We start from the raw sequence: 109,233 nt of genomic DNA on the forward strand, positions 1-109,233 counted from the left end.
ATTCGGCATGTGCGGCAAAAGCGAGAGCGCTGGCCGACAACAAGCCCAGGGTGAGCGTGCGCAGTTTCATCAAATTCCTCCCATGAACCAAGTTGAGCATTTGCCTTGGCTGTGAGCAATTACTCACTTACGGTGAATTATGTCAAGCCGGATTCGATGCTGCAGCGCAGCACCGGACCTGTCCGATGGACGGACGACGGAAGCCGCATCCGCGCCGATATCAGGCGGCGGGACAGCAAGGCCTGGAGGATTGGATCGGGAGAAAAACGCCTGTCAGCAGGCGATCTCAGCCAGCAGCCAGTCGCGGAAGGCGCGGATTTTCGGCACGTTGCGGCGTGCTTCCGGATAGACCAGCCAGTAGGCGTGGCCGTCGTCGCCGACCAGGTCGAAAGGCTGGATCAGGCGGCCGTCGGCAAGTTCCGCCTTGAACAGCGCCCGGGTCAGGATCGCCACGCCATGGCCTGCGATGGCCGCATTGGCCTCATAGGCCTGCGCGCCCATGCTGCTGCCGGGCCGCTTGGCAAGGTCGTGCGCATGCACGCCGGCCGTCTCGAACCATTGCGTCCACCAGACATCGCCCGGATCGAGGATCGGCAGCTGCAACAGGTCGGCCGGCTCCTTGACCCCGCCAATGCTCGCCGCGAGCTTCGGGCTCAGCATCGGCGTGAAATCGGCGTCGAGCAGCTTGTGGGCCTCCAGCCCCGGCCATTTGCCATTGCCCGAGCGGATGGCGAGATCGACATCCTCGCGGGCGAAATCCGTCAGCCGGCTCGACGTTTCGAGCCGCACGGCAAGCGCCGGATGAGCCATCTGGAACGAGCCCAGATGATGCGCCAGCCAGTTCGAGGCAAAGGTCAGCACTGTGGTGACGCACAGCAGCCCGTCCGCGCCACCCCGCGCGGCGGCATAGGCCTGGCTAAGAATGGCAAAGGCCTCGCTCACCGCCGGCGCCAGTCTCTGGCCGGCTTCGGTCAGCTCGATCTGCCGCGGCCGGCGCAGGAACAGCGGCGCGCCGACACGCTCTTCCAGGACCTTGATCTGATAGCTGACGGCGGCCTGTGTCATGGCGAGTTCCGCGGCGGCCTTGGTGAAGGAAAGCTGCCGCGCCACCGCTTCGAACACCCGGATCGCCTGCAGCGGCGGCAGTTGCGAAACCTGCGGTGAGCTCAGATCCGGCATAAAGGCTCCTTATGGGTCCTTATCGACGTTCGATTGGCAAAGCCGGCCGGCAGGACCGACATTCATTGTCAACCCGTCATTCGGGTCCAGGATAGCGAAGGTTGACGATCATGACCATGGCGCAGCAAAAATGCACTCCCGCTCCGGCTCACCGCTGGATTTCGTGGCTGACGGACGGATTCGGCTGGTTCGCGATCAGAAAAAAGGCGCATCTCGACATCAGGGACCTGTCGCCGCATCTGCAGCGCGACCTCGGTTTCCTCGATGGCAAAGATCCTTTCAGCCGGCATAAATAGACTTGTTGGCTTTATCGCCAGGCAGTCGCGGAGGCCGTATCCGGCAGGCGCCGGAGCGCCCGGTCAGATGCTGGCGAGCAAAGCGGTCGCCGTCCGTTCGTCGGTGATGAGACCATTGACCAGCCGCCGGTTCACGGCCGCCAGGATTCCCGGCAGCTTGCGCTCGCCCATGGCGAGCGCAATGACCAGCGATTTCTCGCGCGACGGCAGCGCTGCCGACGACACCCGGTCGTTGGTGATGCCCTCGATCATGCGGCCTTCCCGGTCGAACACCCAGCCGACGATCTCGGCAATGCCACCAGCTTTTTGCAGGGCCTTCAACTCGCTTTCGGAAATGAAGCCGTCCTCGTAGAGCGGCGCCTTCGGACCGAGGTCGCCGATGCCGATGAAGGTGACATCGGCTTCCGCCGCAAGCGCCAGCGTCGGCTGGATCATCGGTTGGTTGAGCAGCATCTCGCGTTCCTGCGGCGAGGAGGCGATGACCGGCAGCGGCATCGGGAAGGAGCGCGCCTTGACCCGGTCGGCCATGGTGAAGATGACGTTGTAGAAGGCGGCCGACCCGTCCGGCGAAATGTTGCCGGTCAAGGACACCACCTTATGCTGCGGGCATTCCATCGGCGGCAATTGCTCGATCGCCGCCTTCAGCGTGCGCCCGGTGCCGATGCCCATGACGATCGGCGTCGGCGAGCGCAGCCGCCGCTCGATCTCGGCCGCCGCCGCCTCGGCGATGCCGATGGTGGTGGAGGATGAATTGGGATCGCTCGGCACCACTTCGACCAGGTCGAGCGCGAAGCGCGATTTCAGCCGGGCGGCAAGGTCCAGGCAGTTGGCGATCGGATGATCGACGCGCACCTTGATCAGGCCTTCCGACACCGCCAGTGACACCAGCCGCTGCGCCGTCTGCCGCGAAATGCCGAGCGTGGCGGCGATCTGGTCCTGTGTGTTGCCGGCGACATAATAGAGCCAGCCGGCGCGCGCCGCGTCGTCCAGCCTGTTGCTGCCGCTATCCTGCCGGGTATTCACGTCCTGCCTCCCGAAAACCGCTGCTCACAGGAGCGGTCCGCTCCCAGTTTCGCAGGGAACGGCCTCCTGCGCAATTGTCAATCTCAAGGGCAATTGTTTGCGCCTGCGCGGCCGAGATTTCCCCACCGGCAATCTCCGGCTGGAGAAGGCGGAGCGGCTTCGCTTTCCAGTCGCGGAGCGATTCCGACGGTTTATCTCCCGGCGCAAACCCTTTAAGGGGATCGCAAAAGGAGCGCTGCATGACACCGAAGGCGGTTTTCTGGGATATGGACGGCACGCTGGTCGACAGCGAGCCGTTGCACGAGGCGGCTCTAGTGGCGGCGATGCGCAATGCAGGCCTCACGCCGCCCGCCGACCTGCATGAGCGGGTGCTCGGCGTCGCCGCCTGGCCGGTCTACGAAATGATGCGCGACGAGTTCGGCCTCGATCTTCCCTTCGACGACTGGATCATGCGCAAATACGAGCACTATCTGCCGCTGGTGGAGGGGCTGAAACCGCGTCCGGGCGCCATAGAAGTCTTCAATGAATTGCGCGCGCTTGGCGTGCAGCAAGCGGTGGTCTCGAATTCGGACCGGATGATCGTCGACGCCAATCTGCGCATGGTCGGACTTTTTTATCCAGGCATGAAAACGATCAGCCGCAACGATGTGCGCGATGGCAAGCCGCACGCCGAACCGTTCCTGCGCGCCGCCTACCTGGCCGAAGTCGATCCCGCGCAGGCCGTGGCGGTCGACGACAGCTGGCCGGGCGCCATGGCGGGACTGGCTGCGGGCATGAAGACGATCTTCTGGCCGGAAAAGCCGATGGAAGGACCGCCCGGCGCCATCGTCATCAACAGCGCCGAGGAATTGCGGGCTCAGCTCGGGCTCTAATTCCGGTAGACCGGCTCTTCCTCGTCGAGAATGGCCTTCAACTCGGCGAGATGGCGCTCGGCCTGGCCGGGATAGTCGTCCATCTCGCTCGCCGTCTTCTCGGCGATGGCGTCGGACAGCGTGCGTAGCGGCCGGCCGGTCCACAGTGCCTTGATATAGGTCTCGGCGGCGCGCTCGAAATAGAACATGCGGTTGAAGGCATCGGCGACGGTGTCGCCGATCACCAGCACGCCGTGATTGCCCATGACCATGACCTTGACCTTGGGATCGGTGAGAAGCTGCGAGCAGCGCTCGCCCTCTTCTTCGAAGGCCAGCCCGCCATAATGCGCGTCGACGACATGGCGGTTGAAGAACATCGCCGAATTCTGGTCGATCGGCGGCAATGTCGAGTCGGCCAGCGAGGCCAGCACCGTGGCATGGATCGAATGGACATGCATGACGCAGCGCGCATGCGGCACATTGCGATGGATGGCGCCGTGCAGCCCCCAGGCCGTCGGGTCCGGCGCGTTGGGGCCCGACAGCGTGTTCGGATCGTTGGCGTCGATCATCAACAGGTCGCTCGCCTTGATGCGCGAGAAATGCACCTGGTTGGGGTTCATCAGGAACTGCGTGCCGTTCTCGTTGACCGCCAGCGAGAAATGGTTGGCCACCGCCTCGTGCATGTTGAGCCGCGCCGTCCAGCGAAAGGCACAGGCGAGATCGACGCGCTCTTCGTAGAAGGGCAGATTGGTCAGCGTTTCCTTCTGCAGGCGGGCGACGCTCATCGAAAATCCTCCGGTTTTGGCAAGAATGCCGCGACCTACGGCTGCCCGCAACGGGTTTTGGTTGGTGCAGAGGGACCTGATGCCTGTCAGGCCGCCGTGCTGGTGGCGGTGCCGACCCTCAGCCCGCCATGCTCGACGATGAAATCGATAACCTCCTGCAGCCCCCTGCCGCGCGACAGATCGGTGAAGCCGAAGGGCCGCTTGCCGCGCATGCGGCCGGCGTCGCTCTCCATGACGTCGAGGTTCACGTTCACATAGGGCGCCAGATCGCTTTTGTTGATGATCAGGAAATCGGAGCGGGTGATCGCCGGTCCGCCCTTGCGCGGGATCTCCTCGCCCTGGCAGACCGAGATGACATAGAGCGTCAAATCCGCGAGGTCCGGCGAGAAGGTGGCGGCAAGATTGTCGCCGCCGGATTCGATGAAGATGATGTCGAGATCGGGGAATTTCCGGTTGAGCTCGGCGATCGCCTGCAGATTGATCGAAGCGTCCTCGCGGATGGCGGTGTGCGGGCAGCCGCCGGTCTCGACCCCGACGATGCGGTCTTCCGGCAGCGCCTGCAGCCGTGCCAGCATCATGGCGTCTTCCCTTGTGTAGATGTCGTTGGTGACGACGGCGATGGAGAACTCGTCGCGCAGCGCCTTGCAGAGCTTTTCGGTGAGCGTCGTCTTGCCGGAGCCGACAGGGCCGCCAATACCGATGCGAAGGGGACCGTTGGCTTGGGTCATGTCGGGAACTCCATGATGGCAAGGATTGCGAAGCCGAGCCCGATCAGCAGGCACAGCGGCGAATAGTAACGCACATCGAGCCGTGCGAAAGGCTGTTCGGACGCCAGCCGGCGCCACCATGGCGTGAAGCCGGCGATGCCGCGTCCCAGAAACACCAGCCCGATGAGCAGCGAGGTGGCGGCCAGGCCTTCCCTCGGGAACGGCGAGGCAAAGAAGCCGATGAGCGCCAGCGGCCAGAGCGTCGCCAGGCCAAGACAGGCGGCAACGGCGAAACTGGCGAAGGGTGTCGGCATTTCGTCGACCCCGCGAAAGCCGACGACCGCGCGGGCGCAGGAGGCGCCGTCCGTACCCGGCCAGATGCCGCCAATGCCCCAATAGACATGCAGCGCCGTGATCAGCAGCAGGACGAATGAGAGGACAAAGGCGAGAGCGATCATGAACGGAATAGCCGCGAATACTGGGTTTCATGCCTCATCGCCATGATATCGGAGACGAAGGCGCAGCCGCCGAGATCGTCCAATGTCGAACGGGACGCGCGGTCGGCGGTTGAGAGCGCCAACGGCTCGAAGCCGGCCAGCAGCGTGGTGGCCTCGCTCTGGCCGACGACGCCGAGCCTGATCGCCGCCTGGACGAGGTTGGAGAAGAAGGCTTGCAGGAAGGCGGACAGCGCATCCTGCAGCGCAATACCATTGCCGCCGGCAAGGGCGCCGACGGTGACGCAATAAGCGCATTCGGCGGGCAGGCGCGCCAGCACCGGATTGGGCCAGGCGGCGGCGGCTTTCAGGAAGGCAGCACCCTGCAGCATCGTCTCGGTGTGGCGTTCGCGAGAGCCGGCCAGTGCCTCGGCCAATGCGGCGACTTCGTCGAGATTGCCGGCGTTACGGGCGCGGCGCCAGCTTTCGCAAAACAGCACGGCATCGTTCCAGCCCGAGCCCATCTCGACCAGCGTTTCCAGCCAGTTGGCAAGGCTCGCGGCATCGGCAACCAGCCCGTCATGCACCGCGCGCTCAAGACCGTGGCTGTAGGCAAAGCCGCCAACCGGAAAGGCCGGCGACAACCACGCCATCAGCCGCAGCAGGGCGATGCTCGAAGGCTGGTCAGTCATGGTCGTGGTGATGATGGTCGTCGTGGGAATGGCTATGCGAGTGCGAATGGGCCTCCGCATGGCTGTGCGCATGCGCGTGCCCGTGATCATGCCCGCCGGAATAGGCGCCGCGCACCGGCTTGAACGGCTCGGAGACTTCGCGCACCGTGGCGCCAAGCCCCTCCAGCATCGCCTTGATGACGTGGTCGCGCAGGATGACGATACGGTCCGCCTCGATGCCTGCCGCGAGATGACGGTTGCCGATATGCCAGGCCAGTTCGGTCAGATGCACGCCGTCGCGGGCGCGGATGTCATAGACCTCTTCCGGTGCTGCGATGATCTCGACATGGCCGCCATCCTCCAGCACCAGTCGGTCACCATCGTTCAAGGCGACGGGTTCGGGCAGGTCGACCAGCACCTTGCTGCCATCGGACAGTTCTATGGCGCGGCGGCGCAGATGCCGCTCGTCATGCGCAAGGACCGTACGGCCGGATGGCGTCACGGTCCCGGCCTCACCGGCAGACAGCACCGAGACAGCGCGCGGAAATTTGGTGAAGTCGGTGTTGAGGTTGAGCTTCATTTCACGGAACGTCCGTTGGCCTGCGCCCGCGCACGGGCTGGGCGCGAAAGCACCCGGTCGAAATAAGCGTTGATGCGGTCGGACTCGATCGGGAATTTTCCGGCACGGGCCCAGCCGCCCATGTCGCCCAGCAACACGTCGACGGCGGAAAACCGGTCGCCCAGCGCAAACGGCTTGTCGCCAAGCCGGCGGTCCAGCGCCTTGGCTTCCGAGGCGAAATCGTAGGCCGCCGCCGGGCCGACATCGACGCGAACCTCCTTCGGCAGCAGGAAGCGGTGGCGCAATTTGTTCCACAGCGGCGCTTCAAACTCGCTCTGGGCAAAATGCATCCAGGAATCCATCTCGGCGCGGCCGGCAACACCCGGACTAGCGCCCATGCCTTTGTCCGCATGCTTGTCGGCGAGGTAGACGCAGATCGCCGCCGAATCCGTCACCGTCAGTTCATCGTCAATGAGGACCGGCACCTTGCCCGACGGGTTGAGCGCATAGGCTTCCGGCGAGCGCAGTTTGACTTCGACGAATTCATAGGGCTGCCCGAGCTCTTCGAGCATCCAGAGAACGCGGCTGACCCGGGATCCGCGCGATCCGACGGCCTTGTACATGTTAAGATCCTGTCTTTTCCTGGACTCTAGACCATCCCCTATAGTCATACGATCGTGTCGAACAGCCGCAGGATGAACGATACCTGGTAGATGAGAGCCGCTGCGACAAAGGCTATGTGGAAGCGGCGGTCGCGCACCAGGATCGCGGCGATGCATAGTGCCACGAAGACCGGCGTGCGGAACAGATATTCGTTGCCGAAGCGGGCGAAATGCTCAGGCCCCTTCAGTAGCGTATCGATGACATCGAGCAGATAAGTCGCAGCCAGCAGGCCGAAGAACCAGCCCCGGCGCGAATAGAAGAAATCCTCGTAGCTGGTGTAGCCCAGCATCGAATCCGGAAACAGCAGCGCGCACAGCAGAAACAGCGTGATCGCGTAGAAGATGATGAACAGGTATTTGCCGAAGGTCCAGGTCTCGATGGCGTAGAGCCCGAACTCCCACCACCAGAAATGCACCAGCGTCAACAGCACCGAGGCGACCCAGGCCAGATGCACGGGATAGAGCCGGTATTGGCCGGGATGCTGGACGATGCGCGCCACCCCCGACAGCAGGCGCGCGACACCAAGCCCGATCACCATGCCCATGACGATGCGGATATGCGGGAAGATGTCGTGAGGAGAGGCGATTTCGGTGGCCATGCCTGATCACGATGGGTTTCTGCTCGACCGCATATTGCGGCCTATGCACACCAGCCGCAACGGAATTTGGCCGGCCGACCTCAGAACAGGAAATACCGTTGCGCCATCGGCAGCACGGTCGCCGGCTCGCAGGTCAGCAATTCGCCGTCGGCGCGCACCTCGTAGGTTTCCGGGTCGACCTCGACATGCGGCGTGGCGTCGTTGAGCACCATGGAATGCTTGCCGATGCCGCCGCGGGTGTTTTCCACGGCGACGAACTGTTTTTCGACGCCAAGTCGGCCATGCAGCCCCGACTCGAGTGCCGCCTTGGAAACGAAGGTCACCGAGGAGTTGGTCCTGGCCTTGCCATAGGCGCCGAACATCGGCCGGTAGTGCATCGGCTGCGGCGTCGGGATCGAGGCGTTGGGGTCGCCCATCGGGGCCGCGGCGATCATGCCGCCGATCAGCACCATGTCCGGCTTCACACCGAAAAAGGCCGGATTCCACAGTACCAGGTCGGCGCGCTTGCCGACGGCGATCGAGCCGATGTCCTTCGACAGGCCATGCGCGATGGCCGGGTTGATCGTGTATTTGGCGATGTAGCGGCGGACGCGGAAATTGTCGTTGTCGCCGGTTTCCTGCGGCAGCGAGCCGCGCTGGCGCTTCATCTTGTCGGCGGTCTGCCAGGTGCGGATCGCCACCTCGCCGACACGGCCCATGGCCTGCGAGTCCGACGAGATGATCGAGAAGGCGCCGATGTCGTGCAGGATATCTTCGGCGGCGATCGTCTCCTTGCGGATGCGGCTTTCGGCAAAGGCGATATCCTCGGGAATCGACGGCGACAAATGGTGGCAGACCATCAGCATGTCGAGATGTTCGGCCAGCGTGTTGACCGTGTAGGGCCTTGTCGGATTGGTCGACGAGGGGATCACGTTGGGCAGGCCGCAAACCTTGATGATGTCGGGCGCGTGGCCGCCGCCGGCGCCCTCGGTATGGAAGGCGTGGATGGTGCGGCCCTTGATCGTCGCCACCGTGTTCTCGACGAAGCCGGATTCGTTCAAGGTGTCGGTGTGGATCATCACCTGAACGTCGTAATCGTCGGCCACCGACAGGCAGCAGTCGATCGCCGCGGGCGTCGTGCCCCAATCCTCATGCAGCTTCAGCGAGCAGGCGCCTCCCAGCACCATTTCCTCCAGCGCTGCCGGCAGCGAGGCATTGCCCTTGCCCGACAGGCCGATATTCATCGGAAAGGCGTCGAAGGACTGGATCATGCGGGCCATGTGCCACGGCCCCGGCGTGCAGGTGGTGGCCAGCGTGCCATGCGCCGGCCCGGTGCCGCCGCCCAGCATTGTGGTGATGCCGCTCATCAGCGCTTCCTCGATCTGCTGCGGGCAGATGAAGTGGATATGCGCGTCGAAGCCGCCCGCAGTGAGAATCTTGCCTTCGCCGGCGATGATTTCGGTACCCGGGCCGATGATGATGGTGACTCCATCTTGCGTGTCCGGGTTGCCGGCCTTGCCGATTGCCGCGATGCGGCCGTCGCTCAGGCCGATATCGGCCTTGAAAATGCCGGCGCTGGCGTCGATTACCAAGGCATTGGTGATGACGGTGTCGACCGCGCCCTGGGCGCGGGACACCTGGCTCTGGCCCATGCCGTCGCGGATCACCTTGCCGCCGCCGAATTTCACTTCTTCGCCGTGAATGGTGAGGTCCTTTTCGACCTCGATGAAGAGTTCGGTGTCCGCCAGCCTGACCTTGTCGCCGACAGTCGGCCCATACATCTGGGCGTAGGCGGCACGCGAGATTCTGGCCATCAGCGATTGCTCCCGAAATGCGGTGTGGTTGAGGCTGGGCTGCACATTGCCGCCATCCAATGGTCACGCAATGACCCGCTGGGCGACACCTTCTGATCCCATTTGGGGGTTGAGGTTGGCAGGTCACCCCAAAACGGCCGTTTGCCAAATCGATGGAAGGATAATCCATGCGCAAAACGATAATTCTTGCCGCCGCCGCCAGCCTGATGCTGGCCGGTGCCGCCAGTGCCCAGCAGCAGCCCGCTCCGGCCACGCCTGCCCCCAAGGCGACGACACCCGCCCCCGGCGGTCAGCAGGCCGCGCCGGCGATCCAGAGCGTCAACATTGTCGACATCACCGAGCTGCCGAAGGACACCCAGACGCAGGTCAATCAGGTGATCGCCCAGCGCGGTGACGCCGGCCTGCAGAAACTGCGCAGTTCGATCGACGCCACCCCCAAGGTGAAGTCCGCCCTCCAGGCCAAGGGAATGACCTCGGCGCAGGTGGTCGCGGCCAGCATGGAGCCCAATGGCGCGCTGACCTTGATTACCAAGAAGGCCGGCTGACGACCCGGTGCGGCGGGCCGACACTCGGTCCGCCGGCCATATTGCGAAGGGAACCGTGGCAGGGCTGGAGTCGTTTCGCTTGCTGATTGTTGAAACAAGCTGCGAAAGCGAGTGATGACCCTCACCACCTTGCCCGATGCCCGATGGCTGCATGCCATCGCGGCGGCCGCGTTTGTGGCAGCGAGCCTTCCCTTGGCCGCGCTGAATGCCCAGGGGCTTAAAAGCCAGGAGACCGTCGACCGCATCGTCGGCTCGCAAGTCAACGAGGAGCAGGCCAAGACGACAGCGGAAGTCGGAAAGGTCAATTCGGCGATCGACCGCACGCGCGACAACATCAGCACGGTGCGCAAGACCTCCAAGCTCGACAAGGTCGATATCGTGTTCCTGACCGACGCGGCGCGCAGCGAAGGTGGCCCGCCGCCGGTCATCGAGGACAAGGTGCGGCAGCATCAGGACGACGTCACGGAACTGCGCAAGGAGATCGAGGCCAACGCCTTGCTCTTCAATGCCATCGATTCGCGGCGCGTGGCCGCGCAGGACGTTATCGCCGTCGAGTTCGACGATCGCGGAAAGATCGTCATCTATGCGGCCGCCAAGCCGTCGGACTAGAGCAATTCCAGGAAAAGTGTGAAGCGGTTTTCCCACAGGAATTGCGGCAAAACAGCCGAAAGCACTGCTGGCCTTCGGGCTTGCCCCAAGGCCGGCCCCCACCCTTGCGCGCCAGGCATGAGACGCCACCGGTCTCACAGCTTGCCCATCACCTTCTGCTGGAATCCATAGACCTCGCGCTTGCCGCCGAGCGGCACCAGCGTGACGTCGCGTTCCTGTCCCGGCTCGAAGCGCATGGCGGTGCCGGCGGCGATGTCGAGGCGCATGCCGCGGGTCTGTTCGCGGTCGAACTTCAGCCCCTCATTGGTTTCGAAGAAATGGTAGTGGCTGCCGACCTGGATCGGCCGGTCGCCGCTGTTGGCGACTTTCAGGGTGACGGTCGGCAGGCCCTTGTTGAGCTCGATGTCGCCGTAGACGGGGATGATTTCGCCGGGGATCATCTGATGTCACACGACGCCGAAGGCGAGACCAAGGCCGATCGCAGCACAGGCAGCGCCGGCAACACGGGCCAGACTACGGAACCTCGTGCCAAGGCTCATTCCGGCTGCGATGCCGACGGCATGGAGCAGCGCGGTGGCGACGGCAAAGCCGGCCATGTATTCGAGCCCGCCGGCATTTTCCGGCACTTCGGTGCCATGTGCATGCCCGTGGAACAGCGCGAACAGGCCGACAATGGCAACACCGGCCGAGACGGGCAGGTCGATCGCCAGCGCCACCAGCAGGCCAAGCGCCACGACGGAGGCCAGTATGCCCGGTTCGACGAAGGGCACCGGCACATGCGCCATGCCAAGAGCCGCGCCGCCCACCATCACGCCGATAAAGGCGGCTGGCCACGCCCAGATCGCCTTGCCGCCCTTGAGGGCCGCCCACAGGCCGACGGCGATCATCACGGTCATATGATCGAGGCCGGACACGGGATGCATGAAGCCGGCCGTGAAGGAGGAGGTCGTGCCGATGCCGACATGAGCGTAGGCCGGCACGGCGGCAGCCATGAGCAGGATCGCCGCGAGGCACAGGCGTTTGGCAGGGATCATTCTACTTGCCTTTCGTTTGCGATGGTGCAGTCACGCGGCCTTGCGCGGGCCGCAGCCCTCGGCCTTGAGGACGCGCTTGGTCGACGGCGGATATTTTTCCAGCTTCGCTGCCGGGCGGATCGGCCGGGCCGAAAAATTGCCGCCGCAATTGGGGCAGACGCCGTCCAGCACGTTTTCCACGCAATCAGCGCAGAAGGTGCATTCGAAGGTGCAGATCAGCGCATCCGTCGCCTCCGGCGGCAGGTCCTTGTCGCAGCATTCGCAGTTTGGGCGCAGCTCAAGCATCTCGGTCTCCTCACCTGATGGGCTCGTGCACGGTCACCAGCTTGGTGCCGTCAGGGAAGGTCGCTTCCACCTGTACGTCATGGATCATCTCGGCGATGCCTTGCATCACCTGCGCGCGGGTGACGACATGGGCGCCGGCCTCCATCAGTTCGGCGACCGGGCGGCCGTCGCGGGCGCCTTCGACGACGAAATCGGTGATCAGCGCGATCGCTTCCGGATGGTTCAGCTTGACGCCGCGCTCCAGCCGCTTGCGTGCCACGATCGCCGCCATGGCGATCAGCAGCTTGTCTTTTTCCCTCGGCGTCAGGTTCATGCGGTTTCCAGAATCACAGTGACCATAATTTGGGCAGTCCCGCCCTTCCGTTGAGCAGTCCGACGAGCGGAACCAGCCGCTGGCGCAGTTGGTAGCCGTCCCCGGCGTAAAGCCTCGCAAGAAGCTTGCCAGATGCCTTCACACTCCAGACGCTGGCGCCGCCCTGGTCGCCGACGATTTCCCTGACCGGGTCGAGCAGAGCCTCGGCCCGCGGCGACACCAGCAGCAGCGTCGCCACGGCGATCGCGCCGCCGGCCGCCGCCGGGCGTGCGAGCACGGCCGCGATATCAGGGCCGACGTGGAAATCCTCGGCATGGATGAGGAAACCATCCTGGCGAACACGCCAGCGGTCACGGAAAGTGCCTTGCGCGGCGCGTTCGCCCATGGCCAGGCGGCCGAAGACGGTGGCCTCCAGCACCAGCGCCTCGGCCCCCGCGGCAAGTTCGACGTCCAATGTGCGGGCAAAGGCCGCCCGGTCGAAGACGATGGTCTCCTGCGGTAGCCAGGCGATGCGGCCGTTCTCGCCGACCGTCAGCTTGACCCGCACCTCGGCATGGTCGGATGCGGCGCGGTAGACCTTCTCGCAGGCCTGGGTGGTTATCGAGGCCGAGGCATTGGCGCCGACATCCACATCCCAGCCGATGCGGTCGCCGCCGGTCAGTCCGCCGGCGGTGTTGATCAGCACCGCCTCCAGCGGGTCGGCCAGAACGGCCGGCAGCCTTATCTTGGCGGAACCGTCCTGATAAAGCCGCCGCAGCCGCGTGCGCCCGTCCGCGCTGGCGCAGCCCAGCTGGGCCAGACCCGCGGCGCGCTGGGCCAAAGGGGGCGAAAACTTGGTATATTCGATCGTATCCACGCCGTCAGGTTAAGCACTGCGGCGGGTTTGTCGATATATAGCTTGTTGCTTGATGGCGTTTCCGTTTCTATAGAGGGAGCCAGCTCGATACGGTCAGGCGATGCTTGGCGGGGGTAGAAGGCGACGATCGCGGCCTGATATCGAGGACAAGAAGGCGCTGTTCAGTTGGCGTCGGGAAACGACAAAGTGGGGAAGAAACCGAATGGCTGACCAGCTGGCAACGGACATCATCGAAAAGATCAAGGCCCATGCCGAGCCGGGCGGTGAAGAAATCACCACCAGCACCGAATTGACGTCGCTCGGCATCCATTCGCTGGAGCTGACAGAGATCATCTTCGACCTCGAGGAGCAGTATGGCATCGAGATCGAGATGAACACGGTCGATGCCTGGAGCAATCTGAAGAATGTTGGCGACATGGTCGAGGCCGTTCGCGCGCTGATCGCGAAAAAAGCCTGACCGAATGCTGAAACGCGTCGTCATTACCGGCATTGGCGGACTGTGCGGACTAGGCGTCGATGCCCAGTCGATCTGGGCCGAAATGCGGGCCGGCCGTTCGGCCATCGGCCCGATCGACAATCCCTTCCTGCATGATTTGAAGGTCAAGACCGGCTGCGAGATCAAAGCGCTGCCCGATCACGGCATCGAGCGCAAGCAGCTGGTGTCGATGGACCGTTTCAGCCTGCTGGCAGTGATCGCCGCGAAGGAAGCCATGCGGCAGTCCGGCCTGGCCCCGCATGCCGACAACACCTATCGCATGGGAACCATTGTCGGCGTCGGCGTCTGCGGCTTCGAGACCGTCGAGGAGAACTATCGCGCCATTCTGGTCGAGGGCAAGAATCGCGCCGGCATCTTCACCGTGCCCCGGGTCATGCCAGGCGCCGCCGCCGGCCAGGTCAGCATGCATCTTGGCCTGCGCGGACCGGTCTTCGGCGTCACGTCGGCCTGCTCGTCGGCCAACCACGCCATCGCCTCCGCGGTCGACCAGATCAGGCTCGGCCGCGCCGACGTGATGGTTGCCGGCGGCACCGAAGCGCCACTGGTCTGGGGCGTGCTCAAGGGCTGGGAGGCGTTGCGCGTGCTGTCGCCCGACACCTGCCGGCCGTTCTCGGCCGACCGCCAGGGCCTGGTGCTCGGCGAAGGCGCCGGCATGGCGGTCCTGGAAAGCTACGATCACGCCATGGCGCGTGGCGCCACAATCCTCGCCGAAATCGCCGGCGCCGGCCTTTCGGCCGATGCCTCCGACATCGTCGCCCCGACCATCGAGGGCCCGGAAGCGGCGATGCGCTTCTGTCTCGTCGATGCCGGGCTCAATCCCGAGGACATCGATTATCTCAACGCGCATGGCACCGGCACTAAGGCCAACGACCAGATCGAGACCAACGCGATCAAGCGCGTCTTCGGCGAGCACGCGCGGTCGCTGTCAATCTCCTCGACCAAGTCGATGCATGCCCATTGCCTGGGCGCGTCGGGTGGGCTGGAGATGATCGCCTGCGTCATGGCGATCCGCGAAGGCGTTGTGCCGCCGACCGCGAATTACCGCGAACCCGATCCCGATTGCGATCTCGACGTGACGCCCAATGTCGCGCGCGAGCGCAAGGTGCGCGCCGCGATCAGCAACGGTTTTGCTTTCGGCGGTACCAACGCAGTGCTGGCATTCAAGGCCATCTAATCCCGGGCGGTTACCACTGCACCGGGCGGTCACCACCGCCCCGATGGTCGCCACCTGCCCGAGGGATCAACGTCTGCCCAGGGCGTTTGAGCGCCCCTTGGCATCGCACGTCCCGCTGTTCGCTTCGGTTCACTATCCATGCATGGCGAAACCGTCGCCGGCATATTGATCCTGCCTGGCCGTGCGCTTAATTCTTGGCCACCCGCCAACACCACGCCCTTGCCGCAAATCCCCGCTCAGGAGTTTCTCGATGGCCGACCTGTCCGCCTTTCCGATCACAACCCGCTGGCCGGCCAAATATCCCGATCAGATCCAGCTCTATTCGGCAACGACGCCCAACGGCGTGAAGATATCGATCGCGCTGGAAGAACTCGGCCTGCCTTACGAGCCGCATCTGGTCAACATCAGCAAGGACGAAAGCTGGACGCCGGAATTCCTGTCGCTCAATCCCAATGGCAAGATTCCGGCGATCATCGATCCCAACGGCCCGGACGGCAAGCCGATCGGCCTTTTCGAATCCGGCGCTATCCTGCTCTATCTTGCGGACAAGACCGGCCTTCTCGTCCCGGCGGACGATGCGCGGCGCTACGAGACGATCCAGTGGGTCTTCTTTCAAATGGCTTCCGTCGGGCCGATATTCGGCCAGGTCGGCTTCTTCCACAAATTCGCCGGCCGAGAGATCGCCGACAAGCGTCCGCTCGAGCGCTACCGCGACGAATCGCGGCGGCTGATCGGCGTGCTCGACGGCCGATTGAAGGGCCGCAAATGGATCATGGGCAACGACTACACCATCGCCGACATCTCGCTGCTCGGCTGGGTGCGCAACCTGATCGGCTTCTATGAAGCGCGCGACCTCGTCGGTTTCGATGATTTCGCCAATGTGGCGGCATGGCTGGAGCGCGGCCTGGCGCGGCCGGCGGTGCAGAAGGGCCTGACCATTCCGGGCAAGAACTAACCGCCCTGTCGCCACAGGGCGTGGCCAAGGATATCCGTTCGGGCCTGCTACTTCGCCTTGGCCTTCGAACCGCCCCTGCCGATCACGGAGGCGGCAAGCGAGACGGCGCCACGCGCGGTTGCGACCACGGCGCCGGCGGCGACATTAGCCGCCGTTCGGACGGCACCGGCTTTGGCCGGCGCCGGCTTGCGTGAGCTGGCGGCCTTGGCGGCTGGAACGACCTTTCTGGGGGCGGCTTTGCCGAAAGCGTTCTTGCCGTCTTTCGAGCGCTCGGCAATCGCCGGGCCAGCCCCGGCCTTCGCTTGGGTTGCCTTCGCAGGCCTTGTCTTGGCTGGTTTTTTTGCCTTGGTTGCCATTGGAAAATCCCTTACGCCGGACAAACGGGTTGTCTGGCATAACGGCGAGAAACTCTTAAGGTTCCCGTCCAAAAATACCGAAAATTAAGCGTGTTAACCAATGACCAGGTCGGCGGCCCGGCGCCGGGCCAGCACGCGTTCGATGTTGGGCATGTCGTTGGAGGCGATCCAGGCGCGCGCCTCCTCGTCCGAACGGCCATGGCCGTGCCAGCGTTCCATCAGGCGGCGCTCGAGCTCATTGCGCGGCACGTCGACAAAGATCGAGAAATCGAACAGCGGCGCCAGCCGCGACCATGGCTCCTCGTCGAGCAGCAGGTAATTGCCTTCGACCAGGATGAACTTGGTCTCGGTGCCGACGATCGCCGCGGCGGCGCGCGACATTTCCATGCTGCGGTCGAAGACGGGAATGGCGATGTCAGGTTCACCGGCCCGGATGCGCTTCATCAGGGTCTCGAAGCCGGCAAAGTCGAACGTCTCCGGTGCCCCCTTGCGCGCCCGCAGGCCGCGCGCGTTGAGCACGATATCATCATAGTGGAAGCCGTCCATCGGCACGACCTCCACCGCCCCTTCCGGCAAAAGGTCATGCAGGCCGGCCGACAGCGTGGACTTGCCGGAGCCGGGTGGCCCGGCAATGGCGACTATGAAGCGTTTTGCCTTGCCGGCGCGCTTGAAGATGGTGGCGGCGAGGTGGGCGATTTCGGACATGGGAGCCTCACTTGCCTGGATGATCGGCATGATATTTCCGCCGTATCTTGGCGGCAGTCGGAGGAAATTTCAAACCCCGCGCTCGCGCAAACCCGGCTCAGGCGGCCGCAGGCTGGCCAATGCGCAGGAACGCGCTGTCGAACGGCACGTCCCTGGTGGAGCCGCCGGCTGCGAGCCGCATCCGGCCGTCGGCCGTGATGATCTCCCGCGGCAGGGCGCCGCCGGGCAGGGTGCCGATGACATGGCGGAACGAAAGGCTGCGGCCTTCGCCGAGCGTAAAGGCGGTCGCCACGCCTTCGCGCTTCAGCCAGTTGTCGCCGATCGAGGCGGCATGGCCTATCGCCGTGCGGCCATCCTCGATGCCGAGCACGCCGAGATGACGGCCGCTCCACGGCGCATAATCGCGCCCGCCATTGCTGAGCCACAGCATGGTAACAGGCAACTCCGCCGGGTTCTTCAGCACCAGCACCAGATCGTCCTCGGCCTGGCGCGCCAGCGCCGTCCAGCCCGGCCCGCCATGGTCGGCCTCGACCAGGGTGATGAAATCCTCGCGCCGGTCCCCCATGCGGTATTGCGTAAGGTCGAGCGTGCCGCCGCCGGCGGCGGGAAACTGGTCAAGGTCGGCCGAACGGGCCGGATAGGCCAGCATGAAACGGCCGCGCGCTGGATCGGGCTCCAGCGGATCGGAGGGCGTCGCGGCAAAGCGCTTCGGCGAAAAAGCCAGCCTGCCGCCGCCTTTCATCACCGTCATCGGGTGATGGGCGACGGAAATCGCGCCGGAGCCGCCGGAAAACACATGTTCCTGGTAGAGGAAGGGATGGCCGTCGATGAGCGTAAAAATCTTGTCGACGCTGGCGCCCATGATCTTGTGCCGCAGCCGGAAGACAGCGCGCCAGCCGCCGTCCGTGGCACCGCTCTCGGTGACATCCCAGGCGCTGTTGGCCGTCCAGCCATGCAACGGCGCCTCCTCGACATCGCTGCGCGAAAACGGCGCGCAGAGGAAATCGCCGGACAGCCGGACCGTGCCTTGCGGCAGGTCCTTCGGCAGCGTCTCGCCCGAATCGACCCAGGGCGCCCGGTGCAGCGGCTTCAGCTGCCGTCCGCCGCTCTCGACGGTCATGTCGGCGATGTGGCCGACGGTGAGGTCGAGCGAAACCGATATGCCCTTGGCCTTGATCGTGCTGATGGTCATTGTGCTCTCTCACCCGAATCTGACGGGCGCAAGAAGAACCCCTTCGGCGCGGATTGCGCAAGCGCCGCGACCGGCATTTCGCATCAGCTACTGCCGCTTGTATTCGCGCACCGGAGATTTTGTCCCGTCGGTGTAGGTGACCTGCACCGACATCGACTTCACGCTGTCGGCGATCTTGAAATAGCCCTTGGCGTCGTAGGGGATGGCGTAGGGGTCCTTCTTGTCGCAAGGCGGTATTTCGAGCGACTTGTCGAGGGCGGCACCGTTCAGGCTGTAATGCACCTCCTTGATGGCGCAGCGGTAGGACAGCATCTGGGTGAAATAGACCAGGCCGTGATTGCCGCCGGAATCGAAGGCGATCCACGACGTCCAGAACTGGTCGAGGATCTGCTTGTCGCCTTGCTGCAGCGCGGCGTCCGGATCGAAGCGGATGTCGAACGGACCGGTCTCGCGGCCCCTGATGTCGAGATATTTGATCGCGATCGTAGTCGCCGCCGTGCTGTCAGGCAGTTCGAAGCTCGGATTGGCCATCGGCTTGCCGGTGGTCTGGTCCTTCATCGCCAGGAGGCCGGTGTCGGTGAACGGGCCGCTGGTGCCGAGACGCCAGGAGATCGCGGTCGCCGGCTCGGGCAGCGAAATGGTCATCGACCAGCCCTGGTTGGAGCGCATCGGCGTCAGCGACGGCGCAAAGCGCGCGGGGTCGAGCATGTCGCCAAGGGCGGCCAGCCGGCTGCGGCTGCGGTCCAGCCAGTCGGCCAGCTGCGTCTGGTCGACGAAATATTTGAGCAGCCCGCCATCCTTTTCGTAGGACACGAACTTGGTCAGCGCCTGGGCTTCGCTGCGCTTGTCGGCCAGCGTCTGGCTGCCGAGGCGGTCTTCCGAAAACTCCTGCGCCTTGAGGAAATAGGCCGGCGCGTAGTCGGGATTGGCCGCGATGAAGGCGTTGAGCTTGTCGAGCCGCTGCGCGTCCTCGAACTGCAGGATGTGCACCAGCTTGATCGACAGCGCCTTGCCCTTGTCGGCCAGCTGCCCGAACACTTCGCGGGCGCCCGCCTTGCCGTCCTGCACGCGAAGCAGCGTGGCAAAGCGCGTATAGGGGTCGATGGCGTCGACGTCGAAGCCGGCAAAGGCGAGGTAGGAGCGTCGGGCGTTGAGCATGTCGCCCGACAATTCGTAGACCCGGGCATTGTGGTAGAACTCGTCCGGCCGCTTCGGTTCGGCGATCGCCCCGCCCTGCGCCGCCAGTTGGGCAAATCCCTTGGCGATGGTGTCGATCGAGGCGGCGATCTGCTCGGTGGTCGCCTGCAGCTTTTCCGCCTGGGCCTGCTGCTGTTGCTGACCGGCGGCGAGCGTGTCGGTGGTCTGCTTGACCGCCTCGACGGTTTTCTGCGTCTGCGCACCCTGCTGCGTCTGCTGCTGCTGGGCGGACGCGATCTGGTCGGTCTTCTGGGCAACCGTGTCGGTCGATTTCTTGACCTCTTCGACGGTCTTTTGCGTCTGGGTCACCGTCTGCTCGATCTTGGCCACTTTTTCGGAGACGATGCCCATCGACTGCTGCAGCTGTGCGATCGCTGGCACCAGGCCGGCGATGACGCCGTTCTGCGAATTGGTCTCCTGCTGCACGGCATAGACGCCGCCGGCGACCGCCGCCGCGCTGGTGGCGAACAACAGCGCTGGCAGCGCCTTGGCCGCCAGCACCAGCCGCAGCACAATGGCAATGGCGATGATGGCAGCCGCGATTGCCGCGACCAGCGCGATATAGGCGGCGAACGGCGCCAGCGGATTGAGCACGTCGCCAACGGCGCCGCTGATGAAAGCGAAGCTGCCGGCCCATTTGCCGGTGCGGCTGAGTGATGCCTTGATAAGCGAGGGCGCTGCGCCCCCGGCCCCGATGTCCGTCATGCCACCCCCCAAGCCAGCCAATGCCACGCCCCTTCCCACAGGAAACGCGGTTTTGGCAAGGAAAGACACAGAAACAGGCGATTTCGGGGCGGATAAAGGCTCAAGTTCCTCGCCCCGATGAATGTGCTTACGCTATGCACACATTTCCAAGCGGCTGGTCTTTGGCGATAGCGTGCATGGCGCATGTATTGTCTTATGCTGCGCTGGTCGACCCCCACTCCGTCTCGGCTTCGCCGAGCCACTGCCGGGGCGAGCCACGGGTCTCGCCCGTCCTTCGGACCCCCCGATCGAAGGGGTAGAGGAAGGGCGCGAGCCTATTGTCGCCAACCCTTTTCCAGCAACGCTCCCTTCCTTTCCCTCCGGAGGGGGGAAAGGTGGCGCTGCGAAGCAGCGACGGATTGGGGAACCACGTGGCAATCAAGCCTCGCGCCGATCACTCACGCCAATCACACAAGATGTGTGCATAGCGTAGCGCAAAGCGGGGAAGAGGAACCACGTCGAGCTCGACAATCCTGGGGCTAACCGCCATTAACCAAATGGACGCATCCAGCGCGTTACGTTAGCTTCGTCTCATCTCAGCAACAGCATCGCCAGAACAGTTCCGCCCTTGTCCAAATTGCGTCTTCTCCCGCTTCTCCAGAGAGTTTTCGTCGCCCTTGGCCTGTTGCTGATGGTCGCCGGCTGCTCGACCACGACCCCGCCGGACCAGGTTCTGGCTGTCCCCGCGCCGCCGCAAAAGTATGCGGCCATCGTCGTCGACGTGAAGACTGGCAAGCAGATGTTCGAGGTCAATTCGACGGCGCAGCGCTATCCGGCCTCGCTGACCAAGATGATGACGCTCTATCTCCTGTTCGAGGCGATGGACTCCGGCCGCGTGACCAAGGAAACGCAGATCCCGGTTTCCGACCATGCCGCCTCGCAGCCGCCGACCAAGATGCGTTTCCGGCGCGGCGAAACGATCGACGTCGATTCCGCCATCCGCGCCATCGTCGTCAAATCCGCCAATGACGTGGCGGTGGCGGTCGGTGAATATCTCGGCGGCTCGGAGGACCAGTTCGCCGCCATGATGACGTCCAAGGCGCGCGCGCTCGGCATGACCAGCACCACCTTCCGCAACGCTTCCGGCCTGCCCGACGACAGCCAGATGACGACGGCGCGCGACATGGCGGTGCTCGGCATGGCGCTGCGCCAGCGCTTCCCCCAGCATTTCCACTATTTCTCCGAAAGCGATTTCATGTTCCGCGGCAGGCTGGTGCGCGGCCACAACGACATGCTCGGCCGCGTGCGCGGCGTCGACGGCATCAAGACCGGCTACATCAGGGCGTCGGGCTTCAACATCGTCACCTCCTACAATGCCGACGGCCGCCAGCTGATCGTCGTGGTGATGGGCGCCGACTCGGCCCGCCAGCGCAACGACCATGTCGAGGCGCTGATCCAGCGCAGCCTGTCGCCTGACATGGCCGACGCCAAGACCAGGCTGATGTTCGCCGAACAGCAGTAGGGGGCGAGGAACGCAGCCACCCGCGACTTCGTCATCCTCGGGTCTTCGCGACGCCGCTCCCGCGGCTGCTTCGCCCGTGGATGACGAAGCAGAGAGGCCTCGGCCAAACCCCAAAAACCCGCAGCCGGCTATTGTTATCCTGTTGTCACGCAATCGTCTGGAAGCCATGGCATAGGCAGCGCAATCCGACAGTGGATATGCCCCGCCACCTCGGCGTATCCTCAAACCAGCAGCGCCACAGCAGGAGCCCGCACCATGAGCACCGTTCCAAAAACGTCCGAGCAGCAGGCGGCGGACAATGAGAACGACAGCGGCGGCGAATATTTCGAGGCGCCGATCACGCAGGATGATCCGCACGAGGTTTCGGACGAGCATTTCGACACGCCCGAAGTGCCGGACTCAGAACCCGCCGGCCCCGGCGCATCGCGGCTGAAGCCGAAGAAAAAGCCGTCGGCGATCTCGGGCCGCAAATTCCACAAGCGCGACCTGGTGCGCATCGACACGCTGCGCCCGAGTCTCGCCGACCGCATCCGCTCCGACCACCCTGACCTGCCCAAGGGCGCCCGCGTCAGCCGCGAGGAGCTCGGCCGCTACCGCATGCGCTACATGGAGGAGCTGCTGCAGCAGGAGCACGGCGAATTCTCCGAGCTCGACCGCCAGGTGGTGGAATCGATCGCCAGACAAGACACGATTTCCGAAAACTCGGAAGAAGAGTTCGAGGAGCACCGCACCTTTCCCGACCGCGTCTCCGACAGCATGGCGGCCTTCGGCGGCAGCTGGTGGTTCCTGATCTCGTTCGCCACCGTGCTCCTGGTCTGGATCGGTATCAACCTGTTCGAGGGCTTGAACGGCGCCTTCGACCCCTATCCCTTCATCCTGCTCAACCTCTTGCTCTCCTGCATCGCCGCCATCCAGGCGCCGGTCATCATGATGAGCCAGAAGCGCCAGGAGGTGAAAGACCGCCTGCGCTCCTTCAACGAATACCGCGTCAACCTCAAAGCCGAGCTCGAAGTGCGCCATCTGCACGAAAAGCTCGACTACCTCATCTCCCGCCAGTGGACACGCCTGGCCGAGATGCAGCAGATGCAGCTGGATGCCATGAACGAGCTGGCGGGCACGAAGAAGGTGAAGCGGGCCGTGCGCGGGGTGAGGAGACGGGCGGTGAAGGGGGAGACGGGTGAGTGACGCACGGCACAATGCGCGCCCCAGGAAGGCTTCCTGGCCCCCGCCAAGGGCGGTGGGCCGAAGGACGGGCGAGACCGGTGGCTCGCCCGGGCAAGGTGGCTCGGCGAAGCCGTAACGGAGAGGGGGAGCGCCATATCCAACGAGCGCGCCCGTCAGAGGACCATCCCACCCCGGACGCCGCACAATCGCCGATTGCCCGTTGAAGCCCGCGCCGGCTTCCGCTAAGAAGCCGTGACTTGCCGGTTCACCGGCTGGTTCGTTTTCCGGTTTCCCGGAAAGCACCCGTAGCTCAGCTGGATAGAGCGCTGCCCTCCGAAGGCAGAGGTCACAGGTTCGAATCCTGTCGGGTGCGCCAGACCTTTAACCATCGTTGCGGGCCGCAGGCACTATCGTCTTTCAAGTCGAAGGCACCCTCGGCTCCTCCACCAGGTAAAACCGATCCTTTGGCGAGAAATCCGTCACCAAAAACGAAAACGACGCGCTCTCCTGCGGGTCGACCTTGCCTTTGCTGAACAGCAGCCGGTCAGAAGGTTCGAAGTCGCGTTTGAATTCGGCGAAGCTGTCGGACTTGATCATGTTGTCCACGCGCTGCGCCTGGTCGAAGGACAGCCCGTCGCCATAGTCGCTCGGCACGTTCAGGATCGACTGCAGCTCGAAGCCGAATTCGATCCAGGCGTCGCCGCTGTTGTTGCGGACGACGATCTTCAGCGGCAAGAAGCCGGTCGCGTAGTCGCCGGTCGATCCGAAGGGCTGGATCGGCCGCGCGGCGCGTATGGTCAGTGTCACCGGGTCGGCGGTGTCCAGTTCCTCGGTGACCACGATCGGGTCGGCGCGGGTGCCGGCCCCCGTGGCCGAAAGGATCCTGAAGCCGCCGCGTTCGTCGGAGAAGGAATAGGCGCCGGCCTCGAAGATCCCGTCGGCCATGGCGCGGGCAGCTCGCGGCCAGCACAGCCGCACACACCCGTACACAGCGCAAGCCCGGACGCGTCATGGCTGAAGTATGGACGACAATTGCCCGGCCGCATACTGGCCGGCGACATGCTGGAATAACGACGGCTTGGTCGGCCGTCGAAAGAATGTCGCCGTTCCCGCGCAACGGGCCTGGCTCAGCCGGCTTGCCTCAGCCTCCCGCCACGGGCGCCGGGAGTTCGCGGCTGTCCAGGTAGGATTGAATGAGGTCCGCGGCGATCATGCCACCGCGGCGATTGAGATGGATGCCGTCGCTGTGGAATTTCCAGCCGTTCAGGCGCCCCACTTCGTTGGGAGACATCCGCAGGACCATGGTCCGGAACGCGTCGCGATACATTGGCAGCAGGCGAAATTCTGTAAAGGCGCGGCCGGGATCTGCCCCGATCGCGGCCTGAAACGCCTCAAAGATCGGGATGTAATCGGCGCCTTCCCCGTGCGCGATCTGCCGGATGCTGGCGCTCAGATCCCGAATTGCCGAGTTGAGGGCCGCCTGGAAGGCCTGCGCGGAAGCCGGCGCCTCGCCGATCGGGGCAAGAGAGCACAGGGCCACCCGTGCGCCGGCGGACTTCGTCCTGCGAACAATTCCGCTCAAGCTCTCCTGAAGTCGAGACGAAGGTCCGGAGGTGAGCTTCATGATTCGAAACAGACGCCGCGCTTTCGGCGACACCATCGCCAGGGCATCGTTGCCGCCGACCCAGACGATGACGCGGTCAGGGCGACTCGCAAGAACGGTGTCGACGCGATTGAGCGCGTCATATGCCAGATCACCGCCGACGCCGAAGTTGCGAAATTCGAACCGTGCGTTGCCTGGTCTTCGCGCGAGTTCACCGATCCAGTCGAAGGCCTGCCCCTTGCCGGCGGTGCTGCTTGAACCGAGACAGGCTACGGTTTCGCGCGTGGACATGCTGTTCACCCCGCCGCTTCCCGGTCGAGCACCTTGCGACGTCCGCGGTGGCCGAGCACGAAAAAGAAGCCGAACTTCGCCAACGCGTCGACCGAGTAGATCGCCATGAGGATCGCGAGGACCTTTGCCGCCATGTTCTCACCCTTCCGGCGCGAACCCAGTTCCAAGCCTCCGAGAGCCGACCGCTCCGCGCAACGGCGTGCCTCACCCGCCCACCACCGCCCGCACGCTCTCCCGCTCCACCAGCGGGCACTCGAGCTTGGTGATCGGATAGCGCCCCTGTCCGGGCGCCGTTGGCGCTTCCAGCTGTTCGATCGCCCATTGGCCCATCGCCATGTGCGGCAGGATCGAGGTGGTCAGCGGCGGGAAGAGGTGGCGGGCGATTTCCTCGTCGTCGTAGCCGACCACGGAAATATCCTGCGGGATGTGCAGGCCGGCTTCCTTCAGCGCCTCGTAGCAGCCGATCGCGGTGCGGTCGTTCTGGCAGAAGATGGCGGTCGGGCGGTCTTTGAGCGCCAGCAGCTTCACCGTCGCGGCATAGCCCGCGCTCGCCGACCAGTCGCCCTCGACCACCAGCTCCGGGTCGAAGGGAATGTCGGCGGTGGCGAGCGCGCGCCGATAACCTTTTAGCCGGTCCTGTGCCGCCTGCATCCACGGCTCGCCGGTGATGGTGGCGATGCGGCGGTGGCCATGGCTGATCAGATGCCGGGTCGAGCTCTGGCCGCCGGCGATCTCGGAGGGCACCACGGCGGGAAAGGCATAGTCGGCCGTGTAGCAATTGAGCAGGATCACCGGGATGTCGAGGCTGTAGAGGAAGTCGGGCGCCGTGATCTCGCGGGTGAAGATGGTCATATAGATCAGCGCCGAAATGCCCCGCCTGGTCAGCGCCTGGATGGCGCGCGGCTCCATCACGGCGTCGCCCATGGTCTGCGCCACCAGAAGCACGTTGCCGGCATTCCACGAGGCCTGGCGCGCGCCTTCGATCGCCACCACCGCCTCCGGGCTGGTCGCCAGCTGGTCGACGGCAAAGCCGATCACCCCGTCCAGTCCATCAAAGGCGGCAACCGGCTTGCGCAGCGCCGAGAAGGCCGGCGCGCTGTAGCCGAGCGCCCTTGCAGCCTCGATCACCCGCTCGCGGGTCTGCTGCGACAGCTTGATCCCTGGCGAATCGTTGAGCACGAAGGAAACCGTCGCCTGCGAGCAGCCGGCGGCCCGGGCGATGTCGGTCATGGTGACCCGCCCCTTGGGCTTGGCCGGCGCCTTGCGGCGCCTTGCCGTCTCGATGGCCGAATCCCTGGTCTCGCTCATGGCAGTCCTATCCCCATACCGGCTTGTCTAGCGGCAGCCTGCCGGCCCGACAAGATGGCGCCGCGGCGTCGGTTTATAGAAACCGCCATCTCGTTTATAGCTATTAGTAGCCGCGCGTCCATCGATCACCAGGTTCCGAATGTGCAGGGAAAGCAATGATTGCAGGGCTTTTGGCACCGCGCGGTCAAGGCATGGGCTCGTCGGCGCGTCGTTCGCGGTGGCGCCATGATGTGCCCGCATCTTGGCTGAAAACTAATAGTGTTTACTAATACAAAAATGCGCTGTAACGTCAATCGTCGCGCCTAGCCTATTGCGTTCCGGCGCGGCGGGAAAGCGAACGTCAATGGCCCGATGGCTTGCGGAGGTTGCACCCGCAGGCCCGTCTCAGATATGTGATATGTCAGACAAATCGGACTATTTACGAACGAAGAATGAGTCTCTAAAGTCCGTGACCGTGGCTGGAACGAGGCCATTCTTGTGAGTGCCGGGAACCCTGAGGAGGGGGTGTCCAAGCCGCAGACGGCAAATTCAGGTGAGCAAGGCAATTTAAGTGAGCAAGACGGGTCAGCCCGACGGCTGAACCAAAACGGGAGGTTGAACATGAAGTCCTTGATACGCAATGCATCCGTGGCCGCCGCGGCCCTGGTTGTTGGCCTGACGGCGACGGCCATCGCGCGCGCCGACGACAAGCCGACGCTGGCTTTCGTCGTCAACGGCGCTTCCGATTTCTGGAAAGCGGCCGAAGCCGGCGTCAAGAAGGCGCAGGGCGAACTGCCCGACTACAATCTCGAACTCAAATATCCCGAACAATCCTCGGTCGCCATCCAGCAGCGGCTGATGGACGATCTGGTGACGGCCGGCGTCAAGGGCATCATGGTCTCGGCGGTCGATCCCAAGACATCGACCGATGGCCTGAACAAGATCGCCTCGCAAACGGCGCTGTTCACCACTGACAGCGACGCGCCGCAGACCAAGCGCGTCGCCTATATCGGCTCGTCCAATGTCGATGCCGGCAAGCAGGCGGCCGAAATCGCCAAGAAGGCGATGCCCAATGGCGGCAAGTGCCTCGGCTTCGTCGGCCTGCTCGGCGCCGACAATGCCAAGGAGCGCATCCAGGGCATGAAGGACGGCCTGGCCGGCACCAAGATCGAACTCGTCGACGTGCGCGGCGACGATATCGACCAGGCGCGCGCCAAGAAGAATGTCGAGGACGCGCTGGTCGCCAGCCCCGACGTCACCTGCATGGTCGGCTTCTATTCCTACAACACGCCGCGCATCTATGAAGCGCTGCGCGATGCCGGCAAGCTCGGCTCGATCACCGTCGTCGGTTTCGATGACGATCCGATCACGCTGGGCGGCGTCAAGGAAGGCACCGTTGCCGCCACCGTCGTGCAGCAGCCTTTCGAATGGGCCTATCAGGGCATGAAGCTGATGGCCGCCTATCTCAAGGGCGACAAGTCGGGCATCCCGGCCAACAACCTCATCATCATCCCCACCAAGATCATCGGCAAGGATGATGTCGACGCCTACGCCGCCAATTTGAAGGCGATGGCCGGAAAGTAAGACCACAGGCAGTTCAGCCGGCTCAACTTCGCTTGAGCCGGCTGCGCGCATTGACGAACACCGCTGGGAACGTCAGTCTGCCAATAGGTCGGCTCGCCAATCGCTGTCAGGCATGATGAATTATTCCGACACAACCATTGCTGCAATCACCCCGTTCCTCAGCCTCGAGAACGTGCGCAAGACCTATCCGGGCGTCGTCGCGTTGGATGGCTTTTCCATGGAGGTCAGGCCGGGCGAGGTCATCGGCCTCGTCGGCGAGAACGGCGCCGGCAAGTCGACCCTGATGAAGATCCTCGGCGGCGTCACCACGCCGGACACCGGCACGATCACCGTCGACGGCACCGCCCACAACAGCCTGACCGTCGAAGGCAGCCTGGGCTCCGGCATCGCCTTCGTCCACCAGGAACTCAACCTGTTCGAAAATCTCGACGTCGCCGCCAACATCTTCTTCGGCCGCGAGCCGCTGCGCGCCGGGCCGCTGAAACTCGTCGACCGCTCGAAGCTGCGCGAGATGGTGGCGCCGCTTTTGAAGCGCGTCGGCGCCAATTTCTCCGCCGATGCGCAGGTCGCCGACCTGTCGCTGGCCCAGCAGCAGATGGTCGAGATCGCCAAGGCGCTGTCGATCAAGGCAAGGCTGGTCATCCTCGACGAGCCGACATCGAGCCTGCCGATCGCCGAGACCGACAAATTGCTCGACGTCATCAAGGCGCTGAAGGCCGACGGCATCAGCGTCATCTTCATTTCCCACCGCCTGCACGAGGTCGAGCGTGTCGCCGACCGCGTTGTCGTGCTGCGCGACGGCATGCTGGCCGGCACGCTGGGCAAGCGCGACATCAACCACGACCAGATGGTCAAGCTGATGATCGGCCGTATGCTGAAGGAGCGCGAGAAGGCCTCCGAGGCCGCGCGGGCGCCCGGCGCCACGGCACTTGCGGCCAAGGCCATCCGCACCCCGACCTATCCCAGCCGGCCGGTCGATCTCGACGTCAGGCGCGGCGAAATCCTCGGCCTGGCCGGCCTTGTCGGCTCCGGCCGCACCGAGCTGGCGCGCGTTTTCTTCGGCATCGACGGCAGCCTTGGCGGCACGCTCGAGCTCGACGGCAAGACGCTTGTGCTGGGTTCGGCGGCCGATGCCGTCGCGCAAGGCATTTTCCTGGTGCCGGAAGACCGCAAGCTGACCGGCATCCTGCTCGACCTGTCGATCGCGCAGAACATTTCGCTGCCCAATCTGCCGGCGCATGCGAGGCGCTCGCTGGTGTCGGCAAGTGCTGAAACGGCAACCGCCGAGAAGCAGAAGAAGGATCTCGGCATCAAGGCGCCCTCGGTGCAGACGCGCACCGGCACGCTGTCGGGCGGCAACCAGCAGAAGGTGGTGCTCGGCAAGTGGCTGGCCATGAACCCGAAGGTGATGATCCTCGATGAGCCGACGCGCGGCATCGACATCGGCGCCAAGGCTGAAATCTACGGGCTGATGCGCGCGCTGGCCGATGCCGGCGTCGCCGTGCTGATGATCTCCAGCGACATGGAAGAGGTGATCGGCGTGTCCGACCGCATCGCCGTCATGCATGAGGGCCAGATCTCGGGCATTCTCGACAAGGACCAGTTCAGCCAGGAAAACGTGCTGTTGCTGGCAGTGGGCAAGCAGCCGAAATAGTTTTTGCGCTGCGAGACCGCGCAACCTGCTCAGGCAGGCATTGGGGAGACGACGATGAGCAAGAAAGATCTCGGCCTGCTGATCCTGATCCTGGTGGTCGGCGCGATCGTGGCCATCATCAATCCGCGCTTCCTCTTGCCGATCAACCTTGCCAACACCTCGAACCTGATCGGCCTGTTCGGCATCCTGTCGATCGGCCAGGCCTTCGTCATCATCACTGGCGGCATCGAACTGTCGGTCGGCTCGGTGGTGGCGCTGCTGGGAACGCTGTTCATCGACTTCATCGCCGTGCGCGAGCTGGACTGGCCGCTGGCCTTTGTGCTGATCATCGCGCTTGGCGCCATCATCGGCCTGGTGCATGGCTGGCTGATAACCAGGCTGAAGCTGCAGCCCTTCGTCGTCACCTTGTGCGGCCTCTTGATCTATCGCGGCGTCGCCCGCTTCTACACCGCCGACGGCACCGCAGGCTTTGCCTTCGGCCAGAATTTTCCCGAGCTCGAATTCCTCACTGCCGGCCGTTCCTGGGGCGTGCCGAACAGTTTTATCGCGCTGATCGTCATCGCCATCGTCATGTGGGTGGTGCTGCACCGGTCGGTGTTCGGCCGCTATCTCTACGCCATCGGCAAGAATGAGGAGGCGGCGAAATATTCCGGCATCCGCACCGGCCGCATCGTCATGGCCGCCTACGTCATCTGCGGCGTGCTGACGGCGCTGTCGGCGATCTATTTCGCCATGTACACGCGCTCGATCTCGCCGGCCAGCCATGGCCAGTTCTATGAGCTCTACGCCATCGCCGCCGCCGTGCTCGGCGGCTTCTCGCTGCGCGGCGGCGAGGGCTCGCTGATCGGTGTCATCCTCGGCACCGTGCTGCTGCAGGAACTGCAGAACCTCGTCAATCTGCTCGGCATCCCGTCCTCCCTCAACTTCGCTGTCATGGGCGGCGTCATCCTCATCGGCGTGCTCGTCGACCAGCAATGGGGTGTGTTCCGGGCCCGGCGGCTGATGGTCGATGCCGCCCGCAAGAACGTTGCCGGCGCGCCGGCGGAATAATCGCGCGGGGCGACGCGGCCGCACGGATGAAGTGGCTGCCGGGGCGGACGGAACGATCCGGAAACGGTTTTCCCGGGGAAAGCGCGCAGCGCTTCCCCCCGGAGGAAACAAAGAGTTAACGCAACCGCGCCAGCGCCAGCCCTAGCGTTTGGTCGCGCGGGTCGCGCGGCGGACGCTTTGCAGCAGGATGGCGAGGCAGCCGACCAGCAGCAACGCGCCGCCGAGCAGCGGCGGCAGGGCCAGCAGCTTCACCGCCGCCGCGACGGCGGCCACCAGCACCAGCGCCAGCAGCGCCAGATTGCCGTCATCGACGAACATGCCGAGGAATTCCCTGGCGACAAGACGGATGACGCTCATCGGGCGAGCCCTCCAGCCGATACGGGATAGCTGCCGCGCAGCCAGCGCACCATGGCAAGGGACGCCAGCGCGACGATGGCGAAGATGCCAAGCAGGGCGAGATCCGCTCCCGGCCAGTCGGCGCCGATGCCTTCGCCGGTCCAGAAGATGCCGAAGCTGGTCAGCATCAGCCCGACCACGAATTTCAGCGCATTCTCCGGCACGCGCGCCAGCGGCCGATGCACCGCCAGGCCGATAAGCATCACCAGGACGAAGGCCGCCAGCGCGCCCAGGCTGGCGTAGAGCGTCTGCCCATGCGCGGCGCCGACGGCAATGACGATGAACACCACCTCGACGCCTTCGAGCAGAACCGCCTTGAACGAAGCCAGGCCGGCGAGATAGTCGGCGCGGCGGTCATCGGCCTGCTGGTTGAGGGCGGCGGTCTCCTTGGAGAAGGCCGCGTCCTCGTCATGCAGCGCAATGACGCCGACGCTGCGCAGGATGGCCTTTCGCAGCCAGCGCATGCCGAACAGGATCAGCAGCACCCCGACGACGAATTGCAGCGTGGTGATCGGTACCAGCGCCAGCAGCGGTCCGAACGCCAGCACCAGCGCCGCCAGCAACGCCAGCGCCAAGGCGGCGCCCGTCAGCGCCGGGCGCCAGCTGCGCGTCACGCCGACCGCGAGCACGATGGTGAAGGCCTCGACGACCTCGACGAAGGAGGCGAGAAATGCCGCCGTGACCGTCGAGAGGATTGGCGTCAGCGTCTGCATGAAAACTTCCTGCGTCCTGTTTCGTTCGCCCCGAACTGGGTGTCCCGGGACGCGTGGCCCGGAATCACGTGTATGGCCAGCGCCACATAGCGCTCCGCAGACGGCAGGAAAGCAAGTGGGCGCCAATGGGCGGCGCTGCAGCCAATCAAGCAGCGCACGCTGCAGCCGCAGGCTGCACGCTTAAATCAGGCCCGACATGTCGGAGAAGGCCATTGCCTTGCGCAGCAGCTCGGCGAAGCGTTCGCCGGCCACTTCGCGCGGGCCGCTATTGTCGATCCTGGTCACACCGGGCCCGGACAGCGTGACGTTGGCGCTGCGCGCCAGGCGCGCCAGCACTTCGCCACGCGACTCGCGGCTGCGCATCGCCAGCCGTTCGGCCAGCACGTCAGGCGAGGCGGTGATCTCGACGATGGCCAGATTGGCATAGCGCTCGCGCAAGGTGGGAATGATCGCACGCGACACGTTCGCCACCGCGACATGGCCATTGGCGACCGACCAGTCGACATCGGCTGGCAGGCCATAGCGCAAGCCATGCGCTTCCCAGGAAATGGCGAAGGCGCCGTCGGCCTCGGCCTCGACGAAGGCGGCATCGGCCAGCGTGTCGTGATCCTCGCTCGCCGCATCGCTCGGCCGGGTGATGACGCGGCGGACGAACTCCAGCCGAGTCTCATCGGCGAAGAGGGAGCGGGCGTAGCCGATCACCGTGTCCTTGCCGGCGCCGCTCGGCCCCACGACGGCGACAAAGACGCCATGACGGACAGGGAACGTTTCAGCGGACAACTCACGCTCGATCAAGGCCGACACCATCATGCGACCCGGCGCCCTTGCCGCCAGACGGTGCGCACCACCGGAACATGGTCATCGACACGCACGCGCACCAGGTCGGCGCGGCGGCCCTGCTCGATGATGCCGCGGTCGGTCAGGCCAATGGCCTCGGCCGGGTTCTTCGACACCATGGCGACCGCCTGCGGCAGCGAAATGCCTTCGACCACGTCGCCGAGGAAGAAGGCCGACTGGATCAGGCTGAAGGGAATATAGTCCGATGACAAGATGTCGAGCAGGCCGTCGCCGGCCAGCGTGCGCGCCGAGACATTGCCCGAATGCGAAGCGCCGCGCATGACGTTGGGCGCGCCCATCAGGACGCCCAGCCCTGCGGCTTTCGAAGCGCGTGCCGCTTCCTCGGTGGTCGGGAACTCGGCAACGCGCACGCCTTGCTCGATCGCCTCGTCGACATGGCCCGACGTGGCGTCGTCATGGCTGGCGAGCACAATGGCGCGCTCATGGCAGGCAGCTGCGATCACCGCGCGGTTCGGCGCCGAGTAGCGCGCCGATTCCGCCATTCGCTTCTCGCAGAACAGTTTGAAGTCGCGGTCGGTCAGTTTCAGCTTGCGCTGGTAGTAGTAGGCATAGGTTTCGAGATTGACGAACTGACGCTGGCCGGGGGCATGGTCCATCAGCGAGGCCAGCTTGACCCGGTCGTCCTCGTCAAAATTGGCGAAGGCCTGCAGGCAGTCCGGCGCCGAAACCTCGCAGCGCAGATGCAGGAAGTGATCGGCGCGCAAACGATCCTGCGCGACGCTGTCCTCGATCGCGTCGGCCAGCTTGCGGATATCGGCCAAGGTGAGATCGGCGTCTTCGTCCATGCCGACGCGCAAGGCGTCGAGCACGGTGGTGATGCCGGCCGTCGCCACTTGTGCGTCATGGGCAAGCACCGCGGCGATCGGGTTCCAGCGCACCTTCGGCCGTGGCGCGTAATGGCCTTCGAGATGGTCGGTGTGCAGTTCGACCAGCCCGGGAATGACATAGTCGCCGCCCATGTCCTCGCCCGCCCGGCTGCTGCCGGCATCGATGCCGGCGATAAAGCCGTCACGCAGCACCAGCGACCCCTCGACGATTTCGCCGGCAAGCACGATGCGGGCGTTGGAAAGAACGGTCTCGGCGGTCATTTCAGGCAGTCCTTTGATTCTTCGAGCTGGGTTGTTCAGGCGGTTTTCCTTGCCGGGCGGCGTCCCAGCGCGTGCTGCGAAAGCACCATGAATGGCGCACCGGGTTCGGGTTCGACAAACAGCGTCAGCGCATCGACCAGCACCGGCTGCCGCAGTATGTCCGCGAACAGGCTGTCGATTGCTGCGCGCAAACGAGGGCTTTCCTGTGGCCCGGCCCGGCCCGACAGCGTCATGTGGAAGCGGAAGGTCTCAAAGACATAGGGGTAGCCCCACTGGCAGAGATTGCGGAACTCGGCCGGCTTCAGCGAATCCGGGCTGCGGCGCTCGATCTCGGCCTCGGTCAGCGGCGCGCGGAAGCGGTCGAAATCGCGCACCACCTCGTCGGCGAAACGGTTGAGCGGCGGCAGCGGCCCTTCCGGCACCAGCGCGAAGAAGCTGTCGATCTGGCTGACGACGAGACGCGGGATCGTCACAACCGGCGTCGCTTCGGCAAAATGGTCGATTGCGGCGCGCAGCGACGTTTCGGTCTCGTTGGCAGCCAGGCGGAAGGGTGCTTTCAGCGTCGCGTGGAAGCCATAGCGGCGTGCCGAAGCGGTGTGGAAGGCGACTTCCGCCGCCGCCAGATCGGCCACGGCCTCGACCGGTTTCGTTGCCGCGCCGAACGGGTCACGGCCGAGCCAGTTGGCGGCGGTCCGCGCCAGCGGTTCGTCCTGCCGCGGGGTGAAATAGATGGCATAACGCATCGAAAATCCTCGTTAAAGCGCGCGGCGACGCGCGCTTTACGTCTTCATTTGGTGCATGTCGTCGCCCCAAAACCGCTACACACCTTTGGGCGACATGCACTAGCCCCGCTGCCATAGGTGATTTCCATGACGGATTGACGAAGCTTTGAAGGGTTTTCGAAGGCAAATCGACCCAGTAGGTCCTTAGCCGACGATTTTTCCGAGCTGGACCAACAAGTTCAGCCGGAAACGCAAAACGGTCAGGCCTTCATCAACCATTCGTGCTCGGGCGCATTGTGGAATTTCCACGTCCGCTTCGGCCCGGCCATGACGTTGAGATAATAGAGATCGTAGCCATGGCAGGCGGCACAGGGGTGATAACCCCTAGGCACCAGCACCACATCGCCATCCTCGATCGCCATGGCTTCGTCCAGCGCGCGATGGCCATTCGTGTCGGCATCGGTGTAGACGCGCTGGAAGGCAAAGCCCTGCGGCGGGTTGAGGCGATGGTAATAGGTCTCCTCGAGATAGGATTCGGCCGGCAGATTGTCCTGGTCATGCTTGTGCGGCGGATAGCTCGATGTGTGGCCGCCCGGCGTGATGACCTCGACCACCAGCAACGAGTCGGCCGGCTTGCCTTCCGGCAGGATGTTGGTGACGTAGCGCGTGTTGGTGCCCTTGCCGCGCACCTCTTGCCCGAGATCGTCCGGCCGGATCACACGAACCGGCAGGCCGCCGCCGAGGCCGGGCGCCGAGCAGACCGCGAGCTCCAGATCCGTGTCAGCTGTCACCGACCAGTCCGATCCCTCGGGCACATAGACCGACCACGGCTTGCCCTCGAAGGGCGACATGCGCGCGCCGAGCAGGCCGAGATCCTTGCCACCGGCTTTCGCCGTGCCCTTGCCGGTGACGAAGACCAGGCAGACTTCGCGGTCTTGCGTCTTCCCCGAGGCGCTTTCGCCGGGTTGCAGCCGATGCAGGTCGAAACCGACATAGGTCCAGCCGGCGCTTTTCGGCGTCACATGGGCAACGCGGCCATGGCCCTTGTCGGCTTTGACGAGCAGTTTCGACATTGTGTCTCTCCTATCGCAAATCTTCGAGATTGGCCTGCTCCGCCCCAGGATGACGAAGCGAGAGGCGTTTCAGCTAGTTTCCAACGCATGCAATCCGTCATGTGCGCAGTGCCGACCCGGTCTGCGCCATGGACTGCTTTATTCCTTTGGTTCGACCGGCGGCTTCGCCTCATCAACCGGCTTGTACAGATAAAAAAACTGCCAGACGGCATAGCCGGCGAAGCCGAGCGCGATGGTGCCCCAGAATGGCGTGCCGGTGGTGAACTCGATGATCGACCAGATGACACAGATCGCGACGACGGCGATACGCCGCCACAACGGGCGGAAGAAGGGGTGCTCGGAATCTTTCATCGGGCCAATCTACAGCAACCTGCCCCGCCGTGAACCCGTCGCGTCAGGCATAGGGAAGCCCTAGCCTTACGCATTCGGAAAACCCTGGGTTTCGACCGTGTAGCCGGCTGATGTCATCACTCGCATCAATTCCTTGTGGCCGACCTGGGCCATCTTGAGCGGCGGGTTCTTCTTCGGGTCCTGCTCGGCCTCGACCACGAACCAGCCTTCATAGCCATGATCGGCGAAGCGCTGCACGATGGCGCCGAAGTCGAGCGAGCCGTCGCCGGGCACGGTGAAGGCGCCGAGCGCCACGGCGTCGAGGAAAGACTGTTTCGTGCGGTCGAGCTTGTCGATCACATCCATGCGCACATCCTTCACATGCACATGGCTGATGCGCTTGTGGTGGTTATCGATGGCGCGCAGCACATCGCCGCCGGCAAAGGCCAGATGTCCGGCATCGAGCAGCAGCGGAATGCCTTCGCCGGAATGGCGCATGAAGGCATCGAGCTCCGGTTCGGTCTCGACCACCGCCGCCATGTGATGGTGGTAGGACAGCGGCATGCCTTGTTCGGCGCACCATTCGCCGAATTCGGTCAGGCGCCTTGCATAGGCCTTCATCTCATCCCCGGTGAGTTTCGGCTTGGTGGCCAGCGGTTTCGAGCGGTCGCCCTGGATCGAGCGGCCGACCTCGCCATAGACGATGCAAGGCGCGTTGACCGCCTTGAACAGCTCGATCATCGGCTGGATGCGATCCTTGTTCTTGCTCATCTCCTCATCGACCAGCGTGCCGGAAAACCAGCCGCCGCACAGTGTCACGTCGGCGGCCTTGAGGATCGGCAGCATGACAGCGGGATCGTTGGGGAAACGCCGCCCCATCTCCATGCCGGTGAAACCGGCCGAACGCGACTGGCGCAGACATTCCTCCAGCGACACGTCATCGCTCAGTTCCGCAAGATCGTCGTTCCACCACGCAATGGGGGACATGCCCAGTTTGGCTTTCAAGTCGTCACTCCAGATTAGAACAGTTCATTCTTGGGCCGCCGGCGCCGCCCATCATCCGCCTCCCGGCACCTTCTCCCCGTATAGTGACGGGGAGAAGGGAGCTAGCATCAATCGCCGACGCTCTGCATCTGGCGCTTTTCGTCATAGGCCTTGCGCGCCGCGTTGACCTGCGGCCGCGCGGAGACTTCCGGCACCGCCACATCCCACCAGTGGCCACCGGCATCGGTGGATACCAGCGGGTCGGTATCGATGACCAGCACGGTGGTGCGGTCGTTCTTTTTTGCCTTCTGCAGCGCGTTTTCCAGCCCGGCGATCGACGGCACCTTCTCGGCAATCGCGCCCATGCTCGCCGCATGCCCGGCGAAGTCGATGTCGGGCAGGATTTCGTGGCGCGAATCCTTCAGGAGATTGTTGAAGTTGGCGCCGCCGGTTGCCATCTGCAGCCGGTTGATGCAGCCATAGCCACGGTTGTCGAGCAGCACGATGGTCAGCTTGAGGCCAAGCATCACCGAGGTGGCGATCTCGGAATTCAGCATCAGATAGGAGCCGTCGCCGATCATGACGACAATCTCCTCGTCCGGTTTTGCCATCTTGGTGCCGAGCCCCCCGGCAATCTCGTAGCCCATGGTCGAGAAGCCGTATTCGGCGTGGTAGGAGCCGGGCGCTCCGGCCTGCCAAAGCTTGTGCAATTCGCCGGGCAGACCGCCTGCTGCATGCAACAGCGTCACGCCGGAGCCCATGGCGCGTTGCACGGCGCCGATCACCTGCGCGTCGGACGGGAAGGCTGCATTGGTCGAGGCCGTCACCTTGGCCGCGTCGGCCTGCCAGGCCTTCTTGCCGGTGGCCGCATCGTCGGTCCAGGCGGCAGGCGCCTTCCAGCCCTTCAGCGCCGCGCCAAGTTCTGTGAGCCCCTCAGCCGCGTCGGCGACCAGCGGCAGCGCCCGGTGCTTGCCGGCATCGAAGGGCTGGACGTTGAGCCCGATGATGGTCTTGCCGGAATTCTTGAACAGCGCCCACGAGCCGGTGGTGAAATCCTGTAGCCGCGTGCCGATGGCGAGCACGACATCGGCTTCTTCCGCCAGCCGATTGGCCGCCGAGGTCCCGGTGACGCCGACCGCCGCCATGTTGAGCGCATGATCGTCCGGCAGCGAGGATTTGCCGCCTTGCGTCTCGCAGACCGGAATGCCGGCGCTTTCGACGAATTTGGCCAGCGCGGCGGAGGCCTGCGAATAGAGAACGCCGCCGCCGGCGATCACCAGCGGCTTCTTCGCGCCCTTGAGCGCCGCCACAGCGGCGGCAAGCTCGTGGCGGTCCGGGCGCGGCCGGCGCTGGGGCCAGACCCGTTCGGCGAAAAAGCTCTCGGGATAGTCATAGGCCTCGGCCTGCACATCCTGGCAGAGCGACAGCGTCACCGGGCCGCAATCGGCTGGATCGGTCAGCACCTGCATGGCGCGATTGAGCGCCGGGATGATCTGCTCCGGCCGCGTGATGCGGTCGAAATAGCGCGACACCGGACGGAAGCAGTCATTGACCGTCGCCGTACCATCGGAAAAATCCTCGGCCTGCTGCAGCACCGGATCGGGGATGCGGTTGGCGAAGACGTCGCCGGGCAAAAACAGGACAGGCAACCTGTTTACATGGGCAAGCGCCGCCGCCGTCACCATGTTGAGCGCGCCGGGGCCGATCGACGAGGTCGCGGCCATGAAACGGCGGCGGAAATTGGCCTTGGCGTAAGCGATCGCCGCATGCGCCATCGCCTGTTCGTTGTGAGCGCGGAAGGTCGGCAGTTCGTCGCGCACCTGGTAGAGCGCCTCGCCGATACCAGCGACATTGCCGTGGCCGAAGATCGCCCAGACGCCACCGAAGATCGGCACTCGTCTGCCGTCGATCTCGGTCATCTGGCGAGACAGGAAGCGGGTCAGCGCCTGCGCCATCGTCAGGCGGATTGTCTTGCTCATGATGGTTTCCTCCGCGGTCCTTTTGTCGCGCCTTCTTATGCCGCCTTGCGGCCGCGCGCGGCAAGCCACGCCTCGGTCAACTGTTCGAAGCGCGACGCCATGTCGGCGACGGCATCGTCATCCGACATCCTGCCGGCCAGCCACGCCTCGGCCGCATGCACGAAGATGGTGCGGCCGACGGCAAAGCCCTTGACGATCGGCGCCTTGGCGGTGGCGGCAAACGCCGCTTCCAGCTCATCCTGCGGCGCTTCCAGGCCAAGCAGCACGATGCCACGGCACCACGGATCGTGCTTCAGGATGACCGCTTCGATCCTGGTCCAGGCACCCGCTGAAGCCTGCGGTTCGAGTTTCCACCAATCCGGCTTGATGCCGAGCGCATAGAGCTCCTCCAGTGCGCGCGGAATGGTTGTGTCGTCGAGCTTGCCGTGCTTGCCGGCGATGATCTCGATGAGCAGTTCCCGACCGACCTTCCGCGCCGCCTCGAACAGCGCGCGCAATTTCTGCTGCTGTTCTTCCTTCAAGGCCGCCGGATCGTCGGGATGGTAGAAGCACAGGCACTTGATGCAATGGTCGACCGGCCATTCCACCAGCTGGGAGCCGATGTCCTGCGAGAATTCGAAGCGCAGCGGCCGCGAGCCCGGCAGTTCGACGGGGCGTCCGAGCCAGGCGAAGGAATGCCTGGCGAATTCGAACATCGCCTCGCGGCCATGTTTCTCATCGATCAGCATGCCATAGCCGTCACGGCCGGCGGCGACCTTGGCCGCCGCCTTGACCGCCAGCACCTTGAAATCGCGGATGCGCGCCGGATCGGCGCCGGCCTTCGCCGCCACGTCCTCGAGCTGCACGCGGTGGTCGCAGGCGAGCGCCATCAGCGACGGGATGTCGCGCCGGCGCGTCGTCGCCCAATGGATGTGGTTGATCGCCTCGTCCTTGCGCAGCGCCCTGTATTTGCTGCCGTTCTTGAGGAAGAACTGCAGCTCCTCGAAGGTCGGATATTCCGGGGCGCAAAGCAGCCGCGACACGGCAAAGGCACCGCACGCATTGGCCCAGGTCGCCGCCGTCGCATGGTCTTCGCCACCCAGCCAGCCGCGCAGGAACCCGGACATGAAGGCGTCGCCGGCACCCAGCACATTGTAGATCTCGATCGGAAAACCCTTGCCGACGACACCGTCCTCGAGATCGTCGCTGATCGGTCCGTCATAGACGATGCAGCCCATGGCGCCGCGCTTCAAGACGATGGTGGCCGCCGACAGCGCGCGGATCGTCTTCAGCGCGCTCAGGCAGTCGTCGGCGCCCGACGCGATCATGATCTCTTCCTCGGTGCCGACGATGAGGTCGCAATCGGGCAGCACCGTTTTCAGCTGGGCCGAGACCCGGTCCGATTTGACATAGCGCTCGAACCCCTCGGCATGTCCGGCAAGGCCCCACAGATTGGGCCGATAGTCGATGTCGAAAACAACCTTGCCGCCCTTGGCTTTCATGATGCGGATCGCCTTGCGCTGGGCGGCGTCGCTGTTGGGCCGGGAAAAATGCGTGCCGGTGACGACGATGGCGCGGGCCGAAGCGATAAACGCCTCATCGATATCCTCTTCGGCCAGCGCCATGTCGGCGCAGTCCGAGCGGTAGAAGATCATCGGCGACACGCCTTCGCTCTCGACCGAAAGCAGCACCAGGGCGGTCAACCGCTCCTTGTCGGTCTTCAGCCCGTCGGTGTTGACGCCTTCGCGCTTCAGCTGTTCGCGGATGAAGCGGCCCATCTGCTCGTCGCCGACGCGCGTCAGCAGCGCCGAGCGCAGGCCAAGCCTCGCCGTGCCGACCGAAATGTTGGCCGGGCACCCGCCGACCGACTTGGCGAACGAGGTGATGTCCTCCAGCCGCGAGCCGATCTGCTGGCCATAGAGGTCGACGGAAGCGCGACCGATGGTGATGACGTCGAGCGGCGCCTGTCTGGCGTCCACGGCTTCGCTCATTGGAACCTCCCGTCAGTCTTGTTGTCAGGAACAACATTGTTTGGGTAACACGCGCGAGCGGCGGCGTGGTGCCGGGAATATGAAATAATAATTCCAATCCATAGTCAATATGGAATGAGCATTCCCCGGCCTAAAATTGCCTTTTGGTGTAGGCCTAGGCCTTGCGCTTGCGGCCCATATCGCGCCGCTTCTCGCCGACGCCAACGGTCAGCGCCATGGCCAGCGCCATCGTTGCCGACAGCGAACGGAAGCCGGCGAAATCCGCCTCGGCAACCTCGAACCAGACCCTGGCGAACTGGGCGAGCGGCGAAAACGAGCTGTCGGTGATGGCGACGATCGGCACGCCCTGTTCCGAAATGGTGCGTGCCTCCTCGATGGTGGCCGGCGCATAGGGCGAGAAGGAGATGGCGATGACGGCGTCCGCCGGCGTGGCGAAGGCGATCATCTCGGCGTTCAGGCCGGCGGCCGATTCGATCAGCTGGTTACGGATCTTCAGCTTGCCCAGCGCATAGGCGATATAGGTCGCGACCGGATAGGAGCGGCGCTTGGCCAAGACATAGATGGTCTGCGCCTTCGCCAGCAGCGAAATCGCGTCTTCCAGATGCGCGTCATCCAGCGTGCGCGAAATGTCGTTGAGCGAGGTGCTGGCGGCGGCGACGAAACCGTCGAAGATCGCCCGGTGACCGGCGCCGCCCTCGGCCTTGGCACGCAGCGCCTGCAGCCGCTCGTCATAGGACGAGTTGCGCTCGCGCAGCCGCTCGCGGAACACCTGCTGCAGGCTGGTGAAGCCGTCGAAACCGAGCTGCTGGGCAAAGCGGATCAGGGTTGAGGGCTGCACGCCGGCGGAGGCGGCGATGCTGGCGGCGGTGCCGAAGGCGATGTCGTCGGGATTGTCGAGCGCGTAGGCGGCGATCTGGGCGATGCGCTTCGGCAGGCTTTCGCGCCGGTCGAGGATGGTGGCGCGCAGCGTCTCGAAGTCGCGAGGTATCCGTTCGTCCATCGTCGGCCCGTCCAAGCTCATCCGTGAAACGTCCTCTCTGCCCCATCATAGCGAGCCTGCGCAAGAACGCCATAAAAAATGAGGCAGACATTCCATTCTGAGAGAAAATGGACTAATTCATCCACGCAGTGCTTCAGGCAGCGGAGGAAACGGAAAATGGTCGGCGTGGGTCTTATCGGCACGGGTTTCATGGGCAAATGCCACGCCATTGCGTGGAGTGCCGTCGGCGCCGTCTTTCCCGACGTGGCCAAGCCCAGGCTTGTTCATCTGGGCGAGGTCAATGAGGAGTTGGCCCGGCGCAAGGCGGGCGAGTTCGGCTTTGCCAAGGCATCCGGCGACTGGCGTGCCGTCGTCAACGATCCGGACGTCGATATCGTCTCGCTGACCACGCCCAACCAGTTCCATCCGGAAATGGCGATCGCCATCCTCCAGGCCGGCAAGCATCTCTGGTGCGAAAAACCGATGGCGCCGAGCTTTGCCGAAGCCGAGGCGATGGCGGCAGCGGCCAGGAAATCCGGCAAGGTCGCTGCCCTGGGCTACAACTACATCCAGAGCCCGGCCATCCGTCACATCGGCGCGCTGCTCGACGAGAAGATCATCGGCGAGGTCAACCATCTGCGCATCGAGATGGACGAGGACTTCATGGCCGATCCCGAGGCGCTGTTCTTCTGGAAGCACGAGGCTGCCTCCGGCTATGGCGCGCTCGACGATTTCGCCGTGCATCCGCTGTCGCTGGTCTCGGTGCTGTTCGGCCGCGTCGCCAGCGTCATCTGCGACATGGCCAAGCCCTATGCCGACCGCAAGCTGGCGGCGGGCGGACGCCGCGCGGTCGACACCTATGATATAGCCAGCGTCTTGATGCATCTGGAAAATGGCATTGCCGGCACGCTCCAGGTCAACCGCTCGGCCTGGGGCCGCAAGGGCCGCATCGCCATCCAGATCTTCGGCTCGAAAGGGTCGATCCTGTTCGACCAGGAGCGGATGAACGAATTGCAGCTCTATCTCACCGCGGATCGCCCGACCGAGCAAGGCTACCGCACCATCCTGGTGGCGCCGCATCACAAGCCCTACGACGCTTTCCTGCCGGCGCCCGGCCATGGCCTGGGCTTCAACGACCTCAAGATCATCGAGTGCCACGAATTGCTGACGCGGCTCGCCGGCAGGCCGGCGCGCCTCATCGAATTCGCCGAGGGTCTGGAAATCGAGCGCACCGTGCACGCTATGGCGCGCTCCTTCGAGGAAAAGCGCTGGGTGGATGTGCGGTAATGCCCGCTCGTCTTAGCCGCTGGGAGCCGGGGTCTCCCAGCCATCGACCCAGATCTGGCGCAGGCGGTCGCCTTCGCCCTTGAAGTGCAGCCCGGTTGGCTGGCAATCCTCGATGCGGTCGCTGCGGAAATTGCGGATGGCGTCCCGCAGTTCGCACCAGGCGACGATGTTGGCGGACTCAGCGTAGTAGATCAGCGCGATCGGCCGGATGATGCGTTGCGTGGTCCGGCCTGCTTCGTCGCGATAGGAGAGGTCGAGCTTCTCCTCGTCGCGGATGGCGCGGCGCACCAGCGCCAGGTCGATCGTGCCTGCCGAGGGTGCGGCAAAACCCCAGGCATGCAGCGCATTGGCGTCGAACGTCTGGCGCAGCGGCGGCGGCACCGCGCCGGCGATCTTGCCGCTGACGCGCTTGGCCGCCTGCTTGAGTTCGTCGTCTCCCGTGCGCTCCAGCAGCGCCAGCGACAGCACGATCGCCTCCATCTCCTCGATCGAAAACATCAGCGGCGGCAGGTCGAAACCGGGGCGCAGTATGTAGCCGATGCCGCGCCCGCCCTCGATCGGCACGCGCATCGCCTGCAGTGCGGCGATATCGCGATAGATCGACCGTATCGTCACTTCCAGCCGCTCGGCGATCATGGCCGCCGTCACCGGCTGCCGCGCCAGCCGCAGGATCTGGATGATCTCGAACAGGCGTGACGCCTTGCGCATTTTTCCTCACCCGGCTCCGACCGCAACTGACACACCATTGTCAGTTGGGTCGACCTATAGGACTGCCTATCGAATTGAAAATCAACAGCTTCCGCTACGGCTTGGTGGAACGAGGCGACAGGCAACTGACATGGGCTACGCGGAAAATCTCTGGCTTTTCTTTATCCTGCTGTTCGGCATCATCGCCGTTCCGGGCATGGACATGCTGTTCGTGCTGGCCAATGCGTTGACCGGCGGCCGTGACAGGGGCCTGGCCGCGACCGGCGGCATCATGGTCGGCGGCATGGTGCACACGCTGAACGGGGCGATCGGCGTCGGGCTTCTCATGCATTTCGTGCCGATCCTGTTCACGCCGCTGCTGATCGCCGGCGCCGCCTACATGGCCTTCATCGGCATCACGCTGATGCGCAGCTCCATCACCGTCGGTCACGATGGACCCGTGGGCAGCCGCTCGGCATGGAAAGCGTTTCGCCAGGGGCTGGTGACCTGCCTGATCAATCCGAAGGCCTATCTGTTCGTGCTTGCCGTCTATCCGCAGTTCCTGAAGCCGGACTACGGCCCGATCTGGATGCAGGCGACCGTCATGGGCCTGATGACGGTCATCACGCAGGCCGCGATCTATGGCGGGCTCGCGATATCAGCCGGTCGCAGCCGCAAGCTTCTGATCGCCAATCCGCGGGCGACCATCCTTGCCGGTCGCGCCGCCGGGCTGTTGCTCTTTGCGGTCTCGGTGTTCACCGCTTGGGAAGGGCTGAGGGCGGCGTAATCTAGCGCCGCCCTTCCCACATCGTCATCGGATCAGGCAGCGCCCTGGCGGCTTTCCAGCATGGCGCGGCGTGCCGACCGCCGCCATTCGACAGCCCCGGCAAGGCCGTGCAGCACGGTCTCGGTGGTCGTCCAGTCGATGCAGCCGTCGGTGATGCTCTGGCCGTAGACGAGCGGCTTGCCGGGCACCACGTCCTGCCGGCCGGCGACGAGATTGCTCTCGATCATCAGGCCGATGATGCGCTCGTCGCCCGCCGCCACCTGGCCCGCCACGTCGGCGGCGACCTTGGGCTGGTTCTCGGGCTTCTTGCTCGAGTTGGCGTGGCTGACATCGATCATCAGCCGGGGCGCGACACCGATGCGGGCGAGCTCGACGCTCGCGGCTTCGACGCTTGCCGCATCATAGTTCGGCTGGATGCCGCCGCGCAGGATGACATGGCAGTCCTCATTGCCGGTGGTGGTGGCGATGCCGCTGCGCCCGCCCTTGGTCACCGCCATGAAATGATGCGGCTGGGCGGCGGATTTCACCGCTTCGCCGGCGATCCTGAGATTGCCGTCGGTGCCGTTCTTGAAGCCGACCGGGCAGGACAGGCCCGAGGCCAGCTCGCGATGGATCTGGCTCTCGGTGGTGCGCGCGCCGATGGCGCCCCAGGCGACGAGGTCGGCAATGTATTGCGGCGTGGTCATGTCGAGGAATTCGGTCGCCGCCGGCAGGCCGAGATTGTTGACGGCCGACAGCACGTTGCGCGCCATCCTGAGTCCCTTGTCGATGTTGAAGCTGCCGTCGAGGTCGGGATCATTGATCAGCCCCTTCCAGCCGACCGTGGTGCGCGGCTTCTCGAAATACACCCGCATCACGATCTCGAGCCGGTCGGACAGGGTCTCGCGCAGCGCCGCCAGACGGCTGGCATAGTCGACGGCCGCGACCGGATCGTGGATCGAACAGGGGCCGACGACGACAAGCAGCCGGTCGTCGGTGCCGTTCAAAATAGCGTGGATCGCATTGCGTGAGGCGCTCACGGTGCGCGTCGCCGTCAGCGTGCGCGGGATCTCCCGCATCACCTGGTCGGGCGTGCTCAGTTCTCGGATTTCCTTGACCCGGAGGTCGTCTGTGGTGGTCAACACGGCTTTCTGCTCCTGTTGGGAGACCTGCCGGCTGAAACAAAAAAGCCGCCAGGTCTGGCGGCTGTTCGGATCTTGTTGCTGCAATCTTCAGATCGAGCGCAATCCTCCCGCCGCCAGCGAGCTGCTAAAGTACCAATAGGTGGCGGACAGGTGGATCATGCGGCTCATATAGTCGAAGCCGAGGCGTTTGTCACGTACCTGATACAAGGAGATCGGCGCCGCGCAGCGGCGAGTTCAGCAGGAACTGCGCAAGCGTACCCTTGCGCATGGTCTTTCGCTGCCATTCTTCGACCGAGACGACAACCACGATTGGTTTGCCGTTTCTGGTTATCGTCTGCGGTGCCGACTGCGCGCGCTCGATGACCTCTGAGAGCTGGGCCTTTGCTCCGGTGACAGTCCAGTTAGTATCTCTGGGCACACACAGCATTCCAACCCCCTGACGGCTCTCACCTCACGAACTATGCGGGAATGTCGATGCTGCAGCAACAGGGCGCGACGCCTACTCCGGCGACGACCCGGCAACGCTCTGGTCGTAGTCGACCAGCGATCCTGTCATGACGCCAGATTGCGGGCTGACCATATAGCTGATCAGCCGCGCGAGCTGGTCAGGTTTCACCAACTGGCCCATCGGCTGTGCGGCCTCGGCCTTCGCCAGCCAGTCGTCCGGGGCATCGTGCCATTTCTTCTGCACGATGTCCTCGCCCTCGGTGTCCATCCAGCCGGGCAGCACGGCGTTGCAGCGGATGCGGTTGTAGCGATAGGCATTGGCGACGTTCTTGGTCAGCGTCATCAGCGCGCCCTTGCTGGTCGAATAGGGCGTCAGGAACGACTGGCCGGTATGTGCCGACATCGACAGCACGTTGACGATCGAGCCCGGCGCCTTGCGCTCCAGGAGATGCGCGACCAGGCCCTGCATCAGGAAGAAGGGTCCACGCACATTGGTGTCGAAGATCTGGTCGAAAAGCTCTTCCGAGGTCTCGACCAGCGAGCCGCGCGCCGAGGTGGCGGCGGCGTTGACCAGCGCGTTCAGCGTGCCGAAATGCGCGAGCGCGGTCGCCACCGCGCGCTTGCAGTCGGCCACCTTCGAGACATCGGCGCTGATGAAGATGGCGTCGACACCCAACTTCTTGAAATGAGCGACGGCCTTGTCGCCCTTCTCCTGCGAGCGGCCGATGAGCGCCAGCGCTCGGCAGCCCTCGTCGGCCAGCGCCTCGGCGACGGCGAAGCCGATGCCTTGCGCGCCGCCGGTGACGATGGCGCGTGTCTCATGATTGCGATTGGAAGATGCGCTCATCGCTTTGCTCCTGTGGTTTCGGTCCGGATTCTGGTTCTTACTTGTCGAGACGGACGGTATTGCCAGTCGTCGCCGACTTCAGCGCCGCATCCGCCAGCTTCAGTGCCACGAGGCCGTCGGCGCCGCTCGGCGCCGCCTTCTTGCCGGACGTCGCGGCGGCGATGAACGAGGCGATCTCGATGGCATAGGCGTCGAGGTAGCGGGTCATGAAGAAATCGTGCAGCGGCGGGCGCGTATAGCCCTTCTCATTGGCCAGTTCGATCGACACCGGCCGCTGGTTCTCGGCCGCGATCATGCCCTTCGAGCCATGCACTTCGATGCGCTGGTCGTAACCATAGGTGGCGCGGCGCGAATTGGAGATGACGGCCTGCTTGCCGGAAGCCGTCTCCAGGATGACGCTGACGCTATCGAAATCGCCGGCCTCGCCAATCTTCTTGTCGACCAGCACCGAGGCATGCGCGGAGACCGCGACCGGCTCCTCGCCGAGCAGGAAGCGCGCCATGTCGAAATCATGGATGGTCATGTCGCGGAAAATGCCGCCCGAGCGCTTGATGTAGTCGATCGGCGGCGCGCCTGGATCGCGCGAGGTGATGGTGACCATCTCGACCGTGCCGATGGCGCCGTCGTCGATCGCCTTGCGCACGGCGGCGAAATGCGGGTCGAAGCGGCGGTTGAAGCCGACCATCAGCGTCGCCTTTGCCTTCTCGACCACGGCCAGGCATTTTTCCACCCGCTTGACGTCGAGGTCGATCGGCTTCTCGCAGAAGATCGCCTTGCCGGCCTTGGCGAAACGCTCGATCAGATCGGCATGGGTGTCGGTCGGCGTGCAGATGACGACGGCGTCGATGTCCTTGGCCTTCTCGATGGCGTCGATGCTGCGCACTTCGGCGCCATAGGCCGTTGCCAGTTCGGTCGCTGCCTTCTCGAAGGCATCGGCCACCGCAACCAGCTTTGCATCGGGGTTGGAGCCGACGGCGCGGGCGTGGACCTTGCCGATGCGGCCGGCACCGAGGAGGGCGAAACGAACAGTCATGGATATTTCCTTTGAGGGATGGGTTCGAGAGAGTTGTGTCCGCACCTTCCTGTCAGGGAAAGGTGGCTGGGGTATTTTCTGGGCGCGGCAGATCGTCCCGGAACGGGCGACCACCCGCCTCAAGCCGCGAGTTCCGCCTCCCCGGTCTTGGCGCCGGTGATGTAGGAGACGATGTCCTGGCCGTCGGTGTTCTCCTTGCGCAGATTGGCGACGATGCGGCCGCGCCGGAACACCACGATGCGGTCGCACAGGTCGAACACCTGGCGCATATTGTGGCTGATCAGGATCAACGGCTCGCCATTGTCCTTCAGCGTGCGGATGATGTTTTCGACCTGTGCCGTCTCCTGCACGCCAAGCGCGGCTGTCGGCTCGTCCATGATGATCAGCTTGGAGGCGAAGGTCGCGGTCCGGGCGATCGCCACGCACTGGCGCTGGCCGCCCGACATGTGGCGGATGGTGTTGGAGAGATTGGGGATCTTCACCGCCGTGCGCACCAGCGCCGCCTCGGTCGCTTTACGCATGTATTTGCGGTCAAGGATCGAGAAGGGCCCCAGATTGAACAGCACCTTTTCGCGGCCGAGGAACAGGTTCGACGGCACGTCGAGATCATCGGCCAGCGCCAGGTTCTGGAACACTGTCTCGATGCCCGCGGTGCGCGCCTCGATTGGTCCGGCAAAATTCACCTCCTTGCCGTCGAACCAGATCTGGCCGCTGGTGCGTTGTTCGACAGCGGTGATCTGGCGCACGAAGGTCGATTTGCCGGCGCCGTTGTCGCCCATGATGGCGACATGCTCGCCCTTGCGCAGCTCGAAATTGGCGCCTTCCAGCGCATGCACGCCGCCATAGCGCTTGGTCAGGTTTTCGGTCTTCAGGACGATGTCTGACATGGTCAAGCCCTCAATGCCCGCAGGCGTTGGCGCCACTGGTCGAGAACGACCGCACCGACGATGATCACGCCCTTGACCATCTCCTGATAGTAGGCGTCGAGGCGCAGGAAGGTGAAGCCGGAGATGATGACGCCGAAGATCAGCGAGCCGATCACCGTGCCGACGATCGAGCCGCGGCCGCCCGACAGCGAGACGCCGCCGATGACCGCCATGGCGATGGCGTCGAGTTCATACATCACCCCCATGCCGGCCTGGGCGGTGAGGTTCTTGGACGAGAGCACCACCGCGGCGAGCGAGGCGAGAATGCCGGCGATGACGTAGACCAGGATCTTGTGGTTGGCGATCTTGATGCCGGACATGCGCGCGGCGTCCTCGTTGGAGCCGATCGCGTAACAGTGCTTGCCGTAGCGTGTGTAGCTCATGATGAGCTGGAACAGCACGGCCAACGACAGGAAGATGATGACGGGCATCAGGCCCTTGCCGATCGCCGCGAAACTGTCGGTCGGGAACGAGATCGGCTGGCCCTTGGACCACCATTTGGCGATGCCGCGCGCGGTCACCATCATGCCGAGCGTGGCGATGAAGGGCGGAATGCGGGTGTAGGCGATCAAGGCGCCATTGACCAGGCCGGCGAGCAGCCCACAGCCGATCGCCACCAGCAGCGGCACGATGACAGGCAGGTCGGTCCAGCCTTGCGCCAGGAACATCGCCTTCGGGTTGGGATTGCCGTTGACGGTCGCCACCTGGGCGAAACTCATGGCGATCATCGCGGTCGCACCGACAATTGAACCGGAAGACAGGTCGATGCCGCCGCAAATGATCACCTGTGTCACGCCGATGGCGATGATGCCGACGATCGACACCTGCAGGATGATGATCTGCAGGCGGGCCTCATTGAAGATTCCCGAGACGTCGCTGCGGGTGTTGAACAGGAAACTGTCGCCGAGAAAGATGCGGCCGATCGCTTCGAAGATGACGACGAGAATGACGAGCGCCAGGAAAACGTTGAATTCGGCCGGCCAGGCGCGCTTCTTCGCATCGTAGGTGAGCCCTCCGACGCCATGAGATGTCTGTGCCAATCTTCTGTCCTCCGTCAGCCGCGGTCGCGCCTCAAGCGCCGTCAGGCGCTGAGGAAAGGGGGAGCGGCGCTGCCTTTGCGCGCGAGCGCCGCTCCCTATGTCCGCGGCTCAGTTCTTCTTCAGGAACTTGTCGATGTTTGCCGGGGTCACCAGCTGGAACGGCACGTAGACCTTGTGCTCGACCTTCTCGCCCTTGGACAGTTTCAGCGCCGCGTCCAGCGCGCCCGCGCCCTGGCCGGCCGCGTCCTGGAACACGGTTACGTCGAGGTCGCCGGCCTGCATGGCGGCAAGCGCATCTTGCGTGGCGTCGACGCCACCGACGACAACCGACTTCATGTCGATGTTGGCGGCCTTCATCGCCTGGATGGCGCCGATGGCGCTTTCGTCATTGTTGGCGATGACGCCGTCGAACTTCTTGCCGGTCGACAGCCAGTTGGTCATAAGGTTCTGCGCCTCGTCGCGGTTCCAGTTCGAGGTCTGCTTGTCGATGATCTTGATGAAGCTGCAGTCCGGCGTAGCGATCACCTCTTCAATGTCCTTGGTGCGCTGCACGGCGGCCTGGTTGGAAAGCTCGCCCATGATCACATAGACATTGGCTTCCTTCTTGCCGGCTTCCTTGAACAGACGGCAGACTTCCTTGGTCTCCAGCGTGCCGGAATCGGCTTCGTTCGAGGCGACGAAGGCCTGGTTGTCGGGCAGCGAGTTCACATTGACCGGCTCGCGGTTGACGTAGACCAGCGGGATCTTGGCGGCGGCGGCAGCGTCGGACATCGCCTGCGTGGCCGAGGTGTCGACCGGGTTGACGATGATGGCGTCGACGCCCGAGGCGGCGAAGTTCTTGATCTGGTCGAGCTGCTTGGCAACGTCGTTCTGTGCGTCTTCGACCTGCAGCTCGACGCCGCTCATGCCCTTGGCCTGGGCGATCATGCCATTGCGCAGCACGGTGAGGAAGTTGTCATCGAACTTGGCCATCGAGACGCCGATCTTGGCGGCAAAAGCCGATGAACTCATCAGCGCCGCGAAGGCGACGCCCAAAAGCAGTTTCTTCATTGTATCTCTCCTCCACTTTTGGTGTCCGGTTGCACCGATTTATCCGGAATCCCCGATCTCCCCGGGGAATCTCTCCCTGATATCGCTTCGCTCCGGTTGGCATTCCCTGCCTGGGCTGGCCCTGCTTGGGTTGGAACGCCAAACCCTTTGTTTGAAACAGGTGTTCCGGAACGAAAGAACCAAAATGTACAGTTGGTGAAATATTTATTCCATTCCAGCGGAACGTCAAGGGCGATTCCGCGGCCTGCCGCCGGATTTTCGGATCGTCCTGATGGATTCTATCATTTCCGGCGGCTGCTCCCGCCCGCAAAGGTCAGATATTTTCCGGCAGATAGATGTCGAAGGGCAGGAAGGTCTGGCCAGGCGCGTTGGCCGCGCCGGTTTCGATGGCGTGCACCATCCGATCGACCAGTTCGCGGCAGAGCGCGGCGAGCGGCGTGGAGATCACCATCGTAAGGATGTTGTCGGCGAGTGCCGCGCGCGACTCGGCATTGATCTCGTTGCAGACGACCACAGGCATATTTACCGGCCTTGCCGCCCGCAGCGCCGAGACCGCGCCTTCCATGCCGCCGCCCGCGACGTAGCAGCCCGCAAGATCCGGATAGCGCGCCAGAAGGTCGATCATCGCATCATGGGTCACCTGGTTTGCCTCCAGATTGACCAGCGTTTCCAGCACGCTGAAGTCGGGTGCATGCTCGCGAAAGAAAGAACGGAAGCCGATCTCGCGCAATTCGTGGCCATGGAAGCGATGGCTGCCGACGAAGAGAGCGACCTTGCCGGGCTGCCGCGCCGCCCTGGCGATCATCCAGGCCGCGGTACGACCGACCTTGCGGTTGTCGAGGCCGACATAGCCCTCGCGGATACCGGCGGCAAAGTCGGACAACAGCGAGAAGACCGGTTGCCCCTTCGCCTTCAGCGCTTCGACCACCGCCGTCAGGGTCGGATGGTCCGGGCCGACAACGGCGATGGCCCTCGATTTTGCCGCCAGCCTGCGCATCTGGGCGGCGATCTCGTCGGGGACCAGGGAACTGGCGAAGTCGATGGTCGCGACGCCACGGAACCGCTGCGATTGCGACACCGCCAGTTCGAGCTCCGCTGCGAAATCGCCGTAGAAGACATCGTTGCCCCGCAAAAGCAGGAAGCCGAGCCGGTACTCCGGCAGTTCATGGCGCATCCGCTGCTTGATCAGGCCGGCCGCGTGATAGCCGATCTCGGTCGCGGTCTCATAGACGCGCCGCGCGGTCTCCTCGCGCACCGGCAGGCGATTGTTAAGCACGCGGTCCACGGTGGCAACGCTGACGCCGGAGATGCGCGCCAGATCGGATATGGTCGGCCGTTTCGCCATGGTCGCCCTCGTTCGATTGCCAAATGTTGATACATGATTCTGATAGGAAATGATAGAAACTATCTTTGTGATATTGAGTCTATCATGGGCAAGCGGTATTTTCACGCTGGGTGCCATAGGGGTAACCGGCAGTCGCCTGGGCGAGTGCCTGCCGAGGAGGCAATCATGACCACTGCGCCGTCCCGGCGTGACTACAGCCTGATCGGCCGCGACGCCAAGCTCGCCGTGGAAAACGGCCTGTCGGCGGCCGAGTGGTATCACACCGACGTGCCCCGCAAGCAGATGAAGGAGCTGATGCAGCGCTCCGACGGGCCGGCGATCCGCGACACCGCGATCTGGCTCGCTGCCCTCATCGCCAGCGGCGCCGGCGGCGCCTGGTTCTGGGGCAGCTGGTGGTGCGTGCCGTTCTTCTTCGTCTATGGCGTTCTCTACGGCTCATCGACCGATTCACGCTGGCACGAATGCGGCCACGGCACGGCGTTCCGCACGCAGTGGATGAATGATGCGGTCTATCAGCTCGCCTGCTTCATGATCATGCGCAATCCGGTGACCTGGCGCTGGAGCCACACGCGCCACCACACCGACACCATCATCGTCGGCCGTGACCCGGAAATCTCGGTCATGCGGCCGCCGGACCTGGTGCGCGCCCTCCACGGCTTTGTCGGTGTGCTCGACGCCTGGCATGCGATGTCGGACATGCTGCGCAACGCCGCCGGCAACATCAGCGCCGCCGAAAAGACCTTCATTCCCGAACAGGAGCAGGGCAAGGCGATCCGTATTGCCCGCATCTGGACCGCGATCTATGCCGCAACCATCGCCTTGGCGCTCTATTCCGGCTCGTTCCTGCCCCTGATGCTGGTCGGCCTGCCCAGGCTCTACGGCGCCTGGCATCACGTCATGGTCGGCCTGCTGCAGCATGGCGGCCTCGCCGACAACGTCATCGACCACAGGCTGAACAGCCGTACCGTCTACCTGAACCCGGTCAGCCGCTTCATCTACTGGAACATGAACTACCATGTGGAGCATCACATGTTTCCGATGGTGCCCTACCATGCGCTGCCGAAGCTGCACGAGCTGATCAAGCACGATCTGCCGGCGCCGACGCCGTCGATCCTGGCCGGCTATCGCGAGATGGTCCCGGTCTTCCTGCGTCAATTGCGCAACGAGGACTATTTCCTCAAGCGCGAACTGCCGCGGACCGCCAGGCCGTACCGCGAGGAATTCCATAGCGATGCCGTCGCCGCCGCGGCGGAATGATCGCGGCGAGTCCATTTTTCTCGGGAGGATCGAATGAGCGACTGGGTTGAGGCCTGTGCGGCTGACGACATCGACGAAGAGGATGTGATGCGCTTCGATCATGGCGGGCGCACCTTCGCCATCTATCGCAGCCCCGAGGACGAGTATTTCGCCACGGACGGGCTTTGCACGCATGAAAAAGTGCATCTCGCCGACGGTCTGGTGATGGACGACATCATCGAATGCCCCAAGCACAATGGCCGCTTCAACTACAAGACGGGCGCGGCCAGGGGCGCGCCGGTCTGCGTCAACCTGAAAACCTATCCGGTCAAGGTCGATGCCGGCAAAGTCCTCGTCCAGATCGGATGACGGAGATGGCGCGGGGAATGGTCATCATCGGCGCCGGCGAATGCGGCGGGCGGGCAGCACTTGCGCTGCGCAATCTCTGCTACGACGGGCCGGTGACGCTGGTCGGCGACGAGCCGCATCCGCCTTACGAACGGCCGCCACTGTCCAAGGAGGCGATGGCCAGAGACGCGCCGGAAATCAAGGCGATCGCCAGCGATGCGATGCTGGCCGAGAAGTCGATCCGGCATATCCATTCCGTCCAGGCCGAGAAGATTGATCACGCGGCGCATACGGTGCGCCTGTCCAACGGTTCGGTGCTGCCCTACGACAAGCTCCTGCTGGCCACCGGCGCGACCCCGCGCGAGCTGCCGATGCCTGGCCTTGGCGCGCGCTGTGTCTATCTCAGGACCTTTGCCGATGCGCTGGCCATTCGCGGCCATCTCCGGGCCGGCAACCGCATTGCCGTCGTCGGCGGCGGCTTCATCGGCCTCGAACTCGCCGCAGCGGCCCTCAAGCGCGGCGCTGCGGTCACCGTCATCGAGGCGCAGCCGCGCATCCTGATGCGCGGCGTGCCGGCCGAGATCGCCGCAATCATCCGTCAGGCGCATGTCGCCGAAGGCGTCGACATCGTGTGTGGTCAAGGTATTGCGTCCATCGCCGACGACGGCAGGCAAGTGCGCGTGACGCTCGCCGGCGGGCGCGAAATATCAGCCGACCTCGCCATTATCGGCATCGGTGCGGTGCCGGTGACCGGGCTCGCGGCAGAAGCCGGCCTGACCATCGACAATGGCATCGCCGTCGATGCCGAGCTGCGCAGCAGCGATCCCGACATCTTTGCCGCCGGCGACTGCTGTTCGTTTCCGCTTGCCATCTATGGCGGCCGCCGTGTGCGGCTGGAGGCCTGGCGCAATGCGCAGGAACAAGGCGCGCTTGCGGCGAAAAACATGCTCGGTGCCGGCAAGGCGCATGCGGCCGTGCCATGGTTCTGGTCGGATCAGTATGGCCTGTCGCTGCAGATCGCAGGGCTTTCGGACGAAGGCAAGAACAACGTACGCCGCGATCTCGGTGATGGCGCCTTCATCCTCTTCCATCTCGCTGAAGACGGCAGGCTGGTCGCCGCCAGCGGCATCGGGCCCGGCAATGCGGTCGCCCGCGACATCCGGCTGGCCGAAATGCTGATCGGCAAGAAGGCCAGGCCCGCGCCGGAGGCGTTGGGATCACAGGCCGTCAAGCTGAAATCATTGCTGGCGGCCTGAAGCGTCTAGAACAGCGCCTTCAACTCCGGCAGCTTGTCGTTGACCAGCCAGCCGTAATAATTCTCTTCGGGCAGTTTTTCCGGCTCGCCGGCGGCATGGCGCCTGTCGTTCTCCGCCTTCAGCGCATCGGCGCGCTGCTCCGGATTGCCGACATTGTAGAGCGTGGCGGTTAGCCCGGGATTGCCCGAAATGTCGAAGCCGGCAATGTTCTTGTAGGCATCGATCGATTTCCTGATCGTCGCGGCGACATAAGGCAGCGTCAGATCGGGATCCATGATGGTCTTGTAGACCGAATTGGGATCGCTGACATCGAGCTTCGGCAGCCCGGACACCTTGTGCACGAGATCGCTCATCTGCAAGGCGGTCAAAGGGTTGAGCTGGCCGAGCCCGAAAGTCTGGCCGGCATAATAGGGCTGGAAGAAGGTGGCGCCAAAACGGTCGTCGGGAAAGTCCTCGCCGCCGACGTTCTTGCCGCGGAACGCATGGTTCCACACCTGTTCGCGGCATTCCCACAGGTCGTAGCTGTCCGACATCCCTGCGCATTTCTTGAATTCCGGCCGCTGCACGAAATCGGTGATGTCCTCGCCGTCATAGGCGAAAGACAGCTTGCTGGAGAGGTAGGAGATCGCTTTGACGTAGTAGGTCTGCAGCCGGTCATAGGCGTCGACATTGTAGGTATGCTCGCCAACAATGGCGCCGACGATATGCATCGGATCGATGCCATAGGCGGCAGCGGCCTTCTTGATCTTGCCGCGCAGGTCGGGGTCGTTCTGCAGCAAGGCATAAACTTTGCGGTACTTCGCCTGGAAGGTGGTGTTGGTCGCCTGCGTGCGCCGGCTCGAGGCGCCGGGAATGTCGGGCTGCTCGGCATTGCGGTTTCCCGGCGGCACGAGTGTCGCCGCCTCGGCCGCGAACAGCGTCGCCGCCAGCGTCAAGCCGAGAATGACTGGCCTGAGAATGAATGGCCTGAGGATGATTGGGATGAGTTTTTTCATGCGTCCGCCGCCTGCAATCTTGCGGGCAAACTAGGGTAGTGCTCCGTCTCGAGTCGAGAGCGCCCCTTCACCCGGCAAGACGAAAGGTGGCCAGATGGTACCATCTGGCCACACATGATTGTTCAGCCGGGTTGCCTGAACCGGCGCCGGACCAACCGGCGCCGTGCTTTAAAGGATGAATCGCGACAAATCTGTGTTTCGCGAGAGGTCTCCGACATGCTTTTCCACATAGGCGGCGTCGATGGTGACCGATGTGCCGTTGCGGTCGGGCGCGTCGTAGGAAATCTCGTCCAGCACCCGCTCCATCACCGTCTGCAACCGCCGGGCGCCGATATTCTCGACGCTGTCATTGAGGCCGACGGCAATGCCGGCCAGCGAATCGATGGCGTCGTCGGTGAAGGTCAGGTCGACACCCTCCGTCTTCATCAGCGCGATATATTGCTTGATGAGGCTGGCTTCCGTCTCGGTCAGGATGCGGACGAAATCCTGCTTCTCCAAGGCACGCAGCTCGACGCGGATCGGCAGGCGGCCCTGCAATTCGGGCAACAGGTCGGACGGCTTCGACACGTGGAACGCGCCAGAGGCGATGAACAGGATGTGATCCGTCTTCAACGGCCCGTATTTGGTCGCCACCGTGGTGCCTTCGACCAGCGGCAGCAGGTCGCGCTGCACGCCTTCGCGCGAGGGGCCGCCCGAAATGTCGGATCTGGCGGCAATCTTGTCGATCTCGTCGAGGAAGACGATGCCGTCGTTTTCCGCGGCATCGAGCGCCCGGCGCACCACCTCGTCCTGGTCGAGCAGCTTGTCGGACTCGTCGCCGACCAGCAGATCGTAGGATTCTTTCACCGTCGTCTTGCGCAGCTTGGTCTTCTTGCCACCCATCGCCTTCGACAGCATGTCGTTGATGTTGAGCACGCCGATATTGGCGCCCGGCATGCCGGGAATCTCGAAGCCGGGCATGCCGCCATTGCCGGTGTCGGCCACTTCGATCTCGATCTCCTTGTCGTCGAGCTCGCCGTCGCGCAGCTTCTTGCGAAAGCTGTCGCGTGTTGCCGGGCTGGCGGTCTTGCCGACCAGCGCTTCCAGAACGCGTTCCTCGGCATTGATGTGGGCGCGCGCCTTGACGTCCTCGCGCATCTTTTCGCGGACGAGCCCGATGGCGATCTCGACGAGATCGCGGATGATCTGCTCGACGTCACGGCCGACATAGCCGACTTCGGTGAATTTGGTGGCCTCGACCTTGACGAAAGGAGCGCCGGCCAGCCGCGCCAGGCGGCGCGAGATTTCGGTCTTGCCGACGCCGGTCGGCCCGATCATCAGGATGTTCTTCGGCATCACCTCTTCGCGCATCTGGCCTTCCAGCTGCTGGCGGCGCCAGCGGTTGCGCAAGGCGATGGCCACGGCGCGCTTGGCGTCCTTCTGGCCGATGATGAAGCGGTCGAGTTCCGAAACGATTTCGCGGGGAGAAAATGTCGTCATAGCTAAATTCCACTTTGCCACTGCTTGATGGCCTCGAACGGATGCAGCAGCATGATCACGTTGAGTGTCAGATTGTCCCGGATGAGATAGCCGGTACCGAGTTCGAAAAGGATGGCGAGGCTGACGATCACCCATATAGGTAGCCTTCGCGCCAGCACAAATCCCAGCACCATGGCCAGTGTGTCGGACACCGAATTGATGATGCTGTCGCCATAGTAATCGAGCGAGATGGTGCCGGCGCGGTAGCGGTCGATGATGAACGGGCTGTTCTCCAGCAATTCCCAGCCCCCCTCGATGAGGACGGCGAAGGCCAGCCGCAAGCCGATCGGCGAACGCGGAAACAGGAACCTCGCCAAGGCATAGAACAGGAAGCCGTGGATGATGTGCGAGAAGGTATACCAGTCGGAAATGTGCTGGGAATTCTCCGAACTGTTCACCACCCCATGCCAGAGTTTCACATAGCCGCAGGTGCAGATCGGCGTCCGGCCCATCCCATAGAGAGCCCCGGCCTGGAAGATGAGCAGGCAAAGGACGAGCAGAATACCCATGCGCCAGCTGTCTTCATAGGCCGAATAGCCATCATCCGCCGCCGGCTTGCTCATCTGATTACTCCCCCTCATCATCATCGGCATCGATCGCCATCAGAACGACGTCGCCATAGACCGATTGCCTGCGGTCTATGGCCCGGAATCCGGCCTTTTCATATGCGCGGATAGCCCTGAGATTGGCCGGATCGGGGTCGATGATGACGCGGGGCACGCCTTCCTTAAACAGATCTTCGACGAATTGTCTGGCGATCGCCGAGCCATGGCCGATGCCGACCAGCTCCGGCCGGCCGATCGACAAATCGATGCCGAGTGTGCCGAACGGCTGATCGGCATAGGGATGGTCGTCTTCCAGATGCGGGTCGTAGCTCTGCAGATAGGCGATCGGCTTGCCGTCGAGTTCGACGATCAGCGGCTCGACCGAAATGGAGTCGATATGATCGCGAATCTCGGCGATCTCCGTCTCCGGATCGTTCCACCACTCGGCGACATGCGGTTCTGCGAGCCAGCCGGCGATCATCGGCAGGTCTTTTTCAGCCACCGGCCGAAAATCGTAGAGCGAGCCCATTTCATCCCGATGATATCGGGATGAGGCTCTATCGTCTTGTTTGGCCATGATCTTCTCCGAAAACCGGCTTCCACTTTTCGGGATCATGGCCTGCCTTCTCAGGCGGCATCGAGCGTTTCGACGACGAAATTGTTGTTGGTGTAGACGCAGATGTCGGAGGCGATCTGCATCGCCTTGCGGGCGATCTCCTCGGCATCCTTGTCGGTGTCTATCAGCGCCCGAGCAGCGGCCAGCGCGTAATTGCCGCCCGAACCGATGGCCATGACCCCATGTTCGGGTTCGAGCACGTCGCCGGTGCCGGTCAGCGCCAGCGAAACCGACTTGTCGGCCACCAGCATCATCGCCTCCAGCCGGCGCAGATAGCGGTCGGTGCGCCAGTCCTTGGCGAGCTCGACGCAGGCTCGCGTCAGTTGGTCGGGATATTGTTCGAGCTTGGCTTCCAGCCGTTCCAGCAGCGTGAAGGCGTCCGCGGTGGCGCCGGCGAAACCGGCGATCACATTGCCGCCCTTGCCGATGCGGCGCACTTTGCGGGCATTGCCCTTCATGATGGTCTGGCCAAGGCTGACCTGGCCGTCGCCGGCGATCACAACCTTGTTGCCCTTGCGCACCGTCACGATGGTCGTGGCGTGCATGGTCAGATTATCAGACATTTATTGGCTCCGAGCAGCGCGATCCCAAAAGGCGATTGGCGCGGTACGAGTGATTTTATCGGCCATATGTATGCACGGGACCAATGATTGCAAATCGCCTCTCCGGCAAGGCCGATACCTCTGTGCGAGGCAACTGGCAATCGCCGGATCATGCTGATAGAAGGCTTTCGTTTTCAAGCCGGGGAATGTTCGAAGCTCGTCCGCGGAGCTTTGAAACCCTGAGACAAGGACAAGGTCATGGCGCCCCGTTTCGCCGAAGCCAGCCGCAAGACCAAGGAAACCGACATCTCGGTGTCGGTCCATGTCGACGGTTCGGGCAAATCCGATATCGCCACGGGCGTCGGCTTCTTCGATCATATGCTCGACCAGCTTTCCCGCCATTCGCTGATCGACATGACGGTGAGGGCCAAGGGCGATCTGCACATAGACGACCACCACACGGTCGAGGACACCGGCATTGCGCTCGGTCAGGCGCTGACCAAGGCGCTGGGCGAGCGGCGCGGCATCATGCGTTATGCCTCGATCGACCTTGCCATGGACGAGACGCTAACGCGCGCGGCGATCGACGTGTCCGGTCGGCCGTTCCTGGTCTGGAACGTGTCCTTCTCGTCGCCCAAGATCGGTACCTTCGACACCGAACTGGTGCGGGAATTCTTCCAGGCGCTGGCCCAGAATGCCGGCATCACGCTGCATGTCACCAACCATTATGGCGCCAACAACCACCACATCGCCGAGACCTGCTTCAAGGCGGTGGCGCGCGCGCTGCGTGCCGCGCTCGAACCCGACCCGCGCCAGCCGGACGCGGTTCCCTCCACCAAGGGATCGTTGAAGGGATAGGCCATGGCCACCTATGTCGTGATGGAACCGCCCGGCCGCCGCGAGAAGGTCGATGCAACGGCCTTTGTCCGCGACGGCTTCACCTGGCTCGGCCTGCTGGTGCCGCCGATATGGCTCGCCTGGCACCGGCTGTGGATCGAGGCCGGACTTGCCTTCGTCGTCATGGGCGTGCTTTCGATGGCTGGGCAAAACCTTGGCCTTGGATTGGCAAGTTCGCTGCTGTCGCTGCTGGTTTCGCTCTATGTCGGCCTGGAAGGGCAGGGCCTGCGCATCGCCGCCCTCCGCCGGCGCGGCTGGCATGAATGGGGCGTGGTTCAGGCAGGCCGGCTCGACGAGGCCGACATCCGCTATGCGCTGGAGGTCGAGGCGCATGCGGAGAAAACCACGCCGCCGCCACGCATCGTTCCGGATGCCGCCCAGGCGCGTCCGGCGCAGCCGGGCATGGCGCTGGGCCTGACCCACATACCGGGACGGTCCTGACATGCGGGTAGCAATCATCGACTACGGCTCGGGCAATCTGCGCTCGGCCACCAAGGCCTTCGAGCGCGCCGCGCGCGAAGCCGGCATATCGGCCGAAATCGACCTGACAGCCGATGCCGACCGGGTGCGCACGGCCGACCGCATCGTCCTGCCCGGCGTCGGCGCCTATGCCGACTGCGCGGCCGGTCTGCGCGCCGTCGACGGCATGTGGGAAGCGGTCGAAGACGTCGCGATCGCCAGGGGCCGGCCTTTCCTCGGCATCTGCGTCGGCATGCAGTTGATGTCTGAGCGCGGCCTGGAAAAGACCGTCACCCATGGCTTTGGCTGGATCTCGGGCGACGTCAAGGAGATCGCGCCCACCGATCCTGCGCTGAAAATCCCGCAGATCGGCTGGAACACGATCGAGCTCCGACGCCAGCACCCGCTGTTTGCCGGCATTCCGACCGGACCGGAGGGGCTGCACGCCTATTTCGTCCATTCCTACCATCTCGACGCGAAAAAGCCGGCCGAGGTTCTGGCAGTCGCCGACTACGGTGGTCCGGTGACCGCCGCCGTTGGCCGCGACAATCTCGTCGGCACGCAGTTTCATCCCGAAAAGAGCCAGGCGCTGGGGCTGGCGCTGATAACCAATTTCCTGCGCTGGAGGCCCTAGAGCATGAGCAAGAAGGGCGCCTGAATCGTGATCCTGTTTCCTGCCATCGACCTCAAGGACGGCCAATGCGTGCGCCTGAAGCACGGCGATATGGCGACCGCGACCATCTACAATGATGATCCGGCCGCGCAGGCAAAAGCCTTCGAGGACCAGGGCTTCGAATGGCTGCATGTCGTCGACCTCAACGGCGCCTTCAAAGGCCAGAGCGTCAACAGCGCGGCGGTCGGCGCCATCCTCAAGGCGACGAAGAACCCGGTTCAGCTCGGCGGCGGCATCCGCACGCTGGCGCAGATCGAGGACTGGCTCGACCGGGGGCTGGCCCGGGTCATCCTCGGCACGGTAGCGGTGCGCGATCCCGACCTGGTCCGGCAGGCCTGCAAGGCTTTCCCGGGCAAGGTGGCCGTAGGCATCGACGCCAAGGGCGGCAAGGTGGCGGTCGAGGGCTGGGCCGAGGCGTCGAGCCTCGGCGTCATCGAACTGGCCAGGAAATTCGAGGGCGCCGGTGTGGCCGCCATCATCTACACCGACATCGATCGCGACGGCGTGCTGACCGGCATCAACTGGGACGCCACCATCGACCTGGCCGAGGCCGTATCGATTCCGGTTATCGCTTCGGGCGGCCTCGCCTCGATCGCCGACATCGTGCGCATGACCATGCCCGACGCGCAGAAGCTCGAGGGCGCCATTTCGGGCCGCGCGCTCTATGACGGCCGCATCGATCCGGCCGAGGCGCTGGCGATCCTGCAGGGTCGCCCGGAGGCGAAATCGTGAAGATCACCATCATCCTGGCCTCCTATGACAGCGGCCACTATCACGGCGGCATGGGCCAGGGCCCGGATGCGCTGATTGCAGGCGGTCTGGTCGACGCCCTGACCATTGCCGGCCACGAGGTCGCGGTCGCGGATATCGGCAGGGTCGGTGACGACCAGGAACGCGAGATCGCCACCGGTTTTGCCGTCTGCAATGCCGTCTCGGGCGAGGTCCGGATTGCCATCGACAGGGGACGGTTCCCCATCGTGCTGGCCGGAAACTGCCTGACATCAGCCGGCGCGGTCGCCGGCGAGGGTGCCGATGCGATCATCTGGGCCGACCAGCATGGCGATCTCAACACGCCCGAGACCTCGGTATATGGCTTTCTCGACGGCATGGCGCTGGCGACCGTGCTCGGCCTGTGCTGGCGTCCGATGGCAGCGGCCATTCCAGGTTTCAAACCGATCGACCCGTCACGCTGTGTGCTTGTCAATGCCCGCGATCTCGATCCGGCCGAGGAAAAGCTCCTCAAGACCTTGCCGGTGGTCCGCACCGAATGTCCCGCCGTGGGGCCGGCAACCGCAAGGCTGAAGGCCGCAGGCGCCAAAAGCGTGCACATGCATCTCGATCTCGACGTGCACGATCCCAAGGAACTTCAGGCCAATCGATACATCACGTCAGGCGGGCCAAGCCCGGAGCAGTTGCGCGACGCGGCCTGCGCCATGGCCCTGGCGGTGCCGATCGTCGGCATCACCGTTTCCGCCTACGATCCGGCCTTCGACGCGCAGGGCGACGTCCCGCCGCTGGTCGGCGAGCTGCTCAACGATCTCATCGCCACGATAGAGGGCCGCTGATGCTGAAAGCCCGTGTCATCCCGTGCCTCGACGTCAAGGACGGCCGTGTCGTCAAGGGCGTCAATTTCGTCGACCTCATCGACGCCGGCGACCCGGTCGAGGCGGCCAAGGCCTATGACGCCGCCGGTGCCGACGAGCTCTGCTTTCTCGACATCACCGCCTCGTCCGACAACCGTGAAACCATCTTCGATGTCATCGCCCGCACCGCCGAGCAGTGCTTCATGCCGCTGACCGTCGGCGGCGGCGTGCGCGAGGTCGCCGACATCAGGAAGCTGCTTCTGGCGGGCGCCGACAAGGTGTCGATCAACACGGCGGCGGTGAAGAACCCGGATTTCGTCGCCGAAGCCGCCGACAAGTTCGGCAATCAATGCATCGTTGTCGCCATCGACGCCAAGAAGGTGTCCGGCACCGGCGAGGCCGACCTATGGGAAATCTTCACCCATGGCGGACGCGAGAAGACCGGCATCGACGCGGTCGAATTCGCGCGTCAAATGGTCGATCGCGGCGCCGGCGAGATCCTGCTGACGTCGATGGACCGCGACGGCACCAAGGCCGGCTACGACATCGCTCTGACGCGTGCGATCGCTGACGCGGTGCGCGCGCCAGTCATCGCTTCGGGCGGCGTCGGCACGCTGGATCACCTGGTCGAAGGCATTCGCGACGGCCACGCCGGCGCGGTGCTGGCCGCCTCCATCTTCCATTTTGGCACCTACACCATAGCGCAGGCCAAGGGGCATATGGCCGCAGCGGGCCTGCCGATGCGGCTGGACTCCTCGGGCGATCGGCCCTAGAGCCTGTCCGGCTGGAGCAATTCAGGAAAAGTGTGAGCGGTTTTCCGTCCGGAATTGCGTCAAAACAAAGAGTTAGAGCGGTTCATCGTTTCCGTGAAATGGTGAACCGTTCTAAGAAAAGGGCCCAGGCGCCATGGCTGAATTTTCGTTCTCCGATCTGGAGACCATCATCAGGGACCGCGCCCATTCCGGCGACCCGGATTCCTGGACGGCGAAACTGTTCGCGCGCGGCATCGACAAGGCGGCCCAGAAACTCGGCGAGGAGGCGGTCGAGATGGTGATTGCCGCCGTCAAGGGCGACAGACAGGGCCTCGTTTCCGAAAGTGCCGATCTTATATATCATTGGCTCGTCGTTCTCGGCCTCTCGGGTGTTCCGTTGAGCGACGTGCTCAAGGAGCTCGAAAGCCGCACCGGGCGTTCGGGCATCGCCGAGAAGGCGTCACGGCCCAAGGGCTGACCGCGAGGGAGGGCAGGTATCTCGATGGACCAGCTCGCGCCAACCGAGAAATATTCCCCCTTTCGTTTCTTTTCGGCCGAGCAATGGTCGCGATTCCGCGCCGACACGCCACTGACGCTGAGCGAGGACGAGTTCCGCCGCTTGCGTTCGCTCAACGACCCGGTCGACCTCGAGGAGGTCAAGCGCATCTATCTGTCGCTGTCGCGGCTTCTGTCCGCCCATGTCGAGGCGAGCCAGCTCTTGTTCCGGCAGCGCCAGGCTTTCTTCAACGCCGTCGATATCGTCAAGACGCCGTTCATCATCGGCATCGCCGGCTCCGTCGCCGTCGGCAAATCGACCACCGCGCGTGTGCTGAAGGAGCTTCTGGCGCGCTGGCCGTCGAGCCCCAAGGTCGATCTCATCACCACCGACGGTTTTCTGCTGCCCAACGAGGTGCTGCGCCGCGAGAACCTGATGGAACGCAAGGGCTTTCCCGACAGCTACGATGTCGGCGCGCTGCTGCGTTTCCTCTCAGGCATCAAGTCGGGGCTGCCCGATATCCGCGCGCCGGTCTATTCGCACCTCACCTATGACGTCATTCCCGGCGAGTTCGTCACCATCGACCGGCCCGACATCCTGATCTTCGAAGGCATCAATGTCCTGCAGCCGGGCAAGCTGCCGCAGGACGGCAAGATCGTGCCCTTCCTGTCCGACTTTTTCGACTTCGCCATCTATATCGATGCCGACGAGAAGCTGATCCATGAGTGGTATATCTCGCGCTTCATGCGGCTGCGCGAGACCGCCTTCCGCAATCCGGACTCGTTCTTCCACCGCTACTCGCAGCTTTCGGAGGAAGCGGCGCGCGCCATCGCCGAAGGCCTCTGGTCCAACATCAATCTGAAGAATTTGCGCGAGAACATCCTGCCGACACGCGCCCGCGCCGACCTCATCCTGCGCAAGGGCGCCGACCATCTGGTCGAGGAAGTGGCGCTGCGCAAACTTTAGAGCAATTCCAGGAAATGTAGCGGGCCTGTCACCGACAAGCCCGCCACACGGCATTCATGGCATCACCTCGCGGCTTAGCCATTGGCGAACGGCACGGCGACATAGAGTTGGCCGCCGTCGCGTTCGACCAAAAGCAGCACCGACTTGCGGCCCGATCTGCTGGCCTGCGCGATCGCCTGCGTGACCTGCCTGGCGCTCTTCACCGGGGCCTGGTTGACGGCGACGATGATGTCGCCGGGCTGGATGCCGGCAGCGGCGGCCGCCTTGTCGGGATTGACGCGCGCAACCACAGCGCCATGCTCATTGCCGGCGAGGTTCATTTCCTGGCGAATGTCGGGCGTGATGTCCATCAGGCCAAGGCCGATCGCCGGCGCGCGCGAGCCCTGCCCGGCGCTCGGCGCGCCGGAGTCACCGGCCGATGCCGTCTTCACATCGTCGCTGTTTTGCCCGACTTCGACAGAAATCTGCATGGCCTTGCCCTTGCGCCAGACGTCAAGCGTTTCCTTGGCGCCGGGCGCGACATCGGCGACGGCGCGCGACAGATCCTTGGGCTCTTTCACATCCTGGCCGGCGAAGCCGGTGATGACGTCGCCGGCCTCGACGCCGGCGCTGGCGGCGGGCGAGCTGTCATTGACCTTGGAGACCAGCGCGCCGCCGGCATGATCGAGCCCGATGGCGCTTGCCACGTCGGGCGTCACCGACTGGATATCGACGCCGAGATAGCCGTACTGGATTGAACCGTCCTTCATCAGCTTGGCGACGACCTTTTGCGCCTGGTCCGACGGGATGGCGAAGCCGACGCCGACACTGCCGCCATTGGGCGAATAGATCGCCGTGTTGATGCCGACGACATTGCCGTTCACATCCACAAGCGGGCCACCGGAATTGCCATGGTTGATCGGCGCGTCGATCTGGATGAAGTCGTCGAACGGGCCGCTATGCAGGTCGCGGCCGCGTGCCGAAACGATGCCGGCGGTGACCGTGGTGCCGATGCCGAACGGATTGCCGATCGCCAGCACCTGGTCGCCGGTCATCAGCCTGTCGGAATCGCCCCATTTGACCGTCGGCAAGGGCTTGTCGGATTTGATCTTGAGCACGGCAAGGTCGTTCTTGGCGTCGCGGCCGACAAGCTTGGCGGGAAGTTCGGTGCCGTCATCGAGCGTCACCTTGATCGAAGAGGCGCCGTCGACGACGTGGTTGTTGGTGACGACGGAGCCGTCGGCTGTGACGATGAAGCCGGAACCGAGCGCTTCGGCCCGTTGCGCCTGCTGCGGCGGCGTCTGCGGAGCGGGCATGCCCTGGTCACCGAAGAACTGGTGGAAATACTGGTCGAACGGCGAGTTGCCGAGAGGCATGCCGTCGTCGTCATTTGCCGGCTGCCCCTTCATGATGCTGGTGACCGTGACCACTGCCGGCTTGTCGGCCGCCACGATCGGCGCGAACGAGCCATTGGGAGCGGTGATGCCGGCAACCGGGGTCTGGGTTGTCGCGACAATTTTGCTGACGCCGGTGGTGTTCGCGCTCTGGGCGAAGGAGACGACGACGGGGGAGATGATCAGCGCAGCGCCCAGCAGGGCGGCGACGCGATGCCTACGAAGAATACCAAGAGGTGACATGGTCGTTCTGTCCGGGCGAGGGTTGATCCGGCGCCGCGGGCACCTTGGGAGGAGCGCCCGCCGGCGTGTCGACGACCGGATTGCCTGTCTCGCCGTACATGGCGGCCGGCCGGATCGACACCAGTCTATCTAGGGTGCCGATCGGCCCGAATTAGGGTTTTTGGCCGACCTTACGAAGATTTAATTCAGGGAGCGCTTACGGATCGTCATGCCGGCGCAGGTAGTCGGTCGCGATCTCACGCATACGCTTGCCGTCGAAGCTCGGCCCGTGGCCGCCATGGCCGATGCGGATCGGCAGGTCGAGCAGGCGCTGCATGGTGCTGACATAGGCGGCCCGATCGGAATCCGGCAGCGAGTCGATCAGCGTGTCGTCGTAGATGGCGTCGCCGCTGAAAAACAGCCCGTCGGCCTCGTCGAACAGCGCGATCGAATCCGGCGAATGTCCGGGCAGATGCAGCACGCGGAATTGCCGGTCGCCGAGATCGACCACATCGCCCTCGTCAAGCGTCCGCGTCAGCGGAGCCGAGGGGATTTTGTAGTCGGCGGCTTTCCAGCCCGGCGCCGGCAGTTTCGACACGGCGCCTTCGAGGTCATGGAACATGTAGGCATAGGTCGCCGCCTCATCCATGCTCTCGAATTGCGCCGCGCTCATCCTCGGCCCGGCCCGCCACGGAAATTCGTGCAGCGAGCCGACATGGTCGAGATGGATATGCGTGGCGACCACCAGCAGCGGCTTGCCCCGAGGCGTTTCGATCTGCGGCGCAAGCGGACAGATGCCCATGCCGGTGTCGACCAAAAGGTCGGCGTCGCGGCCGCGCAGATGCCAGATGTTGGCACGCACATAGTCATGCACGAACGGCTCGGTCAGCATCGTCGTCCTGTCGTCGACGATGCTCTTGCTGAACCATTCCGGCATTACAAGGGAGCCCGGCATCAGGTGTGAGCCTGACATCAAACGAAGGGCTTCCCGACCTTGTACTTTTCCGGCACCAGCCGCTTCAGATAGGCCATGCCGGCCTCGGACAGCTGGTTGACGTCGGGCTTCATGAAATCGTCAGGCATGTGGCGGGTCTTGCCGGCGACGTTCTTCAGCGGCACCTTCTTCAGCACCGTCTTTTTCCCATCATATTGCAGCGCCACCGAGCCGCCGCCCTGTTCGGCGACGGAGACGGCGAAGGCGCCGGCATCGAACGCCTCCTGCGCGTCGACGGCGCTGATGGCGCCGACATAGCCGCGCGGCATGTAGCCGAGCGCATCGACGCGTGCCCGCTTGCCCGGCAAGCCTTCGGCCAGCGCGCGCTCAAGCGCTGCCGGCAGGTCGCTGCCCGACAGCTTGACGTTGCCATGCGCGTCGCGCTCGAGCTTCTCCGGCGGCACCAGGCTTTCGACCAGCGCCTTGCCGTCGGCGGTGCTCACCCCTTCCGACACGGCAACGATGCAGCGCTTGTGGCGGTCGAGCGTGGCGCGCACATCATCGATGAAGCCGGCGGCGGAGAACGGCCGCTCCGGCACATAGACCAGATGCGGACCGCTGTCGGGATCGAGCTGCCAGGCGGCCGCCGCCGCGGTGAGAAAACCGGCATGCCGGCCCATGACGATGCCGACATAGATGCCAGGAAGCGCACGAAAATCGAGATCGACGGAGAGGAAGGCGCCGGCGACGAACTCGGCCGCCGAGATGAAGCCCGGCGTATGGTCGTTTTCCTCCAGATCATTGTCGATGGTCTTGGGCGCATGGACGAAAGCCATGGAGCCGCCGGCGGCATCGGTCAGGATCTGCTGCGTGCCCGATGTGTCGTTGCCGCCGATATAGATGAAGGCGTCGGCGCCGGCTTTCTTCAGGCCGTTGAGGATCACGTCGCAATAGGCGGCGTCCGGCTTGTCGCGCGTCGAGCCAAGGGCGGCGCTCGGCGTTCCGGCAATCAGCCGCAGCCGATCCTCGGGGATGGCCGAGAGGTCGACATAATTGCCGTCGCGGATGCCGCGCACGCCATGGATGGAACCCAGGACCTTGGCGCCCGGATGCCGCTTGCGGATCTCCAGCGTGGCGCCAACCACCGTCTGGTTGATGACGGCGGTCGGGCCGCCGCCTTGCGCGATGACAAAAGTTCCGGCCATTCCTGACGTCTCCCGAGCGATGGTTTTCAAGGCACCTTGGCCTGTCTTGCCGCATCGTGCAACGGGAGAGTCGCGAGCATGATCCCGAAAAGCGGAAACCGGTTTTCCCGGACAAACGGGTTCCGTTTATCCAGAGATCGTGCTCGAACAGGAAGATAGAGGCGGCCGTCCGGGCCGCCCAAAACGATCAGATGACGACGACCGGGTTTTTCTTCGAAACGCGGCTGTAGAGGTCGATAATGTCCTGGTTGATCAGGCGCACGCAGCCGGACGACATCGCCTGGCCGATGCTCCACCATTCGGGCGAGCCGTGGATGCGGTAGCCGGTGTCCTTGCCGTCCTGGTAGATGTAGAGCGCGCGCGCTCCGAGCGGGTTGGTGAGGCCGCCGGGCTGGCCGCCCTGCCACTTCACCAGTTCGGGCTTGCGCTGGATCATCTCCGGCGGCGGCGTCCAGGTCGGCCATTGCCTGCCATACTGGATGTTGGCGCGGCCGGACCAGCGGAAGCCGTCCTTGCCGATGCCGACGCCGTAGCGGATGGCGTCGCCGCCCGGCTGGACGAGATAGAGCATGCGCTCCTTGAGATGGACGACGATGGTGCCGGGCGCCTCGCCGGTCGTGTCGACGACGATCTGGCGGCGGAATTCCGGCTTGACCTTGAGATACGGCACTTCAGGCACGTTGAATCCGTTGTCCGTCAGAGCGGCGTACATCAGGTCCGGGCTGGTGATGTTCTTGTCGACGCTGATCGCCGGCCGCATCGGCGGCACGGAACCGGTGACCGTATTGTCCAGTTCCAGCGCCGGCATTCCGCCGGACGTCGAGCAACCGGCGGCGCTGAGCAGCGCCAGCGCGCCTGCCCCGGACAGGACGGCGCGGCGGGAAGGACGATGATCGGTTTCGATTGCGTCGCCGTTTCGTGGCGGCATCAGACCTTGCGGCAACTCACGCATATACCCAAACCCTACGCTGTCGGCGGGAAGCACGGTCCGGCCGGATCGCGGGCATTTTCATCATTCATGGTTGATAAAGCGTGAATGCCTTGCGCTGCCTGGATTTGCGCCTGCCCTGGCGGCATCGGGCCGTCCTGGCCGAGCGTCAACCGAGTGTTCCTGCACAAAAAGACCCAGGTCGGGTCATAATCCCGGCAGCAGCCTTTCTTACCCATCTGGCTTACCCATCTGGCGATCAGCGAGGGGCTTCCATGTGCAAGACATTAAAAACCGACATCACGCTTTTTGCCGCCGCCATTGCCGCGGCAGCATTGGTTCTCGGTGCCGATGTCAGCCTGGCCGATATCGTGAGCACGCCGGGCGGCGCGAACTGACGCCGACCTGCCTTTGGCGCAATTGATATTGCGGCAATTCCGGCGCGGCGGTTGCCGTCCGGAATCGCACCAAAAACAACGAACAGGCCTCTTTACATTCCCCCTGGGCTGAGGATTTATCCTTTTCCTTAACCCAAGGGAGACAGACATGTCCTTCGAGAACTGGGCCGCTTTCGCCGCCGCGTCGTCCATCCTGCTCATCATTCCGGGTCCGACCATCCTGCTGGTCGTGTCCTATGCGCTTGGCCAGGGCTGGCGCACCGCCTTGCCGATGGCGGTTGGCGTGGCGCTCGGCGACTTCACCGCCATGACCTTGTCGATGCTCGGCATCGGCGCGCTGCTCGCCGCTTCGGCAACCGTCTTCACCATCCTGAAGCTGATCGGCGCCGGCTATCTGATCTATCTCGGCGTAAAGCTGTTCCGCGCCGGCGGCGCGTTGAAGGCCGAGCCGCGCACCGACGTGGTGTCTTCGGCCAGGATGATGGCGCATGCCTGGCTGGTCACCGCGCTCAACCCGAAAAGCATCACCTTCTTCGTTGCCTTCCTGCCGCAGTTCCTGGACCGGCATGCCGACTTCTGGACGCAGATGCTGATCTTCGAGACGACTTTCCTGGCGCTCGCCTTCGCCAATGCCTTCGGCTACGCGCTGATCGCGGCGCGCGCCCGCAATGTCGTGCGCAATCCCGAGGCGATCCGCATCTTCAACCGCACCGGCGGCTCGCTGCTGGTCGGCGCCGGCATCGCCACGGTGGCGATGCGTTCGGGCAATTAGGGACATCGCCTTGGGCCGAAGGATCGGAGACCGATCAAAGGACATTGCATGGCAATCAGGGATGCATTCGGCCTGACATTTTCGGGCGCCACCGAAGCCGGGTTCACACCCTACAGCCAGGCCGTGCGTGAACTGCTGTGCTTCATAGGCGATCCCGTCGCCTCCATCGACCGTGCCATATCGGCGGATCCCGGTTTCGTCATGGCGCATGTCTTCAAAGGCTATCTCTTCGGCCTCGCCACCGAGCGTGACGCGACGGCGGTGGCCAGGGCTTGCCATGAGGCGGCGCTGCCGCTTGCCGCGACGACCCGCGAGAAGGCGCATGTCCTGGCCCTTGGCCACCTCGCCAATGGACGTTGGCACGACGCCGCCAGGATCCTCGAGGATGTCGCCATCGAGACCCCGCTCGACGCGCTGGCGCTGCAGGTCGGGCACCAGATCGATTTCTTCACCGGCAATGCCCGCATGCTGCGCGACCGCATCGCCCGCGCTTTGCCGTCCTGGCAAAGCGGCATGCCGGGCTACCACGCCATCCTCGGTATGCAGGCCTTCGGGCTGGAGGAAATGGGCGATTATACCAGGGCCGAAAAGCTTGGCCGAACGGCGGTCGAGATCGAGCCGCGCGATGGCTGGGCGCAGCATGCGGTCGCGCATGTCATGGAGATGCAAAGCCGGCAAAGGGACGGTATCGCCTGGATGCGCGCCAATCCCGAAGCCTGGACAAAGGAAAGCTTCCTGCAGGTGCACAATTGGTGGCACCTGGCGCTGTTCCACTACGATCTCAGCGAGATCGACCAGGTGCTGGCACTCTATGACGGACCGATCTATGGCACGCCATCGGCGATGGCGCTGAACATGGTCGATGCGTCGGCACTGCTATGGCGGCTGCATCTCGGCGGCGTTGATGTCGGCGACCGCTGGACGGCACTCGCCGCCAATTGGCCCAAGGCCGGCGCCGGCGATTATGCCTTCAACGATGCGCATGCGATGATGGCTTTCGTCGGCGCCGGCCTCGACGGACTCGCCCTTGCCTTGCTCGAGGCGCAGCGCCGGGCGATGAGTGGCAGCGGCGACAACGCCGCTTTCACGCGCGATGTCGGCCATCCGCTGACGCTGGCGATCAAGGCCTTCGGCGAGGCCAAATACGCTGATGCCATGCACCTGATCCGGCCGATCCGGGCGATCGCCAACCGCTTCGGCGGCAGCCACGCGCAGCGCGACGTCATCGACCTGACGCTGATCGAAGCGGCCTTGCGGGCCAGTGACCGCGCGCTCGCCGGGGCGCTCACGGCCGAGCGTTCGATGGCGCGGCCGGACAGTCCGTTGTCGGCGCTGCTTGCGCGACGCGCGGCCGATTTGTCAGAGAATTGACCGCAAGCCGATCTTGCCTTAAAAACTGGCTCAGCCAGATTTTTTCGAGACCCGAAAAAAATAAATGGCATGGGAGGATGACATGTATCTCGGCCTCGACCTGGGCACGTCGGGCGTCAAGGCGCTGCTGATCGATGCCGGACAGACCGTCGTCGGCTCCGGCCATGGCTCGCTTGACATTTCGCGGCCGCATCCCGGCTGGTCCGAACAGGATCCGTCCCACTGGATACGCGCCTGCGAAGACGCGATCGGCGAACTCAAGGCTTCCCATCCTAGGCAATTCGCGGCGGTGAAAGGCATTGGCCTGTCCGGTCAGATGCACGGCGCGACCTTGCTCGATTCGGCTGATAAAGTGCTGCGCCCCTGCATCTTGTGGAACGACACGCGCAGCCATGCCGAGGCAGCAGTGCTCGACGCCGATCCACGCTTCCGCAAGCTCACCGGCAACATCGTTTTCCCCGGCTTCACCGCGCCCAAGCTCGCCTGGGTGAAGAACAACGAGCCCGCCGTCTTCGCCAAAGTGACCAAGGTGCTGCTGCCAAAGGACTTTTTGCGGCTTTGGCTGACCGGCGAGCACATTTCCGAAATGTCAGACTCGGCCGGCACGTCCTGGCTCGATGTCGGCAAGCGCCGCTGGTCGGCCGAATTGCTGGCGGCAACGTCGCTCGACGAGAAGCAGATGCCCTCCCTGGTCGAGGGCACTGAGAAGGCCGGTGGTTTGCGCGCCGAATTGGCGTCGAAATGGGGGGTCGAGGCCGGCATCCCGGTTGCCGGTGGCGCCGGCGACAATGCAGCCTCGGCCTGCGGCATGGGCACGGTCGGCGCCGGTCATGCCTTTGTCTCGCTTGGCACGTCGGGCGTGCTGTTTGCCGCCAACGCATCCTATCTGCCCAACCCGGCAAGTGCCGTTCACACGTTCTGCCACGCGCTGCCCGACACCTGGCACCAGATGGGCGTCATCCTGTCGGCGACCGATTCGCTCAACTGGCTGTCGGAGATCACCGGAAAGGGGGCTGGCGAACTGACCGCTGAACTCGGCGATACGCTGAAGGCGCCGACCGGCGTGTCCTTCCTGCCCTATCTCTCGGGCGAGCGCACGCCGCACAATGATTCCGCCATTCGCGGTTCTTTCACCGGGCTGGCGCATGAATCGAGCCGGGCGGTGATGACGCAGGCGGTGCTCGAAGGCGTCGCCTTCGCCTTCCGTGACAGTCTGGAAGCCCTGAAGACAGCCGGCACCACATTGACGCGGGTGACGGCGATCGGCGGCGGCTCACGCTCGCGCTACTGGCTGAAATCGATCGCCACCGCGCTGCAAGTGCCGGTGGATATTCCCGCCGACGGCGATTTCGGCGCCGCCTTCGGTGCCGCCAGGCTCGGCCTGATAGCGGCGACCGGCGCCGATCCGCTGGCCGTCTGTTCCGCGCCAAGGACGGATGCCACGATCGAACCGGATGCCGGGCTCGGCGGCGCCTATGCCGATGCCCACCACCGCTACCGGGCGCTGTATCCGGCGATCAGGGCTGTAACCGCGTGAGTACGCGCGAGGCGCTCCCCTCTGCCCTGCCGGGCATCTCCCCCTCAAGGGGGGAGATTGAAAACTTTGGCGCCCCGTTCTCTATTGCCGCTTTGGAGATTGGCGAAGGCATGAATTACAGCCAATCTCCCCCCTTGAGGGGGAGATGGCCGGCAGGCCAGAGGGGGGTGCCTGGCGCCTCCCTTACCCAGCTAGCCTCACTGCGCAGGAACCTTGTCGAGGAAGCCGGTGACGCTCTTCAGGCGGCCGTTTTCGATGATGCCGATGTCGGTGCCTTCGATGACCGAAGGAACGCCCTCAGGACCGAGGGTCCAGGAAAAGCGGATCTTGTTGGCGAAGCCGTCCGGCGTGCCCTTCAGCGAGAACCGGAAGCCGGCAAAGCGCTGCTGTACGCCGTCGATCAGCGCCGCGACGCCGTCATGGCCGTCGCCCTGCATCAGCGGATCGCGATAGCTGACGTCTTCGGTGAAGGTCGCCTTCAGCAATTCGGCGCGGCGGCCGGCATCGCTTTCGTTCCAGGCGGTGATATAGCCTTCGGCGATTTTGTTGAGGTCGGTCATGGTCTGTCTCCTTCGTTGAGTGGCTTTGACACGACCCTTTTCACCCCACGGCAGACCGAAACCAATTACGCCTGAGGTAATCAAGGCGAATTACCTGAGGTAATCAGGGCGAACCATTCGAGAGAGGACAGAAATCATGAGCAGCGGATTTTTCGGCGACATCCAGAAGATCAAATATGAGGGGCCGGATTCGACGAATCCGCTGGCCTACCGCTTCTACAATCCCGATGAGGTGGTGGCCGGCAAGCGGCTGGAAGACCATCTGCGCTTCGCCGTCGCCTACTGGCACTCCTTCGCCTGGCCGGGCGGCGACCCCTTCGGCGGCCAGACCTTCGACCGCCCCTGGTTCCCCAAAGCCGGCGGCATCGACACGATGGAACTGGCGAAGCTCAAGGCCGATGTCGCCTTCGAGATGTTCTCGCTGCTCGGCGCACCCTATTTCTGCTTCCACGACGCCGATGTCCGCCCCGAGGGCAAGGACTTTTCCGAAAGTGCCGCCCGTCTCGACGAGATCGCGGACTACTTTGCCGGCAAGATGAAGCAGACCGGGGTCAAGCTGCTCTGGGGCACGGCGAACCTCTTTTCGCATCGCCGCTTCATGTCGGGCGCCGCCACCAATCCCGATCCGGATGTCTTTGCCTATGCGGCGGCGACGGTGAAAAGCTGCATCGACGTCACCAAGCGGCTGAAGGGCGAGAACTATGTTCTGTGGGGCGGGCGCGAAGGCTATGAAACGCTGCTCAACACCGACCTTGCCCGCGAGCAGGAACAGGCCGGACGCTTCCTCAGCCTCGTCGTCGATTACAAGCACAAGATCGGCTTCAAGGGCACCATCCTGATCGAGCCGAAGCCGCAGGAGCCGACAAAGCATCAGTACGATTACGATGTCGCCACGGTCTATGGCTTCCTCAAGCGCTTCGGGCTGGAGAAGGAGGTCAAGCTGAACATCGAGCAGGGCCATGCCATCCTCGCCGGCCATTCCTTCGAGCACGAGCTGGCGCTGGCCAATGCGCTCGGGGTCTTCGGTTCGATCGACATGAACCGCAACGACTACCAGTCGGGCTGGGACACTGACCAGTTCCCCAACAACGTGCCGGAAATGGCGCTGGCCTACTACCAGGTCCTGCAGGCCGGCGGCTTCAAGACCGGCGGCACCAATTTCGACGCCAAGCTGCGCCGCCAGTCGCTCGATCCGCAGGACCTGCTGATCGGCCATATCGGCGGCATGGATGCCTGCGCGCGCGGCCTCAAGGCCGCGGCCCGCATGGTCGAGGACAAGGCGCTGTCGGCGCCGCTGGCCGAGCGCTATGCCGGCTGGAACTCGGCAGAGGGCAAGGCGATGCTGTCGGGCAAGCGCACGCTGGAGGACATCGCCGAGCGCGTGGTCAAGAAGAAGATTGAACCGCAGCCGCGCTCCGGCCGCCAGGAATTGCTGGAGAACATCGTCAACCGCTACGTCTGACGGCGGAAAGCCGATTCGTACTGCTCGGGGGGCGGCGGGACAACACTCCTGCCGCGTTGGAATGGCCTGCGCCAAAGCGCTCATCTGGCGACAAGGTTTGCCCTTTCCCGCCCCTCAATGACCTCGCTCTTGCCTTCAAACTGCCGTCACGTATCTCGTATAAGAGGGGCCTGTGGCGGGTGAAAAGGAAGGAGGCGAACCGATATGCAGCACGAACGCGAAATCGACGCCCTACTCTCATCCGGTGAGACCGGATCGATCATCGACCGGCTGATGGCGCTGCCGCGGCCGACCGACGACGTGAAAAACCAATGGGATCGCGCCGTTAGCAACCGCTTTGAAGTCCGGCTGGTGAGACAGATGCGCTCGCAGATCGACGCCGGCAGCGATAGGCAAAACGCCGCTTGATTCCCCTGAAATGACCTAGCCCCGGCGCAACCTGACCGGGGCTTCGCCAAACGCTCTTGAAAACGCTCTGGAAAATGCCGCGGCGGACGAGAATCCCGTCCGCCCGGCAATATCCGCCATGGCCACGCGCGTGTCGACCACCAGCCGGCGCGCAGCCCCCAGCCGCAGCCTGAGATAATAGGCGCCAGGCGTCTCGCCGATCGACTTGCGAAAGATGCTTTCCAACGTCCGCGCCGTCACGCCGGCACGCTTGGCGATGGCTTCAATGGTCAGCGGTTGGTCGACATGCGCTTCCATCAGCCGGATGGCCTGCGCCAGGCGTGGATCGTAGCCATCGAGCCGGCCAAGCGAGACCAGCGGCTGCGCATCCGTCGCCACGCGTGCCTGGTCGTAGATGAACGCGCTTGCCACGTCGAGCGCCACGGCCATGCCGAGCCGGGTGCGAATCAGGTGCAGCATCAGGTCCAAGGTTGGCGACGCGCCACCCGTGGTGAACACCGGCCCATCGATGATGTACCGATCGGGGCGCACGTCGACGCCGGGAAACGCCGACGAAAAATCTTCCATGTCCTCCCAATGGGTGGTGGCGCTACGGTCTTCCAGCAAGCCGGCTCGCGCCACCAGCCAGGTGCCCGCCTCGACACCGCCGCAAGCGCGGGCCGCCCGCGCCGCGCGGCGCAGCCCGGCGAGCAAGGCAGACGTGGCATAATTCTGCGTACCGAAGCCAGCGACCACGACCAGCACATCCGTCGGCTCCGTCGCGTCGAACCGGCCGCTGACCGCCACGGGCAGGCCGCATGTCGTGACCGGCGCCTCCCCGGTCACCGAAACCAGCTTGAAGTCGAACAGGGTCTCGCCGGCGATGCGGTTGGCGGCCCGCAGCGGATCGACGGCGCACGCCACGCACATGATGGATGCCCCGGAAAACACCAGCAACGTCACTTTGAGCGGCGACTGCTCGGCGCGAAAGATTGTCGCTTTTTCGTTTTTTATCATGTCGTCTTCGTAAAGCGCAAAGCAGTCTCCCGCAAGTCGCGCAATGCTGTGCGGGTCCCTGTGCATGTCGTTATCCCAAAACCGGTTCCCACTTTTGGGCGACATGCATGGCTGTTCGAATTGGGAGGAGAATTCCATGCCGCTTGCGATGAACCGTGAGGTCTTCATTACCTGTGCCGTGACCGGGTCCGGCGGTTCGCAGGATCGCTCGCCGCATGTGCCGCGTTCGCCCAAGCAGATCGCCGATTCGGCCATCGACGCGGCCAAGGCCGGTGCGGCCATCGTCCACTGCCATGTCCGCGACCCCGAGACCGGCAAGCCCAGGCGCGATGTGCATCTCTACCGCGAAGTGACCGAGCGCATCCGCGACGCCAATGTCGACGTGGTGCTGAATCTCACCGCCGGCATGGGCGGCGACATGGTGTTCGGCTCGCCGGAAGCGCCGCTGCCGCTCAACGAAAAAGGCACCGACATGGGCGGCGCCACCAACCGCATGGAACATGTGCGCCAGTGCCTGCCGGAAATCTGCACGCTCGACTGCGGCACCATGAATTTCGCCGAAGCCGATTACGTCATGACAAACACGCCCGGCATGCTGCGCGCCATGGGCGGCATGATGACGGCGCTCGGCGTCAAGCCGGAGATCGAGGCTTTCGACACCGGCCATCTCTGGTTCGCCAAGCAACTGGTCGAGGAAAAAGTGCTCAACCCCGACGCGCTGGTGCAGCTCTGCATGGGCGTGCCGTGGGGCGCGCCCGATGACCTCAACACCTTCATGGCCATGGTCAACAATGTGCCGTCGACCTGGAACTGGTCGGCCTTTTCCATCGGTCGCAACCAGATGGCCTATGCGGCTGCGGCCGTGATCGCCGGCGGCAACGTCCGCGTCGGTCTCGAAGACAATATCTGGCTCGACAAGGGCGTGCTGGCAACCAACGCCCAGCTGGTCGAGCGCGCCGCCAGCATCGTCACCAATCTCGGCGCCAGGATCCTCGGGCCGGAGGAAGTGCGCAAGAAGCTCAACCTGACCAAGCGGGCGCCGATCGCAGCCGCGGCGTAAAACGGCGTCTGATCATGACTACCGTCAAATTCACCGCGATGAAGGATGGCGACAGGCAAGATTACGAGTTCCTGACCGCCCATGAAATCGACCATGCCGCCAAAACCGGCGAGCGGCTGCTCGACGCGCTGGTGCAGCTCGACGAGGGGCTGTCCGGCTACAAGATCACCCGGCTCGGCCATTCGTTGCAGGCAGCGACGCGCGCCTGGCGCGACGGCGCCGACACCGACTGGATCGCCTGCGCGCTACTGCATGATATCGGTGACATCTACGCGCCCTACAATCACGACGAATACGCCGCTTCGATCCTGAAGCCCTTCGTGCGCGAGCAATGCACTTGGGTGGTGGAAAAGCATGGCGACTTCCAGCGGCTCTATTACGCCCATCACCTCGGCGGCAACCGTCATGCCCGCGACCGCTTTGCCGGCCACGCCTATTTTGACGATTGCGACCAGTTTTGCGAGCGCTGGGACCAATCGAGCTTCGACCCCGATTACGAGACACTGCCGATCGACTTCTTCCGGCCCTTCGTACTCGAGGTCTTCGCCCGCAAGGCCTACGACCCGTCCGTGATCCGCGCCGGCGCGCGCGTGCCTCTCATCGATCCCGAAACAGCCAGGACAAGAACCGGAGCTTCCGCATGAGCATCATCGACAAGGCGGCCGCCATTGGCGGCGGTGTCATCGGCGCCGGCTGGGTGGCGCGGCTGCTGCTCAACGGCATCGACGTGTCGATCTTCGATCCCGATCCGGAGGCCTCGCGCAAGGTCTCGGAAGTGATGAAGGGCGCGCGTCGCGCCTACAAGCAGATGGTGCCCGGCGGCCTGCCGAAGGAGGGCAAGCTCACCTTCGCCAGGACCATTGCCGAGGCGGTGGCCGATGCCGACTTCATCCAGGAAAGCGTGCCGGAACGGCTCGATCTCAAGCACCGCGTGCTGGCCGAGATCGACGCCCATGCGCCGGCCAATGCCATTGTCGGCTCGTCCACCTCCGGCATCAAGCCGACCGACATGCAGGTGGCGATGAAGAAGCATCCGGAGCGACTGGTCGTCGGCCATCCGTTCAACCCAGTCTACCTCCTGCCGCTGGTCGAGATCGTCGGCGGCGATCAGACCTTCCCCGAGGCGATCGAGGTCGCCAAGGAGATCTATGCCTCGATCGGCATGAAGCCTGTCGTCATCCGCAAGGAGATCGAGGCCTTCGTCGGAGACCGGCTGCTGGAGGCAGCATGGCGCGAGGCGCTGTGGCTGATCAAGGACGGCATCTGCACCGTCGAGGAACTCGACGACATCATGCGCTACGGCTTTGGCCTGCGCTGGGCGCAGATGGGCATGTTCCAGGTCTATCGCGTCGCCGGCGGCGAGGCCGGCATGCGCCACTTCATGGCGCAGTTCGGTCCATGCCTGAAATGGCCGTGGACCAAGCTGATGGACGTGCCGGAATTCAACGACGAGCTGGTCGACCTGATCGCCACCCAGTCGGACGACCAGGCGCATGGCCTGTCGATCCGCGAGCTGGAAAAGATCCGCGACGACAATCTGGTCGCGATCATGGATGCGCTGTCGAAGCAGAACAAGGGCAAGGGCTGGGGCGCCGGCGCGCTGCACAAGGACTACACCAGGCAACTGGCCAAGCTGGCGGCGAAGAAGCCGGCGGCTTCCACGGCGGCCGAGAAGGCCAAGGCTTCCAAGCCGGTGAAGAAGGCGGAAAAGCCAAAGAAAAAGAAGAAGGGCTGAGGGCATGGATTTCGGTCTTTCGGAGGAACAAAAACTCATCGTCGAGACGACGCGCGCTTTCGTCGAGAACGAGCTTTACCCGCATGAGCGCGAGGTCGAACGCACCGGCGTGCTGCGCCGCGAGCTGATCGAGGAGATCAAGGTCAAGGCGATCGAGGCCGGGCTCTATGCCGCCAACATGCCGGCGGACGTTGGTGGCGCGGGCCTCGATACGGTGACCTGGCTGCTCTACGAAAAGGAGCTCGGCCGCGCCAACTACGCGCTGCACTGGACCTGCGTCGCGCGGCCTTCCAACATCCTCCTGGCCGGCACGCCCGAGCAGCGCGAAAAATATCTCTTCCCGTGCATCCGTGGCGAAAAGTGGGACTGCCTGGCGATGACCGAACCAGGCGCTGGCTCCGACCTGCGCGGCATGAAGGCGTCAGCCGTGCAGGACGGCGACGACTGGGTGCTGAACGGCACCAAGCATTTCATCAGCCACGCCGATCTCGCCGATTTCGCCATCGTCTTCATGGCTTCGGGCGAAGAGGATTCGCCGCGTGGCAAGCGCAAGAAGATCACCGCCTTCTTTGTCGACAAGGGCACCAAGGGTTTCACGGTCCGCGACGGCTACCGCAACGTCTCGCATCGCGGTTACACCAACGCCATTCTCGAATTCGACGATTGCCGCCTGCCGGCGAGCCAGGTGCTCGGCGAAGTCCACAAGGGCTTCGACGTCGCCAATTCCTGGCTAGGCGCCACCCGCCTGCAGGTCGGCGCCACCTGTCTCGGCCGCGCCGAGCGGGCGCTCGGCCATGCGGTGGAATATGCCGCGCAGCGCCAGCAATTCGGCCAGCAGATCGGCAAGTTCCAGGGCGTGTCGTTCAAGCTCGCCGACATGGCGACCGAATTGAAGGCCGCCGACCTGATGGTCTTCGAAGCTGGCTGGAAATACGATCAGGGCACCGTTACCGACCAGGACATGGCCATGGCCAAGCTGAAGGCCACCGAAATGCTCGCATACGTTGCCGATGAAGCGATCCAGATCCATGGCGGCATGGGCCTGATGGACGACCTGCCGCTGGAACGCATTTGGCGCGACGCCCGCGTCGAGCGCATCTGGGAAGGCACGTCGGAGATTCAGCGACATATTATTTCGCGGGCGCTGCTGCGTCCGTTCGGAGCTTAGAGCATGATGCGTCAGAGCCGGGATTCGGTTTTGTCGGGCAAACGAGATCGTTTGTCCTGAGATGCTCAAACGAAAAGATGACCATGCATAAACTCGAACGTCTCCTGCGCCCGAAATCGATCGCCGTCTTCGGTGGCGTGCAGGCCGCCGCCGTCGTGGCGCAATCGATCAAGATGGGTTTTGCCGGCGAGATCTGGCCGGTGCATCCGTCCAAGGACGAGGTAGCCGGACGTAGGGCCTATCGGTCCGTCGCCGACCTTCCCGGCGCGCCGGATGCCGCCTTTGTCGGCGTCAATCGGCATCTGACCATCGAGGTGGTCAAGGAGCTGGCCGAACGTGGCGCCGGCGGCGCCGTCTGCTTTGCCGCCGGCTTCCTCGAGACCGAGGCCTATGACGATGACGGCGAACGGCTGCAGGCCGAACTGGTCGCGGCAGCCGGCCAGATGCCGATCATCGGCCCGAACTGCTACGGCCTGATCAACTATGCCGACGGCGCGCTTTTGTGGCCTGACCAGCATGGCGGCATCCGGCTGGAGGAGGGCGGCAAGGGTGTTGCCATCATCACCCAGTCCTCCAACATCGCCATCAACATGACGATGCAGAAGCGCGGCCTGCCGATCGCCTTCCTGATGACCGCCGGCAACCAGGCGCAGACCGGCCTCTCCGAAATGGCGCTCGGCCTGATCGAGGACGAGCGGGTGACATCGCTCGGCCTGCACATCGAAGCCTTCGATTCGGTAGCCGGCTTCGAAAGGCTGGCGGCACGGGCGCGCGAACTGAAAAAGCCGATCATCGCCATGAAGGTCGGCCGTTCCGAACAGGCCAGGCAGGCGACAGTCTCGCACACCGCCTCGCTGGCCGGCTCGGATGCGGCCTCGGGCGCTTTCCTCAGGCGGCTCGGCATTGCGCGCGTCGATTCCATCCCCGCCTTCATCGAGGCGCTGAAGCTGCTGCACATCACCGGGCCGCTGCCTGGCTACAGGCTGTCGTCGATGAGCTGTTCGGGCGGCGAGGCTTCCGTCATGGCCGACAGCGCCGAAGGGCGCTGGGTCAACTTCCCTGACCTGACCGACACCCATCGCGCCCATGTCAAGTCGACGCTCGGGCCGCTGGTTGCAGTCGCCAACCCGTTGGACTACCACACCTTCATCTGGAACAACGAGCCGGCGATGACCGCCACCTTCACCGCCATGGTGTCGGGCGGCTTCGACCTGAACATGCTGGTGCTCGACTTTCCGCGCCCGGACCGCTGCTCGGTCACCGATTGGTGGGCGACGCTGCGCGCCTTCGAATCGGCACTGAAGACCAACAACGCGCATGGCGCGATCGTCTCCTCGCTGCCGGAGAACCTGCCGGAGGAATACACCGCCGAGCTGATGGCGCGCGGCATGGTGCCGCTGTTCGGTATTTCCGAGGCCATGGATGCCGCAGGCGCGGCAGCCTTCATCGGCTGGGCATGGGCCGAACCGCAGGCGCAGCCGGTCGACACATCCGCTGCCGGCGCCGCCGGCGGCGAGCATGTCACGCCCGACGAGGCTGAGGCCAAGGCGCGGCTGATCAAGGCCGGGCTCCCCGTGCCCAAGGGCGAGCGCGCCGGCAATGCGGTCGAGGCGGTGATTTCCTCGATGGCGCTCGGCTTTCCCGTGGCCCTGAAAGCGCTGGGCGTTACCCACAAATCCGAGGTCGGCGCTGTCCGGCTCACCCTCAAGGACGCCGAATCCGTCAGCACGGCGGCGCATGATCTGCTGCCGCTCGGCACCGGTCTCTATGTCGAGCGCATGGTGCGCGACGGCGTCGCCGAACTGATCGTCGGTTTCACCAGGGATCCGATGTTCGGCGCTGTCATGACGCTGGGCACAGGCGGTGTGCTGGTCGAACTGCTGCGCGACAGCGTCACCTTGATGTTGCCGGCAACCCGCGACGACATCGAGGCGGCGTTGCGTGGATTGAAGCTGTTTCCGCTGCTTGAAGGCTATCGCGGCCGGCCGAAGGCCGACGTCGCGGCCGCCATCGACGCCATCGCGGGCATTGCCGCCTTCGTGCAGAAGAATGCCAGCGAGATCGAGGAACTCGACATCAACCCGCTGATCGTCTGCGTCGAAGGCAAGGGCGCCTGGATCGCCGACGCGCTGCTGGTGCTGGGAGAGAACAAGAATGTCTGATGTCATTTCGACCCGTCGCGAAGGCTCGATCCTCGAGGTCACGCTCGACCGGCCCAAGGCCAACGCCATCGACCTGAAGACCTCGCGGCTGATGGGGCAAACCTTCAAGGCGTTCCGCGACGATCCGGAACTGCGTGTCGCCATCGTCAAGACCGCCGGCGACAAGTTCTTCTCCGCCGGCTGGGACCTGAAGGCGGCTGCCGGCGGTGACGCGGTCGACGGCGACTACGGCGTCGGCGGCTTCGCCGGCCTGCAGGAACTGCGCGACCTGAACAAGCCGGTCATCGCTTGCGTCAACGGCATGGCGGTGGGCGGCGGCTTCGAGCTGGCGCTGTCCTGCGACCTCATCTACGCCTCCGACCACTCCTCCTTCGCGCTGCCCGAAATCCGCGCCGGCACATTGGCCGATGCGGCGACGATCAAGCTGCCGAAACGCATCCCCTACCATGTCGCCATGGACCTCTTGTTCACCGGCCGCTGGATGGATGTCGCCGAGGCGCATCGCTGGGGCCTGGTCAACGAAGTGCTGCCCAAGGACAAGCTCGAGGACCGCGTCTGGGAAATCGCCCGCCTGCTCGCCAGCGGCCCGCCGCTGGTCTTCGCCGCGATCAAGGAGACCGCTCGGGTGGCGGAAGCGCAGACCTTCCAGGACGCGATGAACAAGGTGACGCGCCGGCAGTTGGCGACGGTCGATGCGCTCTATGGTTCAGAGGACAATATGGAAGGGTTCCGCGCCTTCGCCGAAAAGCGCGATCCGGTGTGGAAGGGGAAGTGACTTTACCCTCCCTTGATGGGGAGGGTCGGACCGAAGGTCCGGGGTGGGGTGAAGCGCCGCCACCCCCACCCGCCGCTTCGCGGCGACCTCCCCCATCAAGGGGGAGGTGAGGGAGTATCATGACCGACTACACAAAACTCATCGACGCCGAGACCTGGGCCTTCATCGAGCGGACCAATTCCTATTATCCGCCCGATACGATCGACTATACGATCATCCAGCAGCGCGAGATTTATGACCGTATGTGCCGGGAATTCTTTGCCGGCTATCCCGAAGGGGTGGCGGTCGAAACCTCGGCCATTGCCACGCCCACGCACGATATCCCGATCCGCATCTACCGAAGCGCCCCGCAACCGGCGGCGACAGTGCTCTACATCCATGGCGGCGGCTTCATTCTTGGCGGGCTAGACAGCCATGACGATATCTGCGCCGAGCTTTGCGCCCGCACGGGCTACGAGGTGGTCTCCGTCGATTACCGGCTCGCTCCGGAGCATCTGCATCCGGCAGCCTTCGACGACGCGATGAGCGCCTTCGCATGGGCGGCATCCACTCGCGACTGCCCCATCCTGCTCTGCGGCGACAGCGCCGGCGGCAACCTCTGCGCCGCTGTTGCTCACGCTACACGCGGCCACGCGAAACGGCCGGCGGGCCAGGTGCTGATCTATCCCGGCCTTGGCGGCGACCGCTCGAGGGGCTCCTATGTCCGGCACGCCGATGCGCCGATGCTGACCATGCGTGATCTCGAATTCTACAAGCATATTCGCACCGGCGGGCGGGATCGGACCGGAGACATAACACTCTCGCCGCTGGCCGATGCCGACTTCGCCAACCTGCCGCCGACGGTCCTCATCACCGCGCAGTGCGACCCGCTGTCTTCCGACGGCGAGGCTTATCGTGACCGCATCATCGCGGCGGGCGGGCGGGCCAGCTGGGTCGAGGAACCGGGTCTGGTGCACGGCTATCTCAGGGCCCGGCATACGGTCGGTCGCGCCCGTGAAAGTTTCACCCGCATTGTCGATGCGGTGATTGCCATCGGCCGGAGCACCTGGCTCTGGTGAGCGATCTTCCTGTCGAGTGAGCGATTGCACGGACGTGAGCGGACGCGGCCAGGCGTAATGCAGGCGCAATGCAGAGCAGGCAGACCCACTCCGTGGGTGGCCGGCAGCAGGAAACAACCGCAATTATGATCAGGTTCGCAACCGCGTTGGCGCTCCTCCTTTGTGCCGCGTCGCTAAGTGCGTGCGTCGACACGGACGATTACCGCCACCGCCCCTGGCGCGACCGTCCTTGGCGCGACCGTGACCACGGACCCGACAGGCCATGGAGGCCAGACAGGCTATGGCGCCCCGATCGCCCCCACAGGCCAGACTGGCCGAGCAGGCCCGGTCGTCCGGACAGACCAGATTGGCCGGACGGGCCGGATCGTCCCGACAGACCGGATCGACCCGACTGGCCGGACAGGCCAGATCGCCCGGATCGGCCAGCCAGGCCCGATTGCGGCGGACCAGCGATCGATTGCGCGCCAGCGCCGGATGTACAACCCGGCGGGCCGGACTGCGCCGGTGGCCCGGCGACGACGCCGTCGCCCGACTGCATCGAGCCACGCCGCCCGCGCCGAACCCCGTGATCGCGAGACATATGCGGTTTTTATGAGTCAGGCAAAACCTGCTCTCCGCCGGTCAGGCCTTCTTCATGGCGCGCGATCCAGTGGCGTTCGCCATCGCGTCCAACGACGAAGCGGTGAAGGATGGGACGTTTTCTGCAACAAGGGAAACTCATGGCCTCCGCGAACATCATGACAGCCATATATGAAATGGCGTTCAGGGTGCCGGCGTCTCGCCAGGAAGCGCCGGGGCGAGAGCCTCTCCCATCCCGAAATAAAGCGAGGGATTGGCCTCTATGTTGGCCAGCGCGGTTGCAGATAATGGCGGCTGTCTGGTCGCGACGCAGTGGTTCGTTGTCACAGTGACACTCAGGTCGTTATGGGCCGCGACGGCGACAATCGGACCCTTGCAGGGTGGAAATGAAGAAATATCGATCACAGGCGTGAGAAAAGTACCATCCGACGTATTCACCAGCCGGATTTGGCTGTCTGCACTGATGGCGAGTATTTCCCTGTCCGGTGAATAGGTGATCGCTATCGGTACCTTGATCGGCAGTCCGACTTCGGGCGTCGTCCACAAGGTTGCCAATGGTGGCTCTGCTGGTGGAACGAGCCATGGCAGCATCGATCCGGCCCATGCCAACATGCTTGTATCCGAAGATACCTTTAAGTCGGCAATTTCCTGGAAGGCGGAAGCTAGAACGAAAGACCCACCGCTTGCGATCAATAGGGTCGCGTCGTGGATATTTGTATCGCTGTCTTCGGTCAGCGCGAAACTTTCAGGTGGCTGGATGAGCTGGCGAGTGAGGAGTTCTGGGGCGCCGTCGGTCAATTTGTAAGCCCAGAGTTCCAAGGCGCCGCGGGGAGCTGCCGCCGGAGCCGCGACCAGAATGGCGTCATCGGTCATTGCTACCGCACTAACGCGTGTAAGAGGAAATACCGTCGGCGCCAGCACGATCATATTCTGCAGGTCGATCAAGGACCATGAATGCCCTATGCCCTCGCTAGCATCGTCTGCGAGGGCCAGATAGCGACGGTTGGGAGACATCGAGAGGTCTCCTCTGGCCAGATAGTAGAACCCGTCCTCCACGCACTGGCCGACATCGACTTCCGTTCGAAGTTCACAGATGAGCCATTCGGCCCATGCTTTGCCCATGACCTTGCTAAGTGCGATGTAGCGCTTGGCGTCTGGCCCTCGAAAGACGTAGTAGCAACCCTCGTTGTTAAACGATAAGTCGTTGACTGAAGGATTATCCGCGGTGCTGTCGTCAAAATGCAGATTGCTGTCTTCGCGGCGATCGAGGGTGAAAAGCATGTTGCCATAGGCGCATCCGGACACAGATGGATCATCTTGGGCAAGAGCGCCTGCGACGGACGACCAAACGTTTGGCTCCGACGAAATTGCTGGAAAGCGGAATGACGGAGGGGCTTCTATCGACAATGGTAGAAGACAGGTTTTCGTGCGTGCGGTTTGTTCATCCAGTTTCGCTTGAGCGGCCTTGTATTGTTCCGGTGTCGGGTCATCATCATTGTCCGGCAACCCAAGGACAGGCTCGATCGAAGCACAGTCTAAGCTCGCCGCCGGGTAGCCACTAAAATAGGTCCCTTCGCCCCGCTGCAAATCTACATCGATCACATAGTGAGGAGTGTGATCCTCCTCCGGCTGCGCGACGTCAAACTCCACAGCGACGTGGCTGCTGCCCTTCAATCGCCACATGTTCACATGCGAGGCGTCGTATCCTTCCTCGTCAATCGACGTCTTCCATCTGACCTGCCCGGTCCGATCGTCGATCGCCCATACTGACCGTCCCTCCCCAACCAGAACGAACGTATGGAATTCGGCCGAATGGTATTCGACAATTGGGCGGCGTACCGAAAGTCTGATGGGCCGATCCCGGATCAGATAGGAGCCGTCGCCCCATTCATAAACAGTATCCGTTCTCAAGCCGCTGCTGGCTGTGTCAAATGACTTGAGCCGCTGTCCCGCGAATCGCGCGAGAATGTGCGCCGAGTCGCTGTCGCTTGGCGAATGGGCCAGCCTCAGCAGCGCCAGGAGCGCTGTGGGGACCGACCGGTCAGACTGCATCTGGATCGCGGCGGTTTGGTATTGCCGTCTATAGCTTTCCTCGGCAGCCGCTCGACGGGGCGCCAGATAGGCAATATTCCACACCAAGAGAAAGGTCATCAGATAAACACAGATCTTGACGGGATCGGCTAGACGCAAAAGGGCATAGAAAATGCCTTTGGGTATCGTGTTTGGCGGAAACGGCAACCCATCACGCGGTTTAGCCGCCGCGGTCAAAACCGGTAGCCACCATTCGCGCATAAAGACATCGGGATCGACGCCCGCCGGCTTAAAATAATGCCCATGCCCGCCAGGAAAAAACCGGTTTTTTACGTCAACGCCTATAAAGCCGTAGAACCCCACTCTCCCAGCCATGCCCGTGAACAGCACGAAAAGCTGGCTTAGGATCAGGACGTTGTCGTCCCAGCCGCAGTCGTTGAGTACCCGTTGGATGCCTTTTCCATTCATTCGGCTTCTGGCGACCACCGCCGACCAGTCGAAAGAAGACCGCAATACGCTGGCGGCCAGAATGATCGTTTCTATTCGCGGAATATCCGGTGGTTTCATGCCACGGATAGCGTGAGCGACGATATGTGTGCCGAAAGAATGCGCCACTATCGAGAAATGAGCCTCGGGATTATCTTTCACCAGTTGCTCAAAATGCCGGCGAAATGCCCTTACGGCCAGCCATCGTGCAAACGGTATAAGGAAGGCCAGGACGCTGAAATATCCAAAACGGTAGCGTTCTGTAACAATTGAGGGCTTGGCGACAGTTAAGATATCGCCGAGACGGTCCTGCCACTGACCAAAATCTCGAATCCCGTGCACCGCGATCACTATGTGTTTTTCGCGCATTGCTGTCCCCGGAAGCACAGCAATGTAGCCGACGACTGCAGCGTTGTCATCAATGCTCTATAAAAGTAAATACCCCGCCACTATTTCCACAAATCATCGCCTGGCCGACGCTCCCGGCATAGTCGACTTGGTAGAACGTATCTGTGAGACTACCGGACGAGGAAATAAGAGTCGCTGCTCCGGTATGGCGAATTAGAGCAATTCCAGGAAAAGTGTGAGCGGTTTTCCGTCCGGAATTGCATCAAAAGAGTTAGAGGCGGGCTTTGGCGCCATGGTTTCACGCCACCGAGCGGCCCGCCGCCCGGCCGGCGCCGCGGCCGGAGAAGATACAGCCGCCGAGGAACGTCCCTTCCAGTGCGGCATAGCCGTGCACGCCGCCGCCACCGAAACCGGCTGCTTCGCCCACGGCATAGAGCCCGGGTACCGGCTGGCCATCGGCGCCCAGCACGCGGCTGTCGAGATCGGTCTGCAGGCCACCCAGCGTCTTGCGGGTCAGGATGTTGAGGCGCACCGCGATCAGCGGGCCGTTTGCCGGATCGAGCATCTTGTGCGGCCTGGCCGTGCGGATCAGCCGGTCGCCGAGATAGGCGCGGGCGCCGCGCAGCGCGGTGATCTGCATGTCCTTGGAGAACGGATTGTCGAGCTGCCTGTCGCGGGCGCGGATCTCGCGTTCCACCTGGGCAAGTTCGAGCAGCCGCTCGCCGCCAGCGAGCGCGTTCATGCGCGCCACCAGCTTCGAAAGATCGGCCTCGACGATGAAATCCTCGCCCTTCTCCATGAAGGCCTTGACCGGACCCGGAATGCCTGATGTCGCGCGGCCAAGCACCTGGCGCCAGCTCTTGCCGGTCAGGTCCGGGTTCTGCTCAGAGCCCGACAGCGCAAACTCCTTCTGGATGATTTTCCTGGTCAGAATGAACCAGGAATAGTCGAAGCCGGTGCTCATGATGTGGTTGAGCGTGCCCAGCGTGTCGAAACCGGGATAGAGCGGCACCGGCAGGCGCTTGCCGCGCGCGTCGAGCCACAGCGAGGACGGGCCGGGCAGGATGCGGATCGCATGGTCGGTCCAGATCGGCGCCCAGTTCTTGATGCCCTCGACATAGTGCCACATGCGGTCGCGGTTGATGATCGAGCCGCCGGCCTGTTCCGTGATGGCGAGCATGCGGCCGTCCACATGGTCTGGCACGCCGGTGATCATGCGTTTCGGCGCCGTGCCCAGCCGCTTCGGCCAGTTTTCCCGTACCAGTCGATGATTGCCGCCGATGCCGCCGGAGGCGACGATCACCGCTTGCCCATGCAGCTCGAAATCGCCCGAAATGTCGCGCGAGCTCTTGTGGCCACGCTCGACGGTGCTCGGCTCAAGGATATCGCCGCGCACGCCGGTCACGGCAGCGCCCGTCCGCGTCAGTTCATTGACCCGGTGGCGGAACTTGAAGCTGACCAATCCGCGCTTCTGCGCCTCGCGCACGCGCAGCACAAAAGGCTCGATCACGCCCGGGCCGGTGCCCCAGGTGACGTGGAAGCGCGGCACCGAATTGCCGTGGCCGATGGCATTGCCGCCGCCGCGCTCGGCCCAGCCGACGACGGGAAAGAACTTCAGGCCGCGTTGCATCAGCCAGGAGCGTTTCTCGCCGGCGGCGAAACCGACATAGGCTTCGGCCCATTTGCGCGGCCAGAAATCCTCCGGCCGGTCGAAAGCGGCGGTGCCCATCCAGTCCTCAAGCGCCAGATCATGCGAATCGCGGATGCGCATGCGCCGCTGCTCGGGCGAATCGACGAGGAAAAGCCCGCCGAACGACCAGAATGCCTGGCCGCCCAGCGACTGCTCCGGTTCCTGATCGACGATGATGATCCTCTTGCCCGCCTCGGCAAGCTCGGCGGCGGCAACCAGCCCGGCAAGGCCGGCGCCGACTATGATCACGTCCACGTTTTCAGCCATTTTTCCTCCCAGAATTAGCCGGCTAACGCAATTCCAGGAAAAGTGTGAAGCGGTTTTCCGTGCGGAATTGCGTCAAGGTAAATGTCAGACGGCCTCCCAGCCGTCCTTGCCCCCGGCGCGGAAGATGGCGTCGATGACCTTCTGGTTGAGCACGGATTCCTCCAGCGTGAAGACGCGTTCCTTGCCACCCTGCGCCGCGCGCGCGAAAGTCTCGACCTCCAGCCGGTACTGCTGCGTGCCGGGGAAGCGGAACACCTGCGCCTCGGTGTGGTTCTGGTTGTGCAGTTCGACGCGGTGATGATCGTAAAGCCCGGCATTGAAGGGCGAAAAGACCTCGATGAAACCCTTCTCGCCGTGGAACACCATCACCTGACGCGCCGCCATCTGCGTCGACAGATAGAAGGACAGTTCGAAATCGCCGAAATCGGCGCGGATCGAGGAATAGATGTCGGTTCCGAATGTCTTGTCGCGCTCGATCGTCGCCTGCACACGGCTGGGCTCCTTGCCGGTCGAGAAGCGCGTCGACACCGTCGGGTAAACGCCGATATCGGGCAGTGCGCCGCCGCCGAGGTCGAGCTGGTTGCGCATGTTGTTGGGGTCGACATTGTAATAGGAGAACGCGCCCTGCACATGGCGCAGCCGGCCGATGGCGCCGCCGGCGATGAGGTCGCGCACCTTGATCCATTGCGGGTGGTAGATGACCATGAAGGCTTCGCAGACCAGCACCTTCTTGGCGTCGCGCAGCTTGATCAGCGGCGGGATATCCTTGGCGTCGAGCGCGAGAGGCTTCTCGACCAGCACATGTTTTCCGGCTTCGATCGCCTTTGCCGTCCATTCGACATGCTGCGAGGTCGGCAGCGGGATGTAGACGCCGTCAATGTCCTTGGAGGCCAGGAGTTCCTCATAGGAGCCAAAGGCATGGCGGGCGCCGAAGCGCTCGGCCAGGGCCTTGGCTTTCGACAGGTCGCGGCTGGCGATCGCCGACAGCACGCCGTTCTCCGCCTCGACGATTGCCGGCAACAACTGCTCGCGGCCGATCTTGGCCGTCGACAACACACCCCATCGGAACATCGTGCTTCTCCATGTCGGTAATATCAGACGAGGTTTGCCCGAAATCGACGGAAAAGCCAATGCGATGTGCTGGTTCCTCGCCCCACGCGTTGCGGGCGAGAATGCCGCTACCCCCGCTTCCCCGTCAGCGTCATGTCGAAGTCGACGACGTTGGAATAGAGCGGCGTGCCGACATCCATGCCGTAGCGTGACCGTAGCACCTTGCCGGTGACATGGAATTTGATCGTGCCGCCCTTCAAACCGTTGAGCTCGGCGGTGAATTTTTCCGCAAACGTCTTGCCGCGTGCCGTCAGCCTGCCGGTGACAAGGGCTGACGTGTCGCCGGTGCGGGTCACGCTGGTCGAGCGGAATTGGATCTCGGGGCTGTTGGCGGCATCGAACACCGCATCGGAGCGCAGGAAGGCGTCGATGCGGCCCTGGCCGGTGCCGACGCTTTCCGGATAGATGGTAAGGTCGACCTTCGAGCGACCGACATCGCCATTGTCGATGCGGATCGTGCCCTTGAAGCGGGCGAAGGCGCCATCGAAGCCGCCGCCGCCGGCCTTGCCTATCGTGAAACGGATGCTGGAGCCCGCCGGGCTGACCGTGTAGCTGCCGGCGGCGTCGCTCAACGCCACCGCCGCGGCTGCGGGCACGGCAAGGCATGCGGCAAAAGCCGCGAATCCAAGGATGCGCGCATGCATGGGATTGTTCCTTTCCTGGAGGCAACGCGTTTCGCGTCCTCACCCCACAAACGCGCTGGCCGCCCCCTCTATTCCCCACCTGACGAAGGTGTGATCATGCGCGTGAGCACGCTATCGCGCAACACGAGGTGATGGCGCAGGGCCGCCGCGACATGCAGCGCGACGAGCGCGATGCCGACATAGGCGAGATACCAGTGCGCTGCCGCCCAGAAGCTTTCGGCGGCGTCGGATTCGGCGAGCGGCAGGTTGGGCATCACGAACAGGTTGAACGGCATGGTCGGAATTTCCAGCGTCGACACCGAGACCAGCGCCCAGCCGGACAAGGGCAAGGCGATCTGGAAGGCATAGAGCGCCAGATGCGCGAGCGGCGCCGTACGCCGTTCCAGCGCGCCGACCGAAGCCGGCAGAGGCGGCGTCGCATTGCCAATGCGCCAGGCGATGCGCAGGATGATGAGTCCAAGTAGGAGAAAGCCCAGCGATTTGTGCAGCTGGATAAGCTCGAAAGAGGTGCGCTGGCTGGTCAGCCGCACCATGATGAAGCCAAGGGCGAATTGGCCGATGAAGATGATCCCGATCAGCCAGTGGAGGAGGATGGTTGCCCAGCCGTAGCGGGTGGAGGTGTTGGTGATGGCAGATTGCATGATTGGCAAACGCCACCGAATTGCGTTTTCTTCCCGACGGCAGCGCTGCCCCTCATTGCCCTGCCCGGCATTTCTCCCCGTAAACGCGACGAAAGAGGCTGTCGCCGATGGGTTTCGCCAATCTCAGAGTCTTAGGAAAAGGCGCCGGCCTGGCGGTCAGCCCCTTCTCCCCGTTTGCGGGAAGAGGGGGCCGGCAGGCAGATGAGGGGCGGCGCCGACGGTTGGTAATTTTGATTATCAGCGTCGAGGCGTGATATTGTCACGCCCCTCATCCACTTACCTTGAAGAAATCCACAAACGCCCGGAGCGCCGGGCGCATCTGCCTGCGGCTGGGATAGTAGACGAAGAAGCCCTCGAAAGCCGGGCACCAGTCCTCCAGCACGCGGATCAGCCTTCCGTCGGCGAGCGGCGCCCGCACATAAGGCTCGAAGACGAAGGCGAGCCCGGCGCCGTCGACCACCGCCTGGGCGATCAGATGGTCCTCGTCGAGGATCAGCGGCCCTTGTGCGGCAATCTCGATTTCCTCGCCGTCCTTTTCGAATTCCCAGCGGTAGAGGATGCCGCTGGAGAAGCGGAAGCGGATGCAGCGATGGTCGGCGAGGTCGCGCGGATGATGCGGTCTGGGCATGGTCTCGAAATAGGATGGCGCGCCGACCACCGCGCCGCGCATGTCCGGCCCGATGCGCACCGCGATCATGTCGCGCTCCAGGCTCTCGCCGAGCCGCACGCCGGCATCGAAACCACCTTCCACCACATCGGTGAAGCGATCCTCGATGACGATCTCCAGCACGATGTCGGGATAGGTCGATGCAAAGGCGCCAAGCCGCGGCGTCAGCACCAGATGCGCTGCTGTGCGCGGCACGCTGAGCCGCAGATTCCCGGCCGGCCGGTCGCGCGACTCGGCCGCCGTCTCCAGCGCCAGGTCGATCTCCGATAGCGCCGGCCGCAATCGCTCCAGCAGTTGCGCCCCTTCCTCGGTCGGCGCGACGCTTCGCGTACTGCGCGCCAAGAGCCGCACGCCAAGCCGCGCTTCCAGGGTGGACACCGCATGGCTGACCGCCGATGGCGCGATAGCCAGTTCCCTGGCCGCGCCGCGAAAGCTGCCGCATTGGGCAACGGTAGCCAGCACGGCCAGTTGTGAGAGATGCGCTCGGCTCATTGATCTATTTCTTAGAACGACCCGTGCACAGATGAGCCGATTATCGAGCATGGCGCAAGGCGCTACATCAGCGGCATCACAACAAGGAGACGCGTGATGCAAACCCGCAAGCTAGGAACTGAATTGAACGTCTATCCCGTCGGCCTCGGCTGCATGGGCATGAGCTTCGCCTATGGCGGCCAGTCGGAGGCCGAGGCGACCGCCACGCTGCACCGCGCCGTCGAGATCGGCGTCAACTTCTTCGACACGGCGGAAGTCTACGGCCCTTACGAGAACGAGATCCTGCTCGGCAAGGCGCTGAAATCGGTGCGTGACAAGGTGACGATCGCCACCAAATTCGGCTTCAAGATTCTGGAGGAAGGCACCGGCCTCGACCGCATGGCCGGCGTCGACAGCCGTCCCGAGCACGTCAAGGCAGTCGCCGAGGCCTCGCTGAAGCGGCTGGGCACCGATGTCATCGACCTCTATTACCAGCACCGTGTCGACCCCAACGTGCCGATCGAGGACACGGTCGGTGCCATGGCCGAACTGGTGCGCGAGGGCAAGGTCCGCGCGCTAGGCCTGTCGGAGGCAAGTGTGGCGACCATCCGCCGGGCGCATGCCGTGCATCCGATCGCAGCCGTGCAGAGCGAGTATTCGCTGTGGAGCCGCGATCCGGAAGACGGCGTGCTCGCCGTCTGCCGCGAACTCGGCATCGGCTTCGTTCCCTACAGCCCGCTCGGCCGTGGCCTTTTGACCGGCACCATCGCCAGGCCCGAAACGCTTGACGATGGCGACTGGCGCCGCACCTTGCCGCGCTTCCAGGCCGAGGCCATGGAAGCCAACGCCAAGGTCATCGCCACGCTGGAAAAAATGGCGGCGGAAAAGGGCGTGACTTCGGCGCAACTGGCACTGGCCTGGGTGCTGCATCAGGGCGACTTCATCGTGCCCATCCCCGGTGCACGAAAAATCCGCCATCTGGAGCAGAACACGGCGGCGGCGGGGATCGCGTTGAGTGCTGCCGAAGTGGCGGCGATTGGTGACGCGCTTTCGCCGGATAAGGTAATGGGCAAGCGTTATACGGAGGAGTTGCTGGCGCTGGTGAACGGGTGAATGGCCCTTATAGGCAAGGGGCCGAGCAACTTGGCCCGACCCCTTGTTCTTCTGTCACGCGTATTGAATGAGAACCCACGTCACAGCCTTACCTTTGTAAGGCGGGAACGTGTTGCCCTTGGCAATTGGGGCGGTGGTGGTGTCATGGACACTATCCACCTTCCATACGCCGCTCTCGGGGCAAGTTTCACCCGTACGTCTTTTAGTCCCGATGGGGGTCTTTCCCCCGCTCAGATAATTCATTGTGATATCCTTTCCACAATGACCACAGCTGTCGGGGGTTGACGCGGATTCACAATGCTGATTCAACAGCACTGTCTTTCATCAAGACCGGCCCAGCTCCCCCGACGGGTTAAATGCTGGGTCCGAACCAAGGGTCGATCGCAGTTGGCGCTGCGGTCGGCCTTTGCCTTGATTCGGATCGACTACTACGAATCCGGGTAACGCAGCGAAATGCAAGCGCCCGTGGGCGGTTTCCACCGATCGTTTCTGGCCAAACATCTGTTTTTCACAGGAATTTTGGTCATCGGCTCTCTCAGCCCCCGTTTCCTGCCCCGACAGGCCATGGCCCGGGCGCTCAGTACGCTCCTGAAAAAGACTTCAACGCCGATACTTTACATCCTACCAAGGCACGACTGATATCTCTGGCCAGTTGGCCTTCGCGCGGGCGCCCTTGGTCTCGTGCGTTTTGCGGTTGTCCAGCGCCCGGTTCGGCATGACACGAAACGAGAAGACGTCATCAAGGCCGAAGGGCGCCACCAGGTGAAGCTGCCCATCCGCGCCAAAATGGACGCCGACCGCATGGGTCTTGGAAGCGAAATAGGAAAGCGCTTCAGCAGACGAGGAAAGCCTGGGATAGGTGTCGCCAAAGCGCGCTTCGTACCAGAGATGAACTCGCGCCTGGTTGCGTACTTCGACCGGCAAAGTCAGGCCTTCGAATTGCACGGCAGCACGGCGGATGACCGCATCCTCGGCCTCGTAGGACAGGTCCGACTCGTCGAAATAGAATAGGTCGACATCTTTGATGCCGTAGCCCGAAGGCTTTCCCGTCAAATGGTTCCAGATGCTGTTGTAGAGCGCGCCGGAAACGACCAGCCAGTCCGGCAGCGCTAGATCGCGCGCCCGGGCAAGCGTTTCGGCAAGCAGCGGGTCATCTGCGGCGATGTCCAGAAACGCCGAACGTTGTACGTCAAACGGGAGCCCGGAATACCGCAGATGGTCCATTACTCTTTGGAGGGCGATTCGCCACCTGCCGGCAATCCCTTACGTCCTCAGCACGCCGCCCGTCTGCTTGCCGACATTCTCGACGACGCGCTTGGCCAGCGCCTCGAAATCCTCGTCGGTCAGCGTCTTCTCCATCGGCTGGATCGACACTTCAATGGCGATCGACTTTTTGCCCTCGCCGAGCGACGCGCCTTCGAAGATGTCGAAGACCGAGACGGCTGTGATCAGCTTCTTGTCGGCCGCCAATGCGGCGCGCACCAGCGTACCGGCCTCGACCGCCTTGTCGACGACGAAGGCGAAGTCGCGCTTCACCGCCTGGAAGGCTGACAGCTCCAGCTTCGGCTTGGTCTTCGTCGGCTTCGCCTTCGGCTCCGGCACGGCGTCGACGAACACTTCGAAGCCGCAGAGCGGACCGGAAACATCGAGCCCTTCCATCGTCTTGGGATGGAATTCGCCGAACGTACCGAGCACGGTCTTCGGCCCGAGCTTGATCGTGCCGGACCGGCCGGGATGGTACCAGGCCGGACCGCCCGCCTCGATCTGCAGCCGCTCGACCGGCGCGCCGCAGGCTTCCAGTGCGGCGATCGCATCGGCCTTGGCATCGAATACGCCGACCGGACCGGAATTGCCGGCCCAGCTGCGGCCGGAGCCGTCGAGCTTGGCCGTGCCGCGGCGCACGCCGGCGGCGACGCGCCGCTGCTGGTCGGCGCCGTCGCCCTCATAGGTGCCCGAGACCTCGAACAGCGCGACATCGCCAATGCCCTTGTCGGCATTGCGCTGCGCGGCGGCGATCAGCCCCGGCAGCAGCGACGGCCGCATGTCGGACATGTCGGCGGCGATCGGGTTGGCAAGCTTCAGCGCCATCTGGCCGCCGCCGAACAGCTCGGCGTGTTTGGCTGGGATGAACGACCAGGTGACGGCCTCCATCATGCCGCGCACGGCAAGCGCGCGCTTGGCGGTGCGGGTGCGGACCTGCAGCGTGGTCAGGATCTTCGAATTGACCGCGTCATGCGCGCCGAGCGGCTGCGGCGCGATGTTGTCGACGCCATGGATGCGCATCACCTCCTCGACCAGATCGGCCTTGCCGTCGACATCGGGACGCCAGGATGGCACCGCGACCTCGACGACATCGCCCGAGCCCTGCGGCTTGAAGCCGAGGCGCGACAGGATGTCGAGGCTTTCCTCACTTGGCACCTCGATGCCGGTCAGCCGCGTCACTTCCGACAGCGGGAAGCAGACGATCTTGGGCTTGTGGCCGGCATAGCCGACGACTTCGGTCTCGGCCGGCTCACCGCCGCAGAGATCGAGCACCAGCCTCGTCGCCAGCTCGACGCCGGGGACCATGAATTCAGGGTCGACGCCGCGCTCGAAACGGTAGCGCGCATCGGTGATGATGCCTAGCGTGCGGCCGGTGCGGGCGGTGGTGATCGGATCCCACAGCGCCGATTCGATGAGCACGTCTGTCGTGTTCTCGTCGCAGCCGGAATGCTCACCGCCCATCACGCCGGCGATCGATTCGACGCCATTGTCATCAGCGATGGCGCACATGTCAGGCGTCAGCGTGTATTCGCGACCGTCCAGCGCCATCACCTTCTCGCCGTCCCTGGCACGGCGCACGACAAGGTTGCCGGCGACCTTTTTTGCATCGAACACATGCAGCGGCCGGCCGCGATCGAAGGTGACGTAGTTGGTGATGTCGACCAGCGCGCTGATCGGCCTGAGGCCAATGGCGATCAGCCTCTGCTGCAGCCATTTCGGCGATGGGCCGTTCCTGACGCCGCGCACCAGTCGCAAGGCGAAGCCCGGGCAAAGCTCCGGCGCTTCGATGACCACCTTGACCGGCGTCTCGCCCTTGCCGGGGATCTTTTCGACCGCAGCGCTTTTCAGCGTGCCGAGCCCGCTTGCCGCCAGATCCCTGGCAATGCCGTAGACGCTGGTGGCATCCGGCCGGTTCGGCGTCAGATTGATTTCGATGACCGGATCGTCGAGATGCGCATAGGACGCGAAGCTGGTGCCGACCGGCGCGTCGGCCGGCAGGTCGATGATGCCATTGTGCTCGTCGGACAGTTCCAGCTCGCGCTCGGAACACATCATGCCATGGCTTTCGACGCCACGGATCTTGCCGACCGTCAGTGTCACGTCGATGCCCGGCACATAGGTGCCAGGCGCGGCGAAGGCACCGATCAGGCCGGCCCGCGCATTCGGCGCGCCGCACACCACTTGTACGGGGGGCTTGCCGTCGCCGGTATCGACGGTCAGCACGCGCAGCCGGTCGGCATCGGGGTGTTGCACCGCCGTCAGCACCTTGGCGATGACAAAGGGTTTCAGGCTCGACTTGTCGTCGACATGCTCGACTTCGAGGCCGATCGACGTCAGCCGCTCGACGATGTCGTCGAGCGAGGCGTCGGTCTCGAGATGGTCCTTGAGCCAGGAGAGGGTGAATTTCATGGGGCTGTTCCGTCTGGTCTTTTGACGCTTGATTTCAGATGTCTCGGCAGATCGTCGGACATATGCAGGAAGGGAAGCTGCTCGCTGACATAGGCATGCAGCGTTGGCTTGAAATCGGCCGGCGCGTCCATGGCGCCGAGCATGAAGTAGATGTCGTCGTCCAGCCGCTCGTCGACATAGGCGATCGGCGAGCCGCAGACGCCGCAAAACGAGCGCGTTACCGGGCCGTTCTCGTACATCTTCAGCGCCCTGCCGGTGAACGCAACCTGATCGGACGAGAAGCCGACAAAGGCCGAGACCGGCGCGCCGCTGGCCCGCCGGCAATCGCCGCAATGGCAATAGCTGACATGATGCGGCTCGGCCGAAGCCTGGAACCGCACGGCGCCGCAGCGGCAGCCGCCGATGTGGAGCGCTGTCATGCGCTCAAGCCGCCGAACAGCGTCGGCATGTCGAGCGGCCGGAAACCGTAATGCGACAGCCAGCGCATGTCAGCGTCGAAGAAGGCGCGCAGGTCCGGCATGCCGTATTTCAGCATGGCGATGCGGTCGATGCCCATACCCCAGGCAAAGCCCTGATACTCGTCCGGGTCGAGCCCGCCGGCGCGCAGCACATTGGGGTGGACCATGCCGCAGCCGAGGATCTCCATCCAGTCCGAGCCTTCGCCGAAGCGCACTTCGCCCGGCCGCGAGCGGTCGCACTGGATGTCGACCTCGAGGCTTGGCTCGGTGAACGGGAAGAAGGACGGCCGGAAGCGCATCTTGACCGACGGCACCTCGAAGAACGCCTTGCAGAACTCTTCCAGCACCCACTTCATGTTGGCGACGTTGGCCGTCTTGTCGATCACCAGTCCCTCGACCTGATGGAACATCGGCGAGTGCGTGGCGTCGGAATCCTGGCGATAGGTCTTGCCTGGAATGACGATGCGGATCGGCGGCTTCTGCTTCTCCATGGTGCGGATCTGCACGGGCGAGGTGTGCGTGCGCAACAGCTTGCGCTCGCCCTTCTCGTCCGGCTGGAAGAAGAAGGTGTCGTGCATCTCGCGCGCCGGATGGCCCTCGGGGAAATTCAGCGCGGTGAAATTGTAATAGTCGGTCTCGATATCGGGACCTTCGGCGATGGCGAAACCGAGATCGCCGAAGATCGCGGCGATCTCGTCGATGACCTGGCTGATCGGATGGATGCGGCCGCGCTCGGCCGGCGACTGCCGCACCGGCAGCGTCACGTCGACCGTTTCGGCGGCGAGCCGTGCGGCGATAGCCACGTCTTTCAATTCGGCCTTGCGGGCCGTCAGCGCCTCGGTGACGCGGTTCTTGAGGCCGTTGATGACCGGGCCCTTGAGCTGGCGCTCCTCGGCGGTCATGGCGCCAAGCGTCTTCAGCATCTCGGACACGGTGCCCTTCTTGCCGAAAGCGGCGATGCGCACGGCCTCGATGGCCGATTCATCGGCGGCCGATGCGATGTCGGCAAGCAGTGAAGCTTCCAGGGTTTCAAGATTTCCAGCGGTGGCGTTCACGGCGAAACTCTCTCGATCGGCGACCGACACCATTTCGGTTTCGGTGTCACCATTTTGGTTACATCAGGGTCAAAGAAAAACCCGCGCCAGCCGTGCCAGCGCGGGTTCCCCATAATCAGAATTGCGAATGCTTGGGAAGCGCTGGTCTTAGGCGACAGCGCTTTCAAAAGCGTTCGGCGTGGTGTTCTTCAGATATTCGAGCGCGACCTTGGCCTTGGCCACCAGCGCGGCGAAAGCCTGCGGCTCGTGGATGGCCATGTCCGACAGGATCTTGCGATCGATCTCGATGCCGGCCTTGTTGAGGCCGTCGATGAAGCGGCCATAGGTCAGGCCATGCTCGTGGGTCGCGGCGTTGATGCGCTGGATCCACAGCGCGCGGAACGAGCGCTTGCGGTTCTTGCGGTCGCGGTAAGCGTACTGCAGCGACTTTTCCACCGCCTGCTTGGCGATGCGGATGGTATTCTTGCGACGGCCGTAGAAACCCTTGGCGGCTTTCAGGACCTTCTTGTGCTTGGCGTGAGCGGTGACGCCTCTCTTTACGCGTGCCATGTCATGATCTCCTTAAAAGCAATTCCAGGAAAAGTGCGGTTTTCCGTTCGGAATTGCGTAAAACAAACGTTGTCCGGTCCGAATGCCCTTAGAGGCCGTTCGGCAGAAAATTCTTGATGACCTTCTTGCCATCCGGTTCAGCCAGAACCATCGTGCCGCGGGCATTTCGAATGAACTTGTTGGAACGCTTGATCATGCCGTGACGCTTGCCGGCCGCAGCCGACAGGACTTTACCCGTACCTGTGATCTTGAACCGCTTCTTGGCGGCCGACTTGGTCTTCATCTTGGGCATTTTGCTACTCCGTATTGTTGGCGCACTATCGCGCTTCTTGTTCGCTCCGGGCCGACCAAAGCCCGAAAAGCAAATGAAACCGCCACGGCATGCCCTGCCGGGCGGTTTTCTTGAACGGCGGTCCTATACGTCAAACACGGCCCGTGCGCAACACCTGAAGCCGAGCGACGCTCTGTCCCCGCTCAGGGCAGCGTGAACCACACCGGCAGCATGCCCGACTGCTGCGCGCCGTCGATCAGTTCGAAGGCCGGCAGCGCGATCAGGAACACCAGGCCGTCGAGCAGCGTGGTCAGCAGCAGGCGCGGCTTGAAACTGCCGGTGTCGCCCTCCTGATAGAGGGAAAGCTTCGGGAAGAAGCGCGGCACCTTGTCCAGATAGGCCTGATAGGGCGCGCCGAGCGCTTCCTTGAGGAATTTCTCCTCGCGCAGGATGACGATATGGAAGGCCCCCGCGCACAGCAGCGCGAACAGGATGATCCCCGAGAACGAGCCGATTTGTGCGCCGACGCCGGCCGCGGCCACGGTCGAGAACACATAAAGCGGGTTGCGGGTGATCGAATAGGGCCCGCCTGTCACCACCTCGGAGGATTTGCGTCCGCCAATATAGAGCGTCGCCCAGAGGCGGCCGACGATGCCGAGGAAAATCAGCAGCACGCCGAACATCTCGATTGTTTCATGCACCGGCGTGTCGGGCGGGAAGGTCGATTGACCGAACAGCAGCGCCAGAAACAGCACCACCACGAGCACGGCAAGCACCAGCCGACGCATCTGCTGGTAATTGCCCAGCCCGTATTTGAGTTCGTTGTCCAAGGGGGTGTCCGATCGTCGAGGAGCCTATTGCATGTCGCCCAAAGTGGCCCCGGTTTGGGAGGACGCCATGCATAAATACAAAGCCGGCGATCGCAGCTTTAGCCGAGAAACAGGCGTCCCGCCGATCGCCGGGACGCTCTGCAAGACAATTCAGGCGGATTTGGAGCGCTGGTCACGCCTGACTTTATCATGATCTCAGGTGTTGATATTCAGCACACCTTAGCGCGGCGCCAGCACCATCATCATCTGGCGGCCTTCGAGCTTCGGCTCCGCCTCGACCTTGGCGATGGTCGCCACTTCCTCGCGCACCTTGTTCAGAAGCTGCATGCCGAGTTCCATGTGCGCCATCTCGCGGCCGCGGAAGCGCAGCGTCAGCTTGACCTTGTCGCCTTCCTCGAAGAAGCGGCGCACCGCCTTCATCTTGGTCTCGTAGTCATGGCTGTCGATGTTCGGGCGCATCTTGATCTCCTTGATCTCGATGACCTTCTGATTCTTGCGCGCCTCGGCCGCCTTCTTCTGGTTGGCGTATTTCAACTTGCCGAGATCGAGGATCTTTACGACGGGCGGTACCGCATTGGGCGATATCTCAACGAGATCGAGCCCGGCCTCTTCGGCGAGCAGCAATGCGTCGTTGATGGAAACATCGCCGCGGTTCTGGCCTTCGGCGTCGATAAGCTGGACCCGGGGAACCCGGATGTCACGGTTGGAGCGCGGCCCATCCTTGGTCGGCGCCGCTGCTTTGAAAGGTCTGCGAATGGTCGTGGTCTCCTTGGCCGTTTCGTTCAGGATTTGTCAGTCTTGATGCGTGGACGCGCCACTGTGGTGAGCGCGCGGGCGGAGTCAATAGCACAGCATTGACAGAAAATCACCCTGATCACCGCCTGCACCAAACAAAGAAACAGCGCGAGCACTTTTCGCCACGCCCGTGGCTGTGCCACAAGAACCCCGAGCCAGAAGAGGGGCCTGAGGAAAAAGCCATGACCGTCACGCCCCCGACCTTTCTTGATGTCGATGGATCGCGCATCGCGGTGCGCCATAGTGCGGGCTCGACACCCGGCATCGTCTGGCTCGGCGGCTACAAGTCGGACATGCTGGGCACGAAGGCCGAGACCCTGTCGGACTGGGCGGCGAAAGAGGGCCGCTCCTTCCTGCGCCATGACTATTCCGGCCATGGCGAATCCGGCGGCGCCTTTGCCGACGGCACGATTTCGACTTGGCTGTCGCAAAGCCTTGCCGTGTTTCGGAAGTTTGCCAAGGGCAATCAGATCCTGGTCGGCTCCTCGATGGGCGCTTGGATCGTGCTGCGCATGGTGCAGGAATTGCACAAGGCGGGCGACGCTAGCGTCGTCGGCCTGGTGCTGCTGGCGCCGGCGCCGGATTTTACCTCCGAGCTGGTCGAACCGGTGCTGACCAAGGCGCAGAAACGGGCCCTCGCTGAAAAGGGTTTCTTCGCCGAGCCGTCCGAATATTCAACCGAGCCCTACATCTATACCCGCGCTTTGATCGAGGACGGGCGCGCCAACCGGGTGATGACCGGTCCGATCGACACGCATTGCCCGGTCCACATCCTGCAGGGCCTGGCCGATCCGGACGTGCCGTCGAGCCACGCGCTGAAGCTGGTCAGCCTGCTGCCGGCCGATGATGTCACGCTGTCGCTCATTCCGGACGGCGACCACCGCCTGTCGCGGCCGCAGGATCTCGACATGCTGGTGCGCGCGGTCGGCGACATGGCCGGGCGGGGCAAGTGACGATGCGCCTTTCCATTCCGATCTCGGCTTTCGTCGCGGCAATCGTCGGCTTTGGCGGTACGCTGGCCATCGTCATCGCCGCCGCCCACGCGGTCGGCGCGTCGCAGGTCCAGACCGCAAGCTGGGTGACAGCCATTTGCCTTGCCATGGCGATCGAGAGCCTGTGGCTGTCCTGGCGCACCAAAATGCCTGTCATCACCGCATGGTCGACGCCAGGCCTGGCGCTGATGGCGGCGTCGACCGGCTTTTCGATCGGCGAGGCGGTCGCCGCCTTCATCGTCACCGCCATCCTGTTGATCGCCACCGGCCTGTTCCGGCCCCTGACGCAATTGATCTCCAGGATACCGCCCTCGGTCGCTTCCGGCATGCTCGCCGGCATCGTCGTCACCTTCGCCCTCAATGCGGTCAAGACCGTTCCCGCCGACCCCTGGTTGATCCTGCCTTTGATCGCGGCCTTCTTTTTGATCCGCGTGTTCCACCCGGCGCTGTCGGTGCTGTCGGTGCTGATCGGTGGCGGTCTGGCCGCGTTTCTCACCGGCCGTGTCGGCGGCCTGCCAACCCCGGAACTGTCGACGCTGACGCTGATCGCGCCCGATTTCACCGCCAAGGCGATGATCGGCCTGGCCCTGCCGCTCTATCTCGTCACCATGGCCTCGCAGAACCTGTCGGGCCTGGCCGTGCTGCGCGCCGCCGGCTACCACCCGGAGCCCGGCCCGCTGATCGGCGTCACCGGCCTGTTTTCCCTGCTGTCGGCGCCATTTGGCGGCTCGACGACCAATCTGGCGGCGATTTCGGCGGCGATCTGCACCGGGCCGGACGTGCATCCCGACCCCGCCGAGCGCTGGAAGACCGGCCCCTTCTATGCGCTCGCCTATCTCATCTTCGCGATTTTCGGCGCGTCGCTGGTGGCGATCTTCGCCGTCCTGCCGCAGAGCCTGATCGTGCTGGTGGCGGGTCTCGCGCTGATGGCCTCGCTCGCCAACGCGCTGGCGATCGCGCTGAAGGACGAGGGCGACCGCATGGCCGCCACCGTTACCTTCGTCGTCACCGCGTCGGGCCTGACCCTGTTCGGCGTCGGCGCGGCATTCTGGGGGCTGATCGCCGGGCTGGTCGTGCTTTTCCTCGACAGGTTCAAAAAGCGATAATCATTTCAGACCTTTGTCCGGTTTTAGCGGACATTGTCTTGAATCACCGTTTTTGCCTTCCCATTTCGATTCCACGCAGCCGGTCCTGGCTGTCTCCAACCGAAGGAATGGGAGAAAATGAACACATCTGCATTGATCCGCCCGGCCTGGACGCCGGCAACCATCGCGTTGATGGTGATCGGCTTCATGGTGTTCTGGCCGCTGGGCTTCGCCATGCTCGCCTACATCATCTGGGGCGACCGGCTCGAAGGCTTCAAGCGTGACGTCAACCGTGCGACCGACGGCATCTTCGCCGGCTGCCGCCGTGGTTCGGACAAGGCCGCGCGCTGGGGCAATGGCTCCGCCCGCACCGGCAATGTCGCTTTCGACGATTGGCGCGAAAAGGAGCTCGAGCGCCTCGCCGAGGAACGCCGCAAGCTCGACGACATGCTGACCGAGTTCGACGACTATGCTAGGGAATTGCGCCGCGCCAAGGATCAGGACGAGTTCGATCGCTTCATGGCGAACCGCAACAAGTCGACCGCTCCGGCAAAGACCGATCCGAGCACCGGCACGACCCCGGCCAAGCGTGGCAAGGGCTCGAACCTGCTTGACGACTGAGGCCGAGCGACAGGCCAAGGTATGATGACGGCGTCGCGCGAGCGGCGCCGTTTCTTTTTTGTTCTAGTCGTTTTTCTCGAATCGCGTATCGTCCCGCCATGACCATCGGATTCTTCCGCAATCTGACGAAGCCCAAGGCCACGCCAGTCGTGGAGCGCGAATATTGCGTCGCCGGCCGCACGCTGCCGCTCAAGATCGTCGAGAGCGCCCGGGCACGGCGCCTGACGCTGCGCATCGATTCCGGCGGCCAGGGCCTGCGCATCACCGTGCCGCCCGGCCTGCGGCGTGGCGAGGTGGATAGATTCCTCGACCGCCATCAGGACTGGTTGGAGCAGCGGCTAGCAAAAGTGCCGACGCGGCCACAGGTGCGGCCCGGCATCAAGATCCCGATACGGGGCGTGCCGCACCGTATCGTCCATGAACCGTCAAAGCGCGGCACCGTCACCATATCGCGGGACGAGCGTGGCCCGCTGCTGATCGTGCATGGCGACCGTGTGCATCTGCCGCGCCGCATCGCCGACTTCCTGAAGCGCGAGGCCAAGAAGGAGATCGAGAAGCTGGTGATCAAACACACCGAGGCGCTCGGCAAGCGCGCCAAGGCGATCCGCTACAAGGACACCTCCAGCCGCTGGGGCTCTTGCACCTCGGAAGGCAATCTCTCCTTCTCCTGGCGCATCATGATGGCGCCGCAGCCGGTCATCAACTACCTCGTGGCGCATGAGGTGGCCCATCTCAAGGAGATGAACCACGGCCCGAAATTCTGGAAACTGTGCGAAAAGCTCTGCCCCGACACCGACCGGTGCAAGGACTGGCTGAAGCGCAATGGCGGCGCGCTGCAGGCGATCGCGTTCGAGTAGTCAATCGTCATTCGCGGCGTTGAGTTCCTCGGGTCGCAGCCCCTCATCGCCATGATGCGGCCAGGGCAGGAAATTCCGGTCGAATTCATCGCCGTCGAAATAATCCAGCGCCCGATGCGCCTCGGCGCCGTTGAACGCAGCCTTGTCCATCAGATGGGCGATGACCTCGCGCGCCTGCGCGATCTTCTGCTTCAGTTCCGCAACCGTTCTATCGGCCATGATCGTTCTCCCGCCCGGCATGTTGCCAATTAATCCCGTCCATCAATAGGTAGCGCCTTTGGCGTCGCCGGCAAACAGCATGCTTTTTCTCGACTCTGTCTCGATTTCATGCCAATTCCCGCGCCATGGCGCTCGACATCAAAATCTGCGGCTTGAAGACCGACCAGGCAATGGCCGCGGCGCTCGCCGGCGGTGCCAGCCATGTCGGTTTTATTTTTTTCGCGAAAAGCCCGCGCTATGTCGAGCCGGCTGAAGCCGGGCGTCTGCGCGAAGCCGCGCGCGGCAAGGCCTTGGCGGTTGCTGTCACGGTCGACGCCAGCGACGCCTTACTGGACGGGATCGTCGCGGCCATGCAGCCCGACATGTTGCAGCTGCACGGCTCGGAAACGCCCGAACGGGTGTTTGAACTGAAAGCCCGTCATGGCTTGCCGGTGATGAAGGCCTTGCCGCTCAGCGAGACCGCCGACATCGACCGGGTCAAGCCGTTCATTGGCATCGCCGACCGGTTCCTGTTCGATGCCAAGCCACCGAAAGGCTCCGAACTGCCGGGTGGCAATGGCGTCGCCTTCGACTGGCGCATCCTTGGCGGCCTTGACGCCGGCGTCGATTACATGCTTTCCGGTGGGCTCAACGCCGCCAATATCGGCGATGCCCTTCGGCTTGCGAATCCGCCCGGAATAGACATTTCGTCCGGTGTGGAAAGCGCGCCGGGCGTCAAGGATCCGGCGTTGATCGAGCAATTTTTCCGGGCCGTCCGGGCAGCACGCGACGACCGCGCCGCCTAACGCCTTAAACGAGAGCATGCCCCGGAAAAGTGGGAACCGGTTTTCCGACAAGGACATGCTCAACAAAGTCAAGATGCCAGGAGATCGGCGATGAACAAGCCGGCGACACCCAATTCCTTCCGCACCGGACCCGACGAGCAGGGCATGTTCGGCATTTTTGGCGGTCGTTTCGTCGCCGAAACGCTGATGCCGCTGATCCTCGACCTGGAGCGGCACTGGAACGAGGTCAAGAACGATCCGGATTTCAGGGCTGAGCTCACCGATCTTTCGACCCACTATGCCGGGCGGCCGTCGAAGCTCTATTTCGCCGAGGGTCTTACGAAGCATCTCGGAGGTGCAAAAGTCTATTTCAAACGTGAGGACCTGAACCACACCGGCTCGCACAAGATCAACAACTGCCTCGGCCAGATCCTGCTGGCCAAGCGCATGGGCAAGAAGCGCATCATCGCCGAGACCGGTGCCGGCCAGCATGGCGTGGCATCCGCCACCGTCGCCGCGCGCTTCGGCTATCCCTGCGTCGTCTATATGGGCGCCACCGACGTTGCCCGGCAGAGCCCGAACGTGTTCCGCATGAAGCTGCTCGGCGCCGAAGTGCGGCCGGTCACCGCTGGCCACGGCACGCTGAAGGACGCCATGAACGAAGCCCTTCGTGATTGGGTCACCAATGTCGAGGACACCTACTATCTGATCGGCACCGCCGCCGGCCCGCACCCCTATCCGGAGCTGGTGCGTGACTTCCAGTCGGTGATCGGCACTGAGGCGCGCGCGCAGATCCTCGAACAGGAAGGCCGACTGCCCGACACCATCATCGCCGCTGTCGGCGGCGGCTCGAATGCCATCGGCCTGTTCCACCCCTTCCTCGACGACAAGGATGTGCGCATCATCGGCATCGAGGCCGGCGGACGCGGCCTTGACGGCATCGAGCACTGCGCCTCGATGAATGCCGGTTCGCCCGGCGTGCTGCACGGCAACCGCACCTATCTCCTGCAGAATGCCGACGGCCAGATCATGGACGGCCATTCGATCTCGGCCGGTCTCGACTATCCCGGCGTCGGCCCGGAACATTCCTGGCTGCGCGACTCCGGCCGCGTCGAATATGTGCCGATCCTCGACGATGAGGCGCTGGAAGCCTTCAAGCTGACGACGCGTGTCGAAGGCATTATCCCGGCGCTGGAATCGGCGCACGCCATCGCCCACGCGGTGAAGATCGTGCCCGCCATGGACAGGGACCAGCTCGTCATCGTCAACCTGTCCGGCCGTGGTGACAAGGACGTGCACACAGTGGCCTCGATGCTGGGCATGGAGATCTAGGCCCTTTGGATAGTTTCGATTTGGGAGTTGATTATGAGCAAAATTCGTCCAAAGGGCCAGACATGACCACCCGCATCGACCGCCGCATGGCGAAGCTCAAGACCGAAGGCCGCCCGGCACTCGTCACCTATTTCATGGGCGGCGACCCCGACTACGACACCTCGCTCTCGATCATGAAGGCGCTCCCCGGCGCCGGCTCCGACATCATCGAGCTCGGCATGCCGTTTTCCGATCCGATGGCAGACGGCCCAGCGATCCAGGCTGCGGGCCTGCGGGCGCTGAAAGGCGGCCAGACGCTGGTCAAGACGCTGAAGATGGCGTCCGAGTTCCGCGCCGGCGACAATGAAACGCCGATCGTGCTGATGGGTTACTACAACCCGATCTACATCTACGGCGTCGACCGCTTCCTGAAAGACGCGCTGGCCAGCGGCATCGACGGGCTGATCGTCGTCGACCTGCCGCCGGAAATGGACGAGGAACTCTGCATTCCGGCGCTGAAGGCCGGCATCAACTTCATCCGCCTGGCGACGCCGACCACCGACGACAAGCGCTTGCCCAAGGTGCTCCAGAATACCTCCGGCTTCGTCTACTACGTCTCGATGACCGGCATTACCGGCTCGGCGCTGGCTGACACCGGCAAGGTGGCCGCCGCCGTCAACCGGATTAAGGGCCACACAAACCTGCCGGTCTGCGTCGGCTTCGGCGTCAAGACCGCCGAGCAGGCGCGTGTCATCGGCGCCAATGCCGATGGTGTCGTCGTCGGCACTGCGATCGTCAATGCGGTCGCCAATGTGCTGGGGCCGAAGGGCGAAAAGACCGCCGACCCGGCCGAGGCCGTCGCCACGCTGGTCAGCGGCCTGGCGCAAGGCGTGCGCTCGGCCCGCCTTGCTGCTGCCGAAT

Annotated in this window: 117 protein-coding genes and 1 tRNA gene (2 of these 118 cut by a window edge); 48 read left to right on the forward strand and 70 right to left on the reverse strand. The window is 63.8% G+C overall.

Annotation, left to right across the window (positions count from 1 at the left end; genetic code table 11):
* Positions 1–70 carry the 5' end (the start) of an ABC transporter substrate-binding protein gene (locus tag ACWGS8_RS18985; RefSeq protein WP_454582364.1) on the reverse strand. 1,241 nt of this gene lie to the left of the window's left edge, so only the first 70 of its 1,311 coding nucleotides appear in the window; it begins with the start codon at positions 68–70; its stop codon lies off the left edge, out of view.
* A 203-nt stretch (positions 71–273) separates the two neighbouring features.
* Positions 274–1,179 (reverse strand): transcriptional regulator GcvA, encoded by a 906-nt coding sequence (gene gcvA / locus ACWGS8_RS18990; RefSeq protein WP_454582365.1) that lies wholly within the window; start codon positions 1,177–1,179, stop codon positions 274–276.
* A 110-nt stretch (positions 1,180–1,289) separates the two neighbouring features.
* On the opposite strand from gcvA, the gene ACWGS8_RS18995 reads away from it, so the two are divergent.
* Positions 1,290–1,475, forward strand: coding sequence for a hypothetical protein (locus tag ACWGS8_RS18995; protein WP_454582648.1), 186 nt, complete (start codon positions 1,290–1,292; stop codon positions 1,473–1,475).
* 63 nt (positions 1,476–1,538) lie between these two features.
* On the opposite strand, the gene ACWGS8_RS19000 is transcribed toward ACWGS8_RS18995, so the two are convergent.
* Positions 1,539–2,498: a sugar-binding transcriptional regulator gene (locus tag ACWGS8_RS19000; RefSeq protein WP_454582366.1), complete on the reverse strand. Its 960-nt coding sequence runs from the start codon at positions 2,496–2,498 to the stop codon at positions 1,539–1,541.
* 239 nt (positions 2,499–2,737) lie between these two features.
* Between ACWGS8_RS19000 and ACWGS8_RS19005 the strand changes: the two genes are divergently transcribed.
* Positions 2,738–3,370: an HAD family hydrolase gene (locus ACWGS8_RS19005; protein WP_454582367.1), complete on the forward strand. Its 633-nt coding sequence runs from the start codon at positions 2,738–2,740 to the stop codon at positions 3,368–3,370.
* On the opposite strand, the gene ACWGS8_RS19010 is transcribed toward ACWGS8_RS19005, so the two are convergent.
* The 8 genes from ACWGS8_RS19010 to ureC all read right to left on the reverse strand — a co-directional run bounded on the left by ACWGS8_RS19010 (position 3,367) and on the right by ureC (position 9,559).
* Positions 3,367–4,134, reverse strand: coding sequence for a class II aldolase and adducin N-terminal domain-containing protein (locus tag ACWGS8_RS19010; RefSeq protein ID WP_454582368.1), 768 nt, complete (start codon positions 4,132–4,134; stop codon positions 3,367–3,369). The genes ACWGS8_RS19005 and ACWGS8_RS19010 overlap by 4 nt on opposite strands.
* A gap of 86 nt (positions 4,135–4,220) precedes the next feature.
* Positions 4,221–4,862: an urease accessory protein UreG gene (gene ureG, locus ACWGS8_RS19015; RefSeq protein ID WP_454582369.1), complete on the reverse strand. Its 642-nt coding sequence runs from the start codon at positions 4,860–4,862 to the stop codon at positions 4,221–4,223.
* Positions 4,859–5,299 carry a DUF3995 domain-containing protein gene (locus ACWGS8_RS19020; protein ID WP_454582370.1) on the reverse strand — a complete coding sequence of 147 codons (441 nt, stop codon included), beginning with the start codon at positions 5,297–5,299 and terminating at the stop codon, positions 4,859–4,861. The genes ureG and ACWGS8_RS19020 overlap by 4 nt, the downstream gene beginning before the upstream one ends.
* Positions 5,296–5,967 carry an urease accessory protein UreF gene (locus ACWGS8_RS19025; RefSeq protein WP_454582371.1) on the reverse strand — a complete coding sequence of 224 codons (672 nt, stop codon included), beginning with the start codon at positions 5,965–5,967 and terminating at the stop codon, positions 5,296–5,298. Before ACWGS8_RS19025 ends, ACWGS8_RS19020 begins: the two co-directional genes overlap by 4 nt.
* Positions 5,960–6,526, reverse strand: a complete 567-nt coding sequence (ureE, locus tag ACWGS8_RS19030) for an urease accessory protein UreE (RefSeq protein WP_454582372.1) — start codon at positions 6,524–6,526, stop codon at positions 5,960–5,962. The genes ACWGS8_RS19025 and ureE overlap by 8 nt, the downstream gene beginning before the upstream one ends.
* Positions 6,523–7,128 (reverse strand): glutathione S-transferase family protein, encoded by a 606-nt coding sequence (locus ACWGS8_RS19035; RefSeq protein ID WP_454582373.1) that lies wholly within the window; start codon positions 7,126–7,128, stop codon positions 6,523–6,525. The genes ureE and ACWGS8_RS19035 overlap by 4 nt, the downstream gene beginning before the upstream one ends.
* A gap of 44 nt (positions 7,129–7,172) precedes the next feature.
* A complete protein-coding gene (locus tag ACWGS8_RS19040) occupies positions 7,173–7,766 on the reverse strand; it encodes a hypothetical protein (RefSeq protein WP_454582374.1) in 594 nt (197 codons plus the stop codon).
* Positions 7,767–7,846: 80 nt separating this feature from the next.
* Entirely contained in the window at positions 7,847–9,559 is a 1,713-nt protein-coding gene (gene ureC / locus ACWGS8_RS19045; RefSeq protein ID WP_454582375.1) for an urease subunit alpha, read from the reverse strand.
* 167 nt (positions 9,560–9,726) lie between these two features.
* On the opposite strand from ureC, the gene ACWGS8_RS19050 reads away from it, so the two are divergent.
* Together ACWGS8_RS19050 and ACWGS8_RS19055 are read left to right on the forward strand one after the other, a co-directional pair.
* Entirely contained in the window at positions 9,727–10,104 is a 378-nt protein-coding gene (locus ACWGS8_RS19050; RefSeq protein WP_454582376.1) for a hypothetical protein, read from the forward strand.
* Positions 10,105–10,218: 114 nt separating this feature from the next.
* Entirely contained in the window at positions 10,219–10,713 is a 495-nt protein-coding gene (locus ACWGS8_RS19055; protein WP_454582377.1) for a hypothetical protein, read from the forward strand.
* Positions 10,714–10,847: 134 nt separating this feature from the next.
* On the opposite strand, the gene ACWGS8_RS19060 is transcribed toward ACWGS8_RS19055, so the two are convergent.
* From ACWGS8_RS19060 to ACWGS8_RS19080, 5 genes are read right to left on the reverse strand one after another with little or no spacing between them, the layout of a single operon-like run.
* Positions 10,848–11,153 carry an urease subunit beta gene (locus ACWGS8_RS19060; protein WP_454582378.1) on the reverse strand — a complete coding sequence of 102 codons (306 nt, stop codon included), beginning with the start codon at positions 11,151–11,153 and terminating at the stop codon, positions 10,848–10,850.
* Between the two features lie 6 nt (positions 11,154–11,159).
* Positions 11,160–11,747: a HupE/UreJ family protein gene (locus ACWGS8_RS19065; protein WP_454582379.1), complete on the reverse strand. Its 588-nt coding sequence runs from the start codon at positions 11,745–11,747 to the stop codon at positions 11,160–11,162.
* Between the two features lie 30 nt (positions 11,748–11,777).
* Complete coding sequence (locus tag ACWGS8_RS19070) at positions 11,778–12,032, reverse strand: DUF1272 domain-containing protein (RefSeq protein WP_454582380.1); 255 nt, start codon at positions 12,030–12,032, stop codon at positions 11,778–11,780.
* Between the two features lie 10 nt (positions 12,033–12,042).
* Entirely contained in the window at positions 12,043–12,345 is a 303-nt protein-coding gene (locus ACWGS8_RS19075) for an urease subunit gamma (protein ID WP_095203050.1), read from the reverse strand.
* A gap of 13 nt (positions 12,346–12,358) precedes the next feature.
* The gene (locus tag ACWGS8_RS19080; RefSeq protein WP_454582381.1) at positions 12,359–13,201 is read right to left on the reverse strand and encodes an urease accessory protein UreD; all 843 of its coding nucleotides are present in this window, start codon (positions 13,199–13,201) and stop codon (positions 12,359–12,361) included.
* A 202-nt stretch (positions 13,202–13,403) separates the two neighbouring features.
* Between ACWGS8_RS19080 and ACWGS8_RS19085 the strand changes: the two genes are divergently transcribed.
* From ACWGS8_RS19085 to ACWGS8_RS19095, 3 genes are all read left to right on the forward strand, one after another.
* Positions 13,404–13,658 (forward strand): acyl carrier protein, encoded by a 255-nt coding sequence (locus tag ACWGS8_RS19085; protein WP_010912831.1) that lies wholly within the window; start codon positions 13,404–13,406, stop codon positions 13,656–13,658.
* A gap of 4 nt (positions 13,659–13,662) precedes the next feature.
* On the forward strand, positions 13,663–14,871 hold the full coding sequence (locus ACWGS8_RS19090) for a beta-ketoacyl-[acyl-carrier-protein] synthase family protein (RefSeq protein WP_454582382.1): 1,209 nt from the start codon (positions 13,663–13,665) through the stop codon (positions 14,869–14,871).
* Positions 14,872–15,121: 250 nt separating this feature from the next.
* Positions 15,122–15,826 carry a glutathione S-transferase family protein gene (locus ACWGS8_RS19095; RefSeq protein ID WP_454582383.1) on the forward strand — a complete coding sequence of 235 codons (705 nt, stop codon included), beginning with the start codon at positions 15,122–15,124 and terminating at the stop codon, positions 15,824–15,826.
* A gap of 47 nt (positions 15,827–15,873) precedes the next feature.
* Here the strand turns inward: ACWGS8_RS19095 and ACWGS8_RS19100 are convergent, their stop codons facing one another.
* The 4 genes from ACWGS8_RS19100 to ACWGS8_RS19115 all read right to left on the reverse strand — a co-directional run bounded on the left by ACWGS8_RS19100 (position 15,874) and on the right by ACWGS8_RS19115 (position 19,981).
* Positions 15,874–16,182: a hypothetical protein gene (locus ACWGS8_RS19100; RefSeq protein WP_454582384.1), complete on the reverse strand. Its 309-nt coding sequence runs from the start codon at positions 16,180–16,182 to the stop codon at positions 15,874–15,876.
* A 93-nt stretch (positions 16,183–16,275) separates the two neighbouring features.
* Entirely contained in the window at positions 16,276–16,887 is a 612-nt protein-coding gene (locus tag ACWGS8_RS19105) for a nucleoside triphosphate hydrolase (RefSeq protein WP_454582385.1), read from the reverse strand.
* A gap of 97 nt (positions 16,888–16,984) precedes the next feature.
* Positions 16,985–18,079 (reverse strand): hypothetical protein, encoded by a 1,095-nt coding sequence (locus ACWGS8_RS19110; RefSeq protein WP_454582386.1) that lies wholly within the window; start codon positions 18,077–18,079, stop codon positions 16,985–16,987.
* Between the two features lie 87 nt (positions 18,080–18,166).
* Complete coding sequence (locus ACWGS8_RS19115) at positions 18,167–19,981, reverse strand: methyl-accepting chemotaxis protein (protein WP_454582387.1); 1,815 nt, start codon at positions 19,979–19,981, stop codon at positions 18,167–18,169.
* Between the two features lie 607 nt (positions 19,982–20,588).
* Here ACWGS8_RS19115 and ACWGS8_RS19120 point away from each other — a divergent pair.
* The 3 genes from ACWGS8_RS19120 (at position 20,589) to ACWGS8_RS19130 (ending at position 23,022) form a co-directional block, all read left to right on the forward strand.
* Positions 20,589–21,482: a D-alanyl-D-alanine carboxypeptidase family protein gene (locus ACWGS8_RS19120; protein WP_454582388.1), complete on the forward strand. Its 894-nt coding sequence runs from the start codon at positions 20,589–20,591 to the stop codon at positions 21,480–21,482.
* 255 nt (positions 21,483–21,737) lie between these two features.
* A complete protein-coding gene (locus tag ACWGS8_RS19125) occupies positions 21,738–22,667 on the forward strand; it encodes a DUF1003 domain-containing protein (RefSeq protein WP_454582389.1) in 930 nt (309 codons plus the stop codon).
* A gap of 278 nt (positions 22,668–22,945) precedes the next feature.
* Positions 22,946–23,022: transfer RNA gene (locus ACWGS8_RS19130), tRNA-Arg, on the forward strand.
* Positions 23,023–23,063: 41 nt separating this feature from the next.
* Here ACWGS8_RS19130 and ACWGS8_RS19135 read toward each other — a convergent pair.
* The 4 genes from ACWGS8_RS19135 to ACWGS8_RS19150 all read right to left on the reverse strand — a co-directional run bounded on the left by ACWGS8_RS19135 (position 23,064) and on the right by ACWGS8_RS19150 (position 25,848).
* Positions 23,064–23,591, reverse strand: a complete 528-nt coding sequence (locus ACWGS8_RS19135; protein ID WP_454582390.1) for a hypothetical protein — start codon at positions 23,589–23,591, stop codon at positions 23,064–23,066.
* A gap of 196 nt (positions 23,592–23,787) precedes the next feature.
* Positions 23,788–24,540: an SGNH/GDSL hydrolase family protein gene (locus ACWGS8_RS19140; RefSeq protein ID WP_454582391.1), complete on the reverse strand. Its 753-nt coding sequence runs from the start codon at positions 24,538–24,540 to the stop codon at positions 23,788–23,790.
* 5 nt (positions 24,541–24,545) lie between these two features.
* Positions 24,546–24,674, reverse strand: a complete 129-nt coding sequence (locus tag ACWGS8_RS19145; RefSeq protein ID WP_454582392.1) for a hypothetical protein — start codon at positions 24,672–24,674, stop codon at positions 24,546–24,548.
* Between the two features lie 70 nt (positions 24,675–24,744).
* Positions 24,745–25,848 (reverse strand): LacI family DNA-binding transcriptional regulator, encoded by a 1,104-nt coding sequence (locus tag ACWGS8_RS19150; RefSeq protein ID WP_454582393.1) that lies wholly within the window; start codon positions 25,846–25,848, stop codon positions 24,745–24,747.
* 600 nt (positions 25,849–26,448) lie between these two features.
* Here ACWGS8_RS19150 and ACWGS8_RS19155 point away from each other — a divergent pair.
* From ACWGS8_RS19155 to ACWGS8_RS19165, 3 genes are all read left to right on the forward strand, one after another.
* Positions 26,449–27,411, forward strand: a complete 963-nt coding sequence (locus ACWGS8_RS19155; protein ID WP_454582394.1) for a sugar-binding protein — start codon at positions 26,449–26,451, stop codon at positions 27,409–27,411.
* Positions 27,412–27,526: 115 nt separating this feature from the next.
* The gene (locus ACWGS8_RS19160; protein WP_454582649.1) at positions 27,527–29,065 is read left to right on the forward strand and encodes a sugar ABC transporter ATP-binding protein; all 1,539 of its coding nucleotides are present in this window, start codon (positions 27,527–27,529) and stop codon (positions 29,063–29,065) included.
* A gap of 54 nt (positions 29,066–29,119) precedes the next feature.
* Positions 29,120–30,115, forward strand: a complete 996-nt coding sequence (locus ACWGS8_RS19165; RefSeq protein ID WP_095773158.1) for an ABC transporter permease — start codon at positions 29,120–29,122, stop codon at positions 30,113–30,115.
* A 141-nt stretch (positions 30,116–30,256) separates the two neighbouring features.
* Here ACWGS8_RS19165 and ACWGS8_RS19170 read toward each other — a convergent pair whose 3' ends face one another.
* From ACWGS8_RS19170 to ACWGS8_RS19220, 11 genes are all read right to left on the reverse strand, one after another.
* The gene (locus ACWGS8_RS19170; RefSeq protein ID WP_454582395.1) at positions 30,257–30,472 is read right to left on the reverse strand and encodes a hypothetical protein; all 216 of its coding nucleotides are present in this window, start codon (positions 30,470–30,472) and stop codon (positions 30,257–30,259) included.
* Entirely contained in the window at positions 30,469–31,224 is a 756-nt protein-coding gene (locus tag ACWGS8_RS19175; protein WP_454582396.1) for a COG4280 domain-containing protein, read from the reverse strand. The genes ACWGS8_RS19170 and ACWGS8_RS19175 overlap by 4 nt, the downstream gene beginning before the upstream one ends.
* A 180-nt stretch (positions 31,225–31,404) precedes the next feature.
* The gene (gene phnN / locus ACWGS8_RS19180) at positions 31,405–32,034 is read right to left on the reverse strand and encodes a phosphonate metabolism protein/1,5-bisphosphokinase (PRPP-forming) PhnN (RefSeq protein WP_454582397.1); all 630 of its coding nucleotides are present in this window, start codon (positions 32,032–32,034) and stop codon (positions 31,405–31,407) included.
* Positions 32,031–33,170 (reverse strand): alpha-D-ribose 1-methylphosphonate 5-triphosphate diphosphatase, encoded by a 1,140-nt coding sequence (locus ACWGS8_RS19185; RefSeq protein WP_454582398.1) that lies wholly within the window; start codon positions 33,168–33,170, stop codon positions 32,031–32,033. Before ACWGS8_RS19185 ends, phnN begins: the two co-directional genes overlap by 4 nt.
* A 35-nt stretch (positions 33,171–33,205) precedes the next feature.
* Entirely contained in the window at positions 33,206–33,913 is a 708-nt protein-coding gene (locus tag ACWGS8_RS19190) for a DUF1045 domain-containing protein (protein ID WP_454582399.1), read from the reverse strand.
* A gap of 239 nt (positions 33,914–34,152) precedes the next feature.
* Complete coding sequence (iolB, locus tag ACWGS8_RS19195; RefSeq protein ID WP_454582400.1) at positions 34,153–34,965, reverse strand: 5-deoxy-glucuronate isomerase; 813 nt, start codon at positions 34,963–34,965, stop codon at positions 34,153–34,155.
* A gap of 138 nt (positions 34,966–35,103) precedes the next feature.
* Complete coding sequence (locus tag ACWGS8_RS19200; protein WP_454582401.1) at positions 35,104–35,316, reverse strand: DUF3329 domain-containing protein; 213 nt, start codon at positions 35,314–35,316, stop codon at positions 35,104–35,106.
* A 66-nt stretch (positions 35,317–35,382) separates the two neighbouring features.
* On the reverse strand, positions 35,383–36,300 hold the full coding sequence (gene iolE / locus ACWGS8_RS19205) for a myo-inosose-2 dehydratase (protein WP_454582402.1): 918 nt from the start codon (positions 36,298–36,300) through the stop codon (positions 35,383–35,385).
* Between the two features lie 107 nt (positions 36,301–36,407).
* Positions 36,408–38,258 (reverse strand): 3D-(3,5/4)-trihydroxycyclohexane-1,2-dione acylhydrolase (decyclizing), encoded by a 1,851-nt coding sequence (gene iolD, locus ACWGS8_RS19210; RefSeq protein ID WP_454582403.1) that lies wholly within the window; start codon positions 38,256–38,258, stop codon positions 36,408–36,410.
* Between the two features lie 35 nt (positions 38,259–38,293).
* On the reverse strand, positions 38,294–40,228 hold the full coding sequence (locus ACWGS8_RS19215; protein WP_454582404.1) for a bifunctional 5-dehydro-2-deoxygluconokinase/5-dehydro-2-deoxyphosphogluconate aldolase: 1,935 nt from the start codon (positions 40,226–40,228) through the stop codon (positions 38,294–38,296).
* Positions 40,229–40,382: 154 nt separating this feature from the next.
* Positions 40,383–41,228 (reverse strand): MurR/RpiR family transcriptional regulator, encoded by an 846-nt coding sequence (locus tag ACWGS8_RS19220; protein ID WP_284276789.1) that lies wholly within the window; start codon positions 41,226–41,228, stop codon positions 40,383–40,385.
* 156 nt (positions 41,229–41,384) lie between these two features.
* Here ACWGS8_RS19220 and ACWGS8_RS19225 point away from each other — a divergent pair, with 156 nt between their 5' ends.
* Positions 41,385–42,494, forward strand: coding sequence for a Gfo/Idh/MocA family protein (locus ACWGS8_RS19225; RefSeq protein ID WP_454582405.1), 1,110 nt, complete (start codon positions 41,385–41,387; stop codon positions 42,492–42,494).
* Positions 42,495–42,506: 12 nt separating this feature from the next.
* Here the strand turns inward: ACWGS8_RS19225 and ACWGS8_RS19230 are convergent, their stop codons facing one another.
* The gene (locus tag ACWGS8_RS19230; protein WP_454582406.1) at positions 42,507–43,202 is read right to left on the reverse strand and encodes a helix-turn-helix transcriptional regulator; all 696 of its coding nucleotides are present in this window, start codon (positions 43,200–43,202) and stop codon (positions 42,507–42,509) included.
* A 130-nt stretch (positions 43,203–43,332) separates the two neighbouring features.
* On the opposite strand from ACWGS8_RS19230, the gene ACWGS8_RS19235 reads away from it, so the two are divergent.
* Entirely contained in the window at positions 43,333–43,968 is a 636-nt protein-coding gene (locus tag ACWGS8_RS19235) for a LysE family translocator (RefSeq protein WP_454582407.1), read from the forward strand.
* Between the two features lie 32 nt (positions 43,969–44,000).
* On the opposite strand, the gene ACWGS8_RS19240 is transcribed toward ACWGS8_RS19235, so the two are convergent.
* From ACWGS8_RS19240 to ACWGS8_RS19275, 8 genes are all read right to left on the reverse strand, one after another.
* Positions 44,001–45,092, reverse strand: coding sequence for a 3-deoxy-7-phosphoheptulonate synthase (locus ACWGS8_RS19240; RefSeq protein WP_454582408.1), 1,092 nt, complete (start codon positions 45,090–45,092; stop codon positions 44,001–44,003).
* Between the two features lie 190 nt (positions 45,093–45,282).
* Positions 45,283–45,510 (reverse strand): type II toxin-antitoxin system Phd/YefM family antitoxin, encoded by a 228-nt coding sequence (locus ACWGS8_RS19245; protein ID WP_454582409.1) that lies wholly within the window; start codon positions 45,508–45,510, stop codon positions 45,283–45,285.
* Between the two features lie 81 nt (positions 45,511–45,591).
* Entirely contained in the window at positions 45,592–46,386 is a 795-nt protein-coding gene (locus ACWGS8_RS19250; protein ID WP_454582410.1) for an SDR family oxidoreductase, read from the reverse strand.
* Between the two features lie 37 nt (positions 46,387–46,423).
* Positions 46,424–47,419 carry an inositol 2-dehydrogenase gene (gene iolG / locus ACWGS8_RS19255; RefSeq protein WP_454582411.1) on the reverse strand — a complete coding sequence of 332 codons (996 nt, stop codon included), beginning with the start codon at positions 47,417–47,419 and terminating at the stop codon, positions 46,424–46,426.
* 119 nt (positions 47,420–47,538) lie between these two features.
* Entirely contained in the window at positions 47,539–48,306 is a 768-nt protein-coding gene (locus ACWGS8_RS19260; protein ID WP_010912863.1) for an ATP-binding cassette domain-containing protein, read from the reverse strand.
* Between the two features lie 2 nt (positions 48,307–48,308).
* A complete protein-coding gene (locus tag ACWGS8_RS19265; protein ID WP_454582412.1) occupies positions 48,309–49,385 on the reverse strand; it encodes an ABC transporter permease in 1,077 nt (358 codons plus the stop codon).
* Between the two features lie 108 nt (positions 49,386–49,493).
* Positions 49,494–50,435 (reverse strand): sugar ABC transporter substrate-binding protein, encoded by a 942-nt coding sequence (locus tag ACWGS8_RS19270; RefSeq protein ID WP_454582413.1) that lies wholly within the window; start codon positions 50,433–50,435, stop codon positions 49,494–49,496.
* Between the two features lie 313 nt (positions 50,436–50,748).
* Complete coding sequence (locus ACWGS8_RS19275; RefSeq protein WP_454582414.1) at positions 50,749–51,780, reverse strand: LacI family DNA-binding transcriptional regulator; 1,032 nt, start codon at positions 51,778–51,780, stop codon at positions 50,749–50,751.
* 165 nt (positions 51,781–51,945) lie between these two features.
* On the opposite strand from ACWGS8_RS19275, the gene ACWGS8_RS19280 reads away from it, so the two are divergent.
* Genes ACWGS8_RS19280 through ACWGS8_RS19290 form a run of 3 tightly spaced genes read left to right on the forward strand, consistent with a single transcriptional unit; the run spans position 51,946 to position 54,620 of the window.
* A complete protein-coding gene (locus ACWGS8_RS19280; protein WP_454582415.1) occupies positions 51,946–53,037 on the forward strand; it encodes a fatty acid desaturase family protein in 1,092 nt (363 codons plus the stop codon).
* 33 nt (positions 53,038–53,070) lie between these two features.
* Positions 53,071–53,385, forward strand: coding sequence for a MocE family 2Fe-2S type ferredoxin (locus ACWGS8_RS19285; protein ID WP_454582416.1), 315 nt, complete (start codon positions 53,071–53,073; stop codon positions 53,383–53,385).
* Positions 53,382–54,620: an NAD(P)/FAD-dependent oxidoreductase gene (locus ACWGS8_RS19290; RefSeq protein WP_454582417.1), complete on the forward strand. Its 1,239-nt coding sequence runs from the start codon at positions 53,382–53,384 to the stop codon at positions 54,618–54,620. Before ACWGS8_RS19285 ends, ACWGS8_RS19290 begins: the two co-directional genes overlap by 4 nt.
* A gap of 5 nt (positions 54,621–54,625) precedes the next feature.
* Here the strand turns inward: ACWGS8_RS19290 and ACWGS8_RS19295 are convergent, their stop codons facing one another.
* The 5 genes from ACWGS8_RS19295 to hslV all read right to left on the reverse strand — a co-directional run bounded on the left by ACWGS8_RS19295 (position 54,626) and on the right by hslV (position 58,857).
* Positions 54,626–55,615: a DUF1402 family protein gene (locus ACWGS8_RS19295; protein ID WP_454582418.1), complete on the reverse strand. Its 990-nt coding sequence runs from the start codon at positions 55,613–55,615 to the stop codon at positions 54,626–54,628.
* 168 nt (positions 55,616–55,783) lie between these two features.
* The gene (hslU, locus tag ACWGS8_RS19300) at positions 55,784–57,094 is read right to left on the reverse strand and encodes an ATP-dependent protease ATPase subunit HslU (RefSeq protein WP_454582419.1); all 1,311 of its coding nucleotides are present in this window, start codon (positions 57,092–57,094) and stop codon (positions 55,784–55,786) included.
* 2 nt (positions 57,095–57,096) lie between these two features.
* Positions 57,097–57,696, reverse strand: a complete 600-nt coding sequence (locus ACWGS8_RS19305) for a DUF2585 domain-containing protein (protein ID WP_454582420.1) — start codon at positions 57,694–57,696, stop codon at positions 57,097–57,099.
* 4 nt (positions 57,697–57,700) lie between these two features.
* Complete coding sequence (locus ACWGS8_RS19310; protein ID WP_454582421.1) at positions 57,701–58,255, reverse strand: GNAT family N-acetyltransferase; 555 nt, start codon at positions 58,253–58,255, stop codon at positions 57,701–57,703.
* A gap of 50 nt (positions 58,256–58,305) precedes the next feature.
* Positions 58,306–58,857: an ATP-dependent protease subunit HslV gene (hslV, locus tag ACWGS8_RS19315; protein WP_454582422.1), complete on the reverse strand. Its 552-nt coding sequence runs from the start codon at positions 58,855–58,857 to the stop codon at positions 58,306–58,308.
* Positions 58,858–59,094: 237 nt separating this feature from the next.
* Here hslV and hisB point away from each other — a divergent pair, with 237 nt between their 5' ends.
* From hisB to coaA, 8 genes are all read left to right on the forward strand, one after another.
* Positions 59,095–59,694: an imidazoleglycerol-phosphate dehydratase HisB gene (gene hisB, locus ACWGS8_RS19320; RefSeq protein WP_454582423.1), complete on the forward strand. Its 600-nt coding sequence runs from the start codon at positions 59,095–59,097 to the stop codon at positions 59,692–59,694.
* 3 nt (positions 59,695–59,697) lie between these two features.
* Positions 59,698–60,174, forward strand: a complete 477-nt coding sequence (locus ACWGS8_RS19325) for a DUF2628 domain-containing protein (protein ID WP_454582424.1) — start codon at positions 59,698–59,700, stop codon at positions 60,172–60,174.
* Between the two features lies 1 nt (position 60,175).
* Positions 60,176–60,826, forward strand: a complete 651-nt coding sequence (hisH, locus tag ACWGS8_RS19330) for an imidazole glycerol phosphate synthase subunit HisH (RefSeq protein WP_454582425.1) — start codon at positions 60,176–60,178, stop codon at positions 60,824–60,826.
* A gap of 27 nt (positions 60,827–60,853) precedes the next feature.
* A complete protein-coding gene (hisA, locus tag ACWGS8_RS19335; RefSeq protein ID WP_454582426.1) occupies positions 60,854–61,597 on the forward strand; it encodes a 1-(5-phosphoribosyl)-5-[(5-phosphoribosylamino)methylideneamino]imidazole-4-carboxamide isomerase in 744 nt (247 codons plus the stop codon).
* Positions 61,594–62,430: an arginase family protein gene (locus ACWGS8_RS19340; protein ID WP_454582427.1), complete on the forward strand. Its 837-nt coding sequence runs from the start codon at positions 61,594–61,596 to the stop codon at positions 62,428–62,430. The genes hisA and ACWGS8_RS19340 overlap by 4 nt, the downstream gene beginning before the upstream one ends.
* Positions 62,430–63,221, forward strand: a complete 792-nt coding sequence (gene hisF, locus ACWGS8_RS19345) for an imidazole glycerol phosphate synthase subunit HisF (protein WP_454582428.1) — start codon at positions 62,430–62,432, stop codon at positions 63,219–63,221. The genes ACWGS8_RS19340 and hisF overlap by 1 nt, the downstream gene beginning before the upstream one ends.
* Positions 63,222–63,354: 133 nt before the next feature.
* Positions 63,355–63,678: a phosphoribosyl-ATP diphosphatase gene (locus ACWGS8_RS19350; RefSeq protein WP_454582429.1), complete on the forward strand. Its 324-nt coding sequence runs from the start codon at positions 63,355–63,357 to the stop codon at positions 63,676–63,678.
* A 24-nt stretch (positions 63,679–63,702) separates the two neighbouring features.
* Positions 63,703–64,662 carry a type I pantothenate kinase gene (coaA, locus tag ACWGS8_RS19355; protein WP_454582430.1) on the forward strand — a complete coding sequence of 320 codons (960 nt, stop codon included), beginning with the start codon at positions 63,703–63,705 and terminating at the stop codon, positions 64,660–64,662.
* A 74-nt stretch (positions 64,663–64,736) separates the two neighbouring features.
* Here coaA and ACWGS8_RS19360 read toward each other — a convergent pair whose 3' ends face one another.
* The 4 genes from ACWGS8_RS19360 to ACWGS8_RS19375 all read right to left on the reverse strand — a co-directional run bounded on the left by ACWGS8_RS19360 (position 64,737) and on the right by ACWGS8_RS19375 (position 69,324).
* Entirely contained in the window at positions 64,737–66,278 is a 1,542-nt protein-coding gene (locus ACWGS8_RS19360; RefSeq protein ID WP_454582431.1) for a DegQ family serine endoprotease, read from the reverse strand.
* A 196-nt stretch (positions 66,279–66,474) separates the two neighbouring features.
* Complete coding sequence (locus ACWGS8_RS19365; RefSeq protein ID WP_454582650.1) at positions 66,475–67,194, reverse strand: MBL fold metallo-hydrolase; 720 nt, start codon at positions 67,192–67,194, stop codon at positions 66,475–66,477.
* 35 nt (positions 67,195–67,229) lie between these two features.
* The gene (locus ACWGS8_RS19370) at positions 67,230–68,396 is read right to left on the reverse strand and encodes a diphosphate--fructose-6-phosphate 1-phosphotransferase (RefSeq protein ID WP_454582432.1); all 1,167 of its coding nucleotides are present in this window, start codon (positions 68,394–68,396) and stop codon (positions 67,230–67,232) included.
* A 187-nt stretch (positions 68,397–68,583) separates the two neighbouring features.
* Positions 68,584–69,324 carry a L,D-transpeptidase gene (locus ACWGS8_RS19375; protein WP_454582433.1) on the reverse strand — a complete coding sequence of 247 codons (741 nt, stop codon included), beginning with the start codon at positions 69,322–69,324 and terminating at the stop codon, positions 68,584–68,586.
* A 104-nt stretch (positions 69,325–69,428) separates the two neighbouring features.
* Here ACWGS8_RS19375 and ACWGS8_RS19380 point away from each other — a divergent pair, with 104 nt between their 5' ends.
* From ACWGS8_RS19380 to xylB, 4 genes are all read left to right on the forward strand, one after another.
* A complete protein-coding gene (locus ACWGS8_RS19380) occupies positions 69,429–69,722 on the forward strand; it encodes a hypothetical protein (protein ID WP_454582434.1) in 294 nt (97 codons plus the stop codon).
* 148 nt (positions 69,723–69,870) lie between these two features.
* The gene (locus ACWGS8_RS19385; protein ID WP_454582435.1) at positions 69,871–70,494 is read left to right on the forward strand and encodes a LysE family translocator; all 624 of its coding nucleotides are present in this window, start codon (positions 69,871–69,873) and stop codon (positions 70,492–70,494) included.
* Positions 70,495–70,542: 48 nt separating this feature from the next.
* Positions 70,543–71,865, forward strand: coding sequence for a tetratricopeptide repeat protein (locus tag ACWGS8_RS19390; protein ID WP_454582436.1), 1,323 nt, complete (start codon positions 70,543–70,545; stop codon positions 71,863–71,865).
* A gap of 82 nt (positions 71,866–71,947) precedes the next feature.
* Positions 71,948–73,402 (forward strand): xylulokinase, encoded by a 1,455-nt coding sequence (gene xylB, locus ACWGS8_RS19395; RefSeq protein WP_454582651.1) that lies wholly within the window; start codon positions 71,948–71,950, stop codon positions 73,400–73,402.
* A 197-nt stretch (positions 73,403–73,599) separates the two neighbouring features.
* Here the strand turns inward: xylB and ACWGS8_RS19400 are convergent, their stop codons facing one another.
* A complete protein-coding gene (locus ACWGS8_RS19400) occupies positions 73,600–73,962 on the reverse strand; it encodes a nuclear transport factor 2 family protein (protein ID WP_454582437.1) in 363 nt (120 codons plus the stop codon).
* 136 nt (positions 73,963–74,098) lie between these two features.
* On the opposite strand from ACWGS8_RS19400, the gene xylA reads away from it, so the two are divergent.
* Positions 74,099–75,424, forward strand: coding sequence for a xylose isomerase (xylA, locus tag ACWGS8_RS19405; RefSeq protein ID WP_032932612.1), 1,326 nt, complete (start codon positions 74,099–74,101; stop codon positions 75,422–75,424).
* A 204-nt stretch (positions 75,425–75,628) separates the two neighbouring features.
* Positions 75,629–75,832, forward strand: coding sequence for a hypothetical protein (locus tag ACWGS8_RS19410; RefSeq protein WP_019862638.1), 204 nt, complete (start codon positions 75,629–75,631; stop codon positions 75,830–75,832).
* A gap of 15 nt (positions 75,833–75,847) precedes the next feature.
* On the opposite strand, the gene ACWGS8_RS19415 is transcribed toward ACWGS8_RS19410, so the two are convergent.
* Positions 75,848–76,828, reverse strand: coding sequence for a GlxA family transcriptional regulator (locus ACWGS8_RS19415; RefSeq protein WP_454582438.1), 981 nt, complete (start codon positions 76,826–76,828; stop codon positions 75,848–75,850).
* 136 nt (positions 76,829–76,964) lie between these two features.
* Between ACWGS8_RS19415 and ACWGS8_RS19420 the strand changes: the two genes are divergently transcribed.
* The 7 genes from ACWGS8_RS19420 (at position 76,965) to ACWGS8_RS19450 (ending at position 84,786) form a co-directional block, all read left to right on the forward strand.
* Entirely contained in the window at positions 76,965–77,888 is a 924-nt protein-coding gene (locus ACWGS8_RS19420) for a 3-keto-5-aminohexanoate cleavage protein (protein WP_454582439.1), read from the forward strand.
* A gap of 14 nt (positions 77,889–77,902) precedes the next feature.
* Positions 77,903–78,532 (forward strand): HD domain-containing protein, encoded by a 630-nt coding sequence (locus ACWGS8_RS19425; RefSeq protein ID WP_454582440.1) that lies wholly within the window; start codon positions 77,903–77,905, stop codon positions 78,530–78,532.
* The gene (locus tag ACWGS8_RS19430; protein ID WP_454582441.1) at positions 78,529–79,623 is read left to right on the forward strand and encodes a carnitine 3-dehydrogenase; all 1,095 of its coding nucleotides are present in this window, start codon (positions 78,529–78,531) and stop codon (positions 79,621–79,623) included. The genes ACWGS8_RS19425 and ACWGS8_RS19430 overlap by 4 nt, the downstream gene beginning before the upstream one ends.
* 4 nt (positions 79,624–79,627) lie before the next feature.
* Positions 79,628–80,791, forward strand: coding sequence for an acyl-CoA dehydrogenase family protein (locus ACWGS8_RS19435; protein ID WP_454582442.1), 1,164 nt, complete (start codon positions 79,628–79,630; stop codon positions 80,789–80,791).
* A gap of 83 nt (positions 80,792–80,874) precedes the next feature.
* Positions 80,875–82,953 carry an acetate--CoA ligase family protein gene (locus ACWGS8_RS19440; protein ID WP_454582443.1) on the forward strand — a complete coding sequence of 693 codons (2,079 nt, stop codon included), beginning with the start codon at positions 80,875–80,877 and terminating at the stop codon, positions 82,951–82,953.
* Positions 82,946–83,728: a carnitinyl-CoA dehydratase gene (locus ACWGS8_RS19445; RefSeq protein WP_454582444.1), complete on the forward strand. Its 783-nt coding sequence runs from the start codon at positions 82,946–82,948 to the stop codon at positions 83,726–83,728. Before ACWGS8_RS19440 ends, ACWGS8_RS19445 begins: the two co-directional genes overlap by 8 nt.
* Positions 83,729–83,847: 119 nt before the next feature.
* A complete protein-coding gene (locus ACWGS8_RS19450; RefSeq protein ID WP_454582445.1) occupies positions 83,848–84,786 on the forward strand; it encodes an alpha/beta hydrolase in 939 nt (312 codons plus the stop codon).
* 762 nt (positions 84,787–85,548) lie between these two features.
* Here the strand turns inward: ACWGS8_RS19450 and ACWGS8_RS19455 are convergent.
* The 6 genes from ACWGS8_RS19455 to ACWGS8_RS19480 form a co-directional block, all read right to left on the reverse strand.
* Positions 85,549–88,251 carry a hypothetical protein gene (locus ACWGS8_RS19455; RefSeq protein ID WP_454582446.1) on the reverse strand — a complete coding sequence of 901 codons (2,703 nt, stop codon included), beginning with the start codon at positions 88,249–88,251 and terminating at the stop codon, positions 85,549–85,551.
* A gap of 277 nt (positions 88,252–88,528) precedes the next feature.
* Positions 88,529–90,187, reverse strand: coding sequence for an FAD-binding dehydrogenase (locus ACWGS8_RS19460; protein ID WP_454582447.1), 1,659 nt, complete (start codon positions 90,185–90,187; stop codon positions 88,529–88,531).
* Between the two features lie 84 nt (positions 90,188–90,271).
* Positions 90,272–91,258 carry a Gfo/Idh/MocA family protein gene (locus ACWGS8_RS19465; protein ID WP_454582448.1) on the reverse strand — a complete coding sequence of 329 codons (987 nt, stop codon included), beginning with the start codon at positions 91,256–91,258 and terminating at the stop codon, positions 90,272–90,274.
* Between the two features lie 107 nt (positions 91,259–91,365).
* Complete coding sequence (locus tag ACWGS8_RS19470) at positions 91,366–91,941, reverse strand: YceI family protein (RefSeq protein ID WP_454582449.1); 576 nt, start codon at positions 91,939–91,941, stop codon at positions 91,366–91,368.
* A gap of 68 nt (positions 91,942–92,009) precedes the next feature.
* The gene (locus ACWGS8_RS19475; RefSeq protein ID WP_454582450.1) at positions 92,010–92,582 is read right to left on the reverse strand and encodes a cytochrome b; all 573 of its coding nucleotides are present in this window, start codon (positions 92,580–92,582) and stop codon (positions 92,010–92,012) included.
* 268 nt (positions 92,583–92,850) lie between these two features.
* On the reverse strand, positions 92,851–93,741 hold the full coding sequence (locus tag ACWGS8_RS19480) for a LysR family transcriptional regulator (RefSeq protein WP_454582451.1): 891 nt from the start codon (positions 93,739–93,741) through the stop codon (positions 92,851–92,853).
* 96 nt (positions 93,742–93,837) lie between these two features.
* Here ACWGS8_RS19480 and ACWGS8_RS19485 point away from each other — a divergent pair, with 96 nt between their 5' ends.
* Complete coding sequence (locus ACWGS8_RS19485; RefSeq protein ID WP_454582452.1) at positions 93,838–94,833, forward strand: aldo/keto reductase; 996 nt, start codon at positions 93,838–93,840, stop codon at positions 94,831–94,833.
* A gap of 621 nt (positions 94,834–95,454) precedes the next feature.
* Here the strand turns inward: ACWGS8_RS19485 and ACWGS8_RS19490 are convergent.
* From ACWGS8_RS19490 to ACWGS8_RS19520, 7 genes are all read right to left on the reverse strand, one after another.
* Complete coding sequence (locus ACWGS8_RS19490) at positions 95,455–96,057, reverse strand: nucleotidyltransferase family protein (RefSeq protein ID WP_454582453.1); 603 nt, start codon at positions 96,055–96,057, stop codon at positions 95,455–95,457.
* 39 nt (positions 96,058–96,096) lie between these two features.
* Positions 96,097–98,505, reverse strand: a complete 2,409-nt coding sequence (gene pheT, locus ACWGS8_RS19495; RefSeq protein WP_454582454.1) for a phenylalanine--tRNA ligase subunit beta — start codon at positions 98,503–98,505, stop codon at positions 96,097–96,099.
* Entirely contained in the window at positions 98,502–98,924 is a 423-nt protein-coding gene (locus ACWGS8_RS19500; protein ID WP_454582455.1) for a GFA family protein, read from the reverse strand. Before ACWGS8_RS19500 ends, pheT begins: the two co-directional genes overlap by 4 nt.
* Positions 98,921–100,051, reverse strand: coding sequence for a phenylalanine--tRNA ligase subunit alpha (gene pheS / locus ACWGS8_RS19505; protein ID WP_454582456.1), 1,131 nt, complete (start codon positions 100,049–100,051; stop codon positions 98,921–98,923). The genes ACWGS8_RS19500 and pheS overlap by 4 nt, the downstream gene beginning before the upstream one ends.
* 114 nt (positions 100,052–100,165) lie before the next feature.
* On the reverse strand, positions 100,166–100,567 hold the full coding sequence (gene rplT / locus ACWGS8_RS19510) for a 50S ribosomal protein L20 (RefSeq protein WP_027053776.1): 402 nt from the start codon (positions 100,565–100,567) through the stop codon (positions 100,166–100,168).
* An 88-nt stretch (positions 100,568–100,655) separates the two neighbouring features.
* Positions 100,656–100,859, reverse strand: a complete 204-nt coding sequence (gene rpmI / locus ACWGS8_RS19515) for a 50S ribosomal protein L35 (RefSeq protein WP_006201248.1) — start codon at positions 100,857–100,859, stop codon at positions 100,656–100,658.
* A gap of 182 nt (positions 100,860–101,041) precedes the next feature.
* On the reverse strand, positions 101,042–101,668 hold the full coding sequence (locus tag ACWGS8_RS19520; RefSeq protein WP_454582457.1) for a methyltransferase family protein: 627 nt from the start codon (positions 101,666–101,668) through the stop codon (positions 101,042–101,044).
* Positions 101,669–101,699: 31 nt separating this feature from the next.
* On the opposite strand from ACWGS8_RS19520, the gene ACWGS8_RS19525 reads away from it, so the two are divergent.
* On the forward strand, positions 101,700–101,861 hold the full coding sequence (locus ACWGS8_RS19525; protein ID WP_454582458.1) for a hypothetical protein: 162 nt from the start codon (positions 101,700–101,702) through the stop codon (positions 101,859–101,861).
* Positions 101,862–101,887: 26 nt separating this feature from the next.
* On the opposite strand, the gene infC is transcribed toward ACWGS8_RS19525, so the two are convergent.
* Positions 101,888–102,424: a translation initiation factor IF-3 gene (infC, locus tag ACWGS8_RS19530; RefSeq protein ID WP_010912915.1), complete on the reverse strand. Its 537-nt coding sequence runs from the start codon at positions 102,422–102,424 to the stop codon at positions 101,888–101,890.
* A 221-nt stretch (positions 102,425–102,645) separates the two neighbouring features.
* On the opposite strand from infC, the gene ACWGS8_RS19535 reads away from it, so the two are divergent.
* The 4 genes from ACWGS8_RS19535 to ACWGS8_RS19550 all read left to right on the forward strand — a co-directional run bounded on the left by ACWGS8_RS19535 (position 102,646) and on the right by ACWGS8_RS19550 (position 106,018).
* Positions 102,646–103,416 carry an alpha/beta hydrolase gene (locus tag ACWGS8_RS19535; RefSeq protein ID WP_454582459.1) on the forward strand — a complete coding sequence of 257 codons (771 nt, stop codon included), beginning with the start codon at positions 102,646–102,648 and terminating at the stop codon, positions 103,414–103,416.
* Positions 103,417–103,418: 2 nt separating this feature from the next.
* Complete coding sequence (locus ACWGS8_RS19540) at positions 103,419–104,561, forward strand: benzoate/H(+) symporter BenE family transporter (protein ID WP_454582460.1); 1,143 nt, start codon at positions 103,419–103,421, stop codon at positions 104,559–104,561.
* Positions 104,562–104,678: 117 nt separating this feature from the next.
* Complete coding sequence (locus ACWGS8_RS19545) at positions 104,679–105,161, forward strand: DUF2852 domain-containing protein (RefSeq protein WP_454582461.1); 483 nt, start codon at positions 104,679–104,681, stop codon at positions 105,159–105,161.
* A gap of 98 nt (positions 105,162–105,259) precedes the next feature.
* Positions 105,260–106,018 carry a M48 family metallopeptidase gene (locus ACWGS8_RS19550; RefSeq protein WP_454582462.1) on the forward strand — a complete coding sequence of 253 codons (759 nt, stop codon included), beginning with the start codon at positions 105,260–105,262 and terminating at the stop codon, positions 106,016–106,018.
* On the opposite strand, the gene ACWGS8_RS19555 is transcribed toward ACWGS8_RS19550, so the two are convergent.
* Complete coding sequence (locus tag ACWGS8_RS19555; RefSeq protein WP_454582463.1) at positions 106,019–106,237, reverse strand: hypothetical protein; 219 nt, start codon at positions 106,235–106,237, stop codon at positions 106,019–106,021.
* A gap of 125 nt (positions 106,238–106,362) precedes the next feature.
* Between ACWGS8_RS19555 and ACWGS8_RS19560 the strand changes: the two genes are divergently transcribed.
* The 3 genes from ACWGS8_RS19560 to trpA all read left to right on the forward strand — a co-directional run.
* On the forward strand, positions 106,363–107,022 hold the full coding sequence (locus ACWGS8_RS19560) for a phosphoribosylanthranilate isomerase (RefSeq protein WP_454582464.1): 660 nt from the start codon (positions 106,363–106,365) through the stop codon (positions 107,020–107,022).
* Positions 107,023–107,112: 90 nt separating this feature from the next.
* Complete coding sequence (gene trpB, locus ACWGS8_RS19565; RefSeq protein ID WP_454582465.1) at positions 107,113–108,333, forward strand: tryptophan synthase subunit beta; 1,221 nt, start codon at positions 107,113–107,115, stop codon at positions 108,331–108,333.
* Positions 108,334–108,395: 62 nt separating this feature from the next.
* Positions 108,396–109,233, forward strand: partial view of a tryptophan synthase subunit alpha gene (gene trpA, locus ACWGS8_RS19570; protein WP_454582466.1) — the 5' portion only. It continues 2 nt past the right edge of the window; 838 of the gene's 840 nt are visible here — the first part of the coding sequence; the start codon lies at positions 108,396–108,398; its stop codon straddles the right edge of the window (only 1 of its three bases is visible, at position 109,233).

The sequence above is a fragment of the Mesorhizobium sp. 43Arga genome (genome assembly GCF_053714255.1).

Coding starts and splice junctions, on each gene's coding strand:
- ACWGS8_RS19310 (WP_454582421.1), bottom strand. CDS start 58,255: ATGGCCAAACAAGACGATAGAGCCTCATCCCGATATCATCGGGATGAA.
- ACWGS8_RS19125 (WP_454582389.1), top strand. CDS start 21,738: ATGAGCACCGTTCCAAAAACGTCCGAGCAGCAGGCGGCGGACAATGAG.
- ACWGS8_RS19485 (WP_454582452.1), top strand. CDS start 93,838: ATGCAAACCCGCAAGCTAGGAACTGAATTGAACGTCTATCCCGTCGGC.
- gcvA (WP_454582365.1), bottom strand. CDS start 1,179: ATGCCGGATCTGAGCTCACCGCAGGTTTCGCAACTGCCGCCGCTGCAG.
- ACWGS8_RS19525 (WP_454582458.1), top strand. CDS start 101,700: ATGTCGCCCAAAGTGGCCCCGGTTTGGGAGGACGCCATGCATAAATAC.
- ACWGS8_RS19090 (WP_454582382.1), top strand. CDS start 13,663: ATGCTGAAACGCGTCGTCATTACCGGCATTGGCGGACTGTGCGGACTA.
- ACWGS8_RS19305 (WP_454582420.1), bottom strand. CDS start 57,696: ATGAGCAAGCCGGCGGCGGATGATGGCTATTCGGCCTATGAAGACAGC.
- ACWGS8_RS19070 (WP_454582380.1), bottom strand. CDS start 12,032: ATGCTTGAGCTGCGCCCAAACTGCGAATGCTGCGACAAGGACCTGCCG.
- ACWGS8_RS19470 (WP_454582449.1), bottom strand. CDS start 91,941: ATGCATGCGCGCATCCTTGGATTCGCGGCTTTTGCCGCATGCCTTGCC.
- ACWGS8_RS19460 (WP_454582447.1), bottom strand. CDS start 90,187: ATGGCTGAAAACGTGGACGTGATCATAGTCGGCGCCGGCCTTGCCGGG.
- ACWGS8_RS19220 (WP_284276789.1), bottom strand. CDS start 41,228: ATGGACGAACGGATACCTCGCGACTTCGAGACGCTGCGCGCCACCATC.
- ACWGS8_RS19060 (WP_454582378.1), bottom strand. CDS start 11,153: ATGATCCCCGGCGAAATCATCCCCGTCTACGGCGACATCGAGCTCAAC.
- ACWGS8_RS19170 (WP_454582395.1), bottom strand. CDS start 30,472: ATGAGCGTCATCCGTCTTGTCGCCAGGGAATTCCTCGGCATGTTCGTC.
- ACWGS8_RS19555 (WP_454582463.1), bottom strand. CDS start 106,237: ATGGCCGATAGAACGGTTGCGGAACTGAAGCAGAAGATCGCGCAGGCG.
- ACWGS8_RS19225 (WP_454582405.1), top strand. CDS start 41,385: ATGGTCGGCGTGGGTCTTATCGGCACGGGTTTCATGGGCAAATGCCAC.
- ACWGS8_RS19115 (WP_454582387.1), bottom strand. CDS start 19,981: ATGACGGACATCGGGGCCGGGGGCGCAGCGCCCTCGCTTATCAAGGCA.
- ACWGS8_RS19110 (WP_454582386.1), bottom strand. CDS start 18,079: ATGACCATCAGCACGATCAAGGCCAAGGGCATATCGGTTTCGCTCGAC.
- ACWGS8_RS19550 (WP_454582462.1), top strand. CDS start 105,260: ATGACCATCGGATTCTTCCGCAATCTGACGAAGCCCAAGGCCACGCCA.
- iolB (WP_454582400.1), bottom strand. CDS start 34,965: ATGTCGAAACTGCTCGTCAAAGCCGACAAGGGCCATGGCCGCGTTGCC.
- ACWGS8_RS19400 (WP_454582437.1), bottom strand. CDS start 73,962: ATGACCGACCTCAACAAAATCGCCGAAGGCTATATCACCGCCTGGAAC.
- ACWGS8_RS19040 (WP_454582374.1), bottom strand. CDS start 7,766: ATGGCCACCGAAATCGCCTCTCCTCACGACATCTTCCCGCATATCCGC.
- ACWGS8_RS19260 (WP_010912863.1), bottom strand. CDS start 48,306: ATGTCAGACATCGTCCTGAAGACCGAAAACCTGACCAAGCGCTATGGC.
- xylB (WP_454582651.1), top strand. CDS start 71,948: ATGTATCTCGGCCTCGACCTGGGCACGTCGGGCGTCAAGGCGCTGCTG.
- ureE (WP_454582372.1), bottom strand. CDS start 6,526: ATGAAGCTCAACCTCAACACCGACTTCACCAAATTTCCGCGCGCTGTC.
- hisB (WP_454582423.1), top strand. CDS start 59,095: ATGGCGCCCCGTTTCGCCGAAGCCAGCCGCAAGACCAAGGAAACCGAC.
- ACWGS8_RS19230 (WP_454582406.1), bottom strand. CDS start 43,202: ATGCGCAAGGCGTCACGCCTGTTCGAGATCATCCAGATCCTGCGGCTG.
- ACWGS8_RS19385 (WP_454582435.1), top strand. CDS start 69,871: ATGTCCTTCGAGAACTGGGCCGCTTTCGCCGCCGCGTCGTCCATCCTG.
- ACWGS8_RS19155 (WP_454582394.1), top strand. CDS start 26,449: ATGAAGTCCTTGATACGCAATGCATCCGTGGCCGCCGCGGCCCTGGTT.
- ACWGS8_RS19100 (WP_454582384.1), bottom strand. CDS start 16,182: ATGGCAACCAAGGCAAAAAAACCAGCCAAGACAAGGCCTGCGAAGGCA.
- ACWGS8_RS19370 (WP_454582432.1), bottom strand. CDS start 68,396: ATGGCCGGAACTTTTGTCATCGCGCAAGGCGGCGGCCCGACCGCCGTC.
- ACWGS8_RS19450 (WP_454582445.1), top strand. CDS start 83,848: ATGACCGACTACACAAAACTCATCGACGCCGAGACCTGGGCCTTCATC.
- ACWGS8_RS19145 (WP_454582392.1), bottom strand. CDS start 24,674: ATGGCGGCAAAGGTCCTCGCGATCCTCATGGCGATCTACTCGGTCGAC.
- ACWGS8_RS19215 (WP_454582404.1), bottom strand. CDS start 40,228: ATGAGCGAAGCCGTGGACGCCAGACAGGCGCCGCTCGACGTCATCACC.
- ACWGS8_RS19150 (WP_454582393.1), bottom strand. CDS start 25,848: ATGAGCGAGACCAGGGATTCGGCCATCGAGACGGCAAGGCGCCGCAAG.
- ACWGS8_RS19235 (WP_454582407.1), top strand. CDS start 43,333: ATGGGCTACGCGGAAAATCTCTGGCTTTTCTTTATCCTGCTGTTCGGC.
- ACWGS8_RS19095 (WP_454582383.1), top strand. CDS start 15,122: ATGGCCGACCTGTCCGCCTTTCCGATCACAACCCGCTGGCCGGCCAAA.
- ACWGS8_RS19140 (WP_454582391.1), bottom strand. CDS start 24,540: ATGTCCACGCGCGAAACCGTAGCCTGTCTCGGTTCAAGCAGCACCGCC.
- ACWGS8_RS19275 (WP_454582414.1), bottom strand. CDS start 51,780: ATGGCGAAACGGCCGACCATATCCGATCTGGCGCGCATCTCCGGCGTC.
- ACWGS8_RS19185 (WP_454582398.1), bottom strand. CDS start 33,170: ATGACCGCCGAGACCGTTCTTTCCAACGCCCGCATCGTGCTTGCCGGC.
- ACWGS8_RS19540 (WP_454582460.1), top strand. CDS start 103,419: ATGCGCCTTTCCATTCCGATCTCGGCTTTCGTCGCGGCAATCGTCGGC.
- ACWGS8_RS19435 (WP_454582442.1), top strand. CDS start 79,628: ATGGATTTCGGTCTTTCGGAGGAACAAAAACTCATCGTCGAGACGACG.
- ACWGS8_RS19365 (WP_454582650.1), bottom strand. CDS start 67,194: ATGCCGGAATGGTTCAGCAAGAGCATCGTCGACGACAGGACGACGATG.
- ACWGS8_RS19545 (WP_454582461.1), top strand. CDS start 104,679: ATGAACACATCTGCATTGATCCGCCCGGCCTGGACGCCGGCAACCATC.
- ACWGS8_RS19420 (WP_454582439.1), top strand. CDS start 76,965: ATGCCGCTTGCGATGAACCGTGAGGTCTTCATTACCTGTGCCGTGACC.
- coaA (WP_454582430.1), top strand. CDS start 63,703: ATGGACCAGCTCGCGCCAACCGAGAAATATTCCCCCTTTCGTTTCTTT.
- ACWGS8_RS19075 (WP_095203050.1), bottom strand. CDS start 12,345: ATGAACCTGACGCCGAGGGAAAAAGACAAGCTGCTGATCGCCATGGCG.
- ACWGS8_RS19020 (WP_454582370.1), bottom strand. CDS start 5,299: ATGATCGCTCTCGCCTTTGTCCTCTCATTCGTCCTGCTGCTGATCACG.
- ACWGS8_RS19425 (WP_454582440.1), top strand. CDS start 77,903: ATGACTACCGTCAAATTCACCGCGATGAAGGATGGCGACAGGCAAGAT.
- iolG (WP_454582411.1), bottom strand. CDS start 47,419: ATGACTGTTCGTTTCGCCCTCCTCGGTGCCGGCCGCATCGGCAAGGTC.
- ACWGS8_RS19270 (WP_454582413.1), bottom strand. CDS start 50,435: ATGAAGAAACTGCTTTTGGGCGTCGCCTTCGCGGCGCTGATGAGTTCA.
- xylA (WP_032932612.1), top strand. CDS start 74,099: ATGAGCAGCGGATTTTTCGGCGACATCCAGAAGATCAAATATGAGGGG.
- pheS (WP_454582456.1), bottom strand. CDS start 100,051: ATGGTGTCGGTCGCCGATCGAGAGAGTTTCGCCGTGAACGCCACCGCT.
- ACWGS8_RS19390 (WP_454582436.1), top strand. CDS start 70,543: ATGGCAATCAGGGATGCATTCGGCCTGACATTTTCGGGCGCCACCGAA.
- ACWGS8_RS19535 (WP_454582459.1), top strand. CDS start 102,646: ATGACCGTCACGCCCCCGACCTTTCTTGATGTCGATGGATCGCGCATC.
- ACWGS8_RS19480 (WP_454582451.1), bottom strand. CDS start 93,741: ATGAGCCGAGCGCATCTCTCACAACTGGCCGTGCTGGCTACCGTTGCC.
- ACWGS8_RS19025 (WP_454582371.1), bottom strand. CDS start 5,967: ATGACTGACCAGCCTTCGAGCATCGCCCTGCTGCGGCTGATGGCGTGG.
- hslV (WP_454582422.1), bottom strand. CDS start 58,857: ATGTCTGATAATCTGACCATGCACGCCACGACCATCGTGACGGTGCGC.
- ACWGS8_RS19005 (WP_454582367.1), top strand. CDS start 2,738: ATGACACCGAAGGCGGTTTTCTGGGATATGGACGGCACGCTGGTCGAC.
- ACWGS8_RS19280 (WP_454582415.1), top strand. CDS start 51,946: ATGACCACTGCGCCGTCCCGGCGTGACTACAGCCTGATCGGCCGCGAC.
- ACWGS8_RS19055 (WP_454582377.1), top strand. CDS start 10,219: ATGACCCTCACCACCTTGCCCGATGCCCGATGGCTGCATGCCATCGCG.
- ureG (WP_454582369.1), bottom strand. CDS start 4,862: ATGACCCAAGCCAACGGTCCCCTTCGCATCGGTATTGGCGGCCCTGTC.
- ACWGS8_RS19455 (WP_454582446.1), bottom strand. CDS start 88,251: ATGCGCGAAAAACACATAGTGATCGCGGTGCACGGGATTCGAGATTTT.
- ureC (WP_454582375.1), bottom strand. CDS start 9,559: ATGGCCAGAATCTCGCGTGCCGCCTACGCCCAGATGTATGGGCCGACT.
- iolD (WP_454582403.1), bottom strand. CDS start 38,258: ATGAGCAAGACAATCCGCCTGACGATGGCGCAGGCGCTGACCCGCTTC.
- ACWGS8_RS19430 (WP_454582441.1), top strand. CDS start 78,529: ATGAGCATCATCGACAAGGCGGCCGCCATTGGCGGCGGTGTCATCGGC.
- ACWGS8_RS19290 (WP_454582417.1), top strand. CDS start 53,382: ATGACGGAGATGGCGCGGGGAATGGTCATCATCGGCGCCGGCGAATGC.
- ACWGS8_RS19165 (WP_095773158.1), top strand. CDS start 29,120: ATGAGCAAGAAAGATCTCGGCCTGCTGATCCTGATCCTGGTGGTCGGC.
- ACWGS8_RS19050 (WP_454582376.1), top strand. CDS start 9,727: ATGCGCAAAACGATAATTCTTGCCGCCGCCGCCAGCCTGATGCTGGCC.
- ACWGS8_RS19500 (WP_454582455.1), bottom strand. CDS start 98,924: ATGACAGCGCTCCACATCGGCGGCTGCCGCTGCGGCGCCGTGCGGTTC.
- hisF (WP_454582428.1), top strand. CDS start 62,430: ATGCTGAAAGCCCGTGTCATCCCGTGCCTCGACGTCAAGGACGGCCGT.
- ACWGS8_RS19085 (WP_010912831.1), top strand. CDS start 13,404: ATGGCTGACCAGCTGGCAACGGACATCATCGAAAAGATCAAGGCCCAT.
- ACWGS8_RS19560 (WP_454582464.1), top strand. CDS start 106,363: ATGGCGCTCGACATCAAAATCTGCGGCTTGAAGACCGACCAGGCAATG.
- hslU (WP_454582419.1), bottom strand. CDS start 57,094: ATGACGACATTTTCTCCCCGCGAAATCGTTTCGGAACTCGACCGCTTC.
- ACWGS8_RS19375 (WP_454582433.1), bottom strand. CDS start 69,324: ATGCCGCCACGAAACGGCGACGCAATCGAAACCGATCATCGTCCTTCC.
- ACWGS8_RS19285 (WP_454582416.1), top strand. CDS start 53,071: ATGAGCGACTGGGTTGAGGCCTGTGCGGCTGACGACATCGACGAAGAG.
- ACWGS8_RS19295 (WP_454582418.1), bottom strand. CDS start 55,615: ATGAAAAAACTCATCCCAATCATCCTCAGGCCATTCATTCTCAGGCCA.
- ACWGS8_RS19415 (WP_454582438.1), bottom strand. CDS start 76,828: ATGATAAAAAACGAAAAAGCGACAATCTTTCGCGCCGAGCAGTCGCCG.
- pheT (WP_454582454.1), bottom strand. CDS start 98,505: ATGAAATTCACCCTCTCCTGGCTCAAGGACCATCTCGAGACCGACGCC.
- ACWGS8_RS19410 (WP_019862638.1), top strand. CDS start 75,629: ATGCAGCACGAACGCGAAATCGACGCCCTACTCTCATCCGGTGAGACC.
- trpB (WP_454582465.1), top strand. CDS start 107,113: ATGAACAAGCCGGCGACACCCAATTCCTTCCGCACCGGACCCGACGAG.
- phnN (WP_454582397.1), bottom strand. CDS start 32,034: ATGATGGTGTCGGCCTTGATCGAGCGTGAGTTGTCCGCTGAAACGTTC.
- ACWGS8_RS19010 (WP_454582368.1), bottom strand. CDS start 4,134: ATGAGCGTCGCCCGCCTGCAGAAGGAAACGCTGACCAATCTGCCCTTC.
- ACWGS8_RS19105 (WP_454582385.1), bottom strand. CDS start 16,887: ATGTCCGAAATCGCCCACCTCGCCGCCACCATCTTCAAGCGCGCCGGC.
- ACWGS8_RS19325 (WP_454582424.1), top strand. CDS start 59,698: ATGGCCACCTATGTCGTGATGGAACCGCCCGGCCGCCGCGAGAAGGTC.
- ACWGS8_RS19350 (WP_454582429.1), top strand. CDS start 63,355: ATGGCTGAATTTTCGTTCTCCGATCTGGAGACCATCATCAGGGACCGC.
- ACWGS8_RS19440 (WP_454582443.1), top strand. CDS start 80,875: ATGCATAAACTCGAACGTCTCCTGCGCCCGAAATCGATCGCCGTCTTC.
- ACWGS8_RS19250 (WP_454582410.1), bottom strand. CDS start 46,386: ATGAGCGCATCTTCCAATCGCAATCATGAGACACGCGCCATCGTCACC.
- ACWGS8_RS19445 (WP_454582444.1), top strand. CDS start 82,946: ATGTCTGATGTCATTTCGACCCGTCGCGAAGGCTCGATCCTCGAGGTC.
- hisH (WP_454582425.1), top strand. CDS start 60,176: ATGCGGGTAGCAATCATCGACTACGGCTCGGGCAATCTGCGCTCGGCC.
- rplT (WP_027053776.1), bottom strand. CDS start 100,567: ATGGCACGCGTAAAGAGAGGCGTCACCGCTCACGCCAAGCACAAGAAG.
- ACWGS8_RS18995 (WP_454582648.1), top strand. CDS start 1,290: ATGACCATGGCGCAGCAAAAATGCACTCCCGCTCCGGCTCACCGCTGG.
- ACWGS8_RS19160 (WP_454582649.1), top strand. CDS start 27,527: ATGAATTATTCCGACACAACCATTGCTGCAATCACCCCGTTCCTCAGC.
- ACWGS8_RS19475 (WP_454582450.1), bottom strand. CDS start 92,582: ATGCAATCTGCCATCACCAACACCTCCACCCGCTACGGCTGGGCAACC.
- ACWGS8_RS19135 (WP_454582390.1), bottom strand. CDS start 23,591: ATGGCCGACGGGATCTTCGAGGCCGGCGCCTATTCCTTCTCCGACGAA.
- ACWGS8_RS19175 (WP_454582396.1), bottom strand. CDS start 31,224: ATGCAGACGCTGACGCCAATCCTCTCGACGGTCACGGCGGCATTTCTC.
- ACWGS8_RS19190 (WP_454582399.1), bottom strand. CDS start 33,913: ATGCGTTATGCCATCTATTTCACCCCGCGGCAGGACGAACCGCTGGCG.
- ACWGS8_RS19065 (WP_454582379.1), bottom strand. CDS start 11,747: ATGATCCCTGCCAAACGCCTGTGCCTCGCGGCGATCCTGCTCATGGCT.
- ACWGS8_RS19465 (WP_454582448.1), bottom strand. CDS start 91,258: ATGTTCCGATGGGGTGTGTTGTCGACGGCCAAGATCGGCCGCGAGCAG.
- rpmI (WP_006201248.1), bottom strand. CDS start 100,859: ATGCCCAAGATGAAGACCAAGTCGGCCGCCAAGAAGCGGTTCAAGATC.
- ACWGS8_RS19490 (WP_454582453.1), bottom strand. CDS start 96,057: ATGGACCATCTGCGGTATTCCGGGCTCCCGTTTGACGTACAACGTTCG.
- ACWGS8_RS19360 (WP_454582431.1), bottom strand. CDS start 66,278: ATGTCACCTCTTGGTATTCTTCGTAGGCATCGCGTCGCCGCCCTGCTG.
- ACWGS8_RS19200 (WP_454582401.1), bottom strand. CDS start 35,316: ATGAAAGATTCCGAGCACCCCTTCTTCCGCCCGTTGTGGCGGCGTATC.
- ACWGS8_RS19035 (WP_454582373.1), bottom strand. CDS start 7,128: ATGTACAAGGCCGTCGGATCGCGCGGATCCCGGGTCAGCCGCGTTCTC.